General features: G+C 52.4%; 102 protein-coding genes and 3 tRNA genes (2 of these 105 cut by a window edge). 63 read left to right on the top strand and 42 right to left on the bottom strand.

Features of this window, described 5'->3' with window-relative positions; translation table 11 throughout:
* From ACQE3D_RS18825 to traN, 13 genes are all read left to right on the top strand, one after another.
* On the top strand, positions 1–129 hold the end of the coding sequence (locus ACQE3D_RS18825) for a TraE/TraK family type IV conjugative transfer system protein (RefSeq protein ID WP_313729517.1). The gene continues 483 nt to the left of window position 1, outside the view; only the last 129 of its 612 coding nucleotides appear in the window; its start codon lies off the left edge, out of view; it ends in the stop codon at positions 127–129.
* On the top strand, positions 126–1097 hold the full coding sequence (locus ACQE3D_RS18830; protein ID WP_313729516.1) for a TraK domain-containing protein: 972 nt from the start codon (positions 126–128) through the stop codon (positions 1095–1097). The genes ACQE3D_RS18825 and ACQE3D_RS18830 overlap by 4 nt, the downstream gene beginning before the upstream one ends.
* Positions 1097–2476 (top strand): TraB/VirB10 family protein, encoded by a 1380-nt coding sequence (locus ACQE3D_RS18835; RefSeq protein WP_313729515.1) that lies wholly within the window; start codon positions 1097–1099, stop codon positions 2474–2476. Before ACQE3D_RS18830 ends, ACQE3D_RS18835 begins: the two co-directional genes overlap by 1 nt.
* Before the next feature lie 27 nt (positions 2477–2503).
* Complete coding sequence (locus tag ACQE3D_RS18840; RefSeq protein WP_313729514.1) at positions 2504–3328, top strand: DsbC family protein; 825 nt, start codon at positions 2504–2506, stop codon at positions 3326–3328.
* Positions 3329–3333: 5 nt separating this feature from the next.
* Positions 3334–3840: a TraV family lipoprotein gene (locus ACQE3D_RS18845; protein WP_313730259.1), complete on the top strand. Its 507-nt coding sequence runs from the start codon at positions 3334–3336 to the stop codon at positions 3838–3840.
* A 131-nt stretch (positions 3841–3971) separates the two neighbouring features.
* Entirely contained in the window at positions 3972–4271 is a 300-nt protein-coding gene (gene traA, locus ACQE3D_RS18850; RefSeq protein WP_313729513.1) for a TraA family conjugative transfer protein, read from the top strand.
* Between the two features lie 11 nt (positions 4272–4282).
* Entirely contained in the window at positions 4283–4537 is a 255-nt protein-coding gene (locus tag ACQE3D_RS18855) for an RRXRR domain-containing protein (RefSeq protein WP_313729512.1), read from the top strand.
* Entirely contained in the window at positions 4534–6948 is a 2415-nt protein-coding gene (gene traC / locus ACQE3D_RS18860) for a type IV secretion system protein TraC (protein ID WP_313729511.1), read from the top strand. Before ACQE3D_RS18855 ends, traC begins: the two co-directional genes overlap by 4 nt.
* Positions 6938–7255 carry a hypothetical protein gene (locus ACQE3D_RS18865; RefSeq protein ID WP_313729510.1) on the top strand — a complete coding sequence of 106 codons (318 nt, stop codon included), beginning with the start codon at positions 6938–6940 and terminating at the stop codon, positions 7253–7255. The genes traC and ACQE3D_RS18865 overlap by 11 nt, the downstream gene beginning before the upstream one ends.
* The gene (gene lepB, locus ACQE3D_RS18870; protein ID WP_313729509.1) at positions 7233–7823 is read left to right on the top strand and encodes a signal peptidase I; all 591 of its coding nucleotides are present in this window, start codon (positions 7233–7235) and stop codon (positions 7821–7823) included. Before ACQE3D_RS18865 ends, lepB begins: the two co-directional genes overlap by 23 nt.
* A complete protein-coding gene (locus ACQE3D_RS18875) occupies positions 7810–9021 on the top strand; it encodes a TrbC family F-type conjugative pilus assembly protein (protein WP_313729508.1) in 1212 nt (403 codons plus the stop codon). The genes lepB and ACQE3D_RS18875 overlap by 14 nt, the downstream gene beginning before the upstream one ends.
* A 23-nt stretch (positions 9022–9044) precedes the next feature.
* Positions 9045–10058 carry a TraU family protein gene (locus ACQE3D_RS18880; RefSeq protein ID WP_313730258.1) on the top strand — a complete coding sequence of 338 codons (1014 nt, stop codon included), beginning with the start codon at positions 9045–9047 and terminating at the stop codon, positions 10056–10058.
* A gap of 4 nt (positions 10059–10062) precedes the next feature.
* On the top strand, positions 10063–12840 hold the full coding sequence (traN, locus tag ACQE3D_RS18885; RefSeq protein ID WP_313729507.1) for a conjugal transfer mating pair stabilization protein TraN: 2778 nt from the start codon (positions 10063–10065) through the stop codon (positions 12838–12840).
* A 12-nt stretch (positions 12841–12852) separates the two neighbouring features.
* Here the strand turns inward: traN and ACQE3D_RS18890 are convergent, their stop codons facing one another.
* Positions 12853–13125 carry an HU family DNA-binding protein gene (locus ACQE3D_RS18890; RefSeq protein ID WP_313729506.1) on the bottom strand — a complete coding sequence of 91 codons (273 nt, stop codon included), beginning with the start codon at positions 13123–13125 and terminating at the stop codon, positions 12853–12855.
* 267 nt (positions 13126–13392) lie between these two features.
* Between ACQE3D_RS18890 and mads1 the strand changes: the two genes are divergently transcribed.
* The 13 genes from mads1 (at position 13393) to ACQE3D_RS18955 (ending at position 38191) form a co-directional block, all read left to right on the top strand.
* On the top strand, positions 13393–13587 hold the full coding sequence (mads1, locus tag ACQE3D_RS18895; protein ID WP_313729505.1) for a methylation-associated defense system helix-turn-helix domain-containing protein MAD1: 195 nt from the start codon (positions 13393–13395) through the stop codon (positions 13585–13587).
* Between the two features lie 3 nt (positions 13588–13590).
* A complete protein-coding gene (locus ACQE3D_RS18900) occupies positions 13591–14208 on the top strand; it encodes a DUF1819 family protein (RefSeq protein WP_427551201.1) in 618 nt (205 codons plus the stop codon).
* A complete protein-coding gene (locus tag ACQE3D_RS18905; RefSeq protein WP_256360917.1) occupies positions 14201–14812 on the top strand; it encodes a DUF1788 domain-containing protein in 612 nt (203 codons plus the stop codon). The genes ACQE3D_RS18900 and ACQE3D_RS18905 overlap by 8 nt, the downstream gene beginning before the upstream one ends.
* A gap of 11 nt (positions 14813–14823) precedes the next feature.
* Complete coding sequence (brxC, locus tag ACQE3D_RS18910; RefSeq protein ID WP_427551202.1) at positions 14824–18354, top strand: BREX system P-loop protein BrxC; 3531 nt, start codon at positions 14824–14826, stop codon at positions 18352–18354.
* On the top strand, positions 18354–21890 hold the full coding sequence (gene pglX, locus ACQE3D_RS18915) for a BREX-1 system adenine-specific DNA-methyltransferase PglX (RefSeq protein ID WP_427551203.1): 3537 nt from the start codon (positions 18354–18356) through the stop codon (positions 21888–21890). Before brxC ends, pglX begins: the two co-directional genes overlap by 1 nt.
* A gap of 6 nt (positions 21891–21896) precedes the next feature.
* Positions 21897–23006 carry a PDDEXK nuclease domain-containing protein gene (locus tag ACQE3D_RS18920; RefSeq protein WP_427551204.1) on the top strand — a complete coding sequence of 370 codons (1110 nt, stop codon included), beginning with the start codon at positions 21897–21899 and terminating at the stop codon, positions 23004–23006.
* An 86-nt stretch (positions 23007–23092) separates the two neighbouring features.
* Positions 23093–24508, top strand: coding sequence for an SIR2 family protein (locus ACQE3D_RS18925; protein WP_427551205.1), 1416 nt, complete (start codon positions 23093–23095; stop codon positions 24506–24508).
* On the top strand, positions 24505–26604 hold the full coding sequence (locus tag ACQE3D_RS18930; protein ID WP_427551206.1) for an ATP-binding protein: 2100 nt from the start codon (positions 24505–24507) through the stop codon (positions 26602–26604). Before ACQE3D_RS18925 ends, ACQE3D_RS18930 begins: the two co-directional genes overlap by 4 nt.
* Before the next feature lie 99 nt (positions 26605–26703).
* The gene (pglZ, locus tag ACQE3D_RS18935) at positions 26704–29202 is read left to right on the top strand and encodes a BREX-1 system phosphatase PglZ type A (protein ID WP_427551209.1); all 2499 of its coding nucleotides are present in this window, start codon (positions 26704–26706) and stop codon (positions 29200–29202) included.
* A gap of 15 nt (positions 29203–29217) precedes the next feature.
* Positions 29218–31272: a BREX system Lon protease-like protein BrxL gene (gene brxL, locus ACQE3D_RS18940; protein WP_313729497.1), complete on the top strand. Its 2055-nt coding sequence runs from the start codon at positions 29218–29220 to the stop codon at positions 31270–31272.
* Positions 31273–31286: 14 nt separating this feature from the next.
* On the top strand, positions 31287–33686 hold the full coding sequence (locus ACQE3D_RS18945) for an AAA family ATPase (RefSeq protein ID WP_427551210.1): 2400 nt from the start codon (positions 31287–31289) through the stop codon (positions 33684–33686).
* A gap of 18 nt (positions 33687–33704) precedes the next feature.
* The gene (locus ACQE3D_RS18950; protein WP_427551212.1) at positions 33705–34934 is read left to right on the top strand and encodes an exonuclease SbcCD subunit D C-terminal domain-containing protein; all 1230 of its coding nucleotides are present in this window, start codon (positions 33705–33707) and stop codon (positions 34932–34934) included.
* Between the two features lie 11 nt (positions 34935–34945).
* Positions 34946–38191 (top strand): AAA family ATPase, encoded by a 3246-nt coding sequence (locus tag ACQE3D_RS18955; RefSeq protein ID WP_427551214.1) that lies wholly within the window; start codon positions 34946–34948, stop codon positions 38189–38191.
* A 48-nt stretch (positions 38192–38239) separates the two neighbouring features.
* On the opposite strand, the gene ACQE3D_RS18960 is transcribed toward ACQE3D_RS18955, so the two are convergent.
* From ACQE3D_RS18960 to ACQE3D_RS18980, 5 genes are all read right to left on the bottom strand, one after another.
* Positions 38240–42097: a hypothetical protein gene (locus ACQE3D_RS18960; protein ID WP_427551215.1), complete on the bottom strand. Its 3858-nt coding sequence runs from the start codon at positions 42095–42097 to the stop codon at positions 38240–38242.
* 5 nt (positions 42098–42102) lie between these two features.
* Positions 42103–45270 (bottom strand): hypothetical protein, encoded by a 3168-nt coding sequence (locus ACQE3D_RS18965; protein ID WP_427551216.1) that lies wholly within the window; start codon positions 45268–45270, stop codon positions 42103–42105.
* Between the two features lie 157 nt (positions 45271–45427).
* Complete coding sequence (locus ACQE3D_RS18970) at positions 45428–45970, bottom strand: HEPN domain-containing protein (RefSeq protein ID WP_313729491.1); 543 nt, start codon at positions 45968–45970, stop codon at positions 45428–45430.
* Between the two features lie 76 nt (positions 45971–46046).
* The gene (locus tag ACQE3D_RS18975) at positions 46047–46247 is read right to left on the bottom strand and encodes a DUF7706 family protein (protein WP_427551218.1); all 201 of its coding nucleotides are present in this window, start codon (positions 46245–46247) and stop codon (positions 46047–46049) included.
* Positions 46244–46912 (bottom strand): hypothetical protein, encoded by a 669-nt coding sequence (locus ACQE3D_RS18980; RefSeq protein ID WP_427551220.1) that lies wholly within the window; start codon positions 46910–46912, stop codon positions 46244–46246. Before ACQE3D_RS18980 ends, ACQE3D_RS18975 begins: the two co-directional genes overlap by 4 nt.
* Positions 46913–47204: 292 nt before the next feature.
* Between ACQE3D_RS18980 and ssb the strand changes: the two genes are divergently transcribed.
* From ssb to ACQE3D_RS19030, 10 genes are all read left to right on the top strand, one after another.
* A complete protein-coding gene (ssb, locus tag ACQE3D_RS18985; protein ID WP_409521135.1) occupies positions 47205–47756 on the top strand; it encodes a single-stranded DNA-binding protein in 552 nt (183 codons plus the stop codon).
* Positions 47757–47898: 142 nt separating this feature from the next.
* Entirely contained in the window at positions 47899–48948 is a 1050-nt protein-coding gene (bet, locus tag ACQE3D_RS18990; RefSeq protein WP_313730895.1) for a phage recombination protein Bet, read from the top strand.
* Between the two features lie 96 nt (positions 48949–49044).
* Positions 49045–49380, top strand: a complete 336-nt coding sequence (locus tag ACQE3D_RS18995) for a hypothetical protein (protein ID WP_313730894.1) — start codon at positions 49045–49047, stop codon at positions 49378–49380.
* Positions 49377–50378 (top strand): YqaJ viral recombinase family protein, encoded by a 1002-nt coding sequence (locus ACQE3D_RS19000; RefSeq protein ID WP_313730893.1) that lies wholly within the window; start codon positions 49377–49379, stop codon positions 50376–50378. The genes ACQE3D_RS18995 and ACQE3D_RS19000 overlap by 4 nt, the downstream gene beginning before the upstream one ends.
* Before the next feature lie 341 nt (positions 50379–50719).
* Positions 50720–50932, top strand: a complete 213-nt coding sequence (locus tag ACQE3D_RS19005) for a hypothetical protein (RefSeq protein ID WP_313730892.1) — start codon at positions 50720–50722, stop codon at positions 50930–50932.
* A gap of 111 nt (positions 50933–51043) precedes the next feature.
* Positions 51044–51985 (top strand): MoxR family ATPase, encoded by a 942-nt coding sequence (locus tag ACQE3D_RS19010; protein ID WP_313730891.1) that lies wholly within the window; start codon positions 51044–51046, stop codon positions 51983–51985.
* 2 nt (positions 51986–51987) lie between these two features.
* Positions 51988–52734 (top strand): hypothetical protein, encoded by a 747-nt coding sequence (locus ACQE3D_RS19015; protein ID WP_313730890.1) that lies wholly within the window; start codon positions 51988–51990, stop codon positions 52732–52734.
* A 120-nt stretch (positions 52735–52854) separates the two neighbouring features.
* Entirely contained in the window at positions 52855–54060 is a 1206-nt protein-coding gene (locus tag ACQE3D_RS19020; protein ID WP_313730889.1) for a DUF3150 domain-containing protein, read from the top strand.
* Between the two features lie 84 nt (positions 54061–54144).
* Positions 54145–55902 carry a VWA domain-containing protein gene (locus ACQE3D_RS19025; protein ID WP_313730888.1) on the top strand — a complete coding sequence of 586 codons (1758 nt, stop codon included), beginning with the start codon at positions 54145–54147 and terminating at the stop codon, positions 55900–55902.
* Positions 55903–56250: 348 nt separating this feature from the next.
* Positions 56251–56784, top strand: a complete 534-nt coding sequence (locus ACQE3D_RS19030; protein ID WP_313730887.1) for a hypothetical protein — start codon at positions 56251–56253, stop codon at positions 56782–56784.
* Here ACQE3D_RS19030 and ACQE3D_RS19035 read toward each other — a convergent pair.
* On the bottom strand, positions 56762–57136 hold the full coding sequence (locus ACQE3D_RS19035; RefSeq protein WP_313730886.1) for a hypothetical protein: 375 nt from the start codon (positions 57134–57136) through the stop codon (positions 56762–56764). The genes ACQE3D_RS19030 and ACQE3D_RS19035 overlap by 23 nt on opposite strands.
* Positions 57137–57244: 108 nt before the next feature.
* On the opposite strand from ACQE3D_RS19035, the gene ACQE3D_RS19040 reads away from it, so the two are divergent.
* The 5 genes from ACQE3D_RS19040 (at position 57245) to radC (ending at position 62961) form a co-directional block, all read left to right on the top strand.
* Positions 57245–57964 carry a hypothetical protein gene (locus ACQE3D_RS19040; RefSeq protein WP_427551224.1) on the top strand — a complete coding sequence of 240 codons (720 nt, stop codon included), beginning with the start codon at positions 57245–57247 and terminating at the stop codon, positions 57962–57964.
* Between the two features lie 146 nt (positions 57965–58110).
* Positions 58111–58608, top strand: coding sequence for a hypothetical protein (locus tag ACQE3D_RS19045; protein ID WP_313730883.1), 498 nt, complete (start codon positions 58111–58113; stop codon positions 58606–58608).
* Between the two features lie 115 nt (positions 58609–58723).
* Positions 58724–60487 carry a DUF4942 domain-containing protein gene (locus ACQE3D_RS19050; protein ID WP_313730882.1) on the top strand — a complete coding sequence of 588 codons (1764 nt, stop codon included), beginning with the start codon at positions 58724–58726 and terminating at the stop codon, positions 60485–60487.
* Between the two features lie 132 nt (positions 60488–60619).
* Positions 60620–62215 (top strand): ATP-binding protein, encoded by a 1596-nt coding sequence (locus tag ACQE3D_RS19055; RefSeq protein WP_313730880.1) that lies wholly within the window; start codon positions 60620–60622, stop codon positions 62213–62215.
* A 272-nt stretch (positions 62216–62487) separates the two neighbouring features.
* Entirely contained in the window at positions 62488–62961 is a 474-nt protein-coding gene (radC, locus tag ACQE3D_RS19060) for a RadC family protein (RefSeq protein WP_313730879.1), read from the top strand.
* Positions 62962–63407: 446 nt separating this feature from the next.
* Here the strand turns inward: radC and ACQE3D_RS19065 are convergent, their stop codons facing one another.
* The 6 genes from ACQE3D_RS19065 to ACQE3D_RS19090 form a co-directional block, all read right to left on the bottom strand.
* Complete coding sequence (locus ACQE3D_RS19065) at positions 63408–66473, bottom strand: efflux RND transporter permease subunit (protein ID WP_313730878.1); 3066 nt, start codon at positions 66471–66473, stop codon at positions 63408–63410.
* Entirely contained in the window at positions 66470–67387 is a 918-nt protein-coding gene (locus ACQE3D_RS19070) for an efflux RND transporter periplasmic adaptor subunit (RefSeq protein ID WP_313730877.1), read from the bottom strand. The genes ACQE3D_RS19065 and ACQE3D_RS19070 overlap by 4 nt, the downstream gene beginning before the upstream one ends.
* 163 nt (positions 67388–67550) lie before the next feature.
* Entirely contained in the window at positions 67551–68873 is a 1323-nt protein-coding gene (locus ACQE3D_RS19075; protein ID WP_313730876.1) for a TolC family protein, read from the bottom strand.
* The gene (locus tag ACQE3D_RS19080) at positions 68870–70147 is read right to left on the bottom strand and encodes an ATP-binding protein (protein WP_313730875.1); all 1278 of its coding nucleotides are present in this window, start codon (positions 70145–70147) and stop codon (positions 68870–68872) included. The genes ACQE3D_RS19075 and ACQE3D_RS19080 overlap by 4 nt, the downstream gene beginning before the upstream one ends.
* Before the next feature lie 44 nt (positions 70148–70191).
* Complete coding sequence (locus tag ACQE3D_RS19085; RefSeq protein WP_313730873.1) at positions 70192–70857, bottom strand: response regulator transcription factor; 666 nt, start codon at positions 70855–70857, stop codon at positions 70192–70194.
* A 301-nt stretch (positions 70858–71158) separates the two neighbouring features.
* A complete protein-coding gene (locus ACQE3D_RS19090; RefSeq protein WP_313730872.1) occupies positions 71159–72145 on the bottom strand; it encodes a hypothetical protein in 987 nt (328 codons plus the stop codon).
* Between the two features lie 63 nt (positions 72146–72208).
* Between ACQE3D_RS19090 and ACQE3D_RS19095 the strand changes: the two genes are divergently transcribed.
* The 5 genes from ACQE3D_RS19095 to ACQE3D_RS19115 are packed head-to-tail and all read left to right on the top strand — an operon-like array spanning position 72209 to position 74805.
* Positions 72209–72865: a flagellar transcriptional regulator FlhD gene (locus ACQE3D_RS19095; protein ID WP_313730871.1), complete on the top strand. Its 657-nt coding sequence runs from the start codon at positions 72209–72211 to the stop codon at positions 72863–72865.
* Complete coding sequence (locus tag ACQE3D_RS19100; protein WP_313730870.1) at positions 72846–73439, top strand: FlhC family transcriptional regulator; 594 nt, start codon at positions 72846–72848, stop codon at positions 73437–73439. Before ACQE3D_RS19095 ends, ACQE3D_RS19100 begins: the two co-directional genes overlap by 20 nt.
* A gap of 50 nt (positions 73440–73489) precedes the next feature.
* Positions 73490–74083: an STAS-like domain-containing protein gene (locus ACQE3D_RS19105; protein ID WP_313730869.1), complete on the top strand. Its 594-nt coding sequence runs from the start codon at positions 73490–73492 to the stop codon at positions 74081–74083.
* An 11-nt stretch (positions 74084–74094) separates the two neighbouring features.
* Positions 74095–74562 (top strand): FlhC family transcriptional regulator, encoded by a 468-nt coding sequence (locus ACQE3D_RS19110; protein ID WP_313730868.1) that lies wholly within the window; start codon positions 74095–74097, stop codon positions 74560–74562.
* A gap of 12 nt (positions 74563–74574) precedes the next feature.
* The gene (locus ACQE3D_RS19115; RefSeq protein WP_313730867.1) at positions 74575–74805 is read left to right on the top strand and encodes a helix-turn-helix transcriptional regulator; all 231 of its coding nucleotides are present in this window, start codon (positions 74575–74577) and stop codon (positions 74803–74805) included.
* Between the two features lie 162 nt (positions 74806–74967).
* Here ACQE3D_RS19115 and ACQE3D_RS19120 read toward each other — a convergent pair.
* From ACQE3D_RS19120 to def, 8 genes are all read right to left on the bottom strand, one after another.
* Positions 74968–75043 (bottom strand) — tRNA-Asn (locus tag ACQE3D_RS19120).
* Between the two features lie 26 nt (positions 75044–75069).
* A tRNA-Arg gene (locus ACQE3D_RS19125) sits at positions 75070–75146 on the bottom strand.
* Positions 75147–75206: 60 nt separating this feature from the next.
* Positions 75207–75297 (bottom strand) — tRNA-Ser (locus tag ACQE3D_RS19130).
* A gap of 10 nt (positions 75298–75307) precedes the next feature.
* Positions 75308–75499 (bottom strand): carbon storage regulator CsrA, encoded by a 192-nt coding sequence (csrA, locus tag ACQE3D_RS19135; protein ID WP_064029361.1) that lies wholly within the window; start codon positions 75497–75499, stop codon positions 75308–75310.
* Positions 75500–76080: 581 nt separating this feature from the next.
* Positions 76081–76425, bottom strand: a complete 345-nt coding sequence (locus ACQE3D_RS19140; RefSeq protein ID WP_231883677.1) for a DUF2845 domain-containing protein — start codon at positions 76423–76425, stop codon at positions 76081–76083.
* Positions 76422–77255 (bottom strand): quinoprotein dehydrogenase-associated SoxYZ-like carrier, encoded by an 834-nt coding sequence (locus ACQE3D_RS19145; protein WP_313730865.1) that lies wholly within the window; start codon positions 77253–77255, stop codon positions 76422–76424. The genes ACQE3D_RS19140 and ACQE3D_RS19145 overlap by 4 nt, the downstream gene beginning before the upstream one ends.
* Before the next feature lie 25 nt (positions 77256–77280).
* Positions 77281–78198, bottom strand: a complete 918-nt coding sequence (locus ACQE3D_RS19150) for a quinoprotein relay system zinc metallohydrolase 2 (RefSeq protein WP_313730864.1) — start codon at positions 78196–78198, stop codon at positions 77281–77283.
* A complete protein-coding gene (gene def / locus ACQE3D_RS19155; RefSeq protein ID WP_313730863.1) occupies positions 78198–78734 on the bottom strand; it encodes a peptide deformylase in 537 nt (178 codons plus the stop codon). The genes ACQE3D_RS19150 and def overlap by 1 nt, the downstream gene beginning before the upstream one ends.
* Before the next feature lie 184 nt (positions 78735–78918).
* Between def and ACQE3D_RS19160 the strand changes: the two genes are divergently transcribed.
* Entirely contained in the window at positions 78919–79257 is a 339-nt protein-coding gene (locus tag ACQE3D_RS19160; protein ID WP_313730862.1) for an HvfA family oxazolone/thioamide-modified RiPP metallophore, read from the top strand.
* A gap of 204 nt (positions 79258–79461) precedes the next feature.
* Here ACQE3D_RS19160 and ACQE3D_RS19165 read toward each other — a convergent pair whose 3' ends face one another.
* The 6 genes from ACQE3D_RS19165 to ACQE3D_RS19190 all read right to left on the bottom strand — a co-directional run bounded on the left by ACQE3D_RS19165 (position 79462) and on the right by ACQE3D_RS19190 (position 83761).
* Positions 79462–79785 (bottom strand): HesB/IscA family protein, encoded by a 324-nt coding sequence (locus ACQE3D_RS19165; protein WP_064029351.1) that lies wholly within the window; start codon positions 79783–79785, stop codon positions 79462–79464.
* 2 nt (positions 79786–79787) lie between these two features.
* A complete protein-coding gene (locus ACQE3D_RS19170; protein ID WP_313730860.1) occupies positions 79788–80903 on the bottom strand; it encodes a cysteine desulfurase family protein in 1116 nt (371 codons plus the stop codon).
* Entirely contained in the window at positions 80903–81388 is a 486-nt protein-coding gene (gene iscR, locus ACQE3D_RS19175) for a Fe-S cluster assembly transcriptional regulator IscR (RefSeq protein ID WP_064029346.1), read from the bottom strand. Before iscR ends, ACQE3D_RS19170 begins: the two co-directional genes overlap by 1 nt.
* A gap of 123 nt (positions 81389–81511) precedes the next feature.
* Entirely contained in the window at positions 81512–82096 is a 585-nt protein-coding gene (locus ACQE3D_RS19180; RefSeq protein ID WP_427551228.1) for a class I SAM-dependent methyltransferase, read from the bottom strand.
* Positions 82097–82275: 179 nt separating this feature from the next.
* Positions 82276–83025, bottom strand: a complete 750-nt coding sequence (cysE, locus tag ACQE3D_RS19185; RefSeq protein ID WP_071160397.1) for a serine O-acetyltransferase — start codon at positions 83023–83025, stop codon at positions 82276–82278.
* A 7-nt stretch (positions 83026–83032) separates the two neighbouring features.
* Positions 83033–83761: an RNA methyltransferase gene (locus ACQE3D_RS19190; protein WP_071160563.1), complete on the bottom strand. Its 729-nt coding sequence runs from the start codon at positions 83759–83761 to the stop codon at positions 83033–83035.
* A 95-nt stretch (positions 83762–83856) separates the two neighbouring features.
* Between ACQE3D_RS19190 and ACQE3D_RS19195 the strand changes: the two genes are divergently transcribed.
* From ACQE3D_RS19195 to ACQE3D_RS19205, 3 genes are all read left to right on the top strand, one after another.
* On the top strand, positions 83857–84651 hold the full coding sequence (locus ACQE3D_RS19195) for an inositol monophosphatase family protein (RefSeq protein WP_071160399.1): 795 nt from the start codon (positions 83857–83859) through the stop codon (positions 84649–84651).
* A gap of 87 nt (positions 84652–84738) precedes the next feature.
* Positions 84739–85647 carry an NAD(P)-dependent methylenetetrahydromethanopterin dehydrogenase gene (locus tag ACQE3D_RS19200; RefSeq protein ID WP_064029338.1) on the top strand — a complete coding sequence of 303 codons (909 nt, stop codon included), beginning with the start codon at positions 84739–84741 and terminating at the stop codon, positions 85645–85647.
* A 45-nt stretch (positions 85648–85692) separates the two neighbouring features.
* Positions 85693–86598, top strand: coding sequence for an NAD(P)-dependent methylenetetrahydromethanopterin dehydrogenase (locus ACQE3D_RS19205; RefSeq protein WP_313730858.1), 906 nt, complete (start codon positions 85693–85695; stop codon positions 86596–86598).
* Positions 86599–86623: 25 nt separating this feature from the next.
* Here ACQE3D_RS19205 and ACQE3D_RS19210 read toward each other — a convergent pair whose 3' ends face one another.
* Positions 86624–87262: a response regulator gene (locus ACQE3D_RS19210; RefSeq protein ID WP_064029334.1), complete on the bottom strand. Its 639-nt coding sequence runs from the start codon at positions 87260–87262 to the stop codon at positions 86624–86626.
* Positions 87263–87432: 170 nt separating this feature from the next.
* On the opposite strand from ACQE3D_RS19210, the gene ACQE3D_RS19215 reads away from it, so the two are divergent.
* Positions 87433–89184 carry a proline--tRNA ligase gene (locus ACQE3D_RS19215; protein WP_313730857.1) on the top strand — a complete coding sequence of 584 codons (1752 nt, stop codon included), beginning with the start codon at positions 87433–87435 and terminating at the stop codon, positions 89182–89184.
* An 80-nt stretch (positions 89185–89264) separates the two neighbouring features.
* Here the strand turns inward: ACQE3D_RS19215 and ACQE3D_RS19220 are convergent, their stop codons facing one another.
* Positions 89265–89435 (bottom strand): rubredoxin, encoded by a 171-nt coding sequence (locus ACQE3D_RS19220; RefSeq protein WP_082885552.1) that lies wholly within the window; start codon positions 89433–89435, stop codon positions 89265–89267.
* 263 nt (positions 89436–89698) lie between these two features.
* On the opposite strand from ACQE3D_RS19220, the gene pepA reads away from it, so the two are divergent.
* Entirely contained in the window at positions 89699–90517 is an 819-nt protein-coding gene (gene pepA, locus ACQE3D_RS19225) for a flocculation-associated PEP-CTERM protein PepA (RefSeq protein WP_064029327.1), read from the top strand.
* Between the two features lie 33 nt (positions 90518–90550).
* Here the strand turns inward: pepA and holA are convergent, their stop codons facing one another.
* Genes holA through leuS form a run of 3 tightly spaced genes read right to left on the bottom strand, consistent with a single transcriptional unit; the run spans position 90551 to position 94729 of the window.
* On the bottom strand, positions 90551–91576 hold the full coding sequence (gene holA / locus ACQE3D_RS19230; RefSeq protein WP_313730856.1) for a DNA polymerase III subunit delta: 1026 nt from the start codon (positions 91574–91576) through the stop codon (positions 90551–90553).
* A gap of 2 nt (positions 91577–91578) precedes the next feature.
* Positions 91579–92034 (bottom strand): LPS assembly lipoprotein LptE, encoded by a 456-nt coding sequence (gene lptE, locus ACQE3D_RS19235; RefSeq protein WP_071160564.1) that lies wholly within the window; start codon positions 92032–92034, stop codon positions 91579–91581.
* 58 nt (positions 92035–92092) lie between these two features.
* The gene (gene leuS / locus ACQE3D_RS19240) at positions 92093–94729 is read right to left on the bottom strand and encodes a leucine--tRNA ligase (protein WP_313730855.1); all 2637 of its coding nucleotides are present in this window, start codon (positions 94727–94729) and stop codon (positions 92093–92095) included.
* A gap of 91 nt (positions 94730–94820) precedes the next feature.
* Here leuS and ACQE3D_RS19245 point away from each other — a divergent pair, with 91 nt between their 5' ends.
* Both ACQE3D_RS19245 and ACQE3D_RS19250 read left to right on the top strand, forming a co-directional pair.
* On the top strand, positions 94821–95309 hold the full coding sequence (locus tag ACQE3D_RS19245; RefSeq protein ID WP_064029317.1) for a zinc ribbon-containing protein: 489 nt from the start codon (positions 94821–94823) through the stop codon (positions 95307–95309).
* A gap of 58 nt (positions 95310–95367) precedes the next feature.
* Positions 95368–96141, top strand: coding sequence for a ParA family protein (locus ACQE3D_RS19250; RefSeq protein WP_064029315.1), 774 nt, complete (start codon positions 95368–95370; stop codon positions 96139–96141).
* 77 nt (positions 96142–96218) lie between these two features.
* Here ACQE3D_RS19250 and ACQE3D_RS19255 read toward each other — a convergent pair whose 3' ends face one another.
* The 5 genes from ACQE3D_RS19255 to lnt all read right to left on the bottom strand — a co-directional run bounded on the left by ACQE3D_RS19255 (position 96219) and on the right by lnt (position 102706).
* A complete protein-coding gene (locus ACQE3D_RS19255) occupies positions 96219–96944 on the bottom strand; it encodes a hypothetical protein (RefSeq protein WP_313730851.1) in 726 nt (241 codons plus the stop codon).
* 133 nt (positions 96945–97077) lie between these two features.
* Positions 97078–98517 (bottom strand): alkaline phosphatase PhoX, encoded by a 1440-nt coding sequence (locus ACQE3D_RS19260; RefSeq protein ID WP_313730850.1) that lies wholly within the window; start codon positions 98515–98517, stop codon positions 97078–97080.
* A 280-nt stretch (positions 98518–98797) separates the two neighbouring features.
* Complete coding sequence (locus ACQE3D_RS19265) at positions 98798–99514, bottom strand: hypothetical protein (protein WP_313730849.1); 717 nt, start codon at positions 99512–99514, stop codon at positions 98798–98800.
* 62 nt (positions 99515–99576) lie between these two features.
* Positions 99577–101094 (bottom strand): alkaline phosphatase, encoded by a 1518-nt coding sequence (locus tag ACQE3D_RS19270; protein WP_064029309.1) that lies wholly within the window; start codon positions 101092–101094, stop codon positions 99577–99579.
* A 118-nt stretch (positions 101095–101212) separates the two neighbouring features.
* The gene (gene lnt / locus ACQE3D_RS19275) at positions 101213–102706 is read right to left on the bottom strand and encodes an apolipoprotein N-acyltransferase (RefSeq protein ID WP_313730847.1); all 1494 of its coding nucleotides are present in this window, start codon (positions 102704–102706) and stop codon (positions 101213–101215) included.
* Between the two features lie 128 nt (positions 102707–102834).
* On the opposite strand from lnt, the gene ACQE3D_RS19280 reads away from it, so the two are divergent.
* Complete coding sequence (locus ACQE3D_RS19280; RefSeq protein ID WP_313730845.1) at positions 102835–104337, top strand: hypothetical protein; 1503 nt, start codon at positions 102835–102837, stop codon at positions 104335–104337.
* Here the strand turns inward: ACQE3D_RS19280 and ACQE3D_RS19285 are convergent.
* From ACQE3D_RS19285 to ACQE3D_RS19300, 4 genes are all read right to left on the bottom strand, one after another.
* Complete coding sequence (locus ACQE3D_RS19285) at positions 104315–105226, bottom strand: 5'-nucleotidase (RefSeq protein ID WP_064029304.1); 912 nt, start codon at positions 105224–105226, stop codon at positions 104315–104317. The genes ACQE3D_RS19280 and ACQE3D_RS19285 overlap by 23 nt on opposite strands.
* A gap of 5 nt (positions 105227–105231) precedes the next feature.
* Entirely contained in the window at positions 105232–106968 is a 1737-nt protein-coding gene (locus ACQE3D_RS19290) for an SPOR domain-containing protein (protein WP_313730844.1), read from the bottom strand.
* A 61-nt stretch (positions 106969–107029) separates the two neighbouring features.
* Positions 107030–107761: a class I SAM-dependent methyltransferase gene (locus ACQE3D_RS19295; protein ID WP_313730843.1), complete on the bottom strand. Its 732-nt coding sequence runs from the start codon at positions 107759–107761 to the stop codon at positions 107030–107032.
* Entirely contained in the window at positions 107758–108063 is a 306-nt protein-coding gene (locus ACQE3D_RS19300; protein ID WP_064029563.1) for a DUF1244 domain-containing protein, read from the bottom strand. The genes ACQE3D_RS19295 and ACQE3D_RS19300 overlap by 4 nt, the downstream gene beginning before the upstream one ends.
* A gap of 240 nt (positions 108064–108303) precedes the next feature.
* On the opposite strand from ACQE3D_RS19300, the gene ACQE3D_RS19305 reads away from it, so the two are divergent.
* From ACQE3D_RS19305 to ACQE3D_RS19325, 5 genes are read left to right on the top strand one after another with little or no spacing between them, the layout of a single operon-like run.
* A complete protein-coding gene (locus ACQE3D_RS19305; RefSeq protein WP_281021201.1) occupies positions 108304–108495 on the top strand; it encodes a hypothetical protein in 192 nt (63 codons plus the stop codon).
* Between the two features lie 28 nt (positions 108496–108523).
* Positions 108524–109066: a septation protein A gene (locus ACQE3D_RS19310; RefSeq protein ID WP_064029296.1), complete on the top strand. Its 543-nt coding sequence runs from the start codon at positions 108524–108526 to the stop codon at positions 109064–109066.
* Entirely contained in the window at positions 109066–109368 is a 303-nt protein-coding gene (locus tag ACQE3D_RS19315; RefSeq protein ID WP_313730842.1) for a YciI family protein, read from the top strand. The genes ACQE3D_RS19310 and ACQE3D_RS19315 overlap by 1 nt, the downstream gene beginning before the upstream one ends.
* On the top strand, positions 109365–109640 hold the full coding sequence (locus tag ACQE3D_RS19320; RefSeq protein ID WP_064029290.1) for a BolA family protein: 276 nt from the start codon (positions 109365–109367) through the stop codon (positions 109638–109640). The genes ACQE3D_RS19315 and ACQE3D_RS19320 overlap by 4 nt, the downstream gene beginning before the upstream one ends.
* 1 nt (position 109641) lies before the next feature.
* Entirely contained in the window at positions 109642–110589 is a 948-nt protein-coding gene (locus ACQE3D_RS19325; protein ID WP_313730841.1) for a peptidylprolyl isomerase, read from the top strand.
* A 73-nt stretch (positions 110590–110662) separates the two neighbouring features.
* Here the strand turns inward: ACQE3D_RS19325 and ACQE3D_RS19330 are convergent, their stop codons facing one another.
* Positions 110663–110848 (bottom strand): (2Fe-2S)-binding protein, encoded by a 186-nt coding sequence (locus tag ACQE3D_RS19330; protein ID WP_064029286.1) that lies wholly within the window; start codon positions 110846–110848, stop codon positions 110663–110665.
* Between the two features lie 240 nt (positions 110849–111088).
* On the opposite strand from ACQE3D_RS19330, the gene ACQE3D_RS19335 reads away from it, so the two are divergent.
* The 3 genes in view from ACQE3D_RS19335 to fdhF are tightly spaced (at most 21 nt apart) and all read left to right on the top strand, a layout consistent with a single transcriptional unit that may run on beyond the window.
* Positions 111089–111565 carry a formate dehydrogenase subunit gamma gene (locus ACQE3D_RS19335; protein WP_071160425.1) on the top strand — a complete coding sequence of 159 codons (477 nt, stop codon included), beginning with the start codon at positions 111089–111091 and terminating at the stop codon, positions 111563–111565.
* Positions 111565–113103 (top strand): formate dehydrogenase beta subunit, encoded by a 1539-nt coding sequence (locus tag ACQE3D_RS19340; RefSeq protein ID WP_313730840.1) that lies wholly within the window; start codon positions 111565–111567, stop codon positions 113101–113103. Before ACQE3D_RS19335 ends, ACQE3D_RS19340 begins: the two co-directional genes overlap by 1 nt.
* A 21-nt stretch (positions 113104–113124) precedes the next feature.
* Positions 113125–115343: the 5' portion of a formate dehydrogenase subunit alpha gene (gene fdhF, locus ACQE3D_RS19345; protein WP_313730838.1), read on the top strand. 631 nt of this gene lie beyond the right edge of the window; 2219 of the gene's 2850 nt are visible here — the first part of the coding sequence; it begins with the start codon at positions 113125–113127; the stop codon falls past the right edge of the window.

A 115343-nucleotide genomic window follows, 5' to 3' on the forward strand; every position in this document is an offset into this window, starting at 1 on the left:
TACGAATTCATCATCGCCATCAAAAACTATCGTCCCCGGCTGGAATACATCGACGTGTATCCGGATTCCCCCAGAACCCTGGCCCGTTTGAAAGCCACCCAAGGCCAACCGCATGAGGCTCAACCATGAAACATTCGCTATACCCTTGGCTAGCACTGACCTTCATTCATAACTGTTGGGCCGGGGATGATTTACCGATAACGGTCTTGCCGCCTGTGACCACCGTAGCCGAAGGATCTTCACCATCGCAGCCGGTTACCTCGTCTCAGCCGGATTTAGGCATCGAGTTACCACCAGTCGATGCCAGCGTCTTGAAAGCGGCAAAACAGCAAGCGGCAGCGTCAAACGAAGTGTCAGCCACTTCCATCGGCCCACAGCACATCGCGGTTAAACCCGGCATCAACGAACTGATGCCGATTGCCGTCGGCCATTTGAATCGCCTGGTCACGCCGTTCGAGCATCCGGTGGTCACGACCACCAGCCAGGCGACTACCAGTACCAAAGGCAAAATCGTTTATGTCGCCACCGCCGACGAAACGCCAGTCACCTTATACATCACCCCCGGAGACAACCAGGACATCGCCTTGTCGCTCACCCTGATCCCCAAACGGATTCCGGCGCGGGAAATCTATCTCGATTTGGATAAGGAAAGTTACCAGTTACTGAACCAATGGCAGCACGCCGATAGTGCGAGTCGGACTTCCAATCAACAGGAACAAGCCTACATCAGCCAGCTAAAAACCTTGTTCCGGGATTTGGGTTTGCAAAAGACCCCAGCCGGTTATTCGCTACGCGAACCCAAGCCCCAGGAGCAAATTCGCTGCCTGCAAGACCGCGTGCAGATCAAAACCGGCCAAGTTCTGGAAGGCCAGGATCGATTGATTTTGGTGGGACTTGCCAAGAATATTGGCGGCGACATGCTCGAATTCGACGAACGCAGCTGTGCAACGACGCAACAGGACGTACTCGCCGTTTCAGTTTGGCCCAACGTGGTGTTGAAACCCCATGAAGCCACCGAGTTGTATGTCGTGGTCCGACAATCACCAGAGGCGTCAGTCAGTTTGCGTCCTTCATTATTGAGCGGAGGGCAACGGTAATGGCGGTCGTCGATACCTGGTGGACACGCTTGAGTCCGGCAGCCAAACGCAATTTAGCTGTTGGCAGCATTGGTACCGTGGCATTGGCCATCATCATCGCGTTAGCCACCGTCACCCCGGAAGTCAGCAAGCCGCTCAGCAAACAGGCCACCATCCAACACATCCTGACCGATAGCGATCCCCGATCGCTCGGCATCGACGGCATTTCCGCGCAGTTGCGCGATCTGCTGCAGAAGAACGACGAACAAGCCCGCCGATTGGCTGCCATCGAAGAACAACAAAGGCGCGAGCAGCAATCCGACGAAATCCGTTTCAAACAATGGACTACCGCGGAGCGCGAAGCCTATGAAGCCAAACTGCAAGCGGTGACCGGTGAAGTCGAGTCGTTGAAGAACAAAGCGTCCACACCGTCAACGACCGGCACCCCAGGCGACAACAACCAAGCACCATTGGATCAGCCGGTACCCGGAAGACCATCAAACCGCCGCCTGACCAACGCGCCGTTCGATAACAGCCAAGACGATCTCAACCGCCTCTTCGAGCAAGCGGCTATTCCAGGACCGACATCTGGCAATGCTGGGGTCTCTGGAGGACGAGCCAACAGCCAGGCGCCGGTGGCAATGCAGATTCGCGTCATCCAAGAAGGCGCTGAGTACTCCAACGGTAAAGATAAAGACACGGCGGCGACCAATGCTCACGGCCAGTCGCAGCAAGGCCACGCCAATAGTGATGTCTTCATCCCGGCGGGCAGCATTTTGACCGGTGTCTTGCTGAATGGTCTGGATGCCCCGACTGGTCGCAAAGCCAAGAAAGAACCCATGCCGGTGCTGTTCCGGATCAAGAAGGAAGCCATTTTGCCCAACCGTTTCCATGCCGATGTGCGCGAGTGCTTTCTGTTGGCCGCGGGCTTCGGCGAGTTGAGTGCCGAGCGTGCGTATTTTCGTGGCGAGACCTTTTCCTGTGTCCGCCAGAACGGTGGCGTGATTGAAGTGCCGATGAATGCCTATGCCACAGGCGAAGATGGCAAAAACGGTGTTCGTGGTCGGGTGGTATCCAAACAGGGTGCGCTGCTTGCCCAATCGATGATGGCTGGCTTTTTACGCGGCTTTTCCGATGCCTTCGGCCGTAACCAGATTCCCGTCCTGATGACCGGTGGTCTGGGTGCGCTATCCGGTACCACACCCTTCCAAAGCGCCTTTTCCTCGCAGTCGATGGAAGGCGGCGCATTGAAAGGCGCGGGCTACGCGATGGAACGCCTGTCGCATTTTTACATGGACATGGCCGAAGAGATTTACCCGGTCATCGAAGTCGATGCCACCCGCCAGGTTAACTTCATCGTGCAAAAAGGCACGGCATTGAAGCTGAAGTCACTGAGCTGATTCATTAACTGAAACCCAAAGGTCGTTATGACGCTACGCCAAATTTCTTTATTGATAGCCACGCTACTCGGTACATCCATCGCCCTGGCCGCCAATCCGCAAAAGCCTGCGGTCTCGGATATTGCCGCCGGTTTGCTCTCGATCAAAATCGACGGCATGCAGGACTTGCCGATCTCGGGCCTCAAGATGGTCAAGTCCGGCGAGCAAACCGTGTTTATATCCAGTAATGGCCGCTTTGCTTTCTACGGCGGCAAATTGATGGACATCTGGACTCAGCAGGAGATTAAGGAATTGGCGGATATCGACAAAATCGCCAACCGCATCAATCTGTCGCGGATGAAACTCAAGGCCGACGACCTTGGCGCCGTGACTGTCGGTCACGGAAAAGCCCAAGTGCTGGTGTTCATCGATCCGCGCTGCCCATATTGCGGCAAAGTCATGAAAGACCTGCAAGCCTTGCAAGACCAGTACACCTTCAAACTGGTGATGGTCCCCATCCTCGGCCCCGAATCGCAAAACATCGTCGTGCAACTGGCGTGTCAGTTGGAAACCAACGAGACAAAAGCTAAAGACACCGTACGCAACCGACTGTTAAAACAGGATTACGCCGGCTTGCCGACCGAACCACCCACTCAGTGCAACAAAGAGCCACTGCAAAAAGCCGTGGTCACCGCCAAGTTATTCGATTTGAAGGGTGTGCCATTTCTGATTGCTCCTGACGGCCGCACCCACAGTGGCGCACCCGAGGTGTTAGCCGATTGGTTGGCCGACAAACCGAAACCATCGCCCAGTTTGGCAACGACGCCCGCTACAAACGCCCAAAACGCTAATGCACCGGAGAAACAGCCTTGAAACCCATGCACCCACATTCCCTGACTTTCATCGGCCTGTTGCTGATGGTGTTAACCACCGGTTGCGCCACCACCGAATACGGCTGTAAAGGCATGCCGGACGAACCCAGCTGTCTGTCGACGACGCAGGCTTACCAGGTCACCAATACGGCAATAACGGAAGCGCTCCCGGAAAATAGCCAGGGATTAGAGTCGACCTCATCTCCGACAATCGCACCGCCGTTACAACAACCCGTACCCAAGATCGAAGATCCCACGCCGATACGCACGCCCTCACAGGTCATGCGCATCTGGATTGCGCCTTGGGAAGATGCCGACGGCGATTTGATGGTCTCCAATTACATCTACACCGAACTGGAACCCCGGCGCTGGATGATCGGCAAGGCGGCACCGACAGCCAGTTCTTCGTTGATCCCGCTGCAAGTCGAGCAACGTCCGCCCGAGAAACCACCGACTGTTGACGCAAATGATGACGACAGCCCGTCATCCCGACTGGGCAAGCCATTGCCTTGATGGGTCAACCCATTTAACCGCAGGTCCCACACCCCTTGCGAGAGTGAGCGGGCAACCGCTTAAACCCTGCCGGACTAACCGTCCGAGATTCGACGGGCAACCGTCTTTTAACCATAACGAGGACATCTTTGATGAAAACATCCTTTCGAAACGGGGTCTTGGTCACTCTGGGATCGTTATTTTTTATGCTGATGGCCAATGACGCCATGGCCGGTACCGGCGGTACCGAGTTCAACACTGTCTGGACCTTGCTGACTGGCTGGGTGGAGGGTTTGCTCGGCCGCATCATCGCCATCGTGTTCGTCATCGTCGGCTTGGTCGCCGGTGTCGTGCGCGGCAGCATCATGGGCTTTGTGCTTGGCATTGCCAGTGGTGTCGGCTTATTTGCGGCACCGACCATTATCACCAACATCGTGACCGCCACGATTTAGGCCTTACCACGATGACCGGTTCAACACTTGATACCGAGACTGCGGCGGGCAACCGCCGCCCTGGCTCGTTGGCTAAGGATAAGCGGACCGTTAGGGTTCAAGACGCCAATGGCCAGCCCATAAACCCCTGCCATCCGGCCAGAGCCCGGCAGCTGAAACGTAACCACCGGGTGTCGCTGGTGTGCCGGCATCCCTTTACGATTCGTCTCGATCCGGAATGTCCAGTCGAAGTGCTGCTGTTTTCCGAAGAGGATTTCCTGTTATGACCACCGCCCAACGCCCCCGTGCCGATCAGTTATTCACGGTACTGGCTTATGAATATGACCATCACCTGTTCTTGATGGCCGATAGCAGCCTTGGCTTTGGCTTTTTGTGCCGGCCGATGACCGGCGCCGATGCCAGCGTCTCCGCGCGGGTCAATGTATTACTGAACCAGGACTGGCCGCCCGAAACGCTATTGCAAGTATCACTGTGGACGTCGCCGGACATCGAAGAGTCGCTGGCGATCATGCAAACGCGGCGTCTGAAACAGCAAAAGCAGACCTATAAAACCATGACCCAGGCTAGTATCGAGTTCTTGCGGCAAGGCACCACCAAACCGCCTGAAGCGATTTCCGGAGCACGCCTGCGGCGCAGTCATATTCTGGTCACGGTCAAATTGCCGATGGCCTATCCAAGACCCAGTGAACAAGACATCCGTCGTGCCAGCGAATTGCAAATGGCCACCCAGCAATCGCTGTCGACCATCGGCATGTATCCGGAACTATTGGGCGCCGATCAGTATGTGCGTATTCTGAACACGATTCTCAACTGGCAGCCCGATGCCGGCTGGAAAGATCGGGTGGTACCCGAATGCGATCCGACCCAACTGATCCGCGATCAATTGCTGGATTACGATAACGCGCTCGAGCTCGATGAAAAAGGCCTGTGGCTCGGGAGTAAGCGCGTCAAGACCTTGTCCGCCAAACGCACCCCCGATCATTTTTACTTCGGCAGCGCCAAAAGCTATCTGGGCGACATTTTGTCCGGTACTCGCGGCATTCGCCAGAATGCTTTGCTCAGTCTGACCCTGCATTACCCGGATGCCGAATCGACCCGCACCCGTCAGGAAGGCGTTAGGCAATTCATCACCAACCAGGTCAATACGCCGATTGCCCGGTTTTTGCCAGTGTTGGTGCAGCGTAAACACCATTTCGACGTGTTGTTCGATGCCTACCGGGACGGCGACCGGCCAATCAGGGCCTATTTCGGGGTGTTACTGTTTTGCGACGAACAGGAAGAAGCCGCAACCGTGTCCAATGCGCGGGTGTATTTCCGGGAGCTGGGTTTTCAGCTGTTGGAAGACAAGTATTTCTGCCTGCCGTTTTTTCTGAACTGTTTGCCGTTTGGGCCTGAGCGTTCGGCGATTGCCGATCTGAAACGCTACCGTACTCTGGCCACCCGCCATGCCATTCCGTTGTTACCGCTATTCGGTGACTGGGCCGGCACCGGTACGCCGACATTGAACTTTGTTTCGCGTAACGGCGAACACATGGCGGTGTCGTTGTTCGATACCACCGGCAATTACAACCTGTGTATCGCCGCAGAATCCGGCAAAGGCAAATCCTTTCTGACCAACGAGATCATCGTCAGTTATCTGACCGAAGGCGCGCAAATATGGGCGATCGATGTCGGCCGCTCGTATGAAAACCTCTGCGAGGTGCTGGAAGGCGATTTCGTCAAGTTCACCCACGGATCAGGCATCTGCATGAACCCCTTCGAGATCGTGCAGAACTTCGAGGAGGAAGCCGATATGTTAGCGGGATTGGTCAGCCAAATGGCGGCACCGACCGAGAAATTGACCGATTTCCAAACAGCAGGTCTGAAACGAATTTTGAAGCAACTCTGGACGGATAAAGCGCAGGCCATGTCCGTGGACGACATTGCAAAATGTCTGTGTACCGAAACCGATCAACGCTTGAAGGATGTCGGCGAGCAGTTGTTTCCGTTTACTACCCGCGGCGAATACGGTCGCTACTTCAATGGCCGCAACAACGCCAAATTCACCAATGACTTTACCGTGCTGGAACTGGAAGAACTCAAAGGCCGCAAGCATCTGCAGCAGGTGGTCTTGCTGCAGCTGATTTACCAGATCCAGCAGGAAATGTATCTCGGTGAACGCAACAGGCCCAAGATCGTGATCATCGACGAAGCCTGGGATTTGCTCACCGAAGGCGATGTCGCCAAGTTCATGGAACACGGCTATCGGCGGTTTCGCAAATACGGCGGCGCCGCCGTCACCATTACTCAGTCGGTCAACGACTTGTACCGCAATGCCGCGGGCCGCGCCATCGTCGAGAACTCGGCCAATATGTATTTGCTCGGTCAAAAAGCCGAAGTCATCGAAGGCATGAAGCAGGATCGTCGCCTGCCGTTATCAGACGGTGGCTACGAGTTGCTCAAAACTGTGCATACCTTGCCCGGTGCGTATTCAGAAATCTTCTTCATCACCGAAATGGGTTCCGGTATCGGCCGCCTGATCGTCGATCCCTACAAACGCATTCTGTTCTCCACCAAGCCCGAAGACGTCAATGCCTTGAAGAATTTGCGCCGGCAAGGTTTGAGTCTGGGTGATGCCATTCAACAGCTCATCGACAGTCGCAGCAGCAAAGCCAGGGAGAGTGCTTATGGATCCTAAATCGCAATGGCTCAGTACCGCTCTAATTGCTGCTTGTCTGGGCGGGATTGGTGGTTGGCTGGCTGCGCAACAACAATTACAACAGCCCATCGCTCGATTAAATATGGTCACACCGGTGTTTGTACTTGACCGGGCCAAGCTGATTCAGTCGATACCGCCCAATGCCAGCCAGGAACACATGGCCAAAATCGTCGATGACTGGCAGGGGCAGGCCAAGAAACTCAGCGATGCGGGTTATCTGGTCATTGATTCAACGGCAGTGGTGGCTGCACCGGAGGATGTCTATGTTCAGCATCAAACCCGGTAAGACTATGCGGTCAAATCATTCCAACATCGCTATCACCAGGACAACCACGACCAAGCAGAAACCCTATCAAACCCGAGCGGCATTACTGCGGTTCATCGTGAAAGCTTTACCGATTTTATTGCTGGTGTTGGCCGTTGAACGCTATATCGGTCAACGATTTTTAATTGGCGGCGATGATCAGGTCGATCGCTGCCTGCCGGACAAATGGATTTACCTGATCGACACGCACAACAAGGACATCTGGCGCGGCGATTTGATTGCCTTTCGCGCCGAGCGCATGGCGCCTTTTTTCAAAGACGGCCAAATCATCGTCAAAATCGCCGCCGGGGTAACCGGCGACACCATTCACGTCGATCCGCAGCACACCACGGTCAACGGTGAACGGGTTATCGACGGGCTGCCTTTGACGGAGAAACTCAAAATGCCTGCGACCCAATTCAAACGTCATGAAACCATTCCACCGGCCGCCTATTGGGTAACCGGACAAACCGACAAAAGCTTCGATTCGCGTTACTGGGGCTATGTCTACGATCATCAAGTGATTGGACGGGCCTATGCGTTGTTTTGAGCCCCATAAATTTCCTTGGCAGCAATCGGTGGTCTGTTTGTTCTGTTGGTTCAGTGTGCATACGGTTCAGGCAGAGGAAGCTTGGCTGCAACGCTCTCAAGCCATAATGCAAGCCTTGGAAGGCCAGCCTCGCCCAGACTGGTTGAATGGCCAATCTGAACAGTTGGACGTGAAACGCCATGCGCAACAAGTGTTGGACGCCTCGAAAGCGATCCAAGCAGAGGCGCTATCGACACGCTCGACCACGGTGGCAAGTGGTCTTCCGACAACGCCTTCGAACAAACCAATCACGCTGTTGTTCGTCTCGTTTTCACTGGGTGAGTCCACGCTGAAAGGTATCTTTGAAGAGGCGGCAGGTCGGGACGATGTGTTGCTGGTGTTTCGCGGCCCCAAGCCCGGCCAAAAACTGCCGGCACTGATGGCTGACCTCAAACGCTTGCTGAAAGGTATTGATCCACTGCCCAACATCGTGATTGATCCAACCCGTTTTCAACGCTGGTCAGTTTCATCGGTGCCTGACATCGTCGTCGAACAGGACGGTAAAACCCGTTTACACGTTCGAGGTGTCAGCAGTCTGTCATGGTTGGACGAGCAGATCAAAGCCGGCAAACAGGGTGATTTGGGAACCTTGGGCGATGTCGGCGAAATTGCCGAAATCGACTTGCTCGAAGAACTCAAACGCCGGATGGCGGCCATCGACTGGAAACAAAAGCAGCAACAGGCCATCGCCCGGTTTTGGGCACAGCAGAAATTTGAAGCGTTGCCGGTGACTCAGGAAGATCGTGATCGGAGCGTGGATCTGACCATCACCGCCCCGCGCGATCTAACGGCACCGAATGGTCAATTGATCATCCGAGCCGGACAAACCGTCAATCCGTTGGACAAGATGCCGTTTGGCTTATGCCTGAAGGTGTTCGATGCCACGGTCCCGGCTCAAGTCGAACTGATTCGACATCAGTCCTGCCAAGACAAACAGGCCCGCGTGATGCATCTGTCAACGCAATTGCCGCGTCAAGACGGGTGGGACAGCTTAAAGCATTTGGAAACCGCGCTACAGGCACCGGTGTATTTATTGACGCCGGATGTACGAAGCCGTTTTCAATTGCAGCATGTGCCCGCTATCGTCGAACAATCCGGTAACCGTCTACTGGTTCGCGAACGCAAGCTACCTGTTTCAACAATGGGAGCCAAATCATGAAGCGATTACAGCGGACGGCCATCATGGCCTTGGGATTTTTATGGCTGTTGTTCTCGGGTGTAACAGCGGCAGACACCACGACGACCAGCGTCGACCCGTTGTGCTCGGACGCCGAACTGTGGTCCGGCAAACTGATCACTGATATTTGCTGGAGCTGCCTGTTTCCAATTCGAGCAGCCGGAGCATCGCTGGGTGGCGGCAATGTGCCCAGTATCGCTACCGATGAGAAGTTTTGCTTTTGTACCGACAGCATGAACATTCCGGAACTGGGCATGACCATGGGCTTATGGAATCCTGCTCGGCTGATCGAGATCGTCCGAAATCCTTGGTGCTCACCGGCGCTGGGTGGGCATAAGTTCAGTGCTTCAAATGTGCGTCTGATTGCCACCACCGGCAAGGCCGACTTCGACGCCAGCGAGATGTCTTTTTTCAATTACCATTATTTCGCCTTTCCGCTAACCATCCTTCTGGACCTGTTCTGGGATGGTCGCTGCAACAGCGACGGCTATCGGGATTTCGATTTGCTGTATGTCTCGGAACTGGATCCGACCTGGAATAACGATTTGTTGGCGTTTTTTACCAGTCCGGAAACGGCATTGTTTGCCAATCCCGTGGCTATTTCAGCGTGTGTCGCCGATGCCGCGGCGGCAGCCACCGGCAATCCTTTGGATGCGTTGTTCTGGTGTGCCGGCGCCTGGGGGCACATGTATCCCTTATCCGGCATATCGCCTACCAGTTACGGCACCGATCCGCGTATCACCAGCTTGTTGGCTACGCGGGCGACAGCGTCCTTGCATCGGCGCGGGCTGGCCTGGAAAACCTCAGGTAACGATGCCCTATGCGGTGGCTATATCTATCCCTTCATCCCCAAATCGCAATACCGGCTATCCATGTTTTATCCGGTCGCCGAAACCGAGTCCAATCACGCCATTGGCGAAACCACCTTCAAATGGGGTGCGGGTCGCACCTATCCTGGTCCGGGCGAAGATCATCTATACATCTTATGGCGTTTTCAAGACTGCTGCGTTGGTTTATGAGGCGATGAAACAACTCTTTAATCCCCAAGCATTCGCCACACAAAGCCTGACTGCAATACTATGCGTCACGATGGCCTGGACACCGTTTGGTGTTTCCTGGGCGGATGCCATTCAGGCCGCCGGGCGTGATGGCCAACAACTGGGCCAACAAGTCATCGACGGTTTTGCGTTTCCGCTCGATACCGGCAACGGCACGCTGACCTTGAATCCTGGGACGGCTCAGGAGAGCGCCATTTCGATTGGCACCCTGTTTCCGGATACCAATAGCACATCAACCACGACCAGCGATTTTGCCAATCTTTATGGCAACAACCCCGGTACACTTGCCGCGGGCTTGAATGCGCAGACATCATTGAACGGCGAAACCAGCTTCACCGGTGAAGCCTATCGAACCTTGATCGACAATGCTCATCAGTCGCACCCGGATTTGCATGCCGATCCGATCTGGCAAGCCGGCGATCAGGTGTTCAGCGATTTCACCCCGTGGGCACAGTCGTTCGCGGACTGCACGACCACCACGACCCAAACCGAAACCCAGCAGTCAGTGCGCGTGCCGGATTACCAGCTCTGCCTGCGGCAACCGACGGTACCGCAAAGCTGCACCGCCACTCACCAAGTCAATGTCGAGCCCTTGATCCGCTTCGTCAGTGGCGACGGCGGCTTTTCCAGTTGCGGGCCGGGCTGTATGGATTTGTATGTCGGCAGGGTCGGTGATGATTATTGGGAATCCGATTGCGGCTTGTTTACCTGGCAGGTCCAATACGAGGTGTTGCATCCGGAAGCCATCACCAGCGCCACGCTGGAATACGTCAAATACGATGACCACACTCGGGTCTATTACGATAATCAGCTCATCTATACCGGGTCGAGTGGCTGGTACGGGGATTGCGAGCTTTACACCAGTTGGAACGAATATCCCAACACTAATGTGCTGTATGCCTTCAACAGTAGCGGCATCAAGGTGTTCAAGGAGGAAACCCGCGTTTCCGGACGCGGCGAAGGTTATTCGCGAATTCGCTTGCGTTATGACCTGTCGAAACTGATCACCCAGGACGAATGGAGCTGGAGCGGACCGAATTGCCAAAACTTGGCCAATGCGATTACCGATGGCATTTGCCAAGCCGGCAGCCAATTGAGTTGCTCGAACGATCCCGCCAATGCCTCTGGTTGTTACGTCGATCCGACATCGCAAGTCATGGTCTGCGGTTCAGACTTGGCCCAAGCCCCGGTGGCCGGTTCATCAGGGATTCGTAATACCTGCATGGCTATTCAGGCATCAGGATATTGCGATTTGAATCAATACGGCCAATGCTGGACCGATACCGCCGGCACCCACTGTTTGGAGCCGCCGGCGAACGGCATACCCAACAAAACCTGCGCATCGTTGGAAACCCAAGGCTGCTCGTTCATCAAAAGCCAATGCACCAGTGTATTGGCCTCAGGTACCTGTTGGGACAGCGTCGATACTTATGACTGCGGGCAAACGGTCGGCATTCCCGGCATTCAAAGCAACACCCAACAACAATGCGCCGGGCCAATACGCTGCATGGGCGAGGATTGCATCACGGTGAATCGCACCCAGAGTCAGGATTTCAGCAAAGCAGTCGCATTATTGAACAGCGCACAGCAAATGGCGATGGATTTGCATTGCGACTACGCCAATGCCGATTTGCAGCAAAAAGATCCGACAACCTGCCAGGTATTTCAGGGCAAACCGGCCAGTTGCAAAATGGTTGGTGGTGCACTCAGTTTAGTGGATTGCTGCGAAACGCCTTCGGGTGCGATGGGGCTAGGACGTTACATTGATCTGTTGATCGCCACCAGTCAAATGGACAGCGCGGTGATGGCCATGGACAGTACCTCGGCGATTCGCGGCGCCTGGGAAACTATGCGTACCCCGTTCACGTTAGCTGGCGATGCCTGGAACAGTTTTCAGGCGGATTTTGCCTCGACGGTGAATGACTTGGTCGGCACCGACATGCTCAGTACCAGCGACATCGCCTCGCAAGGTTTGCTCGACTCGCTGAAAGGCGAATTGATGAAGTCCGTTGCAGAATGGATTGGCCAGACCTTTGGTGAAGCCGCCGGTAATGCCTTGTTCAGCGCCGGTGGCCAGGCAGCTTTTGATGCGGCGGGCAATCTCACACCTGCCGCGCAATCCGGTGGTGTGCAATTAGGCGGCGGTGCGGCAGTGGCAGGACAGCTACTCAGCACCTTGATGACAGCCTATACCGTGGTGATGATCATCATCATGATAATCCAGATCGTCTATTCCTGTGAGGAGCCGGAGTACGAACTGGCCGCCAAGAAACAACTGAAGGTCTGCACGGATCTGGGCACCTATTGCGAGAGCAAGGTGGCTGGTGTGTGTTGGGTGCGCAAGGAAAGTTACTGCTGCTACAACTCGCCGCTAGCGCGCATTCTCAACGAACAAATCAAACCGCAGTTGGGCATGGATTTCGGCACACCAGAAACTCCCAGTTGCACAGGAATAAAGGTCGCAGACCTGGACCGCGTGGACTGGACACAGGTCAATCTGGACGAGTGGTTGGCGATTCTGGCTCAGACCGGGCATTTGCCGTCCGCTGCCAATGCAGCATCCATGCTGAATCTCGATCAACTCACCGGAACGGGTAGCCGACTCAATCCGCAGAAATACGGCGCAGCCTCCAGTGGTCGGCAGGATACCTTAACCCGCACCCAAGGCAGGATGACCGATCTGAATGTGCCTACGGTCAAACGTCAGTCTGAATTGGAAGGCTGGGGTATGGGGCCACAATGAGCGGCCTAAAAATTACTGAACTGCGTCTTTCAGACCTTTGCCGGCTTTGAAACCAGGCAGTTTTGCAGCGGCGATGGTAATGGCTTCACCGGTTTGAGGATTGCGGCCAGAACGCTCGGCACGTTCTTTCACTTCAAACGTGCCGAAGCCCACCAAGGCTACAGAATCGCCTGCTTTCAATGCAGTTTGGATGGATTGAGTAATGCCATCCAATGCACGGCTGGCGTCGGCTTTGGTCAGGTTGGCGTGGCTGGCGATGGCGTCGATGAGGTCGGATTTGTTCATTTGAATTCCTTTGATTAAAACTAATTTCAATAAATTATCCGCTTTTTTACGCTACATCAAAAATGATGTGCAGCAGTCGGATTAAGTTTTCCGTAGCAATCCTATCAAAACCTATCATTTGGACGACGTAATACGTCTCAATGAAACCATCTTAAATCGGTTACAATCGGTTTAATTAGGTATCAAACCATCACTTTTCTTACGCTTGCTTGCATCTAAAGAGCGAATCGAAGTGGATCTGAGAAAATTCAATACTAGAGGTGTTTTATGGAAGACCGATGGTTATCTGTAGACGAAATTGGAATCTATCTGGGTGTTAAGCGCGACACCGTCTACAAATGGATCAGTGATCGAGCTATGCCCGCTCACAAGATCGGGCGCCTTTGGAAATTCAAAAGAGAGGAAGTTGACACTTGGGTGAAGGCTGGTGGTGCCGCAGAACATTCCAAGGAAAAAATCTGAAAGATGGCTAAAGAAAGATACTGCATGTCATTTACAACCGGAGGTCTGTTTCACCATGAATCGGTGAAAATCGCGTCACTGTATCTTGAATTCAGGGATTGGGAAGTCACTCGAGATGAAGTCATTCGTGAAAACGTCCTACAAGCCAGGGCATTAAATACATCCAAGCGAGTGTGTCGAGAGGTGATTTCACGGCTGAAAACGTTGAGCTTAAATGAGTTGAGCTTTCTTGTTAAGGCCGACAGACAGAATCAGGCTTATCTACTATGGGTGGCAATCTGCAGGCGATACCAATTTATTGCCGATTTCGCCGTTGAAGTCATTCGAGAACGATTTCTTTCACTTAAGGCTGATTTGAACCCTATCGAATTCGACACCTTTTACAACCGAAAGTCAGAATGGCATCAGGAATTAGACAAAATTCAACCTTCAACTCGGGGAAAACTGCGTCAAGTTCTGTTCAAAATGCTTAAGGAAGCCAATTTGCTGACGGAAAAACAGGTCATTAATGCAGCGATGCTCAGTCCGGAATTGAAAGCGCTCATCTCTCAATCTACAGGACAAGAATGCATGGTTTTGCCAACGCTAGAGATTAACTTTAAGGAGTCGGACAGTGACTAAGGACGTCGACAAAATGCCCATGTCTGATCGATTTCAACACCTTTTTGGAATCATCTCCGGGCAACGCTTTCTCAAAAAGCAAGGCCTGGGTAACGAAGTGCCTTTTTTCATTTGTCCATTCAAGCCGGAAGAAGCCGTTGAAATGGAGCGGCTTCAGCGACAGTTGGTCAATCGCCTGGAGCATGCGGGTGTCCACGTATTGGAAATCAATCTTTATGACCTCTCGATAGAAATACTAAAAGATCGCGGCATCTGGGACCAGATTATAGAGATGGAAGATGCTGTCACAAAGGATCAACTCAAGGAGTTGTTACAAGGTGTACTGGACCCAGAGAGCCATCTCGTGCCCGCCATAGCAGCTAAGCTGTCCAGCACGGACTTCGACGTATTGTTTCTTTCGGGTGTTGGCGAAGTGTTTCCGTACATCCGGTCACATAACGTTTTAAACAATTTACAAAGTACTGCCAAAGAGAAACCCACCTTACTGTTTTTTCCTGGCTCTTATACTCACTCACTAGAGTCGGGAGCCTCGCTTGATTTGTTTGGAAGACTCCACGACGACAAATATTACCGGGCATTTAACATCTTTCACTGCGAAGCATAAACGAGGGAAGCGTGACAACACTAAAACACATTTTTCAAAAGCCGGTTAACCGCCCTATCGAAGGCGTCATCAAAGCCGACGACGAAGCTAGTCTCCGCCTTGAAATCGAAGAATATGTGCTGACCAACGAAGTTGAAAAAAGGCTTGAAACGTTTTTAGATGCCTACAACAACTATGAAGGGGCAAACGGTGTTTGGGTATCCGGATTCTTTGGATCGGGTAAGTCGCATTTATTAAAAATGTTGGCACTGCTTTTGGAAAACCGACAAATTGACGGCGTTTCTGCTCTTGAATTATTCCTGCCTAAATGCGGTGAAAATGAGATTTTGCGTGGTGATCTTAAACGCGCAATTAGCATCCCTTCAAAAAGCATCCTGTTTAATATTGATCAAAAAGCCGACGTCATCAGCAAAACCCAGATCGACGCTTTATTGGCCGTGTTTGTAAAGGTTTTCGATGAAACGTGCGGTTATTACGGCAAGCAAGGCCATATCGCACAATTCGAGCGAGACCTGGATAGTCGCGGACTCTATGACCCATTCAAGTCAGCCTATCAAGCCACTACAGGAAGAACATGGCAAAGTGGAAGGGAACAAGCCTTACTTGAAGGAAAAAATATTGCTAAAGCATATGCTCAAGTCACAGGCGACGATGAATCCTCAGTCACAGGGATCTTGGACAAATACCGTACTCAATACAAAGTATCTATCGAGGACTTTGCCGATCAAGTTCATGCCTTTATCGAACGCCAAGCGCCGGATTTTCGCTTGAATTTCTTTGTTGACGAAGTAGGCCAATACATCGCCGAGAACGTCAAACTGATGACCAACCTACAAACCATCGCCGAAAGTCTGGCCACCAAATGCCGGGGCCGCGCTTGGGTCATCGTCACCGCACAAGAAGACATGGGTACTGTTGTCGGCGAAATGGGCAAGCAACAAAGCAACGACTTCTCCAAAATTCAAGCGCGATTTGCCAATCGCATGAAATTAACCAGTGCGGATGTCGCGGAAGTCATTCAAAAGCGCTTGTTAACCAAGAATGAAGACGGTGTTGGTCAACTGTCTGATATTTATCACGTGCAATCGAACAACTTCAAAACCCTGTTCGACTTTGCCGATGGCTCGGTAAGCTATCGTAACTTTCAGGATCGGGAGCATTTCATCCACAGCTATCCCTTTATTCCTTACCAATTCGCACTGTTCCAGTCGGCTATACAAAACCTGTCCTTGCATAATGCCTTTGAAGGCAAGCACAGTTCAGTGGGCGAACGATCCATGTTAGGTGTTTTCCAGCAAGTGGCCATCCAAATTGAAGAACACGAGATTGGCCAGTTGGCGACATTCGACTTGATGTTCGAAGGGATACGAACTGCGCTAAAAGCCCAAATTCAACGTGCAATCATTCTGGCAGAAGGACATCTCGACAACCCCTTTGCCATTCGACTGCTGAAGACATTGTTCCTGGTTAAATACGTTAAGGAATTCAAACCAACGCTGCGCAACCTTTGCATCCTGATGCTGGATGGTTTTAACCAGGATTTACCAGCACTGAGAAACCGGGTTGAAGAAGCTCTCAATCTCTTAGAACAGCAAACCTATGTGCAACGCAATGGCGAACTCTATGATTACCTGACTGACGAAGAAAAAGACGTCGAAGAGGAGATTAAAAACACCGAGGTTGAATCAACCGATGTTGCTGCAGAACTAGAAAAAATCATCTTCGATAACATCATCAAGAATCGCAAGATTCGCTATGACGAAAATGGCCAGGATTACTCGTTCACCCGCAAATTAGACGAACGTTTGTTTGGGCGCGAATACGAGCTATGCATTCATGTCATTAGCCCTTTCCATGAACATGCAGAAAATCAAGCCACTTTGGTTATGCATTCATACGGACGTGACGAACTGCTTCTGGTGCTGCCATCGGATGATCGTTTAGTACGCGAGCTTTTGATGTACAAACGCACCGAAAAATATATCCGTCAAAACATCTCGGTTACCCAGCAGGAGGCGATTAAGCGCATCCTCAACGACAAAGGCTTTCAGAATCAGGAACGCAATGCTGACATTCAGCAACGCGTACAACTGCTCATGGGCAAGGCCAAGTTGTTTGTAGCGGGAGCAGAAATTGAAATCGGTTCTGAAGATGCGCAAACTCGTATACTGCGTGGCTTTCATGAATTGATTGCCCGTGCCTATCCTAATTTGCGGATGCTCAGAGGCATCAACTACACCGAAAATGACATCGGCAAGTGCCTTAAATACTCGGAAGACGGGCTCTTTGGTAATGACGTCACCTCGTTGGCCGAATCAGAGCAAGAAATGCTGGCCTTTATACAGAGCAACAATCGAGGCGGGGTCCGAACCACATTAAAAAGCCTGTTGGAACGATTTGAGCGCAAACCTTACGGCTGGTACTACGCCGCCGTGCTTTGCACCCTGGCCAACCTCTGTGCCCGTGGCAAAGTCGAGGCTCGCACCGATGGCAATTTGCTCGAAGAAAATGAATTGGAACGCGCGCTTCGCAATACCCATGCGCATGGCAATCTGGTATTGGACCCTCAAGTCGAATACACCGCATCTCAGATACGGGCACTCAAAGAATTTTACGAAGATTTTTTCGATCATCCACCTCGTGCCAGCGAAGCCAAAGCCCTGGGCAGCGAAACCGCTGAAGCTTTCCAAGAGTTAACGCAACAGCTGTCTTCGCTAACGAATTTGGTTTCTCAATATCCGTTCTTGAGCGCACTCACGCCGGTACTAGATAAGCTAAAAGAACTCAACGGCAAACCTTACACCTGGTATCTGACCGAGCTTGTTCGGCAAGAAGACAGCCTGCTTGCTCTGAAAGAAGGTGTGATCGATCCCATCCGTAAGTTCATGACTGGCCCGCAAAAAGGCATCTTTGATGACGCCCGGAAATTTGTGCAAACGCAAGAGCCAAATTTTGCCTACGTGATAAGCGATGTTCCAGCTTCAATTCAATCAGTACTGAACAATCCAACCTGCTTCAAAGGTAATCGTATTCAACAAATTAAAAGCGAACTCGATGCTTTGGCTCTGGAGATCGATAAGCAAGTTGAAGAAGTCCGCACTCAGGCTATTGCAAAACTGAAAACCCTGCAACAACGCATGCATGGGCTGGAAGAATTTCAAACCTTACCCGACGTCAGAATGGCGGAATTGGACACCCCATATCAGGAGTTGATTGAACATATCAAACAGCAAAGCCTGATTGCAGTAATCAACGACCGTTTACGCTATTTTGAAGAACAGGGTTATCAAAAACTCCTGACTAAGCTCATTGAGCTAACAGCGCCCAAACCGGCTGCTGGTGGGAAGTCAACGGAAACCGCAGAAGCTGATCCTGCTGAACATATTTCAGAGCCTCAGCCAAAATACATTGCGTCACGACAGATCACCATTCCATTTGATAAACCCTGGCTGGCTGACGAGAGCGATGTTGATCGTTATCTGGAATCGATGCGCGAAGCGCTTATTTATGAAATTCGCAATGGCAAAAGGATACAAATCTAATGGAAACCGCCAAACTCAAAAAATTTGCTCAATACGCCCGCCGCAGCCTGATCGAGCAAGTATCGGCCAAGCTTAAATTAGTATTGACAGAAGAGAGCGCCGCTCGGCGGGAAAGCGTGGCGGCGGTCAAAAAGCTGGAAGAAGCAATCCAGCTCCAGGGCAAAGACCAAGTGATTGAACGGGTAGCCTACATCTGGTTCAACCGTTTCTGTGCGCTGCGCTTCATGGACGTGAACCGTTACAACCGCGTTGGCATCGTTTCGCCGGCTGACCCTGGGCAATTCCAGCCCGAGATTCTGGCCGAAGCCAAGATGGGCCATATCGATGAGGAGATGGTGCAGGACAAAATTCGGCAGCAAGTCTTTGCTCTACTGGATGGCAAAGCGCCCAGCCGCGATCCGCAAGGTGAGGCCTATCGGCTATTGGTCGTCGCTGCGTGTAACTATTGGAACAAGGCCATGCCGTTCCTTTTCGAGCGGATTGAGGACTACACCGAACTGTTAATGCCCGACGATCTGCTGTCAGGCAACTCTATCCTGGCCTATACCCGCGAGGCGATGACGCCGGAGACTTGCGAGGATGTCGAAGTTATCGGTTGGCTTTACCAGTTCTACATCTCCGAGAAGAAGGACGAGGTGTTCGAAGGCCTGAAGAAAAACAAAAAAATCACGCCCGAAAACATCCCTGCCGCCACTCAGCTGTTTACCCCGCACTGGATCGTGCGTTACTTGGTGGAAAACTCGCTCGGTCGTTTGTGGCTGCTCAATCGCCCTGGCTCGAAACTGGCCGAGCAAATGGACTATTACATCAAACCTGAGCAGGCGGAGACGGACTTCCTGCGCATCAGCAAACCGGAAGAGATCAAAATTTGTGATCCGGCTTGCGGTTCCGGCCACATGCTCACCTATGCCTTTGACTTGCTTTACGCCATCTACGAAGAGGAAGGTTACGAGCCTGCCGAGATACCGGAGAAGATTCTCACTCACAACCTATACGGTATCGAGATTGATGAACGTGCCGGCGAACTGGCCGCCTTCGCGCTAACCATGAAGGCCCGCGCCAAGCATCGCCGATTTTTCAACAAAGAGGTCAAACCGAATATCTGCGTACTTCAGAACATCGACAGTATCACGCAGGAACCCGAGTGGCCAAAGGCTTTGGAAGCAATGCAAAACAGCGGTGTTGATAGAAGCAGCTTGATTCAAAACACCACCCTATTTGCTGAGGCAAACAATTTCGGCTCTCTACTTCGACCAACCCTGACCACCGACCAGGCTCAAAAAGCAATCGCTGCGCTGACGGCCTACGATAAATCAGTGAAAACCCCAATGATCGGACATCGGGAGCTTATCGATCAATGTAAAACAGCTTTGCTACAAGTTGATTATCTGAGCCAGAAATACCATGTAGTGATTGCTAATCCGCCATATATGGGTGGCAAAGGCATGAATGGACGAATGGCGGTATGGCTTAAAGATAACTATACGGACGTGAAATCTGATTTATTTTCTGCATTCATGGTCCGCAACACAGAACTGGCTTTGCCAAAAGGACAGCTCGGATTTATGTCACCATTCGTGTGGATGTTTATTTCGTCCTACGAGAAGCTTCGTAGCTTCTTGATCAGCCAGAAAACCATCACGTCGTTGGTTCAGCTTGAGTATTCGGGATTTGATGGGGCGACAGTACCTATTTGTACATTCACGGTTGAGAATGCTCACCACCCTAAATACAGAGGTGGATATGTTCGGCTTTCTAATTTCCGAGGCTCCGAAAACCAAGGGCCACAAACACTTAAAGCGATTCAAAATCCCAATTGCGGCTGGTTCTATCGCGCTTCTGCTTCTGATTTTAAGAAGATTCCGGGTAGCCCAATTGCATATTGGGTATCTAAAGGGCTGATTGCTGCCTTCGAAAATGGAACCCCACTTAAAACGGTTGCAATTCCTAGGCAGGGTCTGGCAACAATGGATAATGCTAGATTCACCCGACTATGGCATGAGGTATCGATGGCAAATGCTTCGATATTTTCTAATAGTGAAAGTTGTAAATGGTTTCCTTACAACAAAGCTGGGGACTTTAGAAAATGGTACGGTAATCAGGAGACCTTTGTTAACTGGTCAAACAATGGCAATGAAATAAAACAATTGTCAATTAGTCGATACGGAAGTGCTTCAAAGCGCGTTGTCAATGAAGATTCATATTTTTTGGCTAGCGTTACTTGGGGGAAAATTAGTAGCAGTAAACCGTCATTTCGATTTCAACCTAAAGGGGCAATTTTTGACGTAGCTGGAATGTCCCTTTTCCCTAGTAAAGATAAGTTTCAAATATTATTAACCCTCCTAAACTCGAAGTTGGCTTTACGAGTGCTTGAGTTACTATCTCCAACTTTGAATTTTGAAGCCGGACAGATTGGTTCGATACCTGTTATCAATCCCACACATAATCTTACAAATATTTACGATAAGTGCATTGCAATCGAAAAGGCCGACTGGAACTTATATGAATCCTCTTGGGACTTCACTATTTTCCCTCTGGTGGATCCAGGTCACCACCAGCCAGCCATGAAGGCCACTTACCAGAAACTCCGCGCCCATTGGCGGGAGATGACACTGGAGATGCAGCGGCTAGAGGAAGAGAACAATCGCATCTTCATCGAAGCCTATGGCCTGCAGGATGAACTGACGCCAGAGGTGCCGCTCAACGAAATCACCCTGACCTGCAACCCCCACTACCGCTACGGCGGCGACAAAACCGAGGAAGAGCTGGAAGCACTACTGCTGGCCGACACGATGCGCGAACTGGTCTCTTATGCCGTGGGCTGCATGTTTGGTCGTTATGCGCTGGACAAGCCGGGGTTGATCCTGGCCAATCAGGGCGAAACCCTATCGGATTACCTGAGACAGATTCCAGAACCCAGCTTCCCGGCCGATGACGACAACGTCATCCCTATGCTTGATGGCGACTGGTTCACCGACGACATTACAGAGCGTTTCCGCCAATTTTTGCGCGTAGCCTTTGGCGAGGCACACTACGAGGAGAACTTGAAGTTCATCGAGCAGGCACTTAACGTCAAAGGCAAGCGTGAATACAGCATCCGTGACTATTTCCTGGGCGAGTTCTACACTGATCACGTCAAGCGCTACAAAAAACGACCCATCTACTGGCTGTTTTCGAGTCCTAAAGGCAGCTTCAACGCACTGATCTACATGCATCGTTATCGCCCGGATACGGTCAGCGTGGTGCTCAACGACTACCTGCGCGAATTTCGCACCAAACTCACTGCCCATAAAAACCATCTGGAAGCGGTCAGCATTAGCGCCAGTGCCGCCCAAGGCGAGAAAACCAAGGCCCTGAAAGAAATCGAAAAGATCAACAAAATGATCGTGGAGTTGGAAGAGTACGAGCGCGAAGTGCTTTACCCGCTGGCCACCCAGCAAATCGACATCGATCTGGATGATGGCGTTAAAGCCAACTACCCCAAATTCGGCGCGGCATTGAAGAAGATTCCGGGGCTGGATGCACAAGATGAGTAAGCAGTTATGACGGCTTCCGCCTTGTTCGCCGATGCCGATTATCAAGCATGGCTAAAGCAAATCAAGCAGCGGATCAGCGTCGTTCGGGTCGGTATCGCTTTGGCAGCGAACCGGGAATTGATCCGCTTCTATTGGGATTTAGGGGGAATGATTGCCGCCAAACAAGCGGAGAGTCAATGGGGTGATAAAGTCGTCCCGCAGCTTTCGCATGATTTACAACGGGCCTTTCCTGATCTCAAGGGGTTGTCGGCCTCCAATCTGAAATATTGCCTGCGCTTCTTCCTTTTCTACGGTGGTGCAGCTAATGAGGTCGTATCTGCGCCTGACGATAGATTGCCTTCATTTGGTCAACAGCCTGTTGACCAAATTCCATGGGGTCACAATATCCTGATTTTTACCAAGTGCGGTAGCGTGGAGGAAGCCGGATTTTACATTAGACAAACGCTGGAACAAGGTTGGAGCCGAGATGTGTTGGCATTGCAACTCAAGTCAAATCTGTTCGCACGTAGCGGCAAAGCTATCACCAATTTCTCCCGCACCTTGCCATCACCCCAGTCTGATTTGGCGCAGCAAACCCTGAAGGATCCGTATACCTTCGACTTTATGGGGATGACCGAGCCCTTCAACGAGCGCGATGTGGAACGCCAACTGACCCAACACATCACCCAATTTCTATTGGAGCTGGGCAAGGGTTTTGCGTTCATCGGCAGACAGTACCACCTGGAAGTAGCGGGCAATGACTATTACATTGATCTGTTGTTCTACCACGTTACCCTGAAATGCTATGTCGTGGTGGAATTGAAAAACCGCCGTTTCATTCCTGAGTATGCCGGCAAGCTGAATTTTTACCTGTCGGCTGTGGATAGTCTGCTCAAGCGCGATGATGACCAACCCACCATCGGTTTATTGCTATGCCGTGACAAGAATAATATCGAAGTCGAATTTGCCCTGCGCGACATGAACAAACCTATGGGCGTGAGTGAATACACCTTGGTGGAAACGCTGCCGGACAATCTCAAAGGGGCACTGCCCACGATTGAAGAAATCGAAAATGATTTGCAGCAATTGCAACAGGTCGGTGTGAATGGGGACTTGAAAAATGATGAGAATGACTGAAGTGTCACTGCCAGATAAACCGAAATGCCGTTTGCAAAAGGCTCATGGCTTGGGGCTGATTAATGAACTATCGAATGGAAATTGATATGACCGAACTAACAACGGAATCGACTTTTGATCCGACAAAACCTCTAATCAACTTTATAAAAACACGCGACGACGCCGAAATTGTCGCATTTGAAATCTCGGAAAATAAAAAATTCAAGTTATCTCAAGACACTAAATGTTCATGGATAAATGAAGAACAGGAGTTTACAGAACGCGAGCTACGCCCACGGATTGAGCCCTGGCTAACATCACTGTTTCAATCAGAGCATCTCTCACTATTTGCGGGGTCTGGGTTGACACACGCTGTGCATTATTTAGCTGCCGGTACGGGCGCGGCAGGCATGGGTACGACAACATTCAGTGAACTTGCGAGTGAAATTAGCGCTGCGTCTAAATCTTCAGCAGCCTGCACCAATCGCGCAGAAGGAAATATTGAAGACCAAATTCGGGTGGCGAACGAGTTATTGCGCGGCTTAGAGATATTGAAGGATCCCCGCGCAGACAAACTACGTAAGGATATAAGTGATGTTCTTGAAGTTTTTTCGCAGTCAATACTAACGAGTGAATCGGGCATTGCTACGGCAGCGGAAGATACTCGTGAAAAAGCCTTTAACACCCTCATCAACTTCTTGATGAGCTTTGCCAGTCGCACCGGGACACGCGATCGCCTAAATATTTTTACCACCAATTATGATCGATTGATTGAAGCGGGAGCCGAATTGGCAGGTTTGCATCTGTTAGATAGATTTTTAGGCAACCTAATGCCGATATTCCGGTCATCTCGGCTGGATCTGGACATGCATTACAATCCGCCAGGTATTCGGGGTGAACCTCGCTATCTTGAAGGTGTCGCGCGGTTTACTAAATTGCATGGTTCAGTTGATTGGGTGCAAATTGATAGAGATATTCGCCGCGTCGGACTACCTTTTGGCGCCGAAAGCGTTGACCCGTATTTGAAAGCACCTGTGTTAAAAGATGCAACTGCGCATCAACTGATGATCTATCCCAATTCTGCTAAGGACAGAGAAACAGCCGCCTACCCATATGTTGAGCTTTTTAGGGATTTTGCAGCTGCCACCTGCCGCCCAAATAGCACATTGGTAACTTATGGTTACAGCTTTGGTGACGAGCACATCAACCGTATCATCGAAGACATGCTCACCATCCCATCGACCCATCTGGTCATTATTTCTTATGACGATCCGCTTGAACGCATCATCAAAACCTACGAGAAAATTGGTCGTCCTTCGCAGGTTACTTTGTTGGTCGGTAATCATTTGGGTGATTTGAAAACATTAACCGAACACTACTTACCTAAATCCGCAATTGATAAAGCCACCTTCCGCATGAGTGAGCTTCTCAAACAGCGTTTTGGCACGCAAAACACGGAGACACCAGTAACTAATCCTGCTCCGAGCACAAAGGTTGATGAAACTTTGGATGACTTAATATGAGTTATTCACCACTTGCCTACGCAGACTCTCTGAGAATAGGCAGCATTGATTTTGTATCGCCTGACGAAATAAAAGTGCTGCTCGATATTGAGGCTCCAGATTCAGTGGCTTTGAACACAGGCACACCGCGCCCGTTTCCACGGATTAATGGTTACATTCTCATCCCCAGTGATAATGGTTATTTGGTAGGCCAAGTCGAGTGGATTACGGTCGAACGCTCCCAGTATCCGAAGCGCAAGGGCATGCAAGACTTCGGTCTGGTAGATTTACCCTATCCGTTAAGAAAAATGAGCCTGAATCCACTGGGCACCTTGCAGTACGACGGCAAAGATCAAGATGGTGATGAGCGTTATACGTTTAAACGCGGGGTGGAGTCTTTTCCATCGGTTGGCGATGCAGTGTTATTGCCAACACAAAAGCAGCTGCGTTCCATTGTTGAATCAGGCGAAAACCGCCGGGTAAAGATAGGTAACAGTCCGCTTGCCGCAAATGCCGAAGTAAAGATTGATCCTGATCGTTTGTTTGGGCGACATCTGGCAGTGTTAGGCAATACTGGCAGTGGTAAGTCTTGCTCCGTGGCTGGGTTAATCCGTTGGTCACTGGAAGCCGCTAAGAAAGAATGTGAGCAGGGAAAAGAGCCCAATGCTCGTTTTATCGTGCTTGATCCAAATGGGGAATACGCTAACACATTCCGAGACCTAAGTAAGGTGCGGGTATTCGCGGTAGAACCTAACGAAGCTATTGAGCAACTTCAGGTGCCGCTATGGTTTTGGAATAGTGCAGAATGGAGCGCGTTTACGCAAGCCAGTGCAAAAACGCAGCGGCCAACGTTGATTCAAGCGCTTCGTTCGGTAAGGGATGGATCAGTGGAGGCATCGGTCACGCCGAGTCACGAGATGCGTCGCTTTCTGCGCACCTTAGTGAGCGTGATTCAAATTGAGAGAAATGCGGGCAGACCTTGGGCTAGCTTCCCTCATCCTAAAAACTTTTTTGAGAAGATTTTGCGGTGGCAAGAGGGGCTAGAGTCTGATGCGACCTTCAGCAACGAAGAAATGACTTCGCTAGAAGCGCTCAGTGAAAAAATATCAGCTTTTCGAGCTGCTCGTGGCGGACAATGGCCAACCTATGATTTCACAAAACTAGAAATTGACGAGTTCCTTACCCTTGCTCAAACGGCACATGTGGCTTTTGGTGGCGGCGACACTGACTTTCTTCCGATAGACGCAGATGTGCCACGAGAATTTACAGGTGATCAATTGCTGCTTAGTGTGGAAGCAAATGCCGAACTACTTAATGTCTCAGAATATGTAGATACCATGCTAATGCGTATTCGAACGATACTTTCGGATAGCCGCATGAAGAGTGTTACTGGTGACACAAAAGATGTAACACTGGACGGTTGGTTGGCAGAATATATTGGTGATAACCAAGCATCTAACGGTACGGTTACTGTTATCGATCTATCTCTGGTACCTGCCGAAGCGGTCCACCTCATCACTGCAGTTATTGCACGGATGACACTGGAGGCCTTGCAACGATACCGCAAGCTGAACCATGGCAAAACTTTGCCCACTGTTCTAGTAATGGAAGAAGCTCATACTTTCATTAAACGTTATCGAGACGATAGCGACAATCACGATACTGCATCCATATGCTGTCAGGTGTTTGAGAAAATCGCCCGCGAAGGTCGTAAGTTTGGTTTGGGTTTAGTGTTGTCCTCCCAGCGGCCTTCGGAGCTATCTCCTACGGTTCTGTCCCAATGCAACAGTTTTTTATTGCACCGTATTAGCAACGACCGCGATCAGGAGTTGGTACACAAATTGGTGCCTGACAACCTGCACGGCTTGTTACGCGATTTGCCTTCGCTACCCTCACGCAATGCCATTCTGTTGGGCTGGGCATCCGAGTTACCGATATTGGTGCAAATGAATGCGCTACCGGAGAATCAACGCCCCAAATCGGATGATCCAGACTTTTGGGATGTTTGGTCAAACCAATCTCCTCGTGAAGTGCAATGGAAGACTATAACCGATGATTGGCAGCAGATTGCTCTCCAGCAGGAAACAGATGAATCTGGGGAGAAAAAGGGTGAGTAACAAATCTATAAAAGCGATCAATAAGAGAGTGCGACATCCCTTGAAAACTTTAGCTACGTATTGCTTTATGTATCCCATCGTAGTTAAGGAAATTATTTTATGAGTGATCGAATAGCTCAGGCCCTCGCAAAACTCTTCAACCGGCACCGAATCGTATTTTGGTACGACGCCAAACAGGAACTACGCGACGCTTTCGATACGTTGTCGCTGCCTGGCATCCAAAAGCTGGAACTTACCAATAACGAGTTCGGCATCAAATATCGAATTTTGCGCGAGAAACCCGAGCAAAAGTTCTTGCTTTATCGCGATGGCCCTCAGCCCGACGAGTTAGATAACTGGTTGTTGGATGTGCAATTGGCACATGGTGAATTTCGGACTGACCAGGTGGCAATTTGGTTGTCCGAGCTGGAATTAGGCTTGGAATTCGCTGATGTGGTGCAAAACCATGCTGAATTTTTCCAAGCAGTCAAACGTAAGGACGCTCTCAAAAAAATGCTGCGTGGCGACGACACGCCCGGACAAATTCGTTTAAAAATGCTGGCGGTTTGCGCAGGCAGTGAGCCTCGCATGGATTCCGTTGTAGAAAACTTGCTGCAGGAATTAGCCGAGGGCCGTGACGATAAAATCAAGTTGATTGGCCGATGCACATTGGATGGCTTTCTTTGGGAACAATTGACCCGGTGTTATGGCTACCCATCCGACGAACCCAGCATCCGTGACTTTGCGATTGAATTGTTCAAGTCATGCTATGCCATGGGCACTGACGGCCAAGTCAAACTGACTGGCGATGCCTTGGTGTTTCTGAAACGTTGGAAAGACAGTCGTGAGTTTGAAAGCTGTTTCGAAACGCTATCCGCCGAATGCGCTGATGTACTCAATATTGAGCAAGACCTAGCCAAACGCGATCTTCCCGAGTTGATAGAACTCGATTATTTTCGTCTGATTGACCAAAAGATCATCAGCGATTTGGTACGGGCGGTGGCTTCACGGACGCTGTCCAGTGGCGATGTGGCTCTTTGGGTTCGCCAACGTCGGCAAGGTCATTGGTATCGGGAGTTCCGGCACCTTTATGAGGCTATCGATTTCGCCGCCCAGTTTTTACAAGTTTTGGGAGAGGTCAATCTTGAAGTGGACAGTTTAGCGAGCGGTGTCGAGCGCTATTGTCGCGCATGGTATCGGCTTGATCAGCTTTATCGCAAATTCACCGTCCATGTAAGAATGTCGGGGCAAGCTTCCCTGATGGAGACGCTGACCGAGCAAATTGAAAATCTGTATTCGAATAACTATTTACTTAAGCTGGGCGATAGTTTTCAAACCGTGGTTGATTCCGCAATCAAATGGGAAGCATCTCCAGTACGAAGACAACGTGAGTTCTTCGAGCATTGGGTGCGACCGTTCCTGCGCAAGGACAATAAGGTCTGTGTGATCATCTCCGATGCCATGCGCTATGAGATTGGCGAAGAATTGCTTAGCCTCATTCGCCAGGAAGATCGATATAGTGCCGAGATCGAGCCGGCGCTTTCCATGCTGCCTAGTTATACGCAACTGGGCATGGCCGCTTTGTTACCCAATAAGGAATTAGCGATTGCCGACAACGAAACCGGTACGGTGTTGGTAGATGGGCAAAGTTCGCAGGGTACGGCAAACCGGACAAAAATTCTGCAGATGGCCTTGAACGGTAGTGGGCAAGCCATTGCGGCTGAAGATTTTATGGCCATGAACCGCGACGATAGCCGGGAACTGTTGAAAGCCAATCAAGTGCTGTATATCTACCATAACCGGATTGATCATACGGGTGACAAGATGCACTCGGAAGGCCAAGCCTTCGAAGCGGCAGAACACACATTGGATGATCTTTTAAAGCTGGTTAAAAAGCTGACAGCCGCCAATGCCAATAACTTGTTGATCACTGCAGATCACGGTTTCATTTATCAACACCGTGAAATTGCTGAGAGTGATTTCTTGAGTGGTGAGCCGGAAGGTGAAGTCATCTTGTATCGTGATAGGCGCTTTATCCTCGGCAAAAAATTAAAGCTTTCGCCAGGGTTGCATACCTTTAAAGCTGACCAGCTTGGATTATGCGGGGATGTCGAAGTGCAAATCCCGAAATCGATTAATCGTCTGAGACTGAAAGGATCCGGTAGTCGTTTTGTGCATGGCGGTGCGTCGCTGCAGGAGGTGGTGATCCCGGTCATTAAGATCAACAAAAAACGCCAGAGCGACGTGACCGCTGTTGAGGTCGATATTTTGCGTGGTGCGAGCTCGGTGATCACCTCTGGACAATTAGCTGTCACGCTCTATCAGGCAGGTCCAGTAACCGACAAAATTCAACCCAGGGTATTGCGTGCAGGGATTTATTCCGAAACCGGAGAATTGATCTCGGACAGCCATGATCTCGTGTTCGATTTGACATCGGAAAACCCGCGGGAGCGGGAGTTACAACTGCGTTTCGTGCTCAGCCGCAAAGCGGATGAAGCGAATGGCCAAGAAGTCATTCTCAGACTGGAGGAAAAGCACGCTGGTACTTCCCACTACAAGGAATACAAGTCGCTCCGATATATGATGCGACGCTCATTTACCAGCGATTTTGATTTTTAAAGGGACGAATACCCGATGAACGAATTGGATCAGAAAATCAATACCCATTTTCCTGGACTTGTTGTCCGAAAGGATCTCGTCAAAACGGTTAAGGGCAATGCCATTGTTCCCTCTTATGTTTTGGAATATTTACTTGGGCAATATTGCGCTACCAGTGATGACGCTACCATTCAAACCGGCATCGAAACGGTCAAAGAGATTTTGCGCAAGCATTATGTGCATCGCAATGAGGCCGGTTTGGTACGTTCGAATATCAAGGAAAAAGGGCGCTACAAAGTTATCGATAAAATCAGCGCGGCATTAAATGATAAAGCCGATGTGTATGAAGCGGAATTCTCTAATCTAGGTCTCAAGCAAGTATTAATTGATTCGCGAACAGTTAAGGCCCATCCAAAGTTACTGGTCAGCGGTATATGGTGCATTGCCGACCTAGAGTACGAATTCACTGAAGACAAAAACGCCAGCCCTTGGATTTTGTCGACCTTAAAACCCATCCAGCTATCTCATTTGGATTTTGATAGTTACGTTGAAGCACGCAAGCAATTCACAACGGAAGAGTGGATCGATCTATTGGTTCAAAGCGTAGGATTTAATCCGGAAATGTTCGGCAAACGCAGTAAGCTGACCCAACTGATCCGTTTGATTCCCTTCTGCGAACGTAATTACAACTTGATTGAACTTGGCCCTAAGGGTACCGGTAAATCCCACATCTACTCGGAGTTTTCACCTCACGGAATTCTGATATCGGGAGGGGAAGTTACAGTTCCAAAGCTGTTCGTGAACAACTCCTCTGGCAAAATCGGGCTGGTTGGTTACTGGGACTGTGTCGCCTTTGACGAATTTGCCGGCAAGCAAAAGCGAGTGGACAAGGCCCTGGTTGATATCATGAAAAATTACATGGCCAACAAGTCGTTTTCACGGGGTGTCGAAACACTCGGTGCTGAGGCCTCTATGGTGTTTGTAGGCAATACTCAGCATACCGTTCCCTACATGCTTAAACATTCGGATTTGTTCGACGAACTGCCAGATAAGTTTTACGACTCCGCTTTCCTGGATCGCATCCATTTTTATATACCCGGCTGGGAAGTCGATATTATCCGTGGCGAGATGTTTTCCAACGGTTATGGATTTGTAGTGGACTATCTGGCTGAAATCCTTCGTTCTTTGCGAAATCACGATTATTCAGATCGTTACCAACAGCACTTTACGCTGTCATCGGATATATCGACGAGGGATCGTGACGGTATCAATAAAACGTTCTCAGGCCTGATGAAGATACTGTTCCCGCATGGAGGTGCCTCTAAGGAAGAAATTGAGGATCTACTGCGATTCGCTATCGAAGGAAGAAAACGCGTCAAAGACCAACTAATGCGGATCGATTCCACCTACGGCAACGTTTGCTTTTCATATTTAGATTCAAGCGGAGAATCCCATCTAGTCACAACCCTTGAAGAGCGGGAATATCCTCACTACTACCATAAAACCGTCACTGATGGCGAAAACGCCAAAACTCCTGAATTTGGATTAGACGAGGTCTCAACGGCTTCAAAAGAATCCACAGCCCCCAAAGAAATTGAACTAAAGGAAAAGCATCTCACTTTTCAGGAAAATCAAAAAGGCATCTCATTCGATACGCTTCTGGGACCTTATCTGAAAGGGGCAACCAAAATTACAGTTACCGACCCATACATCCGATTGTATTACCAAATCAGAAATTTCATGGAATTCCTGGAAACTGTGGTTAAACATAAAGCGCAGGAAGACGAAGTGGCTGTCCATCTGGTCACTACGGAAGACGAATTTAAGAGCGAGCAACAGCAGGACAATTTCGAAAAAATGAAAGAATCCGCTAGCGCTATCGGCATCAACTTCACATGGGAGTTCGATGCTTCCGGCACAATCCATGCCCGCCACATCATTACCGACCATGGCTGGAAGATCTCCTTAGATCGGGGCCTAGATATATTTCAGCACTACGACATGAACGACGCATTTGCCTTTGCTAATCGGCTGCAGCAGTTTAGGCCGTGTAAGGCGTTTGAGGTGACCATTATTAAAAATAGTCAATAAATGGAGGTAGTTTAATGAGCGAAGGAATAAAGAAAATTGATTTCATAAAAAATATGGCAGTCTTTCATGACTTTCGTTGGACGTCATCCGTAAGAGATGACGGCAATAACGTTGCCGAATTTAAGAAGATCAATATTCTATATGGGCGCAACTATTCCGGTAAAACAACGCTATCACGGATTTTTAGAGCTCTCGAAACCGGTTCGATCTCAAACAAATATAGCGCACCTGAATTTCAGCTGTCTTTTGACAGCGGCAGCAATGCCACGCAAAACGCATTGAATAGCCATGGTCAAGTGGTTAGGGTTTTCAATGAAGACTTTGTCAGAGACAACCTACGCTTCATCGTTGATGACGAGCAGACCATCAACTCGTTCGCTATCTTGGGGGAAGACAATACAAAGCTTGAGGAAGAAATCGAAAAGCATGAAGCCGAACTTGGTAACGAAGAGGATAAGTCAGGACTGCTGGGGGAACTTCTCGGTGCTGAGGAAAAATTCATCGAAGCCAGAAAAGCCCATGGCGATAAGTCGTCAGAATTGGAAGGAAAGTTACGTGACAAAGCCAATAAGGCAGGCATCGGAATTAAGCACAATAAATCGTTTGGAGATGCCAACTACAATGTGCCCAAGATAAAAACAGACATCACGACTGTTACCAAAGGTACCTATTCCCCGCTTACTGATGAGCAGGTAGGCAAGTTTCATGACCTCCTTAGAGAAGAACCTAAACCGGAGATCCCGGAATCGTCATCATTTAATCTTCAATACTCTGCTACCACATCAAAGGCTAAAGAGCTAATTGAAAAAAAGATTCAGGCGTCTGACCCAATTCAGGAATTGCTAAACGATGCGGCGTTGGCGACGTGGGTGAGGACTGGTCGGGGACATCATCAAGAGAAAAGAGATAAGTGTGCATTTTGTGGTAGCGACCTTCCTTCAGATTTATGGGAGAAGCTGGACAAACATTTCAATCAGGAGTCTGAAGAGCTTCGGCAAGCACTCGATAACCTGCTTGGATCGATTGAACGTGAGCGGTCACGAGTTCCCAATCTACTGAAAATCAAGAATTCGGATTTCTATTCTAATTTCACCTCTAACTTGGATTTGCTGGCAGAACAGTTATCAGTCCAATCAACTTCTTACTGTGCAAGTCTGGATTCCATAAAAGAACAGGTCCAAAAACGAAAAGACGATATTTTTACACCTCTCGAATTTGATCCGCCTGAGTCTGTTGAAGATGCTTTGAATGCGGTTAGGGATTCGTATGAGCAACTCAGAAACGAATCAAACCAGTTCACTACTTCGCTTAGCGCCGACCAATCGGAAGCTCGCGCTGCTCTCCGCCTCCATGAAGTTCATACATTCATTAACATCATAAATTATGACAATGAATGCACAGCTATTGAAGCGTTGAATGAGGCAAAGGGCAAAGCAGAGGAAGCTAAAAACACTGCAAAGGAAAAGGTGAGAACAAAACGAGCTGAGATTGGGGAACTGAAGGCCCAGTTGAAGGATGAAAGCAAGGGGGCTGACCGGGTAAACGACTATTTGAATAATTTCTTTGGTCACCAGTCACTTTCGCTCAAAGCTATTGAAGGAACTTCCGGGGATGCGTCGTCGGGATACCGGTTTGAAGTAACTCGGAACAGTCAAAAAGCATTCCATCTTAGTGAAGGTGAATGTAGCCTGATAGCCTTCTGTTACTTCATGGCAAAGCTAGAGGATATTGAGACTAAAGGTCATAAACCGATTATCTGGATTGATGATCCCATTTCCAGTCTGGATTCAAACCATATCTTTTTTGTCTATAGCCTCATCAATGCTGCAATTGTGAAGCCGAAAAATTTTTTGCAGTTGTTTATTTCCACACATAACCTCGATTTCTTAAAATACCTCAAGAGAATATCTAATGACTATACAGGCAAAGGCGATAAGCGAAAAAAGATAAGGGAGTTTTTTATGTTGGAGCGTTCAGGTGACATAAGTCAAATATCTCTAATGCCTGGATACTTGAAAAACTATGTTACTGAATTCAATTATTTATTTCATCAGATTTATAAATGCGCAACAGCTCAATTTATTGATGATGATAATTACCAAGATTTTTATAATTTTGGGAATAATGCCAGAAAGTTTTTGGAGATATACCTTTATTACAGATATCCAAATGGCGTTGATGGTGACGACAAACTATTAAAGTTTTTTGGTGATGATAGTATTCCGACAATATTTACAGAACGTGTTAATAATGAATACTCACATTTGTGTGGAGGATTTGAGCGTGGTGCTTCTCCAATAGAAGTCCCAGAAATGAAAACTGTTGCACAGCAGATTATTTCAAAACTTAAGATAGATACCGATCAGTATTTAGCTTTTCTCCAAAGTATTGGAGTACAAGATGACGGCTTTTGATATTAACTAGGGTGTTCAATGAAAATCCTTCACACATCCGACTGGCACATTGGCCGGACCCTTTATGGCAGAAAACGTTATGAAGAGTTTGAGGTTTTTCTGACCTGGCTGGCTGAGACGATTCAACAAAATGAAATCGACGCCCTGCTGGTGGCGGGTGATGTTTTTGACACCAGCGCGCCAAGCAATCGTGCTCAGGAGCTCTACTACCGATTTCTGTGCAGGATAGCCGCTTCATCCTGTCGGCATGTCGTTGTGATTGCGGGCAACCACGATTCACCGTCATTTCTCAATGCCCCCAAGGAGCTGCTCAAGGCTCTCGATGTTCATGTGGTCGGCAGCGCTACTTCCGATCCACAAGACGAAGTGCTTGTGCTTAGGAATAATCAGGATACGCCGGAATTGATTGTCTGTGCCGTACCCTACCTCCGCGACAGAGATATCCGCGTGGCGGAAGCTGGTGAGAGCGTTGAAGACAAGGAGCGAAAGCTGATTGATGGTATCCGTAATCATTACGAAGCCGTTGCCGCCCTAGCCGAAAAAAAGCGCGACGAGCTTGGTGCCAATATTCCCATCGTTGGTATGGGGCATCTGTTTACCGCAGGTGGAAAAACTGTCGATGGTGATGGCGTGCGTGAACTTTATGTTGGTTCTTTGGCGCATGTAACTGTTGGAATTTTTCCACCGTCGTTTAACTACACCGCATTAGGGCACCTACATGTGCCGCAAAAAGTTGACGGCTCCGAATTCATACGCTATAGCGGCTCCCCCTTGCCAATGGGGTTCGGAGAAGCCACTCAACAGAAAAGTATTTGTCAGGTGGAGTTCCACAGCACGGATACATCTGTTCATCTACTAGATGTGCCAGTGTTTCAAAAGTTGGAGCGAATCAAAGGAGATTGGAAAGGCGTTTCAAATCGCATCCATGAACTTTCGGCGACTAGCTCCCAAGGCTGGCTCGAAGTCATCTACGACGGCACTGAGGTTATTGGCGACTTGCGTGAACGCCTGGAGGTCGCTATTTCCGGCACCCAAATGGAAATCCTCCGAATTAAGAACAGCCGTGTCATCGACCGGGTGCTGGGACAAATCCATGAAGAGGAAACACTCGAAGATTTGAACGTGAACGACGTGTTCGAACGATGCCTCGCCGTTCATGAGGTGCCTGAAGACCAGCGTCCGGAGCTGCTTCGAGCATATCAGGAAACGGTCTCGTCTCTCTATGAAGACGACGTGCAGGCGGAATAGAGAGGCTGTCGATGAGAATACTGCTGGTACGTTTCAAGAACCTGAACTCGCTGGTCGGCGAATGGCAAATCGACCTGATGCACCCGGCCTTCGCGTCTGATGGCATCTTTGCCATCACCGGTCCCACCGGCGCTGGGAAGACCACGATCCTCGATGCTATTTGCCTCGCCCTTTACGGGCGGACGCCTCGCCTGAATAAGGTCACCAAGAGTGGAAACGAAATCATGTCCCGCCAGACCGGCGAATGCTTTGCCGAGGTAACCTTCGAAACCCAATCTGGGCGTTACCGCTGTCACTGGAGCCAACACCGGGCACGCAAGAATCCGGATGGAGAACTCCAGGCCCCGAAGCACGAAATTGCCAATGCCGATTCCGGCGAGATTTTCGAATCCAAGATCAGAGGGGTTGCCGACCAGATCGAGTCGGCTACCGGCATGGACTTTGATCGTTTCACCCGTTCCATGTTGTTGGCCCAGGGCGGCTTCGCAGCGTTCCTTCAGGCAGCACCGGATGATCGTGCTCCGATTCTGGAGCAGATCACGGGAACAGAGATCTACAGCCAGATATCCATCCGTGTACATGCGCGTGAGCGTGAGGAGCGGGAAAAGCTGAACCTGCTCCAGGCCGAAACGGCAGGCATCGCGATTCTTGAACCGGAACAGGAACAAGAGATTGGTCAGGCACTCAATACAAAGCAGAAGGAAGAGACAGACCTTGTGGTTAAATCCGCTGAGACCGGGAAAGCCATTGCCTGGCTCACGACCATCCATGGACTGAAGAAGGAAATCGGCGACCTGGCTGACGAGGCGAGTAAGCTGCTAAGCGATATCGAGACGTTCAAACCGGAACGTGAAAAGCTCAACCAGGCTTTGAATGCCGCCTCACTGGACGGCGCATACGCGATGCTCACTGCCACCCGTAAGCAGCAGACTGATGACACAGCCGCATTGAAAACCGAGGAAGAGGCTCTGCCTGGAATCGAATCCTCCGCCAAGGAACAGGCCGGAGTACTGAAATCGGCTGAGCAACAAACCGTCCGAGCAAAAGAAGAGCTGAAAACGGCCGCGCCTATATTGCAGAAGGTTCGCTCCCAGGATCAGAAGCTTGCCGATCAGAAAAAAGCTGTTTCGGAAGGAGATGAAGACTGTAAGAAGGAGGTGGCCAAGATTGACACTGACAAAAGAGCCCGACTTGAAGAACAGGATAAACGCTCCATGGCTCAGGGGACGCTTGATCTTGTGAGCGGCTACCTCAAGGAGCATGCGCAGGATGAATGGCTGATCGGCGGCCTGGCTGGTGTTGAGGAACAGCTGAGCGGCATGCTCTCCAAACAAAATGAAATTGTTCAAAAGGAGGCTGCTCAAGATACCGCCAATAGGACTCTGGAACTGGCGGCAAAGTCACTCGAAGACTGTCAGAAGCAATCCGGCATTCGGAAGCAGGAGTTGGAGGACGCCTCGAAACAGCTTCAGCAGGGTAAAGAGGATTTGATCCAACTACTGGGGGACCGCTTGTTGCGGGAATACCGCACCGAGAAAGAAACCCTGCTGCGTGAAATGGCCTTCCTGACGAAGATTGTGGAGCTTGAAGATCATCGGGCAAAGCTGGAAGACGGCAAGCCCTGTCCACTCTGCGGCGCAACCGAGCACCCTTTTGCGGAGGGGAATGTCCCTGTTCCCGATGAAACCGAAAAGAAAATCGACTACCTGACCAGGCTAATCAGTAAAGCCGAGGATCAGGAAGCCGCTATCAAGAAACTCGAAGAAGTAGAAAGCCTGGCCCGCAAAAATCTGACGGAGGCTGAAAAGCTGGAATCAGTAGCGGCTAATGACAAGAAGTCTGCCGAGAAAGCTCTGTCCGAGGTTAAGGACAGCCTAGTGCAATTGTTTGCCGATTTTGCCGAACGCAGGCAAGTCGTTACTACCAAACTCCAGCCGCTTGGTATTGCGGACATCCCTGAAACGGACATTTCATCACTGACCGAATCACTCAGAGCGCGTCTTAAGGCATGGCAGACCCAGGTCAAGAAAAAGGCGGACATCGAGAAACAGATTGCCGACATTGACAGAGAGGTGAATCGGCTGGATGCGGTTATCGAAACTCAAAGCACCGCCCTTACCGAAAAGCGGGAACGTCTGGAGACAATAAAAAAGGAACTCGCCACCGGAAATGAAGAGCGCAATGCACTTTACGGCAACAAGAATCCCGACGATGAGGAGCGCCGGTTGAACAAAGCGATTTCTGATGCCGAAGATGCCGAAAAACAAGCTAGAGAACGGCACAATGAGCTCCAACAAAACTGGAATACTGCGAAGGCCCATGGCGAATCTCTGAAAAAACGTATCAACCAACGAGAGCCGGAACTGACTAGGCTGGAAATTGAATTCTCCACCGCGCTCGCACCTTTGGGCTTTTCAAATGAAGAACAGTTTCTGGCAGCCATACTATTTTCTGAACTGAAAGCTGAGCTGGCGGCTAAAGCTAAGGATTTGGATGATCGGCAAATAGATTTGAAAGCCAGACAGAAGGATAGGGAATCACGCCTGGACACAGAAATGGCCCGCAACATTACCGACAAGTCGCTGGAAGAACTCGAGCCCCAATTTAAGGAGCACGAAGACTCTCTGAAAGAGCTGCGGGACATCATTGCCGGACTCAAGCATAAGCTCAGCGAGAATACGGCTGCAAAAGAGCAGGTAAACGACAAGCAGACGGCTATCGAGGCACAGAAAAATGAGTGTCGTAGGTGGGAAAACCTACACGAATTGATTGGCTCGGCGGACGGTAAGAAGTACCGGAATTTTGCGCAGGGATTGACCTTTGAAATGATGATTGGTCATGCCAATAGACAACTTCAGGAAATGACTGACCGCTATTTGTTACTTCGTGATGCCACTCAGCCACTTGAACTCAACGTGATCGACAACTACCAGGCTGGTGAGATTCGATCCACAAAGAACCTTTCCGGCGGCGAGAGTTTTATCGTCAGCCTGTCCCTAGCATTGGGCCTATCGCATATGGCGAGCAAGAATGTCCGAGTGGATTCACTTTTCCTGGACGAAGGGTTTGGAACTCTTGATGAAGAAGCGCTTGAAACCGCGCTTGAAACACTTTCGAGTCTGCACCAGGATGGCAAAATGATTGGAATCATTTCACATGTTTCTGCGCTAAAAGAAAGAATTAGCACCCAGATTCAAGTAACTCCCAAAACAGGGGGTAGAAGTCAGGTAACCGGACCTGGTTGCACTCAAATATAAATTATTCAAACCAAATGATGATGTCTTATCTGGCAATATCGAAATTAGTTAGTGAGCCAACAAAATTGTATTCAATAAATTGAGCTCATTCGATGCTGCTAAATATCTATCATCAAAAATCAGCTCCAGTCTTGCCGGATCTTGCTCACCAATCGCCGCAGCATACGGGATATCCGCATAGCGTGGAATGACGGGCAATATTTCAGCGGTGGTGGGTATGCAGGCACCCAGCGAATCCCTCCAAGCGATTTCATCATCGCCAAGCGAAGGGAGTCTGCCACTGGCATCTTTTTTCCAGAATCTGGGGTAATCCAATGGTACAACAATCCAGGTTGAAGGTGATTGAAGCGATTTGACCGTTGAAAATTCGCGTGTTGCCTCGTCTTTTTTGCGTGCCAGTATTCGAAATAGTTCTTCAGCGGAATGTCGCAATTTAAAAGGCAACGTCTCATCCTTATAAATATGGCCCAATTCTCCAAATAACTTTTCGCTTTGATGGCCGACATCAGTTGACCAACCTTCAACGTTAAACCGCTCTTGTTTCTCAAGACTTTCCCAATGCTCCAGCCAAAAGGGGCCGATACAATAGAGATGATCAGGCAGTAAACAATCGGGATCGTCATTCGGCGAAATCAATAAAGGTGCATTATCAGCACTCGCGCGTCTGGAAAAATTCTGAATATCCTCCAGTCGAACAACGCTTTTAAAGTCTTTAGATCGCGCTGTCGCGTCCAACGAAAATTTCGAAAACAAGCGCTGGGTATTTCTTTGAGCATTGGCGACCAAACCACGCCGATTCACATCCGCCGAGTACTCCCTCAAAAATACGTCTGCTTCTCTCAAAAACGCTCTAACATGTGTACTCATCAATGACAACATTTCTTCGCTACCAATGCCGCCCACTGGAACCATGGCAAGATTCTGTTTATCCAGGCCTGCATCACCGACAATGCGGGTATAAATAGTCGATCGAAGCATGACCAGATAGGTCAAGAGATCGCTGACCTGCCTTAGCCATTGTCGAGGCTCCGGAACTTCATCCTGTGGCAGAAAATCTTGTAGGAGCATGACTAAGCGGCGATCCTTCCAATCACCATCATCGCAAAGCATGCCATTATCCGACGTGTAGTATTTTCCACGTCCCCGATATATCAACTGAGCCACTTCCATCAATGCCGCTTCGATACCAAAGCGGGGAATCATAGCGATGATCCAATCAGTTTTCGGGAAAGAGACTCCGCGAGCCCCACTCGATGTCATCAAAAACACTTTTACGGTATCCCGCCTATCATCAGCAATCAGAGTCTTGCGTTTGGCAGCGGTGACACTCGAATCCAGAATCGCCACCTGCAATGCCGATAATAATGGCTCACCATCTTCACTGGTGACTAACACTGTCTCGATCGAACGAAGAAAGGCTTTGTCTTGGGCGAAAAAAATAACCTGGTCTGCGCCTAAATCCAGCGCTCGCCTAATTTCCTGGATGACATTACCGATAATCGCTTCACCTTGTTGCTCGGCAATGGCCTGCCGCACAGTTTGTATTCTTCCGTCCGATAATTCACCTGGCTTGATCAAATCCAGCCTAACCCGATAATCTATGGAAAGCCTAGTTGCCGGGTAGCTGTTTGTCATGATGTGCAGAACCGGCAAGCGTTTTCCACCGATTCTGACCGGCATGGCAGACAATCGAAATGGTCTTTTCCCGGCACTTTTGGAAACCAGTACCTTATCCGGGGTGCGTTTACCACTATTGAGATAACGATCAAGAACGATCTCATTACCCAAAGAAGCATCGGATACAATCAGAATCACGCGAAACAAAGGCTCTTGATCAAAAGGCCGAATGAACTGCTGATCCAACCATCGGGCGACAGTATGAATAAACGGAGCACCCGCACCGTCTCCGGTCAATTCATCGACCATGACCACAATGGTTTGGATACGCTGAGAAAACTCCCGTCGCTCCTGCTTTCCAGATTGTTTGTTAGTCGGATTTTTAAATAGATTATCAAGAGCAGACAAAGTACTTTTTTCACCGCTCAATTCCCGATAACCTTGGATAGCCGCGGTCAGCACAACGCGATTGATACAGGGGTTTTCAGCCAGAAGATTTCGTGTCGCAAGAGACAACACCTTTAAAACGCCCGGCCGTTTATCATCTTCCATTCTGTCCTGTCGTTCGGTTTCAGCTCGTTTCCGATTACTAGAACCAATATGGGTCAATTCCAGCGCCTCTTTTGTGGCAGGCGAAAGAATCAGAGTACTGTTGTCTGGGTGTTTAAGGTTTTCAACCCCGTCGGCCACTACAGCACTATCGACCATTCGCTTGGGTACCGTGCCATCCTGCACTTGTTTTTCATACCAGGCCTTGGCAGCACCGATGAGTTTCGAGTTAGTGGTAACCGTCAGGATACCGCTGGTTTGATTGTTGGTTCTATCCCTTGCCAGATTTTCGGTGACATCGTCATTGATAATGACTCTGGGACTGACATAGAGAAACAAAAAGCCTTCGCTGGATTCCTTAAGGAAACTGACAACGGCCGTGGTTTTACCGATGCCCGGATTCCCTTCAAGACCCAACACAGTCATTTGGCCCAATACTGACGATCGCATGCCGGCAACGACGGCTGCTGAGTGTAAATCGCGTAATGGCACAGATTGGCCGTATTTGACTCGCTCTGCAAGGGTTGCCGAAATCGCCGTTTGAGGATTGGCTTTGAGGAAATCGGCTATGCTCGAATCTGAATCTACCCAAGACAAGGCTTCTTGCCAGGGCATGGTAGCCATAGGATTCAAAAACCCCTCGACGTCTTCAGAAAAATTGAAGGCTAGGCTTTTGCCGGGTTCTGGCAGTTCGCGCATATCGACAAACTGCTTGCTGATTGCCTTGGGTAAAGCCTTACGAATTTTGTCAAACGCATGTCTGATATGATCGTTCAACGCATCTTCATCGCAATCTGGCACTTTTTCGGTGTCGCGATAGGCCCGACCCAGACTTTCTAGCAGGGAAACTCTGGGATCGACTTCATGCCTGGAAAAGAATCTGGCAGCCAAACTTTCAAAGCCATTTTGGGTGATGGAAAGTGCACGAGCATTACAAGGCTTGTCATCAAACCCTTGGCTCTTCAGCCATCGCATAGTGGTGTGGACGTAGGAAGCGGCCTGACATAATTTGTACAGGGGCTTGTCGCGACCAGTAAATGCAGGTAAGTGATTTTTGATGTCGGGAGACAGAACAAATTCTTCCCCGGAAACTTCAGCGCATACTCTGGAAAATACGCTGCGAGTATCCATGAACCATGCAAAACGCCGGAGTTCTTCCAAATGGGCACCGGGTTTGCTGTAGTCAGCCGTTTCAGGCAAACCGTTTAGCGAAAACTCGAGACACAGAAATTCGCGGCCCAAGGAATCGTAACTTGGCTCCAACCATAGCAAGAAATCAGCTCTGGCTGGAAAGCCTTTATTCGCCAAAGCAGATTCAATCCGCTCTTGTCCAAAGGCAGCAGCCCAGGCCAGCAAAGCTTCTTCTCTTTCGGCATCGAAGTCGCCCTGTAACCGAGGCAGTTGTAATGGACACCACAACGCTTTGATGCGGTAATCCTCAGCGTCAGACTTTAATTTTCGCAAATATTCCCGCATGGCTGTTTGCCCTAAGCCCATTCCCAACTCGAAAAGATGCCGCGCGGTTTCACGGGTACTGGCTTTCAGGTTTTGATCGACTTCTCGAAGTTCTTTGGCCAGCGCGGCATACACATCAGCCGCATCCAATGCCTTCCAGGGTGTCAGATCAAGACTATCCAGATCCTGAACGGTACTCGCCATTAAAGCTGTCAGCACACCTCTTTTGACGGCAATTTCGAATGTCTGTCCCCACAGCGAATGTCGTTGAATAGGATCAAGCAAGACGATTACCCACTGTGAAGGCTTTCAGTGACATGAGACAACAATGCCGGTAATGACAGCAAAATGTTGCCTTTACGTCGACTAGAAGGCTGGACCTCAATTTCTCCTGCTGCACCGCTAGACGATGGTTGCACCCAACCGAAGGGATCCAATACCGGTTTAAAGACGCCACCATCCGGTTGCTTTTCAGCTTCCAGGAAATGCAATCCTCGTAGAACCGCCAATAGACAATCACGGACGCTATTGCCAGACCCTAGCAGATTTGAACGAACCCGTTCCCTCCACTCGCTGTTTTTCACCTGGTAATCGGCGTCCCAAAAATAGGTGCAAAAGCCTGATTGCGGCCTAGCGGCATCGTCATTGCCAACAATTGCCAAGGTTGCAAAGGTATAGACCGGGATAAGTTGCTTGAGCACGCCATCGCCTTGATCAAAGGCAAATTCGTCGTGGTCAGAAATTCGCACAGCCTCAAACGCCGATTCGGCTTTACTACGCGTGCGGAGTCGGGTTGCAGGAAATACGTCTCGCCGCAGCATGTACAGACTAACATGGGGAAACTTACAAGCCACCTCGTCAAGAAATGCCGTTTGGGTATGTGGCGAATGTCGCTGCGCCGAACGATTGATACGCCGGTTACCGAAATGGCTCGATACCAGAATAATGTGCTCGTAACCCAGCGATTGCAACCTGGAGACTTCTTCAACGATGAGTTTGGGGCTTTTGAAGGAATCGCGTGTTTCTACAACATGGGTTTGCATGCGGTCAAAAGACAGACGATAACCGACCGATGTTTCATTAACAGCTTCCGCAAAATAAGTTTTTGCTCGAAATACAAAGCCATCGGTATCATTGGTTTGCGGGTGATCGTCGCAAGGTCGAGTGCTATAAACCAATGTAGCAACCTTATTAACCGATGGTACGCGGCTGGTTGCAACAATCAGGGGAAATGCGGCCGATAATGCAAAAGCCGCCCCTCTGGCTTTGTAATGATGATTGAGCCCATCCGCCACAAGACCTTGCATTCGCACGGGAAAATCGCGCATCAATGCGGATTCGACGGCTTGTGAAATGGCATATATCCAATGATCTCCCTCATCCTTGGCCGCAGTTTTACCCTGCTGTTGAAAACGAATCATCAGCGCAGGCATCCGTTTTTCGGCCTGGGACACCAGTTTTTCACTCAATACCTGAAGCACCACATGAATCAGAACAGTCATTGCTGTAGCTGCGGCGGCACGATACTGCCGACTGTCTTCTTCGGAATATTTTGGATGGTTGCGGTATTTCAAACGCTCGGGATCGTACCAAATGTCGATCCCCGCGGGCATGAGCCACTGGGGCTCAATCTTGACTCGAGACAGCTTAGTTATAGGATATTGATTTTCATCAACCCGGAACGGTCTCCAGGTAATATTCAACAGTTGACTGGGTAGCTCCCTGTGAATTTGAAAAATACTATTTTCATCGTCCCTTTCGGCCAGCGTCCTTTCATTCAACTCCGTCCGAACACGAACCGAAAATAAGGCATCGGGCACTTCATCCGGTTTTCGTGCAATTTGAATATGTCTGAACCACTCGATATTTTCGGGTTGGCCTGATGCTGGCTTGATTAACGGATCGCGTACTCTACCCTTGGATCGCTCTATGGAAGACCAGTCCACCACGCTCTGCTGAACGACCAAATATAAATCATCAACTGATCGCTGCGCGTGAGCAATGACATTATTAGATCTGGTACGTAACAGGGCAACCAGTGTTTTGCTTAGCTCCTTGACGTTGAGACTCCATAAGCTCAAATCATCCAGCATCGCAACAATTGCCAATCTGCCTTGCCCGCTCAATCGAAGAGACAATTGCTGGGCTTCAGTTATCAAGTCTGATGATTGGATGCTGGGATTCAAAACCAGCCATAAAACGACAAGCTCGCAAAGATTCCTGCGCAATACAAACGGCGATATTTCATTAACGGAATCGTTAAGAAGAATGTCACGCAAGCGATTCAGCCGGGCATCAAAAGCCGGCTCCATCTCACTACGCGGATCCTTGCCGTTCACCCGAAATCGATAACTCACTTCACGAACAACAGAAACGCCCCGTGATTGTGGATCAACCCGACGCGATTCAAATAGTTGAGTATTCCATTCTGCCCAGACTGGCAGGCAGTTGTAGAACAACGCTTTAATGAGCTCATCTGCGATGGAGAATTCCGCAGTCAACCCAAATGTGCGTGTAAGATCAAAGTGCAGTGAATGGGGCGATTCTGGAGTTCCGTAATGCTCGAATAGCTGATTGACCCTATGAATATAATCAACAAATCGCCGATCATTGGCATGCTCTGACTTTGATTTTTGGGCAGCCAAACTATCCATAATCGCGAAGCTGACTCGCAATCGCACGCGGGACAACGCTTCGTCCTCAAGGAAATTCAAGAATCGAGTCACTTGGCTATCTTGTTTATCAAAGTCCTGCCGAAGCGTTTCAATTAATTTTTCTTGTTGAACATTATCAAACTCGTCGTCTCGATAAGCATGGGCATTTGAAATGCTGGATGCCATGCGATCAAGCCAATCTTCAGCTTGAATTTCTTCCTGGGCAGAGATCACACGTGCAACATCCTTATCGCGATCTTGTGCAGACCGGTCAGTTTTAGCAAATTCCATTGCTACTATTTGTGCCGGCAGTTCTTTAAGAAAATCTTTAATCCCAGTTAGTTTGGATAATGCCTCGCACGCCACCTCGGGATCTTTGATCAACAGGCTATCGGCCGAAAGTTCGAGTTTTTCAATATCATCAACTATCAGGCGTTTTAATTTAGTAATGGCCTGAGAGAGACCGGTGATATTGTCATGAAAAATCCGGCCGCCGAGTTTCGCAGTAAAATTTTTTGGTGGATTGACTAAATCACGCAGAAATCCACTATCGGGTGTTTGGCAGAATGCCTCACGGAATTCTTTTAGAGCAAGAAGCCGCCGAAGTATTCCGTATGTATTAATGCTGAGCCGGTGTTTTTCAGGATCAAACTTTAAAACAGACCAACCGAGTGGGTGAGCGGAATCTTCACCAGATGGTGGAAAAACTTTCACCAAAAATTGAATGAGCGAACTGAGATCGGTGGATGGAATTTGTCCGCGCGCATACACGGACGCTCCACCTTGTTGGGTGGTTTGTGACATCGGCATTCTCCAAAATAGATTGACCTTTACTGGTCACATCGCCCTCTATGTCTGCCGAACAAATAGAGAACGGGATTATCTTTCTATATTTTAGAGTTTATAGCACAAAGGGTGAGTTGCCCCAATAATTCAGAGCAAAACGTTATTTACGTAGCGATTAGAGATTCGCATCCAAATATGTTTCCGTTGCTTTGACTAATTCTTTGATGAACCGAATGACTTTTTCGAGTTCGTCACGTCGTATCAAATGCGCTTGCGGTGCGCCATTGTTAATGGGTTTCGACCGATGAACAGCATCCCCTCGTTTTGAGATCCAGTCGTTTAGAGACTTTCGAGCTCGCTCAGGATCGGTATTGGCCCATGTCCAACCCAAGGTTACATCGATTCCGACATACTCTAGGAAAAGGCGTTTGGTTTTGTCCGAGCTAGGATTATGAAATTGCTTAAGGTCTTGATGCAGCTTTTTATGTATGAAGTCGCCGACATAGCTGCCTGACACAGCTCCCAAACGGATATTCATCGCTTCGGTTATGCGATCTTCGACATAAGTTTCCCAGGCAGTGAGCGCCATCACTAGGCCTGCTCGTTTTAAAACCTCAGCGTTTGCCGGGGGCGGGTTGGTGTTGATTGCGTCGAAATGAGCTAAAAGCTCCTCAGCATCTTTAATTGAATAATCGAAAGCCAGCTTTGCTTGGGACATCCTTGATCTCGAGGATAAAAATAAAGCACTGATAGTACTGTATTGATCGAAACTCTAACAACAGAGGAATTGCTTGCTAACGTGGGCTATAGCCAATTGCCGCCAAGTTACTTTTGAGCTTTTCCGCAGCCACTATCATGCGATAAGCCTCCTCATCATCGACTGCGTTACTTCGAAAATCAGCAAATCCAGCTCGCTTTAGAAATTGCGCCAAATCCCAAGCCTCCTGTTCGGATAGTGAAACGCTCAAGCATATTTCACCCGAACTAACTGTCATTGCCCACCCGCCTTATCCGAGTCGATCTCATCGACCAATGGGTCCTCATCCGTGGAAAGTTTCGCTGGCTCACCCAACAGCCCAGATTCTTGTCGGGCCAATCGTACTTCCTCTCCATGCCCTTGTTCATAAGCGGCTTGATGCGCATGCCGTTCCATCGTCACAATTTTATTGGCTAGTCGCTGTAACCGCTGCTGCCACTCTAGGCGTGCTGCAATGCAATGTTTGTTGGAGATGACCTGGCACAGCCACAAGGTGTCCATCACGATCATCAATTGATCCAGCAAACGAATCAACTCGACGAATTGGGCTATCTGGGGCGACGCAATCTTGGCCACAAATTCTCTGGGATGCGTGTAGGTCGGCGTTTCATTGATGCCGTTGTCAGCCTTGAGTTTTTCCAGTCGACATTTTTCCTGCTGCAGTTGCTCCGCGCATTCGTTAATCATCTGACTGACAATATTCTCGATTTCATCGACCGTTTCCTCTCTGCCGATGATGCGCAGGATCACGTCAATCGCATACAAGGACACCATCAGTCGGTGATAGCTATCACGAATCACCCTAATGGCTTGTTCGCTGTTGATGCTAAACGTGCGCTCGAATATCGGGCGACTGATGGCGCGACGCGAGGATGGTTTTGGCTGTGGAGCTGCTTCGGACATGACCGTTTCCTGATTTGGACGAATGGTTCATGATCGTATGCCAAATTCTTTAAAGCCTTTCCGCAGACGACGGCGAATTCGTCATCAGCTGCAAGCACACTTCAAAAAATCTCTGCTTCAATAGCCGCCAATGGAATCGGTTGGCCTTCAGCCTTCCGATTCTTCCCAGACTTTCTCGGCGGGTCTTTCATGATCGCCTTGATCCGACTTCGGTCGGCGTTCCGTTTTTAAGCGGCGACGGTGGTTTTCCATCGGCGTGTCAGGTGCGTCAAGCCTGATGTGACTATTGATTGTGTTTACCCTGCCGGGCGTATCGATTCCCTGCGGGGATTCGACGGCCGGCATGCCCATCGCCGCGCCGCTGGGTAATGTTATCGTTGAGTCGGGCGCGGCCGACAGGAGGAATGTCATCATGGCCAATCGCGGCGTGAACAAAGTCATCTTGCTGGGTCGGCTCGGCGCCGATCCGGATGTTCGCTTTATGCCCAATAACGGCGGCAAAGTAGTCGCCGTCCGTTTGGCAACCAGCGAAGTCTGGAGCGATCCAAAAAACGGCAAACAGGAGCGGACCGAATGGCATCGAGTGGTGTTTTTCAAAAAACTCGCCGATACCGCCGAGCAGTATTTGCACAAAGGTAGCCAGATCTACATCGAAGGTCGTTTGCGTACCCAGCAATGGGGCCAAGCAAATGACAAGCGGTACCGTACCGAAATCGCCGCCTTTGAATTGCAGATGCTGGATCGCCCAAACGCATCGGCAGCCGCCAACGGTTCGTCATCATCGCCAGCGGCGCCCGAAGACGCCGATTGGGATGACGACTATAGCGATATGCCCGTCCATTAAACCCCGACGCGCTGATTATTGGCGTTCGTTGGTTTAACGGTTACACCGCCGACCCTTTTCAGGTTTCGGTATTTCAACCCCCAGGGGAATTCCATTCCCTGGCGGGCAATGGCGTTCCCTTTTTTATTGAAGGAGATTCACCATGAGCCAAAACAACCGCAACACCTTACCCAAAACCCGCGACCTGCCGATGCCGGCTGTTGTGCAACAAAGCTACGGCCTGTCGGAACAGTCCTGGAAAGTGCTGACGGAAGTCACTTTTCCCACGGCCAAAACCCCGGAAGCCATTCTGATGGCGCTGGATTATTGCAAGGCCCGCAAGCTCGACATCTTCAAAAAGCCGGTGCATATCGTGCCGATGTGGAGTGCTGCTTTGGGCCGCAATGTCGAGACCGTCTGGCCGTCCATCATGGAAATCCAGACGACCGCATCCAGAACTGGTGTTTGGGCCGGCATGGACAGACCCGTCTGGGGCCCCGATGTCACCAAAACCTTTACCGGGCGCTACAAGGACGACAACGAGCAATGGCAGGAATCCAGTGTCACCGTGACCTTTCCCGAATGGGTAGCGGTTACCGTCTACCGGATCGTTAGCGGCAAGCGTTGTGCCTTTACCGAGGAAGTGTATTGGCTTGAAGCCTATAGCACCGCCGGCGGTAAACACTCGCAAGTGCCGACCGCGATGTGGATCAAACGCCCCAAGGGGCAATTGGCCAAATGCGGTAAAGCGGCGTCCTTGCGTGCAGCTTTTCCGGAAGAATGCGGTTATGCCGCCGAGGAGATGGATGGCAAAACGCTCGACGATGTTGTCGACAGTTCGGTGATCGATGGCGAGGCTACGCATTGGGAAACCGATGTTGGCCAAGCTGATGATCGGTTTGCCGGATCACCCGAGCAAACGCCGCACGTGATAGACGTGTCGCAAATCCATCCCAAGGTGCAAAAAGCCGTCGCAGAACTGGTACGTCGTACCGCTGCAGCCGGTGCCTGGAAAGCAGCCTACGACTATGCCCACCAGAAGTTCAAAGGCATCGATCTGACCTTTGCCTTGGTCGAGCTAGACAAGGTATCGCAAGTTGAACCCAAGGCAACACCAGCCCTGGAACAAACCGACAACATGGGCGTTCCGCCCTTGTCCGCGAAAGACATGGCGATGAATCAGGCCCGTCAAACCCTGGGGCACGCAGCTTAAAACGCTGTAATCCCCAATTCATTAACCACCCACAAGGGCGTCCTGTTTCGCCCACTGGGTAGGACATGACGCTCTTTGTTTTTATCAGGAGAGGTCATGAATACAAACGATCAATCATTGAACCGCGTGCCCTGTCATACCGACTGGCAACGTTACGATTCACCCACGGTGTTACGCCGTCACGGCCGAGGTTTTCTGGAACGCCTTTGGCGACCCCAGAGCAACGAACCCAATCCGCAACCTTTGAGCCAGCCAGAACTAACGACACTGGCCGAGAGTTTTGGCGGTGTCTGTCTACCGGCGCAAGACGAAATGCTGTTGCTATTCGGTGATGGCCATTGGGCCCGGCGTTGCCAGACCCAGTTGCACAAGCTCGGTATCGAGACGGTGCGCTTTGGTTGCCAGGTGCAGTTGACCGGATTCTCGCGATGAAGGTCATTGACGTTTCGCAACGTTCCGACGCCTGGCGCCAATGGCGATTACAAGGCGTCAGTGCCAGCGAAGCCGCCATCGTCATGAATCGTTCGCCTTACAAAACCCCTTGGCGGCTCTGGGCCGAGAAAATCGGCCTGGTACTGGAAGCTAGCCTGGACAACAACCCGTTGATCCGCGCCGGTATCCAGCAAGAGCCTGAGGCTTTGCAACGTTTCGAGGATAAACACGAGTTGATGTTATTGCCGCTGTGCGGCGAGTCGGAACAGTATCCCTTGATGCGGGCTTCGTTCGACGGCTTATCCGAAGCGAATGAGCCCGTGGAAATCAAATGTCCCCACGAGACCACGTTTCTGGATGTGCTGTTGAATCGGGAAGCGTCCGAGGCCTATCAACTGTATTGGTGCCAAGTCCAGCAACAACTGCTGGTGTCCGAAGCGCAACGCGGCTTTTTGTTTTTCTATCACCAAGGCCAGGACATCGAGTTTGAAATTCAGCGCGATGAGACCTTTCTCACTGAGTTGGTCGATACCGCGATGGACTTCTGGTCGGCGGTCAAATCGAAAAAGGAGCCGATCAAGGATCCCGATCGTGATTTGTTCTTGCCCAAAGGTCATGCGGAACGGCAATGGCAGCAACTGGCGGCGACGTATCGGCAACGGGCGTTGACGATCCAGGAACTCAAAAGCCAAATCAATCATTTGGAGGGCGAGCAGTCACTCATTGAAGACACCTTGGTGGCGTTGATGGGCGATTTCGTAGCGGCGGAGCATTCCGGGCTACGCATCAGCCGGTTTCAAAGCCAGGGTTCCATTGATTACAAGGCGGCACTGCACGCCTTGCAACCGGATGTTCAGGCTGCGGCACTGGAACTCTATCGTAAACCGTCTGCCACGCGGGTCCGCGTAACTTGCCGGGATGACGACGGTAAACATGCCGAAGTGCCGTTCGATGCTCAAGCCTTGAAAGACCTGGCAGGTGTGGACTTTTGGTTTTGAGGGGGCGTTTCAAGACATCCTGTAACCCTGGTGGTTACGGGATGTTCATTGATGATGGTCGGCTACGAGAGTTGACGCCGGAGACCTGATGGAATCCTTCAGTTTAGGCCTGTCGGTTTTAGGCTGGGCTTTTAAAAAAGTCCAATCCAAAACCCGCATCGTTCAGGTATTCCCTTCGTGGAATCCCGAATCCGGTTTCGACCGGCGTTCCGTTGTTAAGCGGCATGAGCGTTTGCCTCGTGTGCCAAGTGCGTCAAGCCTGGTGTGTTTAGTTTGTCCCGTTGGGGTTCATCACCCTCACGGGACTCGGTGACCCCTTTTAATCATTGAAGGAGGTCATCATGAATCACGACTTTTGGAAAACCTTGCACGGCTGGCTGAACGTTGCGCATAGCGACGACATTCATGCCAAAAAGCGGTTGTTGCTGGATCTGCACGGTCAACTCTCGGACCCCGGTTTGAGAAGCGACATTCAGCGCATCCTGCGCTTGATGGATCTGGAGCTGTTGGCCCGCGCCGAATGGGCGATGTACTGCGTCATGCAGCTACGTTAATTTCTTTATCTACCCTGGTTTCCCAGGGTTTTAACCACCCGTTGGGGCTCATTACCCTTCGGGGCGGTGCGCCCCTTGTTTTGTCTGAGGCTAGTCCTCGAGGAGCTCACCATGTATCAATCCTATTCCATCGCCGATACTTTCGGCATTTCAGCACCTGCTTCCATGAAAGTGGAAGGTTTCAAACCAGGACAAAACACCCATGTACCGGCGCAAAAACCCTATGTGTTTCGCAAGGATCATTTGCGCGATGTATTGGCGTTTTTAGGCGCACACAATGGCGATGGCTTATACCTGACCGGTCCTACCGGTTCCGGTAAAACCTCGTTGTTGGAGCAAGTCGCGGCGCGTCTACATTGGGGCGTGCATTCGGTCACTGGTCACGGTCGATTGGAACTCAACGACCTGTTGGGTCAGTACATGCTGGTCGACGGTGGCGCGATGAAGTGGATCGATGGTCCGTTGACCCTGGCGGTTCGCTTAGGCCATGTGTTGTTGATCAACGAAATCGATGCCATTGATCCAGCGGAGCTGATCGGTTTGAATGAAATCGTTGAAGGGAAACCTCTAACAATTCCGCAAACCGGCGACGTAATTGTCCCGCATCCCAAGTTTCGTTTGGTGGCCACCGGCAATAGTGCTGGCAGCGGTGATCAATCGGGATTGTATCAAGGGGTGTTGCGGCAAAATTTGGCGTTTCTGGATCGTTTTAGACTGATGGAAGTCGGTTACCCAGAACCGGAAGACGAAATGAAACTGTTGGCCGATGTGGTGCCCAGCATGCCGGAATCGGTACGGGAAAGCATGATCAAGGTCGCCAATCAGATTCGCAAGGTGTTTATCGGCGGCGCGGATGGCGGCGGCATGTTGTCAGTCACGTTATCGACGCGCGGTTTAGTGCGTTGGGCGTCACTGGTGGCCACCTTCAAAAGTGCGCCCAATGCCTTGGCGTATTCCTTGGACCGGGCCTTGACCTTTAGAGCCGAACCCGCCGAACGCGAAGCGATTCATCGCATCGCCAAGGATGTATTCGGTGACGATTGGGCGGCTTAGTCATGGCCGTGTGGAGTTTGTTTCGTTATCACAATAGTGATGGCAGTTCCAAAGACTGGGCCGTCATTACCAATGCCGACGGTTCGATCTCGACGCGTTGGGGCAAGACGGCTTCTCGTCTGCCGAGCATCAACACGCGAACCGGGATTCGCCAACTCGATATCGAACGGCAAAAACAGGCCAAGGGCTATGTGTTTGTCGGCGAAGTCGAAATTGATGATGACGGCAATATTCGGTTACCCCGAGCGGTACCGATAACGCCTACCTCGTCCATACCGCCCCAGGCGATCGCGGTCGACAAGCTATATTGGCATGTCGATTGCCGAGCTGGACACGCGACCTTGCTCGACATGGGTATCGCGCTACGGCGTTGGCAGGGCGATCTGGAAGCCTGGTCGCAAGCTTATGGACTGGCGGCAAGTAATTGGTCCGGTTGGCAACGGTTGATGGATGCCAGCCTGGGCGAGGAAGCCTTCGATCTCAGCGGGCAAATCCACCGTGAACACGAGGTATTGCCTTGGCTGTGGTTGATGGCCTTGAAGCAGGCCGCGTTTCCCGGCGTTTCTGTGGGTATTGCCACCGAAAATGGCCGTGATGTATCGGCTAACCTGAAAGCCGAAACAGAGGTATTAGCATTATTCGATACCGACGTCGAGGCCATACGGCCGCTGGCGGAAAGTTTGGGGCTACTGAAACCCCGGCTTGATCTGGCGTCGGCCATGTCCGATCAAACCGATCACTGGTTTTGATTAGCTGACGGCCAAACCGTTTTGTCCTGTATCGGGTTCGATGCAGGTATTTTTAACATTCACCCGGAAGGGGCCATTTGCCCCATGGGGTCGGTGTGCCTGCTTCCAAAGGAGGTACACATGACACACACCCAACTCATTTTAGATCAAGTGGTCTTGATCAAAGTCGACGCCACGATTTACGGCGCGCGTAAGAAGCTCAACAAGGAGGATCTGGTACTGGCCGACGGTAGCAAGTTGCCGCCGGAGGATTTGGCCAGTTTGGGGTCGAAGCGCCTACTCGATCCTGACCGGTTATCGGTGTTCAACCGTCTAAAGAAGGAAGCTGAACGCATTTGTTTACGCGTCGGTACCCGCTTTCTCGGCGGCTTCATTGTACCGGTCGCGGCAGCCGCGCAGGTCACGGCGGAACTGGATCGTATCGCCGGGGATTTTGCCCAGGCACGGGTCGAGTTTCTGGATGGCTACGATGCGGCGGTACAAGACTGGATGGTCAAACATCCGGAATTTGCCGGCATCATCGAAACAGCCATCGACTCGGTGGCCTTGGTTGCCACTCGCTTGACCTTTGATTATCTGGTGGTCTCGGTCGCATTGCCCGAACAGTTGCCGAAACAGGAGGTCGAACGGCTGGAAAACAAAATCGGTTCGTTGAGCGAGCAGATGTTCCATGAAATTGCGGTGGATGCCAACTTGCTGGTCGAGCAATCGTTACTCGGCAAGGAACAAGTCACCCGCAACGCGCTCAGGCCGATCAAACGCATCCGCGACAAACTCGATGGCTTGAGTTTTCTGGATCATCGGGTGGCACCGGTGGTCGCCACCATTGACGACTTGCTCGGCAAAATCCCGATTCGGGGATCGATCGAGGGCGGTTTACTGCAAGAAATCCTCGCCACGGCGATGTTGCTGGCCGATCCGGATAAAACCCGGCGGCATGGTGAAGGTTTGTTGGCGGCGCAAGCGCCTATCCTATCAACTGATACTAACACTGACGTTGATATTGATTATGAAGAAATTGTCGATGAAGCGGAGGCCAAGCCATCTGTGCTACCAGCATCACCCAAACCTTCACCTGTCATCACTGAGACCATTGCAGACGAGCCGGATTTTACTGATCTGTTTGACGGCATCTTTGACGATGAACTCGAACCGACACCGGATGAATGGGCGCTGGAGGTTTTGCTGGACAAAAGCAAGACCAATCTGGAAACCGGTAACGATGCCGATCGAGCCAATGATTTGGAAAACGCAGCGAAACCGGAACCGGTGACGGCAGGAGACGATGAGGAGGCGGACGATACCGACCAGGATTACTGGTTCTGATCCTACGCCATTTAACACTTCACCCACTGGGGCAAATTCATGTCCCGCTGGGGCCGTGGTTTGCCCCAACTTTTGGAGCACACCATGAAAAATAGAACCTTACACAACGCCTTCCCCATCGTTGCGGCCGCCATTGGCAACCGCTTTGGCGTCAAAGTCAGTGTCGGCGGTGATAAAGCCGAAACCGATGGCCAAACCATTTGGCTGCCGGCCTATGAGGGTGACGATCCGGATTATCAGGATGTTGCCTGGGGGCTTTTAGCCCACGAAGCCGCGCATATTCGCTATTCGAATTTTACGTTACGTTATGGCAACTCGGTATTACGTCGGCGACTATGCAATGCGATTGAAGATGTCCGCATTGAGCACGAACTAGCCAAGGACTTTCCGGGTACGCGGCTGACGATAGGCACCGTGATTGAAAAGATGATTGCCAAAGGCGATTTTGTGGCCAACAGCATTGATGATCATCCGGCCAATATTCTTTACAGCTTTGTCTTGAAATATTTGCGGGCCAAGGTGTTGGATCAATCGGCCTTATTGCCATTGGTCGAACAAACCGAAGCGGCACTGAAGGCAACGTTTCCGAAAGGTGCGGTAACGCGACTGAAAGGCTTGTTGTCCGAAGTGCCGGATGACTTGCAATCGGAGAGTGATTGTTTGCAATTGACTGATCGCATCCTGACCATGATTGAGCAGGAATTCGAGCAACAACAGCAGCAGAACCAAGCACAGCCATCGGCAGATGAGGAAAACACGCCTGAGCCGGATGACATGGAGCCCGATGAACGATTGCCCAACGACACTGATGAAAATTCGTCTTCAGAATCGGCGGGTAACGATGATTCGACTCCCAAAAATCCTGAAGATGAACCGGCAACGTCCTCCGACAGTTCGACATCCAACCCGCAAGGCGAAGATGAAGAAAACGCGATGATTGCTGACCCGATGGGTGTCTTGCAAACCCTGTTGTCCGCTGGTGACAGTGACATCGAGCAGGATGTGTTTGAATCGCTGAAATCGGCCTTGTCGTTGGCGGCGGAAAATGGTTCGGAATTGCTGATGCCCAGTGGCCACGAGCCACCCATGGACGAGCGGGCCGGTGCGTTTTTACTTCGTAAGGTGCAAAGCGAATCGGGAAAAATCCGTGCCGCTTTGCAAGGCCTGGTGCAATCGCAGACCTTAAACCGGTCTCAACCTGCGTGTCGTGGACGGCGGCTTGATGGCAAGCGTTTACACCGCTTACCACTCGGCGAAACCAAGCTGTTTCAACGCAAACAGTCCAAGGTGGCACCCAATACGGCCATTCATCTGTTACTCGATAAGTCCGAAAGCATGGGTTATCAGGTGACCGATAGCCATGGCCAGCCCATCGGATCGCGTATGCCGATTGCGTTGGAAGCGACTTTGGCGCTGGCGTTGGCCTTTGAAGGGATTCCGGGGGTTAATCCTGGCGTGACCGCGTTTCCTGGGCGTCAGGACGATTCGGTATATCGATTGCTGGAACATGGCCAACGTGTGAATGCCCGAGCCGGTGCATTTTCACTGGCCGCCGCCGGCAGTACGCCGATGACCGAAGCGATTTGGTTTGGAGCGGCCTCGCTGCTGCGTTGCCGGGAACCGCGCAAAGTGTTGATGGTGATGACCGATGGTCAGCCTAACGACACCTTGAGCACGCTGGAATTGTTACAGCGTTGCCGCGATAGTGGTATTGAAACGGTCGGTGTCGGTTTGGGGCTGGATGTCAGTCATCTATTCCCAATTGCCATCACCATCAACGATCTTTCAGAGCTGAGAGCGCAATTGTTCGAACTCTCGAAAGCGGTGTTGTTAGCGGCGTAAGTATCGGCCAGTCAATTATCCGTAGCCCATCCTTAGGTCTTAACCTGGCGATTGTGGCTACGGGTAGCTGAGTGCAACACGCAGTTTGTCGAATGCACTCCACATAAAGAGCCCATTCGACAAACAGACATTTCATGCATTCTTTCCAGAATGCTGAATCCGGCCTTGGTCGGCGTTCCGTCTTTAGGCGGCGAGCACGCTAAGCCGTGATCGTGTTGGGTGCGTTAAGCCCGATGTAAACCGCAGTGGTACTACCCACTGCAAATCAAAACCCGCTTCGGGCGACCATCGCCCAGCTGGGTGCTGTTCATTCGAAGTGTTTTTTATAATTTTTAAAGGAGAACTTCAATGAACTTTATTTTTGGTGTCATCTTACTGGCTATGTTCATCCTCGCCTTGCGAGTAATTTGGGCAACGGCATTGCAACTGCTGAGCGCATTCAAACACGTAGCTCAAACGTTTCACCGCTATCGTGCGCAGCGTTTCTCACGACATCGGCTACCGGTCATCATGCCACGTAGCCGCGAGGACATGGATTGGTTGGCGATATCGGATTCGGTGCGTCAGGAAATTCAGACACGTAATCACGGTGTCAATCGTGAGGCTGTTCGACTGGAAGCGCAATTACAGGCTAAGTTAAAAACCATCGAGATCTATGAGGCGGATATTCAAATCGCCAAACTCGAACGGGAATTATTGAAGATCAAACCGGTGATCGAAAGTCCCGAGCCTGAAGTCAAAAAACCTCGGCGTTCGAAAAAGCAATCGGTTGCGGTTTCTGACTCAGCGGCCCAGAAAATTCCGCATCAGGTATCCCAATTACGGGCAGCACTGAAAGGCAATGGTTTATCCGTGCCGGTCAGTGAGTCTGTCCGCCATTGAAAACCGCAAGCGTCGCGCCGGTTTGTGTCATTACGGTGCGTACCGGTCTGGCCAAATCAATCGTGGGTTCGTCGAAACGAAAGCCGTCCGGTAATAGCGCTTGGAGATCCTCAAAGGTTTCCCGTCGCAATTGCCGGATATTGCTCAACAACGCCCAGGCTCGCTTCGGATCGTCGATGTTTTGCAAAACATCGGTTTCCGCAGCATCCAACTTGGTCAAAATGGTTTTGCAAAGATTTAACGCATTCAGTCTGGGATCGAGTGGTATTGCCATCGATTTTCGTACTGGTTGCATACTCTCCGTCCGCTTAGGACTTAGGAAATCAAAAAGGCGCAAAATATCGTCAAACATGGCTATTTCTCTGCTATTTAATGAGTGTTAGCCACCATATACCGATTTTTACGTGAATTCAACCCCGCTGCGCGAGGCAACTTCCGGCTTTAATCAGCGACTTTAACCTTGCAGGAACTTCATCCTGTAGTGGGGTCGTTCCTGCATTTTTTGGAGGAAATGACCATGACATTAATCGAACAACCAAGCGTTACTGCAATGCAGACCGAAGCTAGCACGGTTCGCTATCTTAATCAGTACCGCTGTCCCTACTGCCAAACCGAATGGGAGGATAGTTGGGATTGCGGGTGTAATGATCGCTGTCCGAATTGCAACAAGGAAATCGAGCCTTATGAAAGCGCATTGATCGCGGGTGAATCGGCGGAAACCGAATTGCCAGGCGAAGATCCCGACTCAACAATTGTCACGGCGGCGGGGGTGAATCGGTTCTTCGTGGTTTCTTACGAAATCGACTATGTGCACCGCGTGTCGGTGGGTATCTCCGCGGAGAGTCCCGAAGCAGCACAACAGATTGCCGAGCAGGCATTCAATGACGCCACGATTTGGGATGACACCGCCGCCATGCCGTTATTGTCCGATGACTATCATGAAGCGGAGGGTGAAAGCCTAGTCTGGGAATGCGTTGCCGTTGAACAGCTGCCGGAACCGGATCATTCGGTACGGCAATTGAAGAAAGAGCAAGCGGCCATGCGGGTTTGTCGGGGATTGGTTGAAGCCTATCAACAAGGCGAAGCCAACGGCGGCAGTATCGATTGGGACGACTTGGATCAGTTAATACCTCTGGCATTACAAGCCTTGGGAAAACCTGCACTGGACATCCAGTCCTGAAAAATGCGCGCGTTTAGACGCGCAATTTGTAAAAGTCTGAGTTAGCCAAATCATTCGATTCGGTGCTCACTTATATTCACCCAAACGGGAATGTCCTATTCCCGCTGGGGAGTCGTGATGTTTCCGTTTTAATTGAGGACAACATCATGAATCAAATCTTTGAACACACCTTCAGCACAGGTCATTGCATCCAGTATCAGCGTTTGCCATCCGGCACCTGTTATTACGCCGATACACCGGAACCGGTGGTCGAGTTGCTTGAACAGCTTCGCCATAGCCGACGCAAAATCCGGCTGTATTACGGCGACACCCAAACCGGCCAATCCTGGCTCGATGAACACGATGTCATCGGCTGGATTGGTCGCTCGATGGGCGTGATCAAAGTGCCGCTGTTGATCGAACCGGGTGACATCGGTGGTCCCGCTTTACTGGACCACTGCATCGTTCGCATTGATACCCCTCGCCAGGTGCTTTACCAACACGATGATTTCCGGGTTGGCGAGGTGGAACTGGTCAGAGGCGAGCTTAACCGCTTGCCCTGGGAAATCTGGATCGACGGCAGCGTGCATGCCCGGTTCAAGGCAAAAACCGAAGCCCGGCAATATCAGGACTTCATTCAAGGTAAGCGGTTCGCGTTGATCTGACGCGCCGTTTTCATTTTTGACACTCGGTTAAGCCGAGTTTTTCACTGTACCCCTGCGGGATGATTCTATCCCGCCAGGGATAAATCGGTCGTCAGGGACTTTTTTGGAGAATACCATGACAGACCCTTATCAATATTACCCAACGCCGGAAGCACTGAGTCGTAAAGCTTGGGCGATGTTCAAGAACCAGCAATTCGCGCGGGTATTGGAGCCTTCAGCAGGCGAAGGACATTTGCTGCGTCCAGGGCCATACCAGTACGGTAAACGTTTGCCGATCGATTGCATTGAAATCGATATCCGCAAACACGCGGTTCTGCGCGATGAAGGTTATGCGGTGGTGGGGATGGATTTTCTGCAGTTTCAAAGCGGCAGTGTCTATTCTCACGTCATCATGAATCCGCCGTTTGCCGACGGCGCCAAACACGTGTTGAAGGCTTGGGAGATTTTATTTGACGGTGAAATCGTCGCCATTCTCAATGCCGAAACCGTGCGCAATCCGTTTTCGAAAGAACGCCAGCTGTTATTGCGTTTAATTGAGCAGCATGGCGAGGTCGAGTTTCTGCAAGAAATGTTCGCCGGCGAGGAAGCCGAACGCAAAACGCCGGTCGATGTGGCCCTGGTCTGGTTGAAAAAAACTTCGACGTTCGAACAGGACATCCTCGGCAGTATTCTGGACGATTTGCGCCAGGATCGCCGGGAGGCCGACGATGTGGCGGGCGAGTTTCAACTGCCCCATGAGTTGGCCTTGCCGAATGCCTTCATCGATAACGCGGTGTTGATGTTCAATGCCGCAGTCGAAGCAGCGCGACAGGCCGTGTTCAGTGAAGCCCGTGCCAGCCGTTATCGGTCCATGCTGGGCAAAACCCTCGGCGAACTGAGCGGTGGCGGTATCAGTAGTGAAGACGACTCGTCGTCGGATGCGGTGAAGCGGACGTTGTTTAAACGCTATCACGATCTGAAGAATCGGGCCTGGGCCAGCATTTTACGCTCGACACAGGTCACTTCGCGCTTGTCATCGACGGCGCAGAAACGCTTGGAGTCGGATTTTGAAGCGGTGAAGTCCTTGGAATTTACCGTGCCGAATATCTATGGCTTTCTGCAAGGCATCATCGATCAGCAAGGTGAAATTCAACTGAGCATGGTGTGCGATGTGTTTGATCTGATCACCCGCTATTACAGTGACAATGCGGTGTTTTACATGGGCTGGAAAAGCAATGACAAACATCGCACCTTGGGCATGCGGATCAAAACCACTCGATTCGTTCTACCAGGGCACAAAGTTGAGTCGTACCACAATAGCCTGAACTGGGAGTCAGAACGGCTGCTAGCGGATTTCGACAAGGTGTTTGCCTTGCTCGATGGCAAGACCGAAGCGGACGTGAGTTTGGTGTCGGTATTTCGGCAGCATTTTCACGCGCTTCGGGTCGGAAAACGGATCGGTGGCAGTTATTTTGACGTTCGCTATTATCCGGGCGTAGGCACCATTCACTTTTTTCCGAAAAGTAAAACCCTGATCGATCGGATGAACCGTTGGGTCGGTCGCCAGCGCCGCTGGTTACCGCCGGTGGAAAGCCAAGCCGGACAAGGTTTCTGGCAGCAGTTCGAACAGGCAGAGAACTTAGATCGGGCGTTTCACACCGAAGTGAACAAGCAGTGTCCACGCAGTAGCCGGCATGTCCATTTCGATCCCTTTTGGGCGATCAAGCACGGCGGCGAGTCGGAACGGGAAAAAGGCCATCGCCTGTTAACCCAGGCGATGAGCACGGTACTTGCCAGCCGGGGTATTGATCCCGATGCAGTATTGGAAAACGAACAATCCAGCTTGCTGGAATGGACGGGTTGCATACCATCGGCTACCGACCTGGCTTCGGCATCGTAATCCGGTGTTATACAGGTCTTTAACTTAACCACTGGGCTAGCCATTACTACCCGCCTCGGGGAGATGATCCGTTCTCCCCGTCGGGGTTGGACTGTGTCGTTTCCTCGGGGCTTTTTTATTCGAGGAACTCACATGAAAACCACACAATTATCAGTAAACCCCGAAAAATTGATTAACAACTTACGCTTCAGCTTTACCCAGTCCACCACGGTACTGGGCGAACTGATGCAGAATGCCCGCCGCGCCGGCGCCACCTTCGTCAGCTTCGAGTATTCGCAAGACACTCGAACCTTGACGGTGTGTGACGATGGCTGCGGCATTGCCTGTTTGAAAACGTTACTGACCTTAGCCGAGTCCGGCTGGGATGTTGACGTCATCGAACGGGAACATCCGTTTGGACTGGGATTTTTGTCGGCCATTTTTGCCTGCGAGGCCATCAGCGTCGACAGCAAAGGCGGTCGATTTTCGGTGGATACAGCCGAACTATTGGCCTTCCAACCGATTGTGATCGAGCCAGTTGATTGGCAAGGCATCACGCGTTTGACGCTGACCCAGTTCAAACCGGAAGCGGATCGGATTGAATCCCAGTTGCGTCGCTTGGCACGGGGATTTCCGATTGAAGTAAGCTTTAACGGTGCCAGCCTGGATCGGCCGCGAGCGGTTAACTCAACATTACCGTTCATCGAGACCGAACTGGGTGATCTGTATGTGTATGGCTTATCCCAGGGCGAAGACTGGTTACGACAGTCGGAGTATTTTCATCTGTATCTGCAAGGCTTACCGGTCTATCACTGTCACCACGAACGAGATCCCGGCCATGTCATCCACTTGGATTCCAGCCACTTTTTCGCGCGTCTGCCGGACCGGGATAAGTTGATCGATGAAGCGCAGGTGATTGCCGAGGTTAAACACGTTCTGCTACGGGAAGCCAGGCAACGACTGGAAGCGATCAAGCACCAGCTGTCGGCGGTGGCGTTTGTACAGGGTTATGACACCCTGAAAACGTACCGTTGCCTGGATTTACTGAATGATGTGCCGGTATTGCCCCAACAGGTATTGGCAATTATTCAGGATTATCCGATTAAGGAAGGCTGCAGCCGCGTCAATTTGGCAGTAGATTCGCAACCGGTCAGTCAAAGCGATGTCGAAAACGGCCTCGTTAAAGTTGCCGACTTGGATGATCTCGATGAGGTCGGTGCGCTACGCTGGATGTTCGCTTGGCACAGGGATTATTGGGTGTTTCGGCCGGGGTTGGATGCCAGGCATTGGCTATTTTCGTACCTGGTCGATTTGAACGGACCAGCCATCACCCTGGACATCGTCAACGAAACGCATCGTGCTTTTTTTGAAGGGCAATGGGTGAGTGGTCAGGCGGTATTTTGTGAACAATACCGGTTAACCCTGAATGGCGAGTCTGTCGACATCGATAACGATGCCGTCTATGACGAGGATCAGGACTGCTTCATCGTACCCAGTCGGGAGTCATCCGGGTTGGTGGTTTGCCAAGCATCGTACTACTACGACGAATGGGATACGTTCATGGAATCCGCCAAGGAAGCCGATGAATGGGATTTTCATAACTTCGTGGTGGCCAACACGGCGGATAAACCGGCGGATGCATTGCAACGACTGCTGCCGAAATTTGGCAGTTGTCCGGCGCTGTTTTCCAAGACCTTTCAAATCGTGCTCGGCAATGATGGTGATGTCGTCACCGTTGCGGAAATGTAGCCAAAACCAATCGGACCGATGGCTGCGGCTGCCTTAGCCCGTGGCTTTTGGCGGGTTTTCTGGCGAACGACCACTTAACAAGCACGCATTCCAAAACACCTGACGCAGACATAGCGTCAGCTTAAGCCTCTTTAGCGAAATGTGTTCTGCCGACGGGCAACGTCGGTAGACATCGCTGACGAGGCTTTGAATATTTTTACAACCCTTCCGGAGAAAGTCCACCCCGGAAGGGGACGGCTTTCTCCAATTATTAAGATTACGGGAGAAAGCCCATGTTATTCATTCGAGGAACCAATAATCGTTACCGTATGGCCGCTGAACAGGATGTCATCTTAGAGGCCATTCAGATCTACAACCGCACGTTCAGTCGAGGCGAAGCCTTGACCAGTCCGGACAAGGCGAAGGACTGTATCAAGTTGAAATTGGCGCCGTATGAGCACGAAGTATTTGTGTGTCTGTTCTTGGACAATCAACACCGGGTCATCGCGTGCGATGAATTATTCCGGGGGACGATTGATGGCGCTAGCGTGTATCCGCGCGAAGTGGTCAAAGCTGCGCTGCACTATAATGCGGCGGCTCTGATCATGGCGCATAACCACCCGTCGGGGATAAGCGATCCCAGTCAGGCCGATCGAGTGATTACAGCAAAACTTAAAGAAGCCTTGGCCTTGATTGACGTTCGTGTACTTGATCACTTCATCGTCGGCGAAACCGTGTATTCATTCGCTGAACATGGCTTGTTGTGAAAAGTTAATGGCGCCGGGACTATTCCTCGGTATCCAAGGCAAGCGTATGTATCAACGAAGTTGAACAATGGATTCGCCATCGAAAACTAAGAGGCGACATTGATACGACTGCGTTAAATGATATAAAACCCACGTCTCCCCAGAATTAGTAGCTAAGCATGCTCTGGTTTCTGGGGAGGCTAACTCTTGGCGAGTCAGGATACGGCCGATTGTGTTGGAAAAGTGCCTTTCTTGGAAAACTGGGTTAAACCATAAAATTCATTTCCAATAAAAACAACACCTTAAAAGCCATCAAGGCCATCAGACTAGCCAAAATTCGTGAAAAACCGACTTTTTCAACACTATCGGCCAAAAACAGTCACTCACGACTCTTTAAACTCTCTTCTGTGGAGGTCCGCACCTCACCCGTTTTCTGCCACTCAATATCGCGTAACCTCCTTTAACTTTTATGCTGTAGCGTTGCCATACCTGCAATACAGGGAAGGCATCAAAAACAGATTCAACAACGTCGAGGTAATCAAGCCACCGAGTATCACTACCGCCATGGGGTATTCAATTTCGTGACCAGGCACGTTGCCTTTGAGGATCAGTGGTAACAGGGCCAATCCGGCGCAAGCGGCGGTCATTAGAATCGGTGCCAGACGTTCTTCGGCGCCACGCATCGCCAATCCTGCCCCAAATACCTGGCCTTCTTGCTGTTCCAGATGTCGATAGTGGCTTAACAGCATGATGCCGTTTCGGGCGGCAATACCGAGCACGGTGATGAAACCGACCAGCGAGCCGAGCGATAGTACCCCGCCACTTAAAAACGCTCCAACAACGCCACCGATCAACGCAAACGGCAAGGTTAATGCCACTAAAAGCACCAAGCGCAGCGAGCGAAAATCGACATGCAGTAACACCAGGATGCCCAGCAATGAAGCCAGACTCAACCACGCCAGCCGTTCGCTGGACGCTTGTCGTGCTGCGTATTCGCCCAGAAATTCCGGATGATAGCCTTGCGCAAACGTCAGGTTTTTCACGCGGTTTTCAATTTCCCTCGCCACGCCGCCTAAATCGTTGCCACTGACATTGCAGGTAACGTCGATTCGGCGCGAGGCGTTTTCTCGTTTGATTTCGTTCGACGTAGGTGCAATGTAGATGTCCGCCACATCGCCCAACGGCACGCGTGCCCCGGATGGCGTATCGATAGTTAATTGCCTGAGTGCAGCGAGATCATGACGGACCCGCTCAGCCCCCCAAACTGTCACGTCAATGACTTTTTGGTCACGGTAAATTTCGCCGACCTTACTGCCTTTGATTAGCGTGGCCGCGGCCCGGCGCACTTGTCCGGCTGTCAAACCAAAGTTGGCCGCCACGTCAGGCTTAAGCCTTATCTGTATCTGCGGTACCAATATTTGCGGTTCCACCTTGAGGTTGGCGATGCCGGGCACATCAGTGATGGTTTTACTGACTTCGCCCGCTTTATCTCGCAGCACATCCAAGTCGGGTCCGTACAAGCGCACCACCACGGTCGCACTGGCGCCGGTCAGCACTTCCTTGATCCGTTCGCGCAGATAGGTCAACACATCGCGGTAAAGCCCTGGATAGCCCTCGACTACGGCCTGGATTTTCGCCACGGTACTGTCGTAATCGACCGCCGTATCCAAACTAATCCATAACTCGGTAAAGTTCGGCCCTACCACTTCGTCGGCGACTTCAGCTCGGCCAATGTGCGAACCGAAATTGCGTACACCGGGAATCGCCCTTAGTTCCTTGCTGACCTGTATCGTAATGCGGCGCATGGCTTCCAGCGATGTGCCAGGCTTTTCGACCCAGTGCATCAAAAAATCGGTTTCCTTGAAGTTGGGCAGAAACGACTCGCCGAGTCGCGGTAAAGCGATAGCCGTCGATATAAAAGCCACCATCAGGAAACCCGTCGCCCATTGCGGACGGCTGACGATAGCCGGCAAGAGCTGCCGATAATACCGCTTTAAAACCTGCGTCAACGGCGCTTCGCTTTGGCGCGGCTTGGCATTCGGTAATAGCATCAGGCACAAAGCCGGCGTCATGGTCAGCGCCACCAGCAGCGAAGCCAAAATCGCCAACAAATAGGAAAACGCCAATGGCCTAAAAAAAGTGCCGGCCAAGCCGTCCAGGAAAAACACCGGTACGAACACCAGTGCTACGATCAAACTGGCAAACACTACCGCACTGCGCACTTCCAGCGAGGCCTTCAAGACCACCCGGAAAGTTGACAGCGGATGAACAGCCTCTCGGTTCAACCGCAACCGCCGCATAATGTTTTCGACGTCGATAATGGCGTCATCCACCACTTCACCGACTGCAATCACCAGGCCGGCCAGTACCATGGTGTTAAGGGTGCCGCCGCGCAAATAAAGCACCACCGCAGCCGTCAGCAGCGACAGCGGAATCGCCGACAGGCTGATCACGGCGGTTCGCCACTCGAACAAAAAGGCGATCAGAATGACAGCGACTAGCACGCAACCCAATATCAGTGCATCACTTAAATTATTTAACGAACGTTCGATAAAGGTTGCCGGACGAAAGATACTCGGATCGATGTCGACCTCGTGCAGACCGGGTTGCAAAGCCGCCAAGGTCGCTTCGACCTTGCGAGTCACATCCAAGGTATTGCCCCAGGGTTGTTTTTCGACGATCAGCAGCAAGCCCGGCCCATCGTTGATCACCGCATCGCCAATCGGCGGCGGGTGACTTTCAACGATTTCAGCCACATCGCCCAAGCGCAATGGCGCACCGCCAGTGAACTGCACCACGGTGCGGGCCATATCGTCCGGTGTTTGCAGCGAAGACACGTGTGTCACCGGCAGGCGTTGATTGGGTAGATCAACAAAACCCCCAGCCGATACGGTGGCCGCATCGCCCGCCGCACGTACCACCGCATCCAGCGTCACGCCGTTGGCGGCCAGGCGATCAGGATCAACCAGTACCTGTAACTGCCGATCACGTTGCCCCCAAATGGCTACGTTGGCCACACCAGGCACGGCCATCAAGCGTGGGCGAATGGTCCACAAAGCCAATTCGGACAATTCCATCTGCGATAGTTTTTTCGATGAAACGCCAATCTTCAGTGCCCGACTGGTGGACGATAATGGCGATAACATCACCGGTGCGCGAGCCACGGCCGGCAGGCGTGGTGTGATGGTGGCGACGCGCTCCTGCACCAACTGTCTGGCCCGCATCAAATCCGTGCCCTCCTGAAAGATACAGACCACTGACGACAGACCCAACACCGACTTGGAACGAAGGGTTTTGAGCCAGGCCGTGCCGTTGACCGCGTTTTCCAAGGGTACGGTGATCAGGCTCTCCACTTCCTCTGTGGACAATCCGGGTGCTTCAGTCTGGATTTCCACCAGCGGCGGCGCGAATTCCGGGAACACGTCCAACGGCATTTGCCGCGCGGCTTGCACACCCAATATCACCAGTACCACAGCCAAGGCCAACACTAATAGACGTTGGCGTAAGGCAACGGTAATCAGCCAGCGCATCATTTGCCGACTCCAAATTCGGTGCCGAACAATTCGGCCACACCGGAAGTAACCACTTCGATACCCGCCACGATGTCGCCCGTTACGGCGGCTTGATCGTCAACCACCCGCAGTATCTGTACCCGTCGGCGCATATACCTATTGGTTTCCAACACTTGATATATCCAGCTGCCACCACTCACGTCATGCACAATCGCCGACCAGGGAATGACGAGATTTTCGTCTTCGCTTCGCAACGGGATTGAGACACCGACCCGCTGACCGGGGCGAAATGCGGTATCCGAATTTTTCACTGCGTAGAACAGATCGACCGTGGCGGCCGCCGGATTAGCGGAAGGCGGCGCCGCGACCGGCATGGCAGGACGAGAGACATTTTCAGGCGAATCTTTCAGCCCGCAAACACGGGCTTGGGCGGTGGTGTTCAATCCCGATAAATCATCGACATAGACCGGCACCCGCACCCAAAACGTGCGGCGGTTGTTGACGTCCAACAGCGCGGGACCGAGTAAATCGCGGCGAGCATGTGCGGTTTTCAAAGCGGCCTCGGCCATGCCGACCTGCGCCTTGGCATCGTCAACAGAGCGTTCGGTGCCCACCTTGTCGCGACGCATTTGTTCGGTCCGATTCAAGACTTGTTGGGCGGCTTGCATCTGCACCTTGGCTTGATCCACCTGACCGTCGGCGTCGATTTGCGATTGCGCCAAACGCACGAGCTCTGCCGGTGCCAGCGATGGCAGGATGGTATAAACCGATTGGCTGTTACTGTTTGCTGAAGCAGTCAGCGCCGGCAGTGTGATCTCGCCGCCGAACAAGCGCGTGCGGGTTAGCGGTCGTTTTTCAACCGTTGTGGTAACTATGCCTAGCCGGTTGACGGCTTCCGCTGTCAAGACAACTTTGGTCAGATCACTTTCCTTCACGGGATGTTCGATTTTGGCAGGCGGCGGCGATGTTGATTCGGCGGCCGGTAGGTTGCCAGCCAATAGCAATAAAGCTGATAGCAGGAGCCGACAAGTCGATGGCTTGTGGTTTGGATGCGCGGGGTTCATAAATATCCGACCTTGGAGTCCAGTAATGTTTAAGTTAAGCAGGCTTCAAACGTTGGCCGACGCTGCGTTCCAGTTCTGCGCGGGCGCGGCGTAAATCGGCGGCGGCTTGCGCGGTTTTCAATTGCGCGTCCAGCCAACGGCGTTGGGTTTCGAGTACGAAGAGGTAGGTGACATTGCCTGCCGCGTAGGCGTTTTCAGCATCCTGTATGGCGGCTTGCAGCGGCGGCAGGATAGTTTGTTGCCACTGTTTCAGACTTTCACTGGCCTGTTGCAATCGGGCATGGGCTTCGCGGACATCCAAGGCAATCCGTTGTCGGGTGGCGACATATTGCCTGGCGGCCTTGTCAAAGCGTGCCTGGGCTTGGGCGACGCCACCTTGATTTTGATTAACGATAGGCAATGTTACGTCTAAGCCTGGTCCTGCCAATAAAGGCCCGTTGACTTGCTTGGCGTTGAGGCTGGCGGTGAAATTAAATACCTCGGCGCGCACCAAGCCGATACGTTCGCCAGCGGCTTGGACATTAATTTCTGCGGCACGTAGATCGGGGCGAGCCAGTAACGCCTCCGCGACCAGTTTTTCCGACTCAAATTTTTCGCCATTGGCTGAGGCTTCCGTACTGATGGCATTGGGCCACTGTTCCAGACTCAGGCCGACCAGATGCCGTAAACGCTCATTCGCTATCTCGCAATCGTGTTGCAGGCGGCTTTGTTGTTCCTGGGCTTGCAGGGCATCGACTTGAGCATTGGTGACTTCCAGTTCGCTGGCGTCGCCAGCGCGCAACCTAGCTTGTGTGAGTTCGGCGATATTTTGACTCAGGCTTACAGCGGCTTGAGCTAGTTGCAGGCGTTCTTTGGCTAACGTTAGCTCGGCATGCGCCAATCTGACGTCGCGAATCAAGTCCAATCCAGTCTGCACCAGGCGTTGCGCGGTTTGTTCAACATCCAATTTAGCCAACTCGACCCGTTGCGGGCGCAGCCAGAAAATTTCCAAGGGATAGCGTATCGTCAGTTCCAAAGGTTTTGCTCCCCAAGGTACCAACATCGAAAAAGTGGGGTTGGGCAGCATCCCAGCTTGCACTAGATCGGCGCGAGACAGGCCTAAATCCGCCAAGGTCGCGCGAAAGGCCGCATTGTTCCATAGCGCCAAACTGACCAACTCGTCATCGGATAAGCCGTCATTTAAAGCGATATTGGCCGGCCATGCGGTTTCGTCGGCACCGGTTTCGGCAAAATGCTGACCGGTACGTCGCTCCAGATCGTCGGCAACGTCATTCAAATCCATGCCTTGTGGAGCACAGGCCGTCAACGACAAAGCGAGAAGCGTTATTGGAAAACGACTGGAAGCAAAAGGCGTCATGCGCTCGCCTCCGGGAATGTCACAATCACCTTGAGGCCAATGCCGCCATCCCCATCGGCCAGCCTAATATCAGCCTGATGCTGCTCGGCTATTCGCCGCACAATGGATAAGCCAAGACCACTGCCGGATTCGGCGCTGTTCAATACTCGGTAGAAGCGGTCGAACACGCGAGCCCGCTCATCCAAGGCAATGCCTGGGCCGGTGTCATTGATTTCCAAACGAACGATCTTTGCTTCGTTGATGACACTGACGTCAATCCGTGCGTCAGCCGGTGAATAGCGGATGGCGTTATCGAGCAGATTGCCGAGTAGAATGCGCAGCGCCTCTTCGGTACCGGCAACCCTGACATGATCCGCGTGCGACAGGCCGAGATCGATGTGGCGATGGGCGGCTTGCGGGGCAAAATCGGCTACCACGTTCCGCGCCAAATCATCCAAAAATAGCGGGGTGAGCGGATAATCGCCAGCCTCCGGATCGAGGCGAGCCAAAATCAGCAATTGCTGAACCAGATGACTGGCACGGGCTATACCTTGCCGTAAGGTTTGCATAGCGTGATCACGCTGAGCGGGTTCAGTGGCACGCTCGGCCAGTTGTGCCTGCAAGGACAGTGCAGTGAGCGGACTGCGCAGTTCGTGCGCCGCATCGGCAGTAAACTGGCGCTGCGTCGCCAGTGCCTGATCCAATTGACTCAGCAGCGTGTTTATTGCGCTGACTAAGATGCTAACTTCTTCCGGTAAGCCCTTATTCGGAATCGGAACTAATGAATGAGGATTGCGACACGCCACCGCTTCAGCGACTTGAGCCAATGGCGCTAAACCGCGACCAATCGCCCAGCCAACCCATAAAGCTAATCCCGGCAGTAAAATCAGTAACGGCGTCAATACATGCAAGGCAACTTCGTTGGCGGTTTCACGGCGTTCTTGCGTCGTTTGAGCGACCTGGACAAATCCACTATCGGTTTTTAAATTAAATACTCGCCAGTCTTGGTTCTGCCAGTTAAGCGTGTCGTATCCCAGTTTTCCGCCTTGCGGTAATGGCGAAAACGAATGGGATCGAAACAGAATTCGACCATCCGGGCCACGGATCTGACTGACTAGGTCAATGCCATCGCTGTATAAACCAGAGCTGTTTGTGTTGGGTTTAACATCTTGCAAGCTGTTTGAATGGGACAAGGAATAAGCTGCTTCACGCAACACCTTGTCGAATAGTTCGTCAATTTCTTCGTGAACGTTCAGCCAAGTCGGCACGGCAAACGTGATACCGGCAACCAGCAAGACGGGTATTAACCAATAGGTTAGCCGGTTGCGAATAGAAGTAGTCATGGCTTCACCACTTTAAAACCGACGCCACGGACATTAAAAATAATGTCAGCTCCGAGTTTGCGGCGCAGATTGTGCAGGTGGACATCGACCGCATTACTCGCCACTTCCTGGCCCCATCCATAGATGCGCTCTTCCAATTGCGGACGAGACAGTACAGCACCCGGCTGTTCCATCAAAGCATGTAGCAATGCGAACTCGCGGGCGGATAAGTCTACTAAGGTTTCGCGTAACCAGGCCTCGTGACTCAGCGGGTTAATGCGCAAGGCGCCGTATTCAATGTCTGAAGTGCCGCGTCCAGCACTTCTGCGTACCAGCGCATGAATACGGGCAACGAGTTCTTCCAGGGCAAACGGTTTGACTAGATAATCGTCGGCGCCGCTATTGAGACCGGCGACTCGATCACTTAGCCCATCGCGTGCTGTTAGGATTAACACGGGGATGGCGTTGCCGGATTTACGAAGTTCGACCAGTAGCTCCTGGCCGGATAGGCGCGGAAGCCCTAAGTCGAGCAACAATAAAGCGTACTCACTCGCCGCATGTGATAGGGCTTGTTTGGCTTGTTCCCCGTCTTGTACCCAATCGACCACGAAGCCATCCAGCTGCAATCCATCCCGGATCGACTGGCCGATCATCGGATCGTCTTCCGCTAATAACAAACGCATGTTGACCTTATAGTTTCTTCATCTGGCCAACAGTGTAAATGATTAAGATTTAAGTAATAGTTAAGGCACTTCGAATGCTCGGGAAGGTATCGATAACGGTCGTTCGTTATTGGAGTTGATCAAGGGCGGCTTGGGGTCGATTGTGTTGAAAAAGGCCCTTTTGTGAAAAAAGTGCTTTTTATAAAAATTATTTTCCATTTAAAACAATGAGTTAAAAAGTCGACTGCTGGCAAAATTGGCCTAAAACCACCAGAAACCGACTTTTTCAACACAATCGGTCGTTGTTGCACTTTCATAAAACTTAACGATCAACCAGCAGCCGCCCACAACGCGTGATTCTATCGAAACTAAACACATGCTCTCGAGGACTTTCATAGCATCGACCTACCAACCTTCGCCGATAATCTGGTTCGCCATTTTCAAGATAAACGGTGGCGCCACAAATTGGGCATGTCGCTGAATACCGAACTAACCGTACCACTCGTAAATCGCCATCCCTGAGTAATTCGAACTGTGCAGATTGTTCATAAAAATTTGTGAATAATTCATGGGCTACGATTATCCGATCGTCCAACAATAATATCCAAGGCTTGATGATAGTGACCCAGGCACCATAAGGAATCACAAAAATACTTACCAACAAGGTCAGATCGCGCGTTGTAACGGACCTTGGTTCGGATAAGGATAGCCATCCAGCATAGGCAATTAATACTGCAAGTCCGCCGATTGTCGCCAGCCAGCCCAGTAGGCACCAAACATGCCATTGGCGCAATTTGATTTGTCCATCTCTAAATAACCAACTCGCGATCCAACTAGGTTTAACTTCACCCAATTCAGTCATTTGATAGTTGGCTTTCAGGTCAGCTGCATTGCTTATGGCTATCTGGGGCCCATCAATGGCTTGTTCATCCTCGATGATCTCTGGTACCCGCTCGGCTTTGATATAAAACGTGGTGAGTTTCCCCGGACCGCCGTTTGTACTTTTTCGTTCCGGTTTCGGGTAATGCGTTAGCCCGCGTTTACGAGCAAACTCTATGATTTGCCCTTCGCGAGTTTCGCAATATTTTTTCAAGAAACCCGGCCAATCGATCCACTTTTTCGGATCTGCACTTCCTATCGAGTCTCCAACGGCAGCGACGATTTCTTCGGCTGTGAACCGTCGCTTCGACTCATCGAAATCCGCTTTCTTTAACGATTCATGAGCTAACGCGCGCAATATGCGGTGACCTTTTTCATCGCTTGTTTCGCTGTCCAGCCAATCGATCAGGCATTGGATTACCTCGCGCATAAACCACCCCAAACCAGGTAACCGGTAGTTGCAGTCTGGTTTGCGCTTTGTCGATTCATAACAATGTCCTCCATAACAATTCAAGGTTTAGGCAATACCGAAATGATTTTTAACTATTTGAATTTAATTGGCGTACCAAAAAAAGCACATTCCACAACGGCAAGCAACGCTGGAAGCCGGAGCGAGAGCAGAGAAGTATCGAAATCATGCAATGGATTCATGTCCATGTTTCGCGTTTCCGCATTCATCCGGCGGTCAAAGTCCAAGAAAAAAACGTTACGACCATTAATCAATAGCAGCTCCAATGCAGAACTATCAAGGCTTCCAGAGGTTTGTGACCCAAAACAGGTCACCTTGCGAACGGGACTTTTCTGCTTTGACCTCCTAGCATACCGACAACAGCCATTAATCAACTATGAGGCGTCTATGTCAACACTGGATGAAGATCTTAGCCGTTTGAATTTCGAATATCTCATGCTAGCCAGGGAATGTGCTCGCAGCAACCCAGCAGAAACAGCATGGCGATTTGGCTTGGACAAAAACCATATAGAAAAACTCGCAGACATGACGCTGGAGCAACTTCGGGATCAAGCTGAAAGTAGCAGAGCGGTTATTCGGCTGTTGCCGATATTTGTTCCAAATGGCGTTTCCATGGGCGCCTACGTGGATTTACTTCAACCCTTGGTTTCGGAACGGAGCGATGAAAACAGTGCCATTTAAAAAAGCCTCAAATTTCGCCAACCACTGGTTTTTAGCTGAGCAATTGATCCAGCTTGGCGCTCGGCCTCCTATCGTCAGTCAACTTTGTCGGTTGTCACGGCAACAAAGTATCGACTTGTATAAATCAGTAAACGGATGCCCACCCAAACAAGGCATGCTACCTCATGATCACCAATGGGTTATTCAGTCCGCCGGCCGCAATATTCACGCGTCCATATTTTTGGGCATTCTCGATGATATTCGGCGGCGATTATCTATTCAGCATGCTTCAGCTGAGGTACTAGTTGATGCCTTTAGCCTTTATAAAAACATCGCGTCACATGTATTCATCGAACCTAAAGCAACAACACCTGTAGCAAGACAGTTCACGTTAGACATCAATAGGGCGTGGTCTTTAATCAGCATGCTCTTGGCCGGTGATTTGATTTTCACTGTTTGCGCATGTTGCAGAGTACGCTTTCTAAGCGTGATTCACCCGAATGCAACTTTTAGCCAATGCCCAATCTGCGATGTTTGGACCGATCGTTCGGGACGACGACGCTGGGCCTCTGCAAAATCCAAAAAACCAAATTAATTACATCACTCAGCCTGGAGATCATCCATCCGCTACTAAGGAGAAGTCGCATGCATATTGCTGTCATTACAGCCACTGATTCCCAAATACCGCAGCCCTTACATGGCAAAAACCTAGCTAGGCTCGCACGCGAGTGCTTTGCCAATCAGCAAATATTGACCATTGATTTTAAGGACGTCAGCACAATTACCCAAGGATTTTTTCAGGAATTATTTTTTCCTTTGATTGCTGAGTTTGGCGCCGATTATTTGAAATCGAAACTTATAGTCATTAACTTGAGTGACGCCAATGAAATTCGGCTGCAATCTGCATTCAAAAGCTTGGACGACTATTTCGACAAACTGACAGCGATCAATCACCAAGGGTGCGACGAAGAGATATACACCATGAATCAAACTTGGTTGATCAAGGCCAGAGAGATCGCCCGGGAAAATCCAGTATTGACGGAATTAGTGCTGGGAATTACGGATGACACCATGCGAACAGCACTCGGTCATTTGTCCTTGGAAGACATTCAGTTCATCGCTCGCTCCAATTGGCTTTGCTTCACTCCACGGTTTTCCAGTCAGTTCCTGATGAACATCAATAAAGAACAGCCGCCGATAGTGGAAGCCATGCTCGGTTTAACCGGCTCGATCTGCTGAGGGGGGGGTCTATGCTGAAAAAGTATCAACAGCAAACACTCGCCATTGAATTGCTCAAACGCCATGCCAGGGTAAAAATCGTGCATCAAGTGACCGGCATTCCCATCAAGCCATTAAGACAGACCTATCGACAATTGCATGGACGTTCGCCCAGTCCAGGTTCAATCAAGTTTTCAACACGCGGGTTGACTGGAAGTAGACGCAAATACAAAGACGTTACGCTGTTTGCGGTTTGCTATCGGGTGGCAGCGAGTAAGTCGGCCGATGATCAAATCCAAGCAGTGATAACCGCCTTTGATGCCTATAAACATTCCTACCCATTCGGAAACCTCGATTTTTCAGCGGCATGGGTTATCTCTGAAGACCTCAAGGATAAAAAAGTGCAGGTCTCAACATGCCCGAATTGTCGTGCCTGGGTGCTGTTGAACGCAAGAGAAGACCAGGTTGAACGCTGCGGCGTTTGCAATAACTCATTGTAATCAGGTTATCCAGTGAACATTGAATCCGAGCAAAATACAACGACAAAAGAAAAGGAAAAGGAATTTCTGAAAATTAACGACATGGTTGAAAAATTGGGCGTGACTCGGACTCAGTTTTGGCGAATGAGGAAGGCAGGAGAGGTTCCTCCACCGGTAATTCGAAATCCACAAATGTGGCTTGCAAGCCAGATCAAAGAATTTTATGAAAGGAGGGTAAAAAAAGAAGATGTCGGAACACTTTGATGCCTTACAACTGCATTCAAACCTTATTTGTCGTTTGGTGCCGTATATTTTTCGATCAAGCACGAAATTTTTTTCGGATTTGAGTGAAAAACAAAGTGACCATAAAAGTGACCACGCAATAAAAAAGGGCTTAGACATTTCTGCCTAAGCCCTTGATTTATTTGGCTCCCCCGGACGGGCTCGAACCGCCGACCTAGTGATTAACAGTCACCCGCTCTACCGACTGAGCTACAGGGGATTAATTCGGTAATACCAATACTCAAATGGCGCGCCCGGAGAGATTCGAACTCCCGACCGCACGGTTCGTAGCCGTGTACTCTATCCAGCTGAGCTACGGGCGCTTATTTGAGCCGCTTATTATCAATGATTTTAAAATAAATTACAACTTATTTTTATTTTAGTGGCGGAGAGAGAGGGATTCGAACCCTCGATGGGCTTTTGGCCCATACTCCCTTAGCAGGGGAGCGCCTTCGGCCTCTCGGCCATCTCTCCTAAAACTCTATCAACTCTCCGCGTTACTCGCTTCGGATTGCTCTTTCTTGATCCTCTCGTAGATTTCTTCCCTGTGAACCGAAACGTCCTTAGGGGCATTAACGCCGATACGAACCTGATTGCCTTTCACCCCGAGAACTGTAACAGTCACATCGTCACCAATCATCAAGGTCTCTCCCACTCTACGGGTCAAGATAAGCATACTATCTCCCTACATGTCCAATTGTGCTTTGTTACTGCAACATACTCGAATCGACAATTATAGTCTCTTTTTAAAAAAAGGAAAGCCTTATTACACCCCCGCTTGACGTCAATGCAGCTTAGAGTCTGTTTAAACGCTATCAGAACTGCGCATGGCGCGCGAGATATAAAAAGAGGCCGCCGTCTTCTTTGGGAAAGAAGCCGAGTAATGCACGGATTTATTCAAGCACAACAGAAGACATCTCCGGGACCGCGCTCAGTGAAGTGAGCAGGGAACACCAGTGATTACTATGCCTGGCTCAACGTCCGGCAAGATGGCGGCCACAAACGACACGATCCACAACCTGCCGAAAAAATGCGGCAGATTTTTACCAAAAATAAGCAGAGCTTTGGTTCGCGTCGTTTAGCGGCTCGCTCAAAGAAGCAAGGTTCTCGGACATTCTTCTCTTCTAAACAGACGTGGCTCGCATCCGAGCACGAGTAAGCTACCCCAACCAAGCAGGCAGAAATGCGTCGTACATATTCTGCCACCCCGAATTCGTAGACTAGCCTGCGGCCGTTGAAGTCGGAATCGTATCTCGCTCAATACCCATACCCGAGATCTTGGATATTTTTTAATTCGCCGTTTTCGAACTCCAGAAGTTGCTGAAACTTCCTACGCCCGAAATTGTAGGTCCATTCCTCAATAACGACTTCTTCGAATTGATCGATTTCCAATGCACCGTAAGGATGGCGAAACCGTGTACCGCGCACGGCAGTGCGCTCTTCCACACCATCCGGCTCACCGCACTTCGCCAAAACATCGGCTTTGTGGTCACCAATTCGGACCAATTTATGCCCACAACGCATCGCCAGCGCATCAACGGACACAACAAGGCCTATCGACGACACCCCAACCAATACAAACGCGCGAATCAGCGGACTCAAGGACTTACCTGATAGCTTTGGACATAGTTGGTCCCTTTGCTACACACGTTTCGACTGGTCGGCGACTCACAAGAAATATCGGAAAACTCCGCTTTCAATTCGCCCGGTTTATCGGGGACGAAATAAAAACGAAAATTCGGGTCCGCGCTAATTGCAATGTCGATCTTAGCGTTCAGCACCGGCTTGTCATTGAAACTGACCTTCAATTGGTCGACAAACTGCGATTTGCGGATGAAGCGAGTCACCTGATCCATCTGCATGCCGGTCAGATTCGGATGACTGATCATTAGTTGAGCCAAGGTCGGTTGCCCGGTTTGCACGCCTCCGTCCAAACGGAATTTAACCTTGCCGATCCGCTTAAGCGCTTCGTCCAAATCGGCTCCAATGGGTGCCGAACAGCCACCGCTGGCCTTGACGAACTTTTTAGTCATCGTGAACTTGCCGTCGCTGGTTTGTGCAACCGCGCGAATGTTGCTATAGGTATTGACCCTGACCCGCATCGCCAACTCGGCTTTACCGCTCTCCGGGAAGAACTCGAATTCGCCAACGAATGGAAACGGGTTCTTATCGACGAACAACCAAATTTTTTTGACGAACTTGTCTTTGGCCTGAGGAATCTTACTCGTGACCTTCAACGGCACGATCGCCGGGTCCTCGGCACGATACGGCGCTTCCAGCTCAATAACGTCCGAGCTTTCTTCAATGCTCTTGCCCGCGAAAAACTGGTCTTTCAACACCATATTCCAAGTCAGGTCGTCGCCTTCCGCGTGAACGCTAACCGACGAAATCAACAAAACCGACGCGGCCGCCAATCGAGATACATAATGCATGGTTTAAATCTCCCCAGGTAATCAATCAGTCTTCCCATTCCAGCTCGGCGAAAGCGATGGTAACGTTTTTGCGATGGAACTGTTCGAACAATTGCCAACGGCTTTTTGCGGCTAATCCAGCCGAAGACACCGCCTGCTCCAATGTTTTGCCCTGCTTGATCATCGCTCTTAGCTCGTCGGACAGTTCGGCCAAATACCGTTTTTCCGGCTGCATGGCCGCAGGCCAATCGTTAACCACGCGACCATGTCCTGGAATCACCAAGCGATAGCGACGATGCTCCAATCTTTCCAATTCGGCTAGCCAGCCCCTGATACTGCCATCAATGACTGGAATATGCTCCAAAAACAACAAATCGGCTAGCCACATAGTGTCTGTGTTTTTATCGTACACGCTAAGATCGTTATCGGTGTGCGCCGTGGGATGAGCTGTCAGCACAAGGTCGCGATTCCCGAGGTTCAAGGTCATCGTATCCTTGACCTGCAAGTCTGGGGGTATGATATTGTCTTGATTGACGTGGATGTCCAGCACCTCTTCAGCCCGACTCAGGTAATGCTCGCCGCGGGTCGCCATGGCCCGCGCCAGTTTGTGATGACCGACGAAACGCACGCCCGGTTCGTCCTTGAAGGCACGGTTACCGTAGATGTGATCGGGATGCACATGGGTGTTGATCACATAGCAAATCGGCTTATCGGTAAGTTGTTTGACCGCGTCGCGCAGGGCAATTCCCTGCCGAGGGCTACCACCGCTATCGATCACCGCCACGCATTTGTCGCCGACGATAAACCCGATATTGGCAATCTCGCCATGGTTGGCTCGATCCGGCCAATGGTGCGCGGACAAGTGTACGTAAACCCCTGGAGCAACTTCGCTAACCGACAACGGCGTTGCCGCCCAGACACACACGCTCGTCAGCCAGCCGAAAATCATCCAAATTATTCTCATCACTCACCTTGCACCGCTACTCGATTGAAAAACTCTGCCTCGGAAATGATATCCCGATTGTTTTCGACCCGATCCAAATAGACCAAACCCAACAAGTGATCGAATTCGTGCTGAAACACTCTGGCCGGAAAGTCACGCAACGCCAGGCGTTGAGAGGCGCCATGAACGTCGCGATACCGAACATCAATGGATTGATAACGCGGCACGAGCGCACGAATACCGGGTACGCTCAAACAGCCTTCCCAATCCTTGCGCATTTCGGCATTAAGTACTTCGAACCCAGGATTGACCATCACCAATGGCGCCATTTCCGGTGCCCGCGGATAACGCGGTGTCGGCCGCGACGCAATAATCAAAACTTGCAGCGACACCCCCAATTGTGGCGCGGCGATTCCCACACCGCCTTCGGCGAACATTGCCAACTGCATTTCCTCTAATAATTCGTGGAACTCGCTACTGGAAAAATCATCAACAGGCTGCGCTTGCCGACGCAGCACTTCGGAACCCAGCAGTTGAATTTGCGTTATTGGTTTCATGTCAGAATCGAAATGTCCGAACGTTAGCGTAACCTGTTGGGCGCGCAGTATATCGCTAATAGCGCTCGTCAACCCGTCTTTACTTTACCGGGCATTTTTGTGATATTACTAAAAAGCTTGCGCCGACAATGCGGGTTTTGACTTAACAACCGCTTAATATGTATCGACTTTTCCAGGAGACTATATGAAAAAAATCCATAAAACCCCGTTCGCTATCGCCATCGGCGCATCCCTGTTGCCAACCTTGGGTATGAATGCGGCACAAGCCGAGAGCAATCCGTTCGCTTTAACCGACCTAGGCTCAGGGTACATGCTCACTGCTGAAGCCAAACCCGAGGCGGCGGCGGATAAAATGAAGGATGGCTCTTGCGGTGAAGGCAAATGCGGCGCCGCAATGATGAAGAAAACCCCCGACAAAACCGCTACCGAAGGCAAATGCGCCGGAAACAAACCTGCGGCATCCGGGGACAAAGCCGCCGAAGGCAAAAAAATGGAAGGTAATTGCGGCGCTAACATGAAATAACGCCGCTTCTAGCGCCCGCCCAAGTGCGCGGGCGCTTTACCCCCGAAAGGGGTCAGCTTTAGAAAATATTCCTTGAACTTTGGACTAAAATTTTTTTCGGCTGAATCAAACTCATCGAAAAGCAACGCACTTGGTACTCCAAATTGCGCTCAATCAGCAATACCGGAAAAACAAACACCTTCCAGAACGTTTTTAGCGCATCGCTCAAACGGCAAAGCTTTCACCGCAACCACACGTGGCCTTGACGTTGGGATTCAAAAATTTAAAGGTTTCGTTAAAGCCTTCCCGAACGTAGTCCAGGACGATACCGTCCAATTTATCTAAATCAATACGCTTGACCAACAGTTTGACACCGAACTGATCGAAAACCAACTCGTCAGCCTCGGCTTGATCGGCATAGTCCAACACATAGGCGTAGCCCGAACACCCTGAAGCCTTCACACCCAGCCGCAACCCTAGCCCAGAACCACGCTTCTCGAGCTGTTTGCGAATTTGTTTGGCGGCGTTTTCCGTGACTTGAACAGTCATAATTAGTACTCCCGATTCAATGCAAGCGCCGACTTTAAGCCGGCAATAAATTCGTCGATTTGCGCTTCGTTATTGTCTTTACCCAAGCTAACCCGAATCGCGGACCGGGCATACAACGGCTCGACAGCCATCGCAGTCAGCACCGGACTGATGACCTCGGAGCCAGCCGAACAGGCCGATCCGCTCGACACCGCGATATTAAGTTTGTCTAATTGCATCAGTAACATTTCGCCGTTGACGCCGGCGATGCCGAACTGAACAGTGTTCGCGAGGCGGTCCGAGTGTTCGGCAAATATTTTGACGCCAGGGACCTTGCATAATTCGGCCTCCAGACGCCGCCTAAGTTCCCGAACCTGCCCAATGCGCTGGTCCAGTTCGTTTTTCGCCAGCTCGGCGGCCTTACCGAAACCGACTATCGCGGCAACGTTCTCGGTACCGGCTCGTCGCCCGGACTCCTGTTCGCCACCCCGCTGCCAAGCACGAAAGTGATAATCGGCGGCAACCACCAAGGCTCCACACCCCTTAGGCCCGTAGATTTTATGGCTGGAAAGACTCATTAACTTCACGCCCAATTTCCGAAACGAAATCGGCATCTTGCCGAGGGCCTGCACGGCGTCGGTATGAACCGCCACACCGCGCTCCGCCAATAGATCGGCAATCGTTGCCACCGGCTGGATTGCACCGGTTTCATTATTGGCCAGCATCAGCGACGCCAAATCGCCGGATTGCCAAGTCATCGCCGTTATCGCATCGACTTTCACGGTGCCGCTAGCACTGACCGGCAAAACCTGCACATCACGAAACAGACGCCGGTGATGGTCGGCGTTTTCGAAGATCGACGGGTGTTCGATTGCAGAGATCGCCAAGCCGCACTCCCAAGCATTCACCAGCGCTAATGCGTTTGCCTCGGTGCCGCCGCTGGTAAAGACAATCTGGTCCGGCTCGGCATCAACCAAAGCAGCGACTTGATTTCTCGCACTGTCGATCGCGCTTCGTGCCATGCGTCCAAGCTTGTAAAGACTGGACGGATTGCCGTACATCGCATTCAGGTACGGCTGCATGGCTTCAGACACTCGTTCGTCGCAACGCGTGGTCGCGTTGTGATCGAAATAAATCATTAAGCGCTGAGTTTTTCCTTGATCGGCTGCATATCAATGACGTGCTCAACCTGCCGAGCTTGGCGTTTTGCGACTTCCCCGACCAGGTCACGCTCCAACAACTGGCCAAGGCTGATTTCCTTCAAATATTCGCGAATCTGCTCGCTGAGCCCCATCCACAAATCATGCGTCAGACAAGGCTGATCATTGTGACAATTCGCTTTGCCACCGCACTTAGTGGAGTCAACCGGCTCGTCGACCGCCTCAATGATGTCCGCGATGTTGATTTCGCGAGCGTTGCGACTCAAGGTATAGCCGCCGCCAGGGCCACGCACGCCTTTGACCATTCCGGCCTTGCGCAAGCGCGCGAACAATTGTTCAAGGTAGGACAGCGAAATGGTTTGACGGGTCGCGATATCAGTCAGCGTCACCGGGTTGGACTGACTGTGGTATGCCAAATCCAACATCGCCGTCACTGCATAACGTCCTTTAGTAGTTAGCCGCATGGTAAACCCCTTACAAATTAATGATTATTGTAAACGCGACTATAAATAAACCCAGTAAAACGGTCAAGTATTCTACATAAGAATGCATTTTTGGCAGTCTACTCTCCGAAACTCAAGGCACATTTAATGAGGCTTGCTAGCCGAAACTTGATAACTGAAAGGCATAAAATCGTTGTCGTAAGCCAGCCATGAGAGAACTTTGGCTGCCAGGTTGATGATTACAACGAAAAACGGAATCACCAGAATCAATGGCATTAAAGGACTTTTCCTCGAAACCCAATCCCAGGCGACTTTGCTGATCACGATGTTTGTGAGCAAACCGGCGGTCTCCATTGGCGTACCGACCGCTAAGCATTGTTCAACCACCAACCCGTAACGTTGAAGAAGATTAGAAATACCGTGTCGGCTAAGCCGCGTAAAATCGCGTGGTTCGTCATGGAGTGGGTATAGAAAAGGCACTTGAAGCAATAACCGACCGCCGGGCTTTAAAATCCTGGCGATTTCCTCAATCGCATGATCGACAGAATCCAAATGCTCTAGGACATCCAGCAACAACGCGACATAGACACTCTGTGTCGCAATCGGTAGCCGGCCGGCGTCGGCAAATATATCCGGTGCTGTTCGGTACCACTCCGTTGCAGTTTCAGGACGAGCCCAACGTAATGGCAATTCCCCGGCAAAAATCGCTCGGGCCAACAACCGGCGCAACCGATAGCCGACACAATGCCATCGCCCCGAAGCCTTACAACCACTCGATCAATTTGAGATTGCGACCACAAACCAACCACTGCGGATGCAGTGGCGTGTGCAAGAGGGGCTGCAATGCTTTCTTAATGTCTCTTAAAATCATTAAGACAAATCCTCAACACGGCCAAACCAAGGATCTTTCATTGCTGATCCTTGATTTCGCAAGCCTGCAAATTCGACGCAGCTTGTTCTCTACATTCGACACCGGAGGCGCGCAATCGCTCGCGCATTTCTTCCACCTGCTTATCCAATTGGTGAATGTGATCCAGCATCAGGTTAATGGCGTTCGCGATCGGGTCCGGCATGTCGCCGGTCGCACCATAGGCATCGAAACCCATTTTTTGAGCCATCGCGTCGCGATTGGCCCGTTGCTTGGACTTCGAGTCAATCAAATGCGCCGGAATCCCAACCACGGTAACCCCCGGCGGCACCGACTTGACGACGACTGAATTAGAACCCACCCTGGCACCTTCGCCAATCTCAATCGGGCCTAGAACCTTGGCGCCAGCCCCAATCACTACGCCATTCGCCAAGGTCGGATGTCGCTTGCCCTTGCTCCAACTGGTGCCGCCCAAGGTCACGCCGTGGTACAAAGTGCAGTCGTCACCGATCACCGCAGTCTCGCCGATTACCACGCCCATGCCGTGATCTATGAAAAACCGCCGCCCGATTTTCGCTCCAGGGTGAATTTCGATGCCGGTTAACCAGCGCGCCAAAAACGACAAATACCTAGCCAACCAGCGAAAACCGTGTAGCCACAGCCAATGGCCGCAGCGGTGGATCAACACCGCATGGAAGCCAGGATAGGTCGTGACGACTTCGAAAACCGACTGCGCGGCCGGATCGCGGGCGAACACACAGTGGATGTCTTCTTTAAGTCTGGCTAGCATCGTGGGCTCACTTGGCGTTATGGTTTTGCGAGAAGCGCAAAATGCCTCTCAAAATATCCAACTCCTTGGTGTCGAGCTGGGCACGATTGAACAGGCGCCGCAAACGGCGCATGATAGATCGCGAGCGTTCGGGATGCAGGAATCCGATATCCGCCATCGTCTGCAACAGATGCTCGTAAAATCCTTCCATTTGTTCCGCGCTGGCCAGGGGCTCCTCTCCTTGATCGCCGACTCCACTCCGGTGTTGGCGTCCGGAGGCGACGTATAATTCATAGCAAGCGACTTGCACGGCCGCCGCGAGATTTAATGAACTGTAGTCAGGGTTACACGGAATCCTCAGCAAGTAATGGCAAAGATCCAGCTCCTGGTTCGTCAAACCGGAGTTTTCCCGGCCGAACACCAGCGCGACATTTTGATCGGCCGCCGCCGCTCCACCCCAGCGTTCGGCCATTTCCCTGACGGCGACCGTCGGCCAACTGATCGTTCTATCGCGAGCGCTGGCCCCCAACACCAATTGGCAGTCGGCGATCGCCTCGCTCAAGCCAGTGTAGACTTCGGCGTGCCTAAGCACATCGTCGGCACCCGAGGCGCGGGCCGTGGCGTCGGCGTGAGGAAAATATTTAGGAGCCACCAAGCGTAATTCAAACATTCCCATGTTTTTCATCGCTCGCGCCACGGCGCCAATATTGCCGGGATGCGAGGTTTCCACCAACACGACCTTAAAATTCGACAACAACATCCATTCCCCGGCCGACTAAAAAACCGGCGATTCTAACAAAACATTTGTTATTCTATCGCGGTTTTCCAACTGCTCATTACCAATCCGCTCCCATGCATCCGATGCTTAACATAGCCGTCCGCGCCGCGCGGAGTGCCGGCGATTTGATCCAACGCTCGTCGCAAAACATCGAGAAACTCGCTGTCAACCAAAAAAGCCGCAACGACTACGCCTCGGAAGTCGACCGAGCCGCCGAACAAGAGATCATTAAAATCATACGGGCGGCCTTCCCGGAGCACGCCATTCTGGCCGAGGAAAGCGGCGAGCACAAAGGTAACGATTACGTCTGGGTCATCGATCCGCTCGACGGCACCACCAATTATTTACACGGCTTTCCGCAGTACGCGGTGTCCATCGCGTTAAAAAACAAGAACAAGCTGGAATTGGGCGTGATTTACGACCCGGTTCGGGACGAGTTATTTACCGCCGAACGCGGCGGCGGTGCAATGTTGAATAGCCGGCGCATCCGCGTTACCAAACAGAACTCAATGCGCGGAGCATTGATCGGCACCGGGTTTCCGTTTAAGACCATGGAAAATATCGAACCCTATCTCGGCATGTTTCGCGCCATTTGCGCCGATTCAGCCGGCATCCGCCGCGCCGGAGCGGCCGCGCTGGACATGGCCTACGTGGCTTGCGGCCGACTAGATGCGTACTGGGAAATCGGCGTCAAGGAATGGGACATCGCGGCCGGCGTGCTGCTGGTTCAGGAGGCCGGTGGCGTTGCGACCGACTTCTCCTTTAACGACAAGTACTTGCAGTCGGGAAATATCATCACCGGCAATCCGAAGATGCATCAGTTAATGTACGCCGCGATAGAGCCGCACGTACCGCCGCACTTGAAATAGTGCGAACTTCGGCAATTCACCTAGAATTGTTATCCCAAACTCTTTTTCATATACTAACCGGCTAACATTCATATACCAGAGGCCATCATGGAAAAACCTTTTATTCTGCACATGCTGACCACAGCCAAAAATTTGAGCCCGTTCGACGTCAATATGGCGATGGACGCCGGCTGGATTTCAGCAGTGCCTTATATCAATGTCGAACCGAGCGAAGTCAGAGGATTGGTTCAAGACGCGATATTTTCCCGCAGCCCGAAAGGCTTGTTGCGCACCGCGATTTTCATTGGCGGACGCGAAACCAAACAAGCAATGGACATGCTGAAAAGTGCGAAAAACTCCATGGTGCCGCCGTTTGAAGTCTCGGTATTCGCCGATCCGAGCGGCGCATTTACCACTGCCGCCGGCATGGTCGCCGCCGTCGAAAAAGAATTGGCGGACAAGTTCGATACCACGCTGGAAGGCAAAAATGTGCTGGCGCTGGGCGGTACGGGACCGGTCGGCCAAGCCGCCGCCGTGATTGCCGCGCAAGCCGGCGCCAATGTTCGGATCATTGGCCGGCAGTTGGACCGGGCCGAACGCACCGCCGAACTATGCAGCGAAGAATTCGGCGACGGCAAGATCACAATCTCGGCGGGCGCCGACGCCGATAAAGCCGAATACATGCAGACCGCCGATGTAGTGTTCGCCACAGGCGCGGCCGGCATAGAATTGCTCAGCGCGGAATTGATTGCCAAAGCCCCGCAATTGAAAGTCGCCGCCGATGTGAACGCGGTACCCCCAGCCGGTATCGCCGGCGTCGACGCTTTCGACAACGGGAAACCGCTGGCCGGTTCTATCAGCGGCGCAGTCGGTATCGGCGCGCTGGCGATCGGCAACATCAAATACCAAGCGCAAAGCCGTTTATTGAAACGTATGTTGGAAAGCGATCAACCGTTGTTCCTGCACTTTGAACACGCGTTCGATGTCGCGCGCGAGTTCATTAAATCGACAAACTAACAGCGCTGGTCATCATGTCCGCCTATCACCAAGGGTAAGGTAACAATGCCGAAACGCAGCATACTCCACATGTTCGACCCGATGCCAAACAACAGCCCGTTTGACATCAACATGGCACTCGACGCGGGTTTTGATGTGCTAATGCCCTACTCCAACGTCAAGCTGGAAAACATCCATAACCTGACGCAGGATGTGATCTTTTCCAGAGGACCGTCCGGCGTCAAGAAAACCGCGATTTTCATCGGCGGCCGGGACATGGGCATGGCGATCGACATGCTTCAAGCGTGCAAACCGGCGATGGTGCCGCCGTTTCAGGTATCGGTGTTTGCCGACCCTAGCGGCGCGTGCACCACGGCGGCGGCCTTGGTGGCTTGTGTCGAAAAAGCCTTGAAAACCCAACACGGCAAGGAATTGAAAGATTGCAAAGCCCTGGTTTTCGGCGGCACCGGTCCGGTCGGCATTGCCACCGGCGTGTTGACCTCAACCCACGGCGCCGAAACCGTACTAGTGGATCACTTATCTCTGGACACCGCTAAAGACGCGACCAAGCAGTACAATCGACGTTTCGGCGCGCAAATGACGGGCGCGGTCGCACGTAACGACGAAGAAAAGTCGGCGTTAATCGAAAGTGCCGATATCATCTTTTGTACAGCCAAGGCCGGAATCCGGGTAGTCAGCGCCAATGTGCTGGCCAACGCCAAGCAGTTGAAAGTCGCCGGAGACGTGAACGCGGTTCCACCATCCGGTATCGAAGGCGTTGCTCCCAACGATACTTCCGTGCCACTTTCCGCTGCGGCGCAATCCGCTGGAGCGATTGGCGTCGGCGCGCTCGCGATCGGCAACATCAAATATCAGTTGCAAAGAGAGCTATTGAAGTTGCTCTTGGAATCCGAACAACCGGTCTTTCTCGACTTCAGAGATGCGTTCGATAAAGCGCGCGGCTTGGTCTGACCCCGGATTCCACTAATATTGGCAATCAAACGCCGTCCAAATAGTCATATTTGACGGCGAGCCTGGTCAGCTCCACATCGTTCTTGATTCCCAATTTACCGTACAAACGATAGCGGTAGGTATTGATCGTCTTGTCGTTGATTTTCAATAACGCCGACATTTCCTGAATACTTTTACCGCTCAGTATCAGGCGAGCCACCTCGGCTTCCCGAGAAGACAGTTGCAAAAAAGGTGATGGGTTGGCGCCTGGTAACAACTGAAACGCCAAATTACTGGCGACATCTTGACACAAGTAGCGCTTACCAGACGCCACCGCCTTAATCGCCGCCACCATCTCCGCTGTCGACGAGCCTTTGGAGACAAAACCGACCACTCCCAATTTCAGCAATTGTTGAGGAATCGGGCCATCGTTATGCACCGATACTCCAATGATTCTGATTTGCGGATTCGCTGCCAGAATACGTCGACACGCTTCAACGCCGCCCATTCCCGGCATATTGATATCCATCAGAATCACGTCGGGCGGATCCGTCTCAACTACTTTCAGCGCCTGCTCGCCGCAATTGCAGACCGCTACAACCGCAATGTCCGTTTCCGCCGACAACAAGGCCTGAATACCGCTCCTAACCAACTCATGATCATCAACCAGCAAGACTTTAATCATTTTTCCCTTTCGTTCCCGGTGAGATTTTTTATTTTTTCAAGTTTCCCAAATTTCGGCGGTCGCGGCAATGCCAAGCCCGCTTACAGTGATCGCGAAATCGGCGAACCTTGTCGTCGTTCGCCAATTTAAACGTTAAAATAGACGATTTGTTAATTACTTCGAAGGCCGCCATGCGTACTAGCCAATTTCCCCTCAGCACCGTTAAAGAAACACCGGCCGACGCCGAAATTGCCAGCCACAAACTGATGATCCGGGCAGGATTAATTCGTAAACTGGCGGCGGGCATTTACACATGGCTACCGTTGGGCCTGCGCATTTTACGCAAGGTTGAACAAATTACCCGCGAGGAAATGAATAAATCCGGCGCGCTGGAGGTACTGATGCCGGCGTTGCAACCTGCGGAACTTTGGCAGGAAACCGGTCGCTGGGAAAAATACGGCCCGGAATTGGCGCGGATGAAAGACCGCCACGACCGGGATTTCTGCCTGGGCCCGACGCACGAGGAGATTATCACCGATCTGGCCCGCCACGAGTTGAAAAGCTACAAACAACTGCCGGTGACCTACTATCAAATCCAAACCAAATTTCGCGACGAAATCCGTCCGCGTTTCGGCGTGATGCGCTCCCGGGAATTCGTCATGAAGGACGCCTATTCCTTCCACCTGGATCAAACGTCCTTGCAGCAGACCTACGACGTGATGTACCAAACCTATACCAACATCTTCAACCGATTCGGCCTGAAATTCCGGGCCGTGATGGCCGATTCCGGCGCGATCGGCGGGGCAGTTTCTCATGAGTTCCACGTGCTGGCCGATTCCGGCGAGGATGCGATTGCCTTTTCGACCGAAAGCGAATACGCGGCGAATGTCGAAAAGGCCGAAACGATAAGACCCGCGCTGAACAGACCCGCACCCGAAAAAACATTCGAAAAAACGGCCACCCCCGGCAAGAAAACCATTGCCGAGGTCAGCGAGTTTCTGGGCGTGTCGCCGGAAAAGGTACTTAAAACCTTGCTCGTTACCCATAAGGGTAACGATCCGTTAGGCCAGCCGAAAGACTTCCAATATTTAATCTTGTTGCGCGGCGACCACGAACTGAACGAGATCAAATTGAACAAAATCATCGGCGCCTTCGACTTCGCCACCGATACCGTAATCGAAACCCATCTAGGCTGCCGGCCTGGGTATATCGGCCCGATTACCGAAGGTCACAAACTGTTTCCTGGGCCTATAACCGCCATCATTGCAGATTTCGCCGTCGAAAACCTTAGCGACTTCGTCTGCGGCGCAAACGAAGCCGGATTCCATTACACCGGCGTCAACTGGGAGCGCGACCGACCATTGAGCGGCATCGAATTCCGCGACATTCGCCAAGTGGTGGACGGCGATCCCAGCCCTGACGGGCACGGCACCTTGACTATCGCTCGCGGCATCGAAGTCGGCCATATCTTTCAATTGGGCGGTAAATACAGCGAAGCGATGAAAGCGGCCGTGGTCAACGAAGCCGGCAAGAACCAAACGATGATCATGGGCTGCTACGGCATCGGAGTCTCTCGGGTAGTCGCCGCCGCCATCGAGCAAGGTCACGACGAGCGCGGTATTATCTGGCCGAAGGAATTGGCGCCGTTTCAGGTCGCGATCTGTCCGATGAATATGTATAAATCCGACCGATTGCGCGATACCGTCGAACAAATCTACCAAGACTTGCTTGCGGCCGGCATCGAAGTCTTGTTGGACGACAGAAAAGTACGAGCCGGTTTCATGTTCTCGGACATGGAATTGATCGGTATTCCGCACCGTGTCGTCATCGGCGACCGCAGCCTGGATAGCGGCAGCGTCGAGTACCAAGGCCGAGGGGAAGCCGCGAGCCGTGATGTGGCGATGCGGGACCTCGTCGACTTTATCAAAGCCAAGCTGGCCTGAGTCCTACAAAAAAGGGCGCCGTCGCGCCCTTTTTCGGTGCCGACCGCCGCAAATACCACGGCGGTCCAATTGCTGAACCGCTATTTCATCAGCGTAAACATTACTTTGATCGCGCCGCATTTCGGACAACCCCAATCGTCCGGCACATCTTCCCAAAGGGTTCCTGGTGCAATGCCGCTTTTTGGATCACCCAGTTTTTCGTCGTAAATGTGGCCGCAAGTTTTACACTTGTACCTTCTAAACTCTGCCATAAGTAAGTCCTCGTCTGTTTACGGTTATTCAAGCTCGGACATTCTAGCCCAAGCGACCGGCCGAAAAAACCTCGAAAACAACCCGGTTAAAACGCCACAAAACTCACCCAGCTTCCTAGCTAACTTCGCACAAATTTTCGTGATGGTTTTTCTATCTCGAACTGTAAAACATATTTCCTTGGTCTTAGAACTGTAATTTGCATTGATTCACAAAAAGCGTTATAAAAATCCGGGGGGACATTAATTTTAAACAGAGGTACTAGATGAAAACGTTCAAACACACCATCCTCGTCACCGGACTCCTGATGACATCCCCGCTCGCCTTTGCTAACTCATGGGTAGGGACAGCCGATTACTCCCAGGCTGTCGGTAGCGACGGATTCGAAGATACTGTAGCTCAGTTCGACACCTATGATTTTGGCTTGGGAGTAGCCTTGGTTAAGTTTTCTCCTACATCCGCAACAACCGGTACCATGCAAGGCTGGTATCAATCAGCGGTTGTTTCGCACTCATTCGATTTTGGAACAGTCGCGGCGCCTAATCTTAATTCCACTGGTTCGGGATCGGGTTACGAATTGACCGCCATTGCGACGTTTTCAGGGAGCTACGTCAATAATGGCAGTACCCAAACGTTTACTATAGACACTGGTAACGTCGGCCTTTATTTCGACACAAATCCAGATTTTAATTTCACCACGGACTCTGGGTTCAGCAACGGGTCGGCTATCCTTTACGGTAGTATTGCGAGTGGCGAAGGAAGCGTCAAAATTACCGGCAACAATTCTGGCTCAGGATACCAGGACATGAGTCTTTCCTTCACAGGCGGACTTAACGGTTACGACCACAATGTGTATTCTCCAGACACCATAGCCGGGGGCGATGCAATCTTTACTATCAAAACCAAAGGCGTGTCTATCTTGACATCGATCAACAGTGTACAAGGCGAAAGCAAAGTTGGTGGGGCGTTATTTGCCTCAGACGGCAACCTACAGCTTACCGCCGTTCCAGTTCCAGCCGCAGTCTGGATGTTCGGTACCGGCTTGCTGGCTCTAATGGCCGGCGGCAAACGCAAACTCGCTTAATCCGCAAAACCAAAACCGCCGCCAGTTTCCACATTAGGCGGCGGTTCCGGTTCTTAAAGGCTTTACCCAGAGCCGGCAAATTTCGAATAACCCTTCCCACTCGTCGCCAGTGACTTGGCCTTTGACGCGGGCGTCTGTTGCCGCGCAAGCCAACAGAATGGCTCGCAATTCGGCCGGTTTGATTCGAACCATGGCCTCTTGAACGGCTTGCTTACGTTTGTCCCAAACCTGGTATTTTTTGAAGGTCGCCTCGGACAATCCACCGACCTTGGCTTCGCTGTGAAGATGCCAAAGCAATCTCGCTTCGCGGCTAATCGCCCACAACACCACGGGAGCCGCGACGCCCTCCGCGCGCAATGCCTGCAATATTCTGACCGCGCGATTCAGCTTGCCCGCCGATAGCGCCTCGACCAACTTAAAGACATCGAAGCGCGAGCTGTCGGCGACATCGCCCTCGATTGCCGCTTTGTCTATCGTGACAGCCCCATGCAGTATGAAGAGTTTTTCGATTTCCTGAGCCGCCGCCAACAGGTTGCCCTCCACCCTGGACGCCAATAGTCTAACGGCCTCGCTGCTCAGATGCATCCCTCTGCGTTCGGCCCGACGTTGCAACCATTGCAAAAACTCTTGACCTTGCAGCGGCCAAACCTGCACCACGACGCCGATGTTTTCTAGGGCCTGAAACCACTGCGACTTCGATGAAGCCACTTCCAGTTTCCCGGCGCTAATCAGTAAAATCGTATCGTCGGGGCGCTTCTTGCAATACTCGACCAAAACCTTGCCGCCCTCGATACCCGGCTTGGCGGACGGCAATCGCAAATCAATCAGTTTCTTGTCGGAGAATATCGACAGGGATTCCGCTTCGGCCATCAAAAGCGGCCACTCGTTACCGGTTTCCACCGACACCACTTCGCGAGTCGTATAGCCCGCCCGCCGAGCGGCGGCGCGGACCTCGTCGGCCGCCTCGCCCACCTGCAACGGCTCGTCGCCGCCGACCCAATAAACCGGCGCCAGATTTTTTTGCAATGCGCCGGCAAGCTGATCGACCTTCAAGCGCATCGCTATTTTTTCTGATTGTCGACGGCTATCCTGGCCCTAGCCAACAACATACGGGCGACTTGCTTGTACATCTCGGAGCGGATCAATTGTTCCTCGTTGGTCTTGGCCAAAATCGCGGTTTGGTCGTTGAAAAACTCGCGACTCATCTCGATGGTCTGCTCTTCCATCAACGGTTTCTCCTGGTTATCGTACATCTGGAAGCGCAAATAATATTCCAGCTCCGATTCGTTGGATTTACCGGTCGAGCCGATAGACAGGGTCCGGCGACGCATGTCTTCCTTCAAGACCTTAACCACGACACCCGCATCGTTCGGCGAACCCACGATCTTACCTTTAGACGCGCGCACGATGGACTGCATCTGGCTTTGCAGCTGCGGCGAGGCGCCGAAGACATAAACGTTCTTCATCGCTTCCGGCATATCGACCGAGCCGCGCAAATGATATCCGCAGCCGGTCATACCCGCCCCGATCAGAAGAATCCCGGCCCGCAAACCGGACCACCGCCGAGAGCTGAACTTAAACAACGATATTCACCAATTTACCGGGCACGACGATCAGCTTTTTGATCGGCTTACCCTCTAGAAAGCGCTGCACGTTTGCGTCGGCCAAAGCCAGCGCCTCGACTTGGTCTTTAGTCGCCGCAGCCGCTACCGACAATTTGCCGCGCAGCTTGCCGTTGACCTGCACCACCATTTCGATGCTGTCCTGCACCAATGCCGATTCGTCGACGTCCGGCCATGAAGCGACGACGATGTCGCTATCGCGACCCAATTCGTTCCAAAGCTGTTGTGCCGCGTGAGGAATGATCGGCGCCAGCATCAACACGATCGCTTCCAATACTTCCTGACGCACCGCCCGACCGTTAACGCTGTCATCCTCGAATTTGTTCAGCGCATTGAGTAGCTCCATGTTCGCGGCAATCGCGGTGTTGAAGGTGTGGCGGCGCGCCATGTCGTCGCCGACTTTTTGTAAAGCCTGATGCAACTGACGGCGCAGGGCTTTTTGATCGTCGTTTAGCGCGGCTTTGTCTAGGGCGATCGAAGGCAAGCCGGCTTCGACGTGCAGATACACTTGTCGCCACAAACGCTTCAGGAAGCGAAACGCGCCTTCGACGCCGGCGTCGTTCCATTCCAAGGATTGGTCCGGCGGCGATGTAAACATCGTATACAAGCGTACCGTGTCGGCGCCGTATTTGTCGATCAACACCTGCGGATCGACGCCGTTGTTCTTGGACTTGGACATCTTCTCGATCGCGCCGACCGTGACCGGCGAACCGTCTTCCAGCAATTTGGCGCCGACGATTTTGCCTTTGGCGTCGCGCTCGACTTCGATTTGGGTCAGGTTGAAATACTTTTTATGACCGTGTTCGTCGTGTTGATAAAAGGTCTCGGCGACGACCATGCCTTGAGTCAGCAGGTTTTTGAACGGCTCGTCGCAGACGATCAAACCTTCATCGCGCAGCAATTTGGTGTAGAAGCGCGCATACAGCAAATGCAAGATTGCGTGCTCGATGCCGCCGATATAATGGTCGACCGGCAACCAGTAGTTGGCGCGTTGATCCAGCATCGCGGTATCGCAGTCTTGACTGGCGTAGCGGGCGAAGTACCAGGACGACTCCATGAAGGTATCGAAGGTATCGGTCTCGCGCCGCGCCGGTTTGCCGCATTTCGGGCAATCGGCATGCGGAAAGGTCGGATGCGCGGCCAGCGGCGATTGCGAGCCGTCCAGCACCACATCGCGCGGCAAGGTCACCGGCAATTGCTCGTCGGGCACGGGCACGGTGCCGCAGTCGTCGCAGTAAATCACCGGAATCGGCGCGCCCCAGTAGCGTTGGCGCGAGACGCCCCAGTCGCGCAGGCGAAAGTTGGTTTTTCGCTCGCCTTTGCCGAGGCCGGCCAATTTGGCGGCGATGGCATCGAAGGCTTGCTTGAAATCCAGACCGTCGAATTCGCCGGAGTTAAGCAGCACACCTTTATCGGTGAAAGCTTTTTCGGCAACACTATCGTCCGCGCGGTCCGCGGAAGCGATGACTTCCTTGATGGCAATGCCGTAGCGCTTGGCGAATTCGTAGTCGCGCTGGTCATGAGCCGGCACCGACATCACCGCGCCGGTGCCGTAGCTCATCAACACGAAGTTGGCGATCCATATCGGCACCGATTCGCCAGTCAAAGGATGAATGGCTTGGTAACCGGAAGCGATACCGCGCTTTTCCATCGTCTCCATCGCCGCTTCCGAGGTTTCCATCTGCTTGCAGGATTCGATGAAGGCGGCGATGTCGGCATTGGTTTCGGCGGCTTTCAACGCGAGCGGGTGTTCCGCAGCGACCGCGACATAAGTCACGCCCATCACCGTGTCGGGCCGAGTGGTATAGATACGGATCGGCGACTCGAAACCCTCATCGGCGCTTGTTCCCGACAGCGCTCTACCTTCCGCATCCCTGCAGTCGACCGCAAAATCCATCTCCACGCCTTCGGAACGGCCTATCCAGTTGGCCTGCATCGTCCGTACCTGTTCGGGCCAGCCCGGCAATTTTTGCAAGTCGTCGAGCAGCTCCTGGGCGTAAGCGGTGATTTTCAAAAACCACTGCGAGATTTCCTTCTTCTCGACCGGCGTGTCGCAGCGCCAGCAGCAACCGTCGATGACCTGTTCGTTGGCCAGTACGGTTTGATCGTGCGGGCACCAGTTAACTGGCGCGGTTTTCTTATAAACCAGATCTTTTTCCAGCAAACGGATGAAGAACCACTGCTCCCAACGGTAATAGTCCGGATCGCAAGTCGCCAGCTCGCGACTCCAGTCGTAACCGAAGCCCAAACGTTTGAGCTGATCGCGCATGTAGTCGATATTGGAATAGGTCCAATCGGCCGGATGCACCTTGTTCTGCATCGCGGCGTTTTCCGCCGGCAAGCCGAAGGCGTCCCAGCCCATCGGTTGCAACACATGTTTGCCTTGCATGCGCTGAAAGCGGCTGATGACATCGCCTATCGTATAGTTGCGAACGTGGCCCATGTGCAGTTTGCCGCTGGGATAGGGAAACATCGACAGACAGTAATACTTTTCCTTGCCGGTGTTCTCGACAGCCGTGAAAACCCCGGATTTTTCCCACTCGGCTTGGACTTTTTGTTCGATGGCCGTGGGGTTGTAATGCTCTTCCATCCTGTTCGTCTTATGCTATAAAAAGGCGCTAGAATACCTTAGAGGCGGGTAAATCCAAAGCCTCAAATCACTATAACAACCGGGAGCAACCATGGGCGAAAGCAAACTGACCAAAGCGTACGACGATCTGATGGGCCATCTCTACGAAGCCATGGACGATACCCTGCATACGGTCGCCGACGCATTGGAAATCGCCAAGGAAAAAACCAGCGAACTGGGCGGCCATACCCAAGAGGAAATCAATAAAATCGCCGATTACGTGATGCGCGACGTCGAACACGTCGCCGCCTCGCCGCAACGGGAAGACCGAAACGACTCATGGTCGGAGTGGCTAAAGTTCGACCTCGAGCTGATCGAAAACTTCGCGCTCGACGCCTTTATGAGCATCGCCGACAAAACCCGCGTCAAACTGGCGGCGCTGGAAATGGAAGCCAAGCAGTACCACCCCTATCAAAGCGGCGACGTCACCGGCCCCGGCACCTTCGTCTGCGATGCCTGCGGCAAGCAAATCGCCTTCAAATCGACCAGCGTGCTGCCCGATTGTCCCGAATGCAAGGGCACCCGGTTCTCACGCTGTTGATATTACAAGCGTTAACCTTATAATGCGGGCTTTTATTTGCTAACTGTCGAGGGTAATCATGCGCAGGGTGATTTTCAATCAGAAGGGCGGCGTGGGCAAATCCACGATCACCTGCAATCTCGCGGCCATCAGTGCCGTGGAAGGCAAAAAAACCCTGGTCATCGACCTAGACATTCAGGGCAACTCCACACAGTACCTGCTGGGCGCCAAAGTCGGCGACCCGGATAAGACCATCGCTCATTTCTTTAAGGACAATCTGGGACTGGGCCTATTCGGCGGCGGCAAGGAAGGCCTGGAAAGCGCGATACATGAAACCCCGTTTCCGAACCTGTATGTCATCCCCTCTCACCCGGATCTGGAAGCGCTACAAGGCCGCTTGGAATCGCGTTACAAAATCTTCAAATTAAAGGAAGCGCTGGAAAAGCTGGAAGGCTTCGAACATATTTATATCGACACGCCGCCGGTGTTGAATTTTTACAGTCAATCCGCGCTGATCGCGGCCGAAAAATGCCTGATTCCGTTCGATTGCGACACCTTCGCCCGTGAAGCGCTGTACACCTTGATGAGAGCCATTGCCGAGGTCAAGGCCGACCACAACGACAAATTGGAAATCGAAGGCATCGTGGTCAACCAATACCAAAAACAAGCCAACCTGCCCCGCCAGCTCGTCGAGGAATTGATCGCCGAAGGCCTGCCGGTGTTGGAAACCAAGATCTCGACCTCGGTCAAAGTCCGCGAATCGCACTCGGATGCCCAACCATTAATCCATTACGCGCCCAGCCATAAATTGACCGAAGAGTATCGGGCGCTGCATAGTGAAATTCATAAATAAGCCGGCGCTCAACAAAAAAAGCCTCGTTTAACCGAGGCTTTTTTTGCTCGCTAACAACGGGTTTACGAGACTGGCGATCAAGCCTTGCGACGCGCGCCGCCGAGCAGACCAATCAGAGCCGAACCGAACAGCCAAACCGCGCCCGGCACCGGTACCGCCGCAATTTCACTGCCCGATACAGTAACCATATCAAAGCGCCAGGTACCGGCGGCCCCGTAGGTTTTGGTCGCATCGGATGCCAGATAGCCAGTGCCGCCCGGCGCGAATGCCGCGACGATACGCACACCAAAAAGAGGATTATCGGCAACGCCAGCGATTGCGCTGAAATCCACGCTACGGCCGTTAAACCAAGTGTCGCCGGCATTGCCGTCGAATTGGGCAACATCGTTCCAGATAGAACCGTCCAGTGTGTATTGCACTTGTTCGTAACGAGAGCTGGTGTTGCTATGCCGCAGATCGTAGCTGACCGTAATATTCTCGAAGCCCAGCGTGCTCACCAAGTATTGCGTGCCGCGGGTTTTGTTGCCAACCGATTGCGTTGCGTAGCCGGTGGTTTGCCAGCCGCTATCGTCACCGCTCGACGGGTCCGACGAGCCGCCGCTGGCATCGCCACTGCTAAAGCTGCCGGTGACGCCCAACAATGTCGCGCCGCCAATACCGACTGCGGGCGTGGTAACACCGGTGCCGGTGGCAGCGTCGGCCGGATCGGAATTGAAATTCCACTGGGTTATCACCGCGGCTTCGGCGCTGGGGCCAACCGATAATGCGCCGAGCACGGCCATCATTTTGAATCCAAATTTCATATCGTTTCTCTGCTTGAAATGCCGGCCAATTCCCGGCTATCCACCTGAAGGCACGGATCACCGGGTAGCGACCGGAGTGTTAACGGGCGGTGGAGATTAAGACTGAGTGGGCGTCCCTGCCCGCTCACGAGAATCAGCCCCGGCGGCGCAAGCCGATCAGGCCTACGATGGCCGAACCGAACAACCAAACCGCGCCAGGAACCGGCACCGCGTTGATTTGCATCGTACGGTCCACGCCGCTGGCTGGATGTTGAATGTTGACGTACGCAACATTCGGGTTGAACTTATCGAAATACAAACCGGTAAACTCGGAACCCGTAGTACCGTTCGACGCCCAACGCGCCAAGCCTTCGCCGGCATCCAGCAAATCGCCGTCCTTGTTGATGTCCTTAGCGAACCAGATATCGTCATCCACCGCGCCATCGCGATCTTCGATGATATAGATATTTCCCTCGGCGTCGATCGCCAGATTGTCGGCATTCCGCAAGCCACCGCCGACTGCTAAACCGGTCGCCAAATCGATAGTGTTGGAATCGGCAAACAAGCTCAACGACTGTGTCGCCACGTTGAAATTGTAAATGCGGCTACGGCCGTCGGTGGTATTCGCGTTGGTATCGGAATCGGTGGTCGTGAAGTAGATCAACTGATTTCCGCCCAAGTTTTGAAATTCCAAGTCCTCTGGACGATTGAAGCCGGTCGCCAATACATCGTTATCGTCGGCGGAAGCACGGCCGTCGATGGTGCCGTCGCTGGCCAATACCGACACGCCGGCCAGAACGCCGCCGTTGACATCGGTGATCGCTTCCCAAGAGAATGCTCCGGTAATCGCCGGACCGTTATTGCCTTCGAATTGTCCGCCGACGCCGACCTTCATGACGAAGGTTTGACCAGCCGAGAAGAAATCGTCGCCATTATCGGCAAGCGGATTGGCTGAAACATATTTGTAGATCGATCCGCCGTTCAACTCGTCGACGAAATACAGGTTGTTACCACTATCGAACGCCAAACCTTCGTGAGACACGCGCGGCAGAATGCTACGTTGCACGAAGTTGCCGCCGATTGCTGTCGCGGTGGTCGGATTAGTTACTTCGAATAAGCGGCCTTTGCTGCTGCCGTTTCCCCAAGACTCCTCGGCGGTCAAATAGCCACCCCATGGCGCCCAACGAGAAGCGTCGCCGGAGACAAAGTCCTGCGTTCCGGACGCCACGATGGTTGTGGTGCGCGTGTTGTAGTTCGAATCGTGCAAATCGATACGTTGCACCCCGCCCGCGCCGGTTTCGAACGGCATGAATAAATATCGGCCGGCGTTCGGGCCGGTTTCGTTGGCGGTAATCATGTCCCAGTTGCCGCTATTGCTCTGGCCTTGCGCCAGTTGCGTCGAGCGGTCGGCAATCGAAACCTGGGTAAAGTTCGGGCTAGACAACGTAATCGGTGACGCCTCGTTGGCTGCAGGGCCAGCGGAAGCGGTCAACGGCGTAAAATTATCGAACGCCGTTTCCGCGGCGTTAGCCGCGACCGGAGATACCAGTGACGCCACGGCAGCGGCTATCAGGGTCAGTCTAAACTCTTTCATAATCAATTTCCTTAAGTGCGGTTTGTTGGTTTTTTCAAAAAGCAAGAGGCGGCCTCTCGCCCTTGCGGAAAAGATGCTAACCAGCACACAAGAAATTCAAGTTTCAGTTCGGTTAAGATTTGATGAAACGTATTACACGACCCTTGCCAAAACCCTAATCCGGTCTAACGAACCAAATACTCCCATTGCACCTCGAAAGTAGCGGTTTAACCAAGCTCGCGGTGTGCCGAATCTACGACAGACCGCCAACCGCCCTCCCCTGATTACCGAACTCATCCAGTTAATGCTCGTGATGATGGCCGCCTTTCAGCGTCGGTAAGATCGATTTGACAAAAGGATCGCCCTCCTTATCGCCGAGATCGGCATAGTCTGTGTGTCCGTAGTCCTCGTCGCGCGGTTCCGGCCAGGGCGCTTGTCCAGTCGGGTATAGTGCCGCCAAACGGGTGACTAACAGATGACCGCGCTCCTGGCGTCGAATCAGAGCCGGCAGTTGTTCCCGGTTCAACCACAAAAGTTCTTCGATTTCGCCCTGACCCGACCGGTATCGCAAGGCAACCCGTCCCAGCACGGATTCCTCGCCGTCCGCCTGTAAGCCATCGAGCTCGGCGGGACTAAGCAAGGTGGCGACCGCCCGCCAATCGGGCACCGCCGCCAGGGCTTTCAAATCACCCGGCTGATAGTCGATGGTTTGGCGTTGACCGTGGAATACTTTTTGATAAGCGATGTCGCCGCCGGCCAGCCGTCGCCAAACTTCGCCGCTGTCGTCGCTCAGATTGTGGGTTTCCACCCGATCAGCGTGGCGGACAAAACGCCAACGATACACTCGCGTCGTCTCGTCACCGTGCGTGTCGGTTTCGAGTACTTCGGTTTCGAATTCGGCCGCCAGCGGCGGCATCGCCTCCACCGCCTGAATTTGCAAAGGGCTCGGCAACTGGGATTGACATGCGGTCAAGCTCATCAGCAAAACCAAGCAAACGGAAAATACGGTTTTCAACATCGGTACTCCAAACATAAAAAAGGGGCGCCGGTTGGCGCCCCTACAACGCAGTCAACCAACGCTTACTGGCCGACAGGCAATTTCAGCGCCCGCGCCATCACGTGGTAGATGTAGCTCTGTTCTTGCACACCATGGAACAGATGAGCTTTCGGGCCGTAAGCGTAAATCGCAACGTCCTCGCCGGCATGGGTTTCGCTAGCCATCGGTATCGCGGCTTCCTGCAAGAAGTCCGGATGCGATGTATCGACGTCTGTCAAATCCGGGCGGGGGTTGGGACCACGGTAGCCGGGGCCGTTGGCGTAACCCAGCGTCGTATAAGGTAAACCGTTGCTGTCCTTGGCGAAGACCGTCGCGCCCGGTTCCTTGACCAATCCGGTAATTGGATTGCCGCGTCCCGGATAGCCGGCGATGGTAAAGGTGTGGCTATGGTCAGCGGTGACGACGATGAGCGTATCCTTGGCGTCGGTTTTTTCGACGGCCTTGCGCACCGCATTGGATAACTCGACGGTATCCGCCAGCGCCCGGTAAGCGTTACCGGCGTGGTGAGCGTGGTCAATGCGGCCGGCCTCCACCATCAGCACGTAACCTTTACGGTTTTTCGACAGAATATCGATGGCTTTTTCGGTCATTTCGGTTAGCGAAGGTTCGCCACCGGTGTCGTTGGCTCGATCGGTTTCGTACTCCATGTGCGAACGTTCAAACAGCCCCAACAGATGATCGGTGCTTTTCGCGTCCACCGCATCGAAACCGGTTTTATCGTAAACATAAGCGGATTTGGCGTAGTGGCTCAGCCATTGCTGAGTCAGATCCAAGCCGTCCTTGCGACCGCCCTTGCTGGCGGTGTCTTCCGGGTCGGTCTGGGTATTGGGTAGGAACATGCTACGACCGCCGCCCATCGCGACTTCCAGGCCGTCACCGTAGCTGAAATTGACCAATTGCTTGGCAATATCGCTAACGGTGGCGTCGGCCGGCATTTGCGCGTCGGACTCCCAATCCCGCTCGGACGTGTGCGCATAGCAAGCAGCCGGAGTAGCGTGGGTAATCCGAGCCGTCGAGACGATACCGGTGGACAGGCCGCGCTCCTCGGCCTGCTCCAACAGGGTTTTGACTTTGTATTGGTTAACGACTTCCGCGCTTCTCTCCTTACGCGCGACTTCCATGCTGACCGACAACTCACCGTCGTTGGTCTTGACGCCGGTGATCATCGCGGTCATTGTCGGCGCCGAGTCGGAAGTTTGCTGATTGACACTGTAGGTTTTCGACAAAGCCATGTAGGGCGCTTTTTCGAAACTCAGCAGATTTTCCTCGCCACCGCGATTGTCGGCCTTACCTTGGCCTTCGAAAATGCGGGCCGCGGTCACGGTCGAGATGCCCATGCCGTCGCCGACAAACAGAATTACGTTCTTGGCGTGACGATCGATCGGTTGCAGGTCTTCGGCGACGCGAATGCTGTGCTGGCCGTTTTGCCGCCAATAGTCGGCATTTTCGACCGTGGTTTCGGCGACCGCCGCGACGGATAGAGTCAACAACGCGGCTGCCAGACCGGCCGACAGCAACGATAAAGGGTGGGGGTTGCGCATGGAATGTCCTCGGGGGCGAATAGCGGCGCCTCGCCTAGCGCCTTGGTTTTTGGAAGCGGCGAATCGGTTAACGTCCGCCAGCCTAAAGCCGGAATGAGAAAGTACCGTGACAAACTGGTTACGGTTTTATGACAAGCCACCCTATCTTTAGCGCCCCCACCCCAGCCACTAACACCGCCAACACCCATACGTCCCCGAAGCGCGCGTAGGGCGTGACGCCGCGCATCGGCACGATGTCGGCGGTCACTGTGGTAGCGGTAAAGCTCGGCGCGACGGAGAGTATGCGGCCGTCGGGGCCGACGAAGCCGGTCACGCCGGTGTTGGTGGCTCGGACCAAATAGCGGCCGGTTTCCAGGGCTCGCATCCGCGCCATTTGCATGTGCTGATACGGTTGAGCGGAGTCGCCGAACCAAGCGTCGTTGGTCAGATTGACGATGTAGGCGGCATCGGCGATTTGGCGAGCTACCAATTCCCCAAAGGCGTCTTCGTAGCAAATGGTGGTCACAAATCGATAGCCGCCGGCCGACAGCAAGGGCTGGCGGTCGGCGCCGGCGGCAAAGTCGCCGAGCGGTATCGCCATTAGGTCCAAGATCCAGCCGGACAGGGGTTGTAGCGGCAAATACTCGCCGAACGGCAGTAAATGATGTTTATGATAGAGCTGCTGGTTCTCGCCCAAGGCCAGCACGCTATTGTAATAGTGTTTTCCCTGTCCACCGCTGGGCAGTCCCAACACCAGTTCGGTGCCGTGGCGCAGCGCATCGGCGCGCAAGGGCTCGATAAATTCCGCTTGTACTTCGTTTAAAAAGGCCGGCACCGCTGTTTCCGGCCAAATCACGACGTCCGAATCCCAATGCGCTTCGGTTAAATCCCGGTAGAGGCTCAAAGTGCCGGCACGTTGATCGATGTCCCATTTTCGATCCTGGCCGACATTGCCTTGCACCAAAGTCACCTTAAACGGCGCGCCGGCCGGCTCGGTCCAGGCCACGCCGCGCAAAACCGCTCCACCCGACCACATCAGCAATACCACCGGCAAACCTCGCCGCCAAGGGATCGTCCCGGCAACGATCTCCACCCAGGCGAACGCCGACAGCGCGAGCAAAAAACCCACGCCGTAGACGCCGACGATCGGCGCGTAGCCGGCCAACGGCGTATCCGACTGCGCATAGCCTATCAACAACCAAGGAAAGCCGTTTAGCAAGCAGTCGCCGCGTAAATATTCGACCACGACCCACACCGCCGCGAATAGCGTCGCTCGGCTCCATGCCTTGGCACCGGCGTTGAACTTGACCGCCAGGTAGCCCGCCAAGGCCGGAAAAACCGCCCACGCCCCGATTAACAAGCCGGTCAACGCCGTAGCGGCGGCGGGTTCGGCGTCACCGAAATCGTGGATACTGATGTAAACCCACCACAGACCGCTACCAAACAGACCTAGACCGAATCCGTAACCCAGTACGGCGGCACGCTTCGCGGATCGGTCCAGCCAAGTCCAGTACAGTAAAGCCAGCGCCGGCAAGGCCAGCCAGGGCAGATCGTAGGGAGAAAACGCCAAGGTCAGCGCCGCGCCGGCCGTCGGCGCGATCAAGTAGGCGGTCCATCGGGGAAGTTGGGACATGGAATGGGTTTCGACGCAAATGGAGGCCATTGTATGCGGCGAACCTCGCCTCGCAAAATTGCCGCGCCGCGAACCGTCAAGCTAAGCTAAACTTGGAAATATTTCGTCATAGCTCCGTCGGCCGATTCATGCCCACCCAAACTTCGCTGCCGTTTCCGCTCGAATCCGAATCGGCAACCGCCTGGTTGCAATCGCTCAGTTCGCTGCCGCCCGCTAACGCGGCGAATCGCCTCAACCAAGCCTGGAAGACCTTGAGTACTTCGCCGCTAAGCGGCGACAACCCGCTGGCAACCATGATCGGTATGGTCCCGCCCACACTGCATCTGGCGCAAGGCTTGGCGGTTTTTGCCCGCGCCGAATGGCCGGCGAACGCCAAATCCTGCAAGGCCGCCAAACTGGCGATACAACTGTTGCGCCACGCCAGCCTGGCTTTTGCCCGGCTCGCCTCCGGTTTGAGCAACGATGCGGAACACGGCCGGGTGGCGATGTTTTATGCGCTGCAATTGGCCGGGTTTTGCCTGCGAACCGGCGCCCGCTTTTACGAAGCACCGTCGGCAAGTTTGTGGAAAAAATCCGCGCAATTGTATGTGCTCGCCGAAAAACAACGCTGGCTGAATCAAGCAATTTCCGTCAAAGTCGCTGATTTTAAAAACGCCGGCACACTGGACGCCGTATTCAAACGCAATCTGCTATTCACACTTTGCGCTCCCAACCGTTACTCCGAAACCGAAATTGATCAGCTGTTCCAATTTGCCGGACAGACTCAGCATTTACTGCAATTCAACCGCCACGATGTCGGCGATTTCGACTTTTATTGGGAATTGACCGACAGCGAACCCAAACCGCGCAGGCATCCGAAATGGGCGTTGCCCAAGGACTCGCTGGCGATCTCCACCCAGCGCTTGGGGCGAGCCTTGCAACAAGGCGAAATCAGCGTCGACATGGCGGTCGCCACCCGCAATCGCTTGGCTCAGCATTTATTGGGCTACGACCAGATCTTTTCGTCGCTCACCATCGGCCCCGCTCAGCCCGCCCGGCTATTGACCGGTTTCGCCGCGGTGAGCGGCTATCTGCAGGGCGAAGACCGGCTCTCCAAAATCATGCGCTTAAGCGAGCAAAATCATGGCAGCCGTGCCACATTGCACAATATGACGCTGATGCCGCTGGAACACGAGAAAAGCTTTTTCAACCAATCGCCGAAGTCGAACGGCGCCGGCCATCTGGACAGCTTCGAAGTTCGCCTGCTGCGTTCGACCAGCAAGCAATTCCTGGTGGCGGAAAGCACGACCGGCAGCTTCGGCAACGGCGATATCGCCTTACTGTATCGCGAGCAACTCGCCGCCAAATTGGTGATCATCCGCCAACAAACGCTTTTCGAGGATGCCAGCTTGTTACTGCTTGAGCCGATACCCGGAAAAATCGAACCTTACGCGATCGACAACCCACTGGGCAGACAGCAATGCGCTTTATTGATCGACGCCGAAGGCGCGTCTGCGGAAATCATCCTGCCGCCCGGCAAATACGGCACCCAAACAGACATCGCGCTGGCTCATTTCAAATCCGTGACACTGCTAGCCTGCGTGGAGCACAATCCGTGGTTTAACCGTTTCAAGATTCGGGTCGGTTCGTAATCCCGTTGGGGACGTGAGCGGCGGCCACCTGATGCAGCACCGCCGAGTCGCAATGGCCTTTTTGGTCGTCGAAGAAAATATCGGCGCCGAAGGCTTTCAAAAACGCCCCCTTGGGCATTCCGCCGAGGAACAAGGCCTCGTCTATCCGAATTTCCCAGGCGCGCAAGGTCCGCACCACCCGTTCGTGGGCGGGCGCGGCCCGCGCGGTCACCAGCGCGGTGCGGATCGGCGCGGTTTCCGGACCGAAATGGGTCTGTATCCGGTGCAGGGCGCTTAAAAACGCTTTGAGCGGCCCGCCCGGTAGCGGCGTATGGGCTTCGTTACGTTCGTTGGCCGCGAATGCCGCCAAGCCGTGTTGCTGGTAGATGCGCTCCGAATCGTCGGAAAACAAGACCGCGTCGCCGTCGAACGCGATCCGCAATTGCGAGGTCGGATTGCTGGCCGCCCCGGATACGATGGTCGCCGCCGGACAACCGGCATCCAGCGCCTTGCGCACGTCGTCGCCATTCGCGGATAAAAACAAATGAGCGCCGAACGCCGGAATATAGGCGTATGGGGAGACGCCGCTGGTGAAGGCGGCCCGGGTGATGTTGAGTTGATGATGGGCGATGCTGTTAAATATCCGCAACCCGGTATCGGCGCTGTTTTGCGACAGCAAGATAATTTCCACCAGCGGTTCGTCCGGGAAAGCCAGGTTCAGATCGAGAAACTTTTTAACCAACGCGAATCCGAAACCCGGCTCGAGAATTTCGTTCTCGTGTTCGATCTGATAGCGGCAAAAAGCTTCCTTGCCTTGGGTTTCGAAAATCCGATGCGACTCGTCGAGATCGAACAAGGCGCGAGACGATACCGCGACAACCAGTTTTTGGTTGGGTTTTTCAGCCGGCATGCCGCTCAATCCTTGACCTTGAACACGCTAACCGCGTCCAGATTCAAGGTTTTCTTGACCTTGGCGGCATAGGCGGCCGCCTCGTATTGGCTGGGGAAGCCGTCAACGCTCAGCCGGTACCAGGTTTCGCCCTTGGCCTCGCTTTTCGCGACCTTGGCCGGAACGCCCTTGCCGGCGAATTCCTCGGCTTTACGCTTGGCATACCAATCCTGCTTGAATGCGGTCAAATTGACCGCCCAATTTTCCGGAACAGGTTCCGGCTTTTTCTTCTCGGGCTTGACCGTCGGCGTCGCGGCGGCGAGCGGGCGAGCTTTTTCCAACGCGCCGACTTTAGACTGCAAGGCTTCGATCGCGGCGCCGATTTGCATGTCGCGATTGCCCAGTTCGGCCAGCTGCTTGCCGACATCGCCACCGACCGCCTGCCCTCCACCACCGCCCTGGGCTTTTTTCAGTTCCGCGATCTGGGCTGCCAACACGCCATTTCCGACCGATAATTCGTCCAACTGCTTGCGCAGCATTTCCTGGTCGGCGGCATTGGCGGCCGGGGCATTAACGACTTGCTCCTGCAATTTGCCGATGATCGTCACCAACTCGCCGACTTGCGACTTGGCGATCATGCCCTGTATGCCCAAACCGGTACCCAGTAGTAGCGCCAATGCCGCCACGCCGTTGGCGACGTAGGCCGCGACCGGTTTTTTGTGCGCGACCGAGTCCAAGCCGCGCTTGGTTTTCTTCTGCTCGGTCTGCAAACCGTCGACAGTTTCCAGGCACGTCGCCAATTGGGCTTTTTCAGCCTTTTCCAGAATATCCGCCTTGATCTGGCGCTGGTGGCGTTTTAATTCATCGATTTGGTGGGTCAGCGCCGCGATTTCGGCACTGTGATCCACCATTTGGATTACCGGCGCCGGGGCAACCACCGGGACCGGCTCAGGCGAGGGAGGCACGGGTATCGAATCGGCCGGCGGTGCTTGGGCGGCGGTCTGCGACTCGAATTCGTCGTCATCGCCCGACGGTTCGGCGAGCGGGGCGTCCTCGGCACTCGCCGAGCCCAACGCGAACCCTGCCGCCAGATCGGCGACATCGTCGTCACCAAACTCGTCGATAACAATAGGCGCAGATTCCGGTTCGGCTTCGATGGGTTTGACATACTCGTCGTCCGCCGAAATGTCGAAATCGGCCGTCAAAAATTCGGCGTTGCCAGCCGGTGCTCCAGTGTCCGAAAACTCGTCGATCTCTCGCATGGCGTCCAATTCGTCCCGTTCGTCACTTGCCACTAATTCAGGCGTTTCGCCGACTTCGAATTCGTCGTCGATGGCCGCGATAGCCCGGTCGGCGACATCCGGTTCCGGAAACGGCTCGACATCCAGTTCCAATTCTTCCAACTTGGCCTCAACCCCGACATCGACCAAATCGGCGAATTCGTCGTCCAGCATTTGTTCGTGCTTGGGATTGATGTCGATGGCCGCGTCGAACTCGTCGCCCAACTTTGCGGCGGCGAGATCCAGATCCGGCTGAGCTTGCTCGGCCGCCAGCAAGGCGTCGATGTCGGCAAATTCGTCGCGTTCCGCCGCAGCCGAGTCGGCCACCACTTCGTGATCGACCAACAAGCGATCGATCGCTTCGTCGTCGTCGATCAAACCGACCTGCTCGGAAGCGGATTCGCCGATATTGAGCATCGCGTCCAAATCGTCGGCAAACGCATCCAGGGTTTTCTTGGGCTTTTTAGTCGTCGGCTCGGCCATTTCGGTTTTTCTCCGTATTCAGAGGTTCAACGCCCGCGCCGCCGCGGCCGGTCACGCCGATTCATTTGACGGCGGTGACCAGCGCATTGACGTCCAGGCGATGCGTCAACGTCAGTTCGCGAAACCCGATTTCGGCCATCTGCCTGAGCGCCAAGCCTTCGCGCATGATGTGATCCTCGGATTCGTCGCTGAACAGGTGAATGATCCAGTGTTCCAGCAAATCCAGGCGGCTGATGCCGGTCAAGGTCTCGAAATATCCGGCCACCTCGCGCTGGGTATTGCGGGTATGCGCCGGAATGTCGTCCAAGGCGTAACGGTCGCCGCAAACGAATCGGCCATCGTGTTTCAGAACCCGGTAAATTTCCGCCAATACATCGCGACGGTAATCGCATTGAAAATTATGCAAGGTATATGCCGATGCCACGACATCGACGCTGGCCGTCGCCAACCCGCGCAATGCGGTCAAGGCGTCGTCGCCACAAAACGCCAAGCGGCCCAGGTCGGCCCAGTGACTCAAGCTTTCGCGGGCTTGCGCTTGCATCGTCGGTTCGTTGTCCACGCTAAATACCGTCAAATTGTCGGCGGCCGTCAAGATCGATAACGTGGTAATGCCGGTACCGCCGCCCAATTCGACAACTTGCGCCAGCGTATCCCGCGTGCGACAGTATGTGCCGACTTCGGCACCGACCAACCGGCTCATTTCGGCCGCGAACGGGCAAATCAGCTTCAGCATTTGATATTCTCGGCCAATTACGCCGGAAAACATCGCGTCGAAAGGCGTATCGGCCGTCATGGCGCCACCTTTAATTTCAACTTGGCATCGTAGGCCGCCAACTGCTCCGGCGTGGCCTCGATCTGAAATTTCTCCTTCCATTCCCGATAGGGCATGCCGTACACGATTTCCCTTGCCTGTTCGTAATCCACATTCGCGCCGCGTTCGGCGGCGGCGGCTGCATACCATTTCGCGAGACAATTACGGCAAAAATCGGCCAGCAACATCAGTTCGATATTCTGAACTTCGGTATGGGTTTGCAGATGCTCGAGCAATTGCCGGAACGCGGCGGCTTCCAGCTCTATGTGAATGTCGTTTGCCATGAATTCCTCCCGTAAAAGCCGCATTTTACCAGCAATACCAGCCGCCTCATGTACAATTGGGGCTAAAGAATCTACAATGCGCTTCCGTCGATTTGGCCCCTGCATCGCTCCGTGAACACGATACACAGTTCATCTCTGGCATTTTATCCGACCGGCTACCAGAAGCCGTCGCCGGGCAATGCGGAGCAAAATCGGTCGCGGGCAACGTTGGAAAGCAATACGGGCAAGCCGCTCGCATTCGTGACAAAACCATCCGAGCCGGCAACGATCGACTCGGTTTTGACTAAGAATCCGCTCGGTAAGATCGATGAACAAGACGTGATCGCGGATCCTAAAGCCCGAAAAGCCTTGAATGCCTATAGTCAGACCATTAACCAATCGAATCGCCAACGCGTCGCCGAACTGGTAACCGGAATCGATTTATACGCCTAACCGTTTCTTTTTCACTACCGACCTACGTATGAAGCCCGTTTTAGAGTTCTTTCCTATCGTCTTATTTTTTGTGGCTTACAAGCTTTACGATATTTATGTGGCCACGGCGGTAGTGATAGTTGCGACAATCGTACAAGTCGCGGCCTATTGGCTACTCTATCGCAAGGTGGAAACGATGCACTGGATCACATTAGGATTGATTCTGGTGATGGGTGGCGCCACCCTGTACTTGCAAGACGAACAATTCATCAAATGGAAATTGACGATTATCGAGTGGCTATTCGGCGGTGCGTTTTTGGTCAGCCAATTTATCGGCAACAAAACCTTTATCGAACGCATGATGGGCGCCAACCTTGAGTTACCGACGCGTATCTGGAAACGGTTGAATCTAAGCTGGTCCTTGTTTTTTATCGGCGTCGGCTTTTTGAATCTTTACGTGATGGCGCATTACAGCACCGACGACTGGGTCAGCTTCAAAACCTTCGGCGTACCCGGCCTAATGGTGGTTTTCATCGTCGTGCAAATGGCCTTTTTGTATAAGCACGTACCTGCGCCGGAGACCAAAAAATAATGCTTTACGCGATTATCGCCGAAGACCGTCCGGGCAGTTTGCCTAAGCGCTTGGCCGCCAGACCGGCCCATTTGGAGAGACTGCAAAACTTGCAGGACGAAGGGCGCTTGGTCTTGGCCGGCCCTCACCCGGCCATCGACAGCGACAATCCGGGAGACGCCGGCTTCAGCGGTAGCCTGATTGTCGCGGAATTCGCCGATCTCGACAGCGCCCGGACCTGGGCCGATGCCGATCCGTATTTTTCCGCTGGCGTATACGCCAGCGTTACCGTCAAACCTTTTAAACAAGTATTTCCCCAATGACCACCGACAACATTCGCCAAAAACTCGAAGCCACCTTTCAGCCCGACTTAATCGAAATCATCGATCAAAGCGCCGCCCACGCCGGGCATGCCGGCAATCAGGGCGGAGGGCATTTCTACGTTACGCTAGTGAGCACCGCGTTCGACGGCAAATCGTTGGTCCAGCGGCATCAGTTGGTTTATCAAGCGCTGGGCGACATGATGAAAGACGAAATTCACGCCCTCGGCATCAATGCCTTAACCCCTACCGAAAACAGCAAAGGAAATTCTTGATATGAAATTAAAACTCATCCCGCTGATCCTGGCCGGTACCGCTCTGCTCTACGGCTGCACCCAAGAGAAGGCTCAGGAAGCAGCGCCGGCCGCGCCGACCGTCAGTAAAGAAGACGCCGTCGCGTCGGTCAACGGCACCTACATCGGCAAAAAAACCTTGGAGACCCTGGAAAAAGAAATCTCCGAGCGTAGCCAAGGCCAGTCCTTCCCAAAAGAGCAACTATTGGAAGAGTTGATTCAACGCGAATTGCTGATTCAATTGGCCGTGCAAAAGCAACTCGATAAAAGTCCCGAAGTGATGGAGCGCCTAGCCACGATCCGTAACTCCTTGCTTTCGCAAGCAGCGTTACAGGACTATTTGAAATCCAATCCGGTCTCGGACGAAGAAATCAAGGCAGAATACGACTCCAAAATGGCCAATGCCGGCAACGAGTACAAAGCCAGCCACATTTTGGTAAAAACCGAAGACGAGGCGAAAAAATTGATCGCCGAATTGGATAAAGGCGGCAACTTTGCGGAGCTGGCCAAGAAAAACTCTATCGACCCAATGGGTTCCGAAGGCGGTGATTTAGGCTGGTTTACCGCCGACCGCATGGTGCCGCCATTCTCCGAAGCCGTAGTCGCGCTGGAAAACGGCAAATACACTAAACAACCGGTTCAGACTCAATTCGGTTGGCACGTGATATTCCGCGAAGACTCCAGAGCAGTTACTCCGCCGCCGTTCGACGCCGTCAAGGAACAGTTGCGGCCGATGCTGCAGCGCCAAAAAGCCCAGGCCATGATTGAAAACCTGCGGAAAAGTGCGAAGGTCGAAATCATGTTGCCGCCGGAACCGGCAAAACAACCGGAAGCACCTCAAGCAGCTGAGCCCACCGACCCAGCACCGGCGCCAACGGCCGACAAACCGGCGGAAGGCCAACCTTCTGAAACGGCCCCCGCAGCAAAATAGTCCGCTATTGCACAGGGCTAACCAGCCCTGTGCCTTCAACCCTCCGGCGTTAGCCGACCCGTTCCTCTATAGCCTAAGCGGCTTGCGCCGGTTGATTGCGCAAATTTTCGTCGATCAAGGCTTTTATACTGGCGGTGCATTTACCGCAAACCCCACCCGCTCCGGTGCATTGCATAATCTGCTTACGACTGCATACACCTTCGTTCAAAGCTTGCTCTACCTGCCTATCCGTGACCGCTTTACAAACACAAATGTACATGGAATCCTCTCGGCAAATACAATCTGCATGTAATGATAACAATTATCATTTGGAAGTAAAGCGCTAAAATTCGATTTTGAATCGATCAGAACTAAAAATTCCGGACCGGGTCGAACAGACGATTGCCACCCCAAGTTGAGGAAATTCGCGGCTTTGAGGCATGACAACCAATTGCAAACTTCGCTTCGTTCATGTTTAAATAGCGTGCTAATTATTTTGTCATTAACTACAGGGCCAGTGATGCAAGACTATCAAACCCAACAACCCACAGTGTTGAAGATACTGGACGCTCATCGAGAGATGCCGGGGAATCTGTTGCCGATACTGCATGGTATTCAAGACACCTTGGGTTACATTCCGCCCGACGCAGTGCCGGATATCGCCAAGGCACTCAACCTTTCCAAGGCGGAAGTTCACGGGGTCGTTAGTTTTTACCATTACTTCCGGGTTACCCCGCCGGGCAAGCATACGATACGCATCTGCCGCGCCGAGTCCTGCCAGTCCATGAACAGTAAAACTCTGGAAACCCACGCAAAACAAACGCTGAACATCGATTTTCACGAGACATCCGCTGACGGAATGTTTTCGCTAGAACCGGTTTACTGCCTGGGAAATTGCGCGTGCTCCCCCGCTATCACCATAGATAACGAAGTGTTCGGCCGAGTGTCGCCGGAAAAATTCGATCAGTTGCTAGCCACTTTTAAAGGTACCGAATAATGACCCGCCTGTTTATCTCCCGCGACTCCACAGCGCTGTCATTGGGCGCTGAACTTGTCGCTCAGACCCTGCAACGGCATACCGCCGGCCAAAACATTGAAATCATCCGCAACGGTTCACGTGGCTTGTTCTGGTTGGAACCGCTAATCGAGGTCGAAACCGACGCCGGCCGTGTAGCCTATGGCCCAGTACAACCGGAAGATGTCGCCTCCCTGCTAGCATCCGGCCTCTTGGAAGGCAATCAACACCCCTTATATCTGGGCGATATAGAAGCCCTTCCCTATTTTAAAAACCAGAACCGCCTGACCTTCGCCCGCGTCGGTATCACCGATCCCGTCAGCTTGGACGATTATCTGGCCCACGACGGTTACCGCGGCTTGAAAAACGCGCTGGCGCTGCAACCTGCCGACATCGTTAAACAAGTTACCGAATCCGGCCTGCGCGGCCGGGGCGGCGCCGCATTCCCGACCGGCATTAAGTGGAATACCGTGTTAAACGCCCCTGCCGAACAAAAATACATCGTCTGCAACGCCGACGAAGGCGACTCCGGCACCTTTTCCGACCGAATGATCATGGAAGGCGACCCCTTCGTGTTGATCGAGGGTATGACGATTGCCGGCTTGGCCGTCGGCGCCACACAAGGCTACATCTATCTGCGCATCGAATACCCCCACGCCAAAATTGCCCTGAACCAAGCTATCGCTGCCGCCTATGAAAACGGCTACCTCGGCGAAAACATTCAAGGCAGCGGCAAGACCTTCCATCTGGAAGTCCGTAGCGGCGCCGGCGCTTATGTATGCGGCGAAGAGACATCGCTGCTGGAAAGTCTGGAAGGCAAACGCGGCCTGGTCCGCTTCAAGCCGCCGCTACCGGCCATCGTCGGCCTATTCGGCAAACCCACTATCGTCAACAACGTGATTTCGCTGGCCTCGATTCCGGTCATTTTGGATAAAGGCGGCGAATATTACAAAAATTACGGCATGGGCCGTTCGCGCGGTACCTTGCCGATTCAATTGGCCGGTAACATCAAGCACGGAGGCCTGTTCGAAGCCGCATTCGGCGTCACATTGCGAGAATTGCTGTACGACTACGGCGGCGGCTCCGCCAGCGGCCGGCCGATCCGGGCCGTGCAAGTCGGTGGTCCGTTGGGTGCCTATATGCCGGAAAGCCAGTTCGATACTCCACTCGATTACGAAGCCTTCGCCGCGATCGGCGCGGTTTTGGGCCACGGCGGCATCGTGGTACACGACGACACCACCAGTCTGGCCGACATGGCCCGCTATGCGATGGAATTCTGTGTCGAAGAATCCTGTGGCAAATGTACGCCATGCAGGATCGGCTCTACTCGCGGCGTCGAAGTCATCGACCGTATCCTCGATAACGTCGACAAAGCCAAGAACACCGAACTGCTGCGCGATTTGTGCGACACGATGACGTGCGGTTCCTTGTGCGCCATGGGCGGCATGACACCCTACCCGGTGTTGAGCGCGCTGAATCATTTCCCTGAAGACTTTGGCCTCCAAGCCACCAAAGCCTAACCGATCCCCCGGAGGTAGCTTATGTCACTCAACAACGAAATCGATTACGGAACGCCGGCCAGCGCGTCCCAACAAACCGTCAACCTGGAAATCGACGGCCATAAGGTGACCGTCAACGCCGGTACCTCGGTCATGCGCGCCGCCGCCGAAGCCGGCATCAGCATACCCAAGCTGTGCGCCACCGACCACCTCGACCCGTTCGGCTCCTGCCGGATGTGCTTGGTACAAATCGAAGGCGCGCGCGGCTACCCGGCCTCCTGTACGACACCGGTCGGCGAAGGCATGAAAGTCGTTACCCAAAACGAAAAGCTCGCCAAACTGCGCAAGGGCATCGCCGAACTCTATATTTCCGACCACCCATTGGATTGCTTGACTTGCTCCGCCAACGGCAATTGCGAATTGCAGGACACGGTTGGCGAAGTCGGCTTGCGCGAGGTCCGTTACGGTTTCGAAGGTGAAAACCACCTGAAAGCGGAAAAAGACAACAGCAACCCCTATTTCTCTTTCGACCCCTCCAAATGCATCGTCTGCTCGCGTTGCGTCCGCGCCTGCGAAGAAGTGCAAGGTACTTTCGCATTGACGATAGATGGCCGCGGTTTCGAGTCTCACGTTTCGCCGGGCCAAGACCAAGCGTTCATGGAATCCGAGTGCGTGTCTTGCGGCGCCTGCGTACAAGCCTGCCCGACCGCGACCTTGATGGAAAAGGCGGTGATCGACCACGGCCAGCCAGAGCACAGCGCCATTACCACGTGCGCTTACTGCGGTGTCGGCTGCTCGTTCAAAGCCGAAATGAAAGGCGAGCAACTGGTAAGGATGGTTCCCGACAAAAACGGCCAGGCCAACCATGGTCATTCCTGCGTCAAGGGCCGCTTTGCTTTTGGCTACGCCACCCATAAAGACCGCATCACGACACCGATGGTACGCGACAAAATCAGCGATCCTTGGCGCGTCGTCAGTTGGGAAGAAGCCATTCAATTCGCGGCCGATCGCTTCAAGCAATTGCAAGCCAAATACGGCAAGGATTCGATCGGCGGTATCACCTCGTCGCGTTGCACCAACGAAGAAACCTATCTGGTGCAAAAACTGATCCGTGCCGGCTTCGGCAACAACAACGTCGATACTTGCGCCAGGGTCTGCCATTCACCGACCGGTTACGGCCTGAAAACCACCTTCGGCGAATCGTCCGGCACCCAGACTTTCGACTCGGTCATGCAATCCGACGTCATCCTGGTTATCGGCGCTAACCCGACCGACGGCCACCCGGTGTTCGGTTCGCTGATGAAACGCCGACTGCGTCAAGGCGCCAAACTGATCGTCGTCGACCCGCGCGGCATCGATCTGGTGCGCAATAGTCCGCACGTCAAAGCCGACTACCATCTGAAACTGCGCCCAGGCACTAACGTCGCCGTCGTCACAGCGCTAGCCCACGTCATCGTTACCGAAGGTCTGGTCAACGAACAATTCGCGCTGGAACGCTGCGACGTCGAGTCGTTCAACAAATGGAAAACCTTTGTGGCACTGCCGCAAAATTCGCCGGAAGCCGTCGCAGAACTGACCGGCGTCCCCGCCGAAGCGATGCGCGGCGCCGCTCGCCTGTATGCCACCGGCGGTAACGGCGCGATCTATTACGGTTTGGGCGTCACCGAACACAGCCAAGGTTCGACAACCGTGATCGGCATCGCCAACCTGGCGATGGCCACCGGCAACATCGGCCGCGAAGGTGTCGGCGTCAACCCGTTACGCGGTCAAAACAACGTGCAAGGTTCATGCGACATGGGTTCGTTCCCGCACGAATTTGTCGGTTACCGTCACGTCTCCGATAGCGCTACTCGCACCCAATTCGAAGCGGCTTGGGGTGTGACATTGGCCTCCGAGCCAGGCCTACGCATTCCCAACATGTTCGCCGCCGCGATCGAAGGCAGCTTCAAGGGCCTATACGTACAAGGCGAGGACATCGCGCAATCCGATCCCGATATCAACCACGTCCATCATGCCTTGCGGGAAATGGAATGCATCGTGGTGCAAGACATCTTCTTAAACGAAACCGCCAAGTTCGCCCACGTATTCCTGCCCGGTTCTTCGTTCCTGGAGAAAAACGGCACCTTCACCAACGCCGAGCGGCGCATCTCGCCGGTACGCCGGGTGATGACACCGCTGGGCGGCAAGGAAGATTGGCAAGTTACCCAAGACTTGGCCAATGCGCTGGGCTTTCCGATGAATTACAGTCACCCGTCGGAAAT

This window comes from Methylomonas sp. MS20 (assembly GCF_050275925.1).
Lineage (GTDB): Bacteria > Pseudomonadota > Gammaproteobacteria > Methylococcales > Methylomonadaceae > Methylomonas > Methylomonas koyamae_A.

What these genes read in the sequence shown, in the direction of transcription:
- ACQE3D_RS18830 (WP_313729516.1), top strand. Translation starts at nt 126, where the DNA reads ATGAAACATTCGCTATACCCTTGGCTAGCACTGACCTTCATTCATAAC.
- ACQE3D_RS18835 (WP_313729515.1), top strand. Translation starts at nt 1,097, where the DNA reads ATGGCGGTCGTCGATACCTGGTGGACACGCTTGAGTCCGGCAGCCAAA.
- ACQE3D_RS18840 (WP_313729514.1), top strand. Translation starts at nt 2,504, where the DNA reads ATGACGCTACGCCAAATTTCTTTATTGATAGCCACGCTACTCGGTACA.
- ACQE3D_RS18845 (WP_313730259.1), top strand. Translation starts at nt 3,334, where the DNA reads ATGCACCCACATTCCCTGACTTTCATCGGCCTGTTGCTGATGGTGTTA.
- traA (WP_313729513.1), top strand. Translation starts at nt 3,972, where the DNA reads ATGAAAACATCCTTTCGAAACGGGGTCTTGGTCACTCTGGGATCGTTA.
- ACQE3D_RS18855 (WP_313729512.1), top strand. Translation starts at nt 4,283, where the DNA reads ATGACCGGTTCAACACTTGATACCGAGACTGCGGCGGGCAACCGCCGC.
- traC (WP_313729511.1), top strand. Translation starts at nt 4,534, where the DNA reads ATGACCACCGCCCAACGCCCCCGTGCCGATCAGTTATTCACGGTACTG.
- ACQE3D_RS18865 (WP_313729510.1), top strand. Translation starts at nt 6,938, where the DNA reads ATGGATCCTAAATCGCAATGGCTCAGTACCGCTCTAATTGCTGCTTGT.
- lepB (WP_313729509.1), top strand. Translation starts at nt 7,233, where the DNA reads ATGTTCAGCATCAAACCCGGTAAGACTATGCGGTCAAATCATTCCAAC.
- ACQE3D_RS18875 (WP_313729508.1), top strand. Translation starts at nt 7,810, where the DNA reads ATGCGTTGTTTTGAGCCCCATAAATTTCCTTGGCAGCAATCGGTGGTC.
- ACQE3D_RS18880 (WP_313730258.1), top strand. Translation starts at nt 9,045, where the DNA reads ATGGCCTTGGGATTTTTATGGCTGTTGTTCTCGGGTGTAACAGCGGCA.
- traN (WP_313729507.1), top strand. Translation starts at nt 10,063, where the DNA reads ATGAAACAACTCTTTAATCCCCAAGCATTCGCCACACAAAGCCTGACT.
- ACQE3D_RS18890 (WP_313729506.1), bottom strand. Translation starts at nt 13,125, where the DNA reads ATGAACAAATCCGACCTCATCGACGCCATCGCCAGCCACGCCAACCTG.
- mads1 (WP_313729505.1), top strand. Translation starts at nt 13,393, where the DNA reads ATGGAAGACCGATGGTTATCTGTAGACGAAATTGGAATCTATCTGGGT.
- ACQE3D_RS18900 (WP_427551201.1), top strand. Translation starts at nt 13,591, where the DNA reads ATGGCTAAAGAAAGATACTGCATGTCATTTACAACCGGAGGTCTGTTT.
- pglX (WP_427551203.1), top strand. Translation starts at nt 18,354, where the DNA reads ATGGAAACCGCCAAACTCAAAAAATTTGCTCAATACGCCCGCCGCAGC.
- ACQE3D_RS18920 (WP_427551204.1), top strand. Translation starts at nt 21,897, where the DNA reads ATGACGGCTTCCGCCTTGTTCGCCGATGCCGATTATCAAGCATGGCTA.
- ACQE3D_RS18925 (WP_427551205.1), top strand. Translation starts at nt 23,093, where the DNA reads ATGACCGAACTAACAACGGAATCGACTTTTGATCCGACAAAACCTCTA.
- ACQE3D_RS18930 (WP_427551206.1), top strand. Translation starts at nt 24,505, where the DNA reads ATGAGTTATTCACCACTTGCCTACGCAGACTCTCTGAGAATAGGCAGC.
- pglZ (WP_427551209.1), top strand. Translation starts at nt 26,704, where the DNA reads ATGAGTGATCGAATAGCTCAGGCCCTCGCAAAACTCTTCAACCGGCAC.
- brxL (WP_313729497.1), top strand. Translation starts at nt 29,218, where the DNA reads ATGAACGAATTGGATCAGAAAATCAATACCCATTTTCCTGGACTTGTT.
- ACQE3D_RS18945 (WP_427551210.1), top strand. Translation starts at nt 31,287, where the DNA reads ATGAGCGAAGGAATAAAGAAAATTGATTTCATAAAAAATATGGCAGTC.
- ACQE3D_RS18950 (WP_427551212.1), top strand. Translation starts at nt 33,705, where the DNA reads ATGAAAATCCTTCACACATCCGACTGGCACATTGGCCGGACCCTTTAT.
- ACQE3D_RS18955 (WP_427551214.1), top strand. Translation starts at nt 34,946, where the DNA reads ATGAGAATACTGCTGGTACGTTTCAAGAACCTGAACTCGCTGGTCGGC.
- ACQE3D_RS18965 (WP_427551216.1), bottom strand. Translation starts at nt 45,270, where the DNA reads ATGTCACAAACCACCCAACAAGGTGGAGCGTCCGTGTATGCGCGCGGA.
- ACQE3D_RS18970 (WP_313729491.1), bottom strand. Translation starts at nt 45,970, where the DNA reads ATGTCCCAAGCAAAGCTGGCTTTCGATTATTCAATTAAAGATGCTGAG.
- ACQE3D_RS18975 (WP_427551218.1), bottom strand. Translation starts at nt 46,247, where the DNA reads ATGACAGTTAGTTCGGGTGAAATATGCTTGAGCGTTTCACTATCCGAA.
- ACQE3D_RS18980 (WP_427551220.1), bottom strand. Translation starts at nt 46,912, where the DNA reads ATGTCCGAAGCAGCTCCACAGCCAAAACCATCCTCGCGTCGCGCCATC.
- bet (WP_313730895.1), top strand. Translation starts at nt 47,899, where the DNA reads ATGAGCCAAAACAACCGCAACACCTTACCCAAAACCCGCGACCTGCCG.
- ACQE3D_RS18995 (WP_313730894.1), top strand. Translation starts at nt 49,045, where the DNA reads ATGAATACAAACGATCAATCATTGAACCGCGTGCCCTGTCATACCGAC.
- ACQE3D_RS19000 (WP_313730893.1), top strand. Translation starts at nt 49,377, where the DNA reads ATGAAGGTCATTGACGTTTCGCAACGTTCCGACGCCTGGCGCCAATGG.
- ACQE3D_RS19005 (WP_313730892.1), top strand. Translation starts at nt 50,720, where the DNA reads ATGAATCACGACTTTTGGAAAACCTTGCACGGCTGGCTGAACGTTGCG.
- ACQE3D_RS19010 (WP_313730891.1), top strand. Translation starts at nt 51,044, where the DNA reads ATGTATCAATCCTATTCCATCGCCGATACTTTCGGCATTTCAGCACCT.
- ACQE3D_RS19015 (WP_313730890.1), top strand. Translation starts at nt 51,988, where the DNA reads ATGGCCGTGTGGAGTTTGTTTCGTTATCACAATAGTGATGGCAGTTCC.
- ACQE3D_RS19020 (WP_313730889.1), top strand. Translation starts at nt 52,855, where the DNA reads ATGACACACACCCAACTCATTTTAGATCAAGTGGTCTTGATCAAAGTC.
- ACQE3D_RS19025 (WP_313730888.1), top strand. Translation starts at nt 54,145, where the DNA reads ATGAAAAATAGAACCTTACACAACGCCTTCCCCATCGTTGCGGCCGCC.
- ACQE3D_RS19030 (WP_313730887.1), top strand. Translation starts at nt 56,251, where the DNA reads ATGAACTTTATTTTTGGTGTCATCTTACTGGCTATGTTCATCCTCGCC.
- ACQE3D_RS19035 (WP_313730886.1), bottom strand. Translation starts at nt 57,136, where the DNA reads ATGTTTGACGATATTTTGCGCCTTTTTGATTTCCTAAGTCCTAAGCGG.
- ACQE3D_RS19045 (WP_313730883.1), top strand. Translation starts at nt 58,111, where the DNA reads ATGAATCAAATCTTTGAACACACCTTCAGCACAGGTCATTGCATCCAG.
- ACQE3D_RS19050 (WP_313730882.1), top strand. Translation starts at nt 58,724, where the DNA reads ATGACAGACCCTTATCAATATTACCCAACGCCGGAAGCACTGAGTCGT.
- ACQE3D_RS19055 (WP_313730880.1), top strand. Translation starts at nt 60,620, where the DNA reads ATGAAAACCACACAATTATCAGTAAACCCCGAAAAATTGATTAACAAC.
- radC (WP_313730879.1), top strand. Translation starts at nt 62,488, where the DNA reads ATGTTATTCATTCGAGGAACCAATAATCGTTACCGTATGGCCGCTGAA.
- ACQE3D_RS19065 (WP_313730878.1), bottom strand. Translation starts at nt 66,473, where the DNA reads ATGATGCGCTGGCTGATTACCGTTGCCTTACGCCAACGTCTATTAGTG.
- ACQE3D_RS19075 (WP_313730876.1), bottom strand. Translation starts at nt 68,873, where the DNA reads ATGACGCCTTTTGCTTCCAGTCGTTTTCCAATAACGCTTCTCGCTTTG.
- ACQE3D_RS19085 (WP_313730873.1), bottom strand. Translation starts at nt 70,857, where the DNA reads ATGCGTTTGTTATTAGCGGAAGACGATCCGATGATCGGCCAGTCGATC.
- ACQE3D_RS19090 (WP_313730872.1), bottom strand. Translation starts at nt 72,145, where the DNA reads ATGCGCGAGGTAATCCAATGCCTGATCGATTGGCTGGACAGCGAAACA.
- ACQE3D_RS19095 (WP_313730871.1), top strand. Translation starts at nt 72,209, where the DNA reads ATGTCCTCCATAACAATTCAAGGTTTAGGCAATACCGAAATGATTTTT.
- ACQE3D_RS19100 (WP_313730870.1), top strand. Translation starts at nt 72,846, where the DNA reads ATGAAAACAGTGCCATTTAAAAAAGCCTCAAATTTCGCCAACCACTGG.
- ACQE3D_RS19105 (WP_313730869.1), top strand. Translation starts at nt 73,490, where the DNA reads ATGCATATTGCTGTCATTACAGCCACTGATTCCCAAATACCGCAGCCC.
- ACQE3D_RS19110 (WP_313730868.1), top strand. Translation starts at nt 74,095, where the DNA reads ATGCTGAAAAAGTATCAACAGCAAACACTCGCCATTGAATTGCTCAAA.
- csrA (WP_064029361.1), bottom strand. Translation starts at nt 75,499, where the DNA reads ATGCTTATCTTGACCCGTAGAGTGGGAGAGACCTTGATGATTGGTGAC.
- ACQE3D_RS19145 (WP_313730865.1), bottom strand. Translation starts at nt 77,255, where the DNA reads ATGCATTATGTATCTCGATTGGCGGCCGCGTCGGTTTTGTTGATTTCG.
- ACQE3D_RS19150 (WP_313730864.1), bottom strand. Translation starts at nt 78,198, where the DNA reads ATGAGAATAATTTGGATGATTTTCGGCTGGCTGACGAGCGTGTGTGTC.
- def (WP_313730863.1), bottom strand. Translation starts at nt 78,734, where the DNA reads ATGAAACCAATAACGCAAATTCAACTGCTGGGTTCCGAAGTGCTGCGT.
- ACQE3D_RS19160 (WP_313730862.1), top strand. Translation starts at nt 78,919, where the DNA reads ATGAAAAAAATCCATAAAACCCCGTTCGCTATCGCCATCGGCGCATCC.
- ACQE3D_RS19165 (WP_064029351.1), bottom strand. Translation starts at nt 79,785, where the DNA reads ATGACTGTTCAAGTCACGGAAAACGCCGCCAAACAAATTCGCAAACAG.
- ACQE3D_RS19170 (WP_313730860.1), bottom strand. Translation starts at nt 80,903, where the DNA reads ATGATTTATTTCGATCACAACGCGACCACGCGTTGCGACGAACGAGTG.
- iscR (WP_064029346.1), bottom strand. Translation starts at nt 81,388, where the DNA reads ATGCGGCTAACTACTAAAGGACGTTATGCAGTGACGGCGATGTTGGAT.
- cysE (WP_071160397.1), bottom strand. Translation starts at nt 83,025, where the DNA reads ATGCTAGCCAGACTTAAAGAAGACATCCACTGTGTGTTCGCCCGCGAT.
- ACQE3D_RS19195 (WP_071160399.1), top strand. Translation starts at nt 83,857, where the DNA reads ATGCATCCGATGCTTAACATAGCCGTCCGCGCCGCGCGGAGTGCCGGC.
- ACQE3D_RS19200 (WP_064029338.1), top strand. Translation starts at nt 84,739, where the DNA reads ATGGAAAAACCTTTTATTCTGCACATGCTGACCACAGCCAAAAATTTG.
- ACQE3D_RS19205 (WP_313730858.1), top strand. Translation starts at nt 85,693, where the DNA reads ATGCCGAAACGCAGCATACTCCACATGTTCGACCCGATGCCAAACAAC.
- ACQE3D_RS19210 (WP_064029334.1), bottom strand. Translation starts at nt 87,262, where the DNA reads ATGATTAAAGTCTTGCTGGTTGATGATCATGAGTTGGTTAGGAGCGGT.
- ACQE3D_RS19215 (WP_313730857.1), top strand. Translation starts at nt 87,433, where the DNA reads ATGCGTACTAGCCAATTTCCCCTCAGCACCGTTAAAGAAACACCGGCC.
- ACQE3D_RS19220 (WP_082885552.1), bottom strand. Translation starts at nt 89,435, where the DNA reads ATGGCAGAGTTTAGAAGGTACAAGTGTAAAACTTGCGGCCACATTTAC.
- pepA (WP_064029327.1), top strand. Translation starts at nt 89,699, where the DNA reads ATGAAAACGTTCAAACACACCATCCTCGTCACCGGACTCCTGATGACA.
- holA (WP_313730856.1), bottom strand. Translation starts at nt 91,576, where the DNA reads ATGCGCTTGAAGGTCGATCAGCTTGCCGGCGCATTGCAAAAAAATCTG.
- lptE (WP_071160564.1), bottom strand. Translation starts at nt 92,034, where the DNA reads ATGACCGGCTGCGGATATCATTTGCGCGGCTCGGTCGATATGCCGGAA.
- leuS (WP_313730855.1), bottom strand. Translation starts at nt 94,729, where the DNA reads ATGGAAGAGCATTACAACCCCACGGCCATCGAACAAAAAGTCCAAGCC.
- ACQE3D_RS19245 (WP_064029317.1), top strand. Translation starts at nt 94,821, where the DNA reads ATGGGCGAAAGCAAACTGACCAAAGCGTACGACGATCTGATGGGCCAT.
- ACQE3D_RS19250 (WP_064029315.1), top strand. Translation starts at nt 95,368, where the DNA reads ATGCGCAGGGTGATTTTCAATCAGAAGGGCGGCGTGGGCAAATCCACG.
- ACQE3D_RS19255 (WP_313730851.1), bottom strand. Translation starts at nt 96,944, where the DNA reads ATGAAATTTGGATTCAAAATGATGGCCGTGCTCGGCGCATTATCGGTT.
- ACQE3D_RS19260 (WP_313730850.1), bottom strand. Translation starts at nt 98,517, where the DNA reads ATGAAAGAGTTTAGACTGACCCTGATAGCCGCTGCCGTGGCGTCACTG.
- ACQE3D_RS19265 (WP_313730849.1), bottom strand. Translation starts at nt 99,514, where the DNA reads ATGTTGAAAACCGTATTTTCCGTTTGCTTGGTTTTGCTGATGAGCTTG.
- ACQE3D_RS19270 (WP_064029309.1), bottom strand. Translation starts at nt 101,094, where the DNA reads ATGCGCAACCCCCACCCTTTATCGTTGCTGTCGGCCGGTCTGGCAGCC.
- lnt (WP_313730847.1), bottom strand. Translation starts at nt 102,706, where the DNA reads ATGTCCCAACTTCCCCGATGGACCGCCTACTTGATCGCGCCGACGGCC.
- ACQE3D_RS19280 (WP_313730845.1), top strand. Translation starts at nt 102,835, where the DNA reads ATGCCCACCCAAACTTCGCTGCCGTTTCCGCTCGAATCCGAATCGGCA.
- ACQE3D_RS19285 (WP_064029304.1), bottom strand. Translation starts at nt 105,226, where the DNA reads ATGCCGGCTGAAAAACCCAACCAAAAACTGGTTGTCGCGGTATCGTCT.
- ACQE3D_RS19290 (WP_313730844.1), bottom strand. Translation starts at nt 106,968, where the DNA reads ATGGCCGAGCCGACGACTAAAAAGCCCAAGAAAACCCTGGATGCGTTT.
- ACQE3D_RS19295 (WP_313730843.1), bottom strand. Translation starts at nt 107,761, where the DNA reads ATGACGGCCGATACGCCTTTCGACGCGATGTTTTCCGGCGTAATTGGC.
- ACQE3D_RS19300 (WP_064029563.1), bottom strand. Translation starts at nt 108,063, where the DNA reads ATGGCAAACGACATTCACATAGAGCTGGAAGCCGCCGCGTTCCGGCAA.
- ACQE3D_RS19310 (WP_064029296.1), top strand. Translation starts at nt 108,524, where the DNA reads ATGAAGCCCGTTTTAGAGTTCTTTCCTATCGTCTTATTTTTTGTGGCT.
- ACQE3D_RS19315 (WP_313730842.1), top strand. Translation starts at nt 109,066, where the DNA reads ATGCTTTACGCGATTATCGCCGAAGACCGTCCGGGCAGTTTGCCTAAG.
- ACQE3D_RS19320 (WP_064029290.1), top strand. Translation starts at nt 109,365, where the DNA reads ATGACCACCGACAACATTCGCCAAAAACTCGAAGCCACCTTTCAGCCC.
- ACQE3D_RS19325 (WP_313730841.1), top strand. Translation starts at nt 109,642, where the DNA reads ATGAAATTAAAACTCATCCCGCTGATCCTGGCCGGTACCGCTCTGCTC.
- ACQE3D_RS19330 (WP_064029286.1), bottom strand. Translation starts at nt 110,848, where the DNA reads ATGTACATTTGTGTTTGTAAAGCGGTCACGGATAGGCAGGTAGAGCAA.
- ACQE3D_RS19335 (WP_071160425.1), top strand. Translation starts at nt 111,089, where the DNA reads ATGCAAGACTATCAAACCCAACAACCCACAGTGTTGAAGATACTGGAC.
- ACQE3D_RS19340 (WP_313730840.1), top strand. Translation starts at nt 111,565, where the DNA reads ATGACCCGCCTGTTTATCTCCCGCGACTCCACAGCGCTGTCATTGGGC.